General features: G+C 71.2%; 109 protein-coding genes, 1 tRNA gene and 1 pseudogene (1 of these 111 running past the window's edge). 65 read left to right on the plus strand and 46 right to left on the minus strand.

What is annotated here, in order from left to right; translation table 11 throughout:
* The first annotated feature begins 166 nt into the window (after positions 1-166).
* From EIY87_RS24610 to EIY87_RS24670, 14 genes are all read left to right on the plus strand, one after another.
* Positions 167-724 carry an SDR family NAD(P)-dependent oxidoreductase gene (locus tag EIY87_RS24610; RefSeq protein WP_125312262.1) on the plus strand — a complete coding sequence of 186 codons (558 nt, stop codon included), beginning with the start codon at positions 167-169 and terminating at the stop codon, positions 722-724.
* 38 nt (positions 725-762) lie between these two features.
* Positions 763-978 (plus strand): hypothetical protein, encoded by a 216-nt coding sequence (locus tag EIY87_RS24615; RefSeq protein WP_125312263.1) that lies wholly within the window; start codon positions 763-765, stop codon positions 976-978.
* A 174-nt stretch (positions 979-1,152) separates the two neighbouring features.
* Positions 1,153-2,469: an MFS transporter gene (locus tag EIY87_RS24620; RefSeq protein WP_225440022.1), complete on the plus strand. Its 1,317-nt coding sequence runs from the start codon at positions 1,153-1,155 to the stop codon at positions 2,467-2,469.
* The gene (locus EIY87_RS24625; RefSeq protein ID WP_125312265.1) at positions 2,466-3,086 is read left to right on the plus strand and encodes a cysteine hydrolase family protein; all 621 of its coding nucleotides are present in this window, start codon (positions 2,466-2,468) and stop codon (positions 3,084-3,086) included. The genes EIY87_RS24620 and EIY87_RS24625 overlap by 4 nt, the downstream gene beginning before the upstream one ends.
* 38 nt (positions 3,087-3,124) lie before the next feature.
* Complete coding sequence (locus tag EIY87_RS24630) at positions 3,125-3,868, plus strand: alpha/beta fold hydrolase (protein WP_225440023.1); 744 nt, start codon at positions 3,125-3,127, stop codon at positions 3,866-3,868.
* The gene (locus EIY87_RS24635; protein WP_125312267.1) at positions 3,865-5,454 is read left to right on the plus strand and encodes an FAD-dependent monooxygenase; all 1,590 of its coding nucleotides are present in this window, start codon (positions 3,865-3,867) and stop codon (positions 5,452-5,454) included. The genes EIY87_RS24630 and EIY87_RS24635 overlap by 4 nt, the downstream gene beginning before the upstream one ends.
* A gap of 19 nt (positions 5,455-5,473) precedes the next feature.
* Positions 5,474-7,576 carry a hydantoinase/oxoprolinase family protein gene (locus tag EIY87_RS24640; RefSeq protein WP_125312268.1) on the plus strand — a complete coding sequence of 701 codons (2,103 nt, stop codon included), beginning with the start codon at positions 5,474-5,476 and terminating at the stop codon, positions 7,574-7,576.
* A gap of 7 nt (positions 7,577-7,583) precedes the next feature.
* A complete protein-coding gene (locus EIY87_RS24645) occupies positions 7,584-9,890 on the plus strand; it encodes a hydantoinase B/oxoprolinase family protein (RefSeq protein WP_125312269.1) in 2,307 nt (768 codons plus the stop codon).
* Positions 9,891-10,136: 246 nt separating this feature from the next.
* On the plus strand, positions 10,137-10,700 hold the full coding sequence (locus EIY87_RS24650; RefSeq protein WP_125312270.1) for a hypothetical protein: 564 nt from the start codon (positions 10,137-10,139) through the stop codon (positions 10,698-10,700).
* Between the two features lies 1 nt (position 10,701).
* Positions 10,702-12,120: a dihydrolipoyl dehydrogenase family protein gene (locus EIY87_RS24655; protein ID WP_125312271.1), complete on the plus strand. Its 1,419-nt coding sequence runs from the start codon at positions 10,702-10,704 to the stop codon at positions 12,118-12,120.
* A gap of 84 nt (positions 12,121-12,204) precedes the next feature.
* Positions 12,205-12,342: a hypothetical protein gene (locus tag EIY87_RS47740; protein ID WP_158641352.1), complete on the plus strand. Its 138-nt coding sequence runs from the start codon at positions 12,205-12,207 to the stop codon at positions 12,340-12,342.
* Positions 12,339-13,856 carry an MDR family MFS transporter gene (locus EIY87_RS24660; protein WP_125312272.1) on the plus strand — a complete coding sequence of 506 codons (1,518 nt, stop codon included), beginning with the start codon at positions 12,339-12,341 and terminating at the stop codon, positions 13,854-13,856. Before EIY87_RS47740 ends, EIY87_RS24660 begins: the two co-directional genes overlap by 4 nt.
* On the plus strand, positions 13,853-14,323 hold the full coding sequence (locus tag EIY87_RS24665) for a MarR family winged helix-turn-helix transcriptional regulator (protein WP_125312273.1): 471 nt from the start codon (positions 13,853-13,855) through the stop codon (positions 14,321-14,323). Before EIY87_RS24660 ends, EIY87_RS24665 begins: the two co-directional genes overlap by 4 nt.
* 78 nt (positions 14,324-14,401) lie before the next feature.
* A complete protein-coding gene (locus EIY87_RS24670; RefSeq protein ID WP_125312274.1) occupies positions 14,402-15,334 on the plus strand; it encodes a nucleoside hydrolase in 933 nt (310 codons plus the stop codon).
* Here EIY87_RS24670 and EIY87_RS24675 read toward each other — a convergent pair.
* Positions 15,303-16,502, minus strand: a complete 1,200-nt coding sequence (locus EIY87_RS24675) for a LacI family DNA-binding transcriptional regulator (protein WP_125312275.1) — start codon at positions 16,500-16,502, stop codon at positions 15,303-15,305. The genes EIY87_RS24670 and EIY87_RS24675 overlap by 32 nt on opposite strands.
* Here EIY87_RS24675 and EIY87_RS24680 point away from each other — a divergent pair.
* Positions 16,405-17,814, plus strand: coding sequence for an MFS transporter (locus tag EIY87_RS24680; RefSeq protein ID WP_191984256.1), 1,410 nt, complete (start codon positions 16,405-16,407; stop codon positions 17,812-17,814). The two genes, EIY87_RS24675 and EIY87_RS24680, sit on opposite strands and share 98 nt — an antisense overlap.
* Before the next feature lie 194 nt (positions 17,815-18,008).
* Here the strand turns inward: EIY87_RS24680 and EIY87_RS24690 are convergent, their stop codons facing one another.
* Positions 18,009-18,581, minus strand: a complete 573-nt coding sequence (locus EIY87_RS24690; RefSeq protein WP_125312278.1) for a TIGR03086 family metal-binding protein — start codon at positions 18,579-18,581, stop codon at positions 18,009-18,011.
* Positions 18,578-19,384: an MBL fold metallo-hydrolase gene (locus EIY87_RS24695; protein ID WP_225440024.1), complete on the minus strand. Its 807-nt coding sequence runs from the start codon at positions 19,382-19,384 to the stop codon at positions 18,578-18,580. Before EIY87_RS24695 ends, EIY87_RS24690 begins: the two co-directional genes overlap by 4 nt.
* Before the next feature lie 444 nt (positions 19,385-19,828).
* On the opposite strand from EIY87_RS24695, the gene EIY87_RS24700 reads away from it, so the two are divergent.
* The 3 genes from EIY87_RS24700 to EIY87_RS24710 are packed head-to-tail and all read left to right on the plus strand — an operon-like array spanning position 19,829 to position 22,741.
* Positions 19,829-20,521, plus strand: a complete 693-nt coding sequence (locus EIY87_RS24700; RefSeq protein WP_225440025.1) for a terpene synthase family protein — start codon at positions 19,829-19,831, stop codon at positions 20,519-20,521.
* Between the two features lie 13 nt (positions 20,522-20,534).
* Complete coding sequence (locus EIY87_RS24705; protein WP_125312280.1) at positions 20,535-21,878, plus strand: cytochrome P450; 1,344 nt, start codon at positions 20,535-20,537, stop codon at positions 21,876-21,878.
* The gene (locus EIY87_RS24710; protein ID WP_225440026.1) at positions 21,875-22,741 is read left to right on the plus strand and encodes an SAM-dependent methyltransferase; all 867 of its coding nucleotides are present in this window, start codon (positions 21,875-21,877) and stop codon (positions 22,739-22,741) included. The genes EIY87_RS24705 and EIY87_RS24710 overlap by 4 nt, the downstream gene beginning before the upstream one ends.
* A 127-nt stretch (positions 22,742-22,868) precedes the next feature.
* Here the strand turns inward: EIY87_RS24710 and EIY87_RS24715 are convergent, their stop codons facing one another.
* The 5 genes from EIY87_RS24715 to EIY87_RS24735 are packed head-to-tail and all read right to left on the minus strand — an operon-like array spanning position 22,869 to position 28,101.
* Positions 22,869-24,074: a PucR family transcriptional regulator gene (locus tag EIY87_RS24715; protein ID WP_125312281.1), complete on the minus strand. Its 1,206-nt coding sequence runs from the start codon at positions 24,072-24,074 to the stop codon at positions 22,869-22,871.
* 16 nt (positions 24,075-24,090) lie between these two features.
* Complete coding sequence (locus EIY87_RS24720) at positions 24,091-24,456, minus strand: RidA family protein (protein WP_125312282.1); 366 nt, start codon at positions 24,454-24,456, stop codon at positions 24,091-24,093.
* On the minus strand, positions 24,453-25,673 hold the full coding sequence (locus tag EIY87_RS24725; RefSeq protein WP_125312283.1) for an NAD(P)/FAD-dependent oxidoreductase: 1,221 nt from the start codon (positions 25,671-25,673) through the stop codon (positions 24,453-24,455). The genes EIY87_RS24720 and EIY87_RS24725 overlap by 4 nt, the downstream gene beginning before the upstream one ends.
* On the minus strand, positions 25,670-26,656 hold the full coding sequence (locus EIY87_RS24730) for a dipeptidase (RefSeq protein WP_125312284.1): 987 nt from the start codon (positions 26,654-26,656) through the stop codon (positions 25,670-25,672). The genes EIY87_RS24725 and EIY87_RS24730 overlap by 4 nt, the downstream gene beginning before the upstream one ends.
* Positions 26,656-28,101, minus strand: coding sequence for an amidohydrolase family protein (locus tag EIY87_RS24735; RefSeq protein WP_125312285.1), 1,446 nt, complete (start codon positions 28,099-28,101; stop codon positions 26,656-26,658). Before EIY87_RS24735 ends, EIY87_RS24730 begins: the two co-directional genes overlap by 1 nt.
* Positions 28,102-28,246: 145 nt before the next feature.
* On the opposite strand from EIY87_RS24735, the gene EIY87_RS24740 reads away from it, so the two are divergent.
* Positions 28,247-29,641 (plus strand): serine hydrolase domain-containing protein, encoded by a 1,395-nt coding sequence (locus tag EIY87_RS24740; protein WP_125312286.1) that lies wholly within the window; start codon positions 28,247-28,249, stop codon positions 29,639-29,641.
* Between the two features lie 23 nt (positions 29,642-29,664).
* Here EIY87_RS24740 and EIY87_RS24745 read toward each other — a convergent pair whose 3' ends face one another.
* The 4 genes from EIY87_RS24745 to EIY87_RS24760 all read right to left on the minus strand — a co-directional run bounded on the left by EIY87_RS24745 (position 29,665) and on the right by EIY87_RS24760 (position 33,094).
* The gene (locus tag EIY87_RS24745) at positions 29,665-30,432 is read right to left on the minus strand and encodes an SDR family NAD(P)-dependent oxidoreductase (RefSeq protein WP_125312287.1); all 768 of its coding nucleotides are present in this window, start codon (positions 30,430-30,432) and stop codon (positions 29,665-29,667) included.
* Positions 30,433-30,520: 88 nt separating this feature from the next.
* Positions 30,521-31,093, minus strand: coding sequence for a TetR/AcrR family transcriptional regulator (locus tag EIY87_RS24750; RefSeq protein WP_125312288.1), 573 nt, complete (start codon positions 31,091-31,093; stop codon positions 30,521-30,523).
* A gap of 817 nt (positions 31,094-31,910) precedes the next feature.
* The gene (locus EIY87_RS24755) at positions 31,911-32,711 is read right to left on the minus strand and encodes a helix-turn-helix domain-containing protein (protein WP_125312289.1); all 801 of its coding nucleotides are present in this window, start codon (positions 32,709-32,711) and stop codon (positions 31,911-31,913) included.
* On the minus strand, positions 32,708-33,094 hold the full coding sequence (locus tag EIY87_RS24760; RefSeq protein ID WP_125312290.1) for a hypothetical protein: 387 nt from the start codon (positions 33,092-33,094) through the stop codon (positions 32,708-32,710). Before EIY87_RS24760 ends, EIY87_RS24755 begins: the two co-directional genes overlap by 4 nt.
* 155 nt (positions 33,095-33,249) lie before the next feature.
* Between EIY87_RS24760 and EIY87_RS48445 the strand changes: the two genes are divergently transcribed.
* From EIY87_RS48445 to EIY87_RS24775, 4 genes are all read left to right on the plus strand, one after another.
* Positions 33,250-34,521 carry a hypothetical protein gene (locus EIY87_RS48445; RefSeq protein WP_225440027.1) on the plus strand — a complete coding sequence of 424 codons (1,272 nt, stop codon included), beginning with the start codon at positions 33,250-33,252 and terminating at the stop codon, positions 34,519-34,521.
* Positions 34,514-35,395 carry a phosphotransferase enzyme family protein gene (locus tag EIY87_RS24765; RefSeq protein ID WP_225440028.1) on the plus strand — a complete coding sequence of 294 codons (882 nt, stop codon included), beginning with the start codon at positions 34,514-34,516 and terminating at the stop codon, positions 35,393-35,395. The genes EIY87_RS48445 and EIY87_RS24765 overlap by 8 nt, the downstream gene beginning before the upstream one ends.
* Positions 35,396-35,472: 77 nt before the next feature.
* A complete protein-coding gene (locus tag EIY87_RS24770; RefSeq protein ID WP_125312291.1) occupies positions 35,473-35,655 on the plus strand; it encodes a hypothetical protein in 183 nt (60 codons plus the stop codon).
* A gap of 72 nt (positions 35,656-35,727) precedes the next feature.
* A complete protein-coding gene (locus EIY87_RS24775) occupies positions 35,728-36,330 on the plus strand; it encodes a prepilin peptidase (protein WP_225440029.1) in 603 nt (200 codons plus the stop codon).
* Between the two features lie 6 nt (positions 36,331-36,336).
* Here the strand turns inward: EIY87_RS24775 and EIY87_RS24780 are convergent, their stop codons facing one another.
* Positions 36,337-36,780 (minus strand): winged helix-turn-helix transcriptional regulator, encoded by a 444-nt coding sequence (locus tag EIY87_RS24780; RefSeq protein ID WP_125312292.1) that lies wholly within the window; start codon positions 36,778-36,780, stop codon positions 36,337-36,339.
* 154 nt (positions 36,781-36,934) lie between these two features.
* Between EIY87_RS24780 and EIY87_RS24785 the strand changes: the two genes are divergently transcribed.
* The 18 genes from EIY87_RS24785 to EIY87_RS24870 all read left to right on the plus strand — a co-directional run bounded on the left by EIY87_RS24785 (position 36,935) and on the right by EIY87_RS24870 (position 51,199).
* Positions 36,935-37,390, plus strand: a complete 456-nt coding sequence (locus tag EIY87_RS24785) for a helix-turn-helix domain-containing protein (RefSeq protein ID WP_125312293.1) — start codon at positions 36,935-36,937, stop codon at positions 37,388-37,390.
* Between the two features lie 16 nt (positions 37,391-37,406).
* On the plus strand, positions 37,407-37,958 hold the full coding sequence (locus EIY87_RS24790) for a hypothetical protein (RefSeq protein WP_125312294.1): 552 nt from the start codon (positions 37,407-37,409) through the stop codon (positions 37,956-37,958).
* Positions 37,955-39,079 (plus strand): MAB_1171c family putative transporter, encoded by a 1,125-nt coding sequence (locus EIY87_RS24795; RefSeq protein ID WP_125312295.1) that lies wholly within the window; start codon positions 37,955-37,957, stop codon positions 39,077-39,079. The genes EIY87_RS24790 and EIY87_RS24795 overlap by 4 nt, the downstream gene beginning before the upstream one ends.
* Complete coding sequence (locus EIY87_RS24800; protein ID WP_125312296.1) at positions 39,076-40,260, plus strand: FAD-dependent oxidoreductase; 1,185 nt, start codon at positions 39,076-39,078, stop codon at positions 40,258-40,260. Before EIY87_RS24795 ends, EIY87_RS24800 begins: the two co-directional genes overlap by 4 nt.
* Before the next feature lie 219 nt (positions 40,261-40,479).
* Complete coding sequence (locus EIY87_RS24805; RefSeq protein ID WP_125312297.1) at positions 40,480-40,677, plus strand: hypothetical protein; 198 nt, start codon at positions 40,480-40,482, stop codon at positions 40,675-40,677.
* 116 nt (positions 40,678-40,793) lie between these two features.
* Positions 40,794-41,120: a DUF6355 family natural product biosynthesis protein gene (locus tag EIY87_RS24810; protein WP_125312298.1), complete on the plus strand. Its 327-nt coding sequence runs from the start codon at positions 40,794-40,796 to the stop codon at positions 41,118-41,120.
* Positions 41,121-41,157: 37 nt separating this feature from the next.
* Complete coding sequence (locus EIY87_RS48450) at positions 41,158-41,775, plus strand: hypothetical protein (RefSeq protein ID WP_225440030.1); 618 nt, start codon at positions 41,158-41,160, stop codon at positions 41,773-41,775.
* A 341-nt stretch (positions 41,776-42,116) separates the two neighbouring features.
* Positions 42,117-42,647: a hypothetical protein gene (locus EIY87_RS24820; RefSeq protein ID WP_225440031.1), complete on the plus strand. Its 531-nt coding sequence runs from the start codon at positions 42,117-42,119 to the stop codon at positions 42,645-42,647.
* A complete protein-coding gene (locus tag EIY87_RS24825) occupies positions 42,644-43,297 on the plus strand; it encodes an SAF domain-containing protein (protein WP_125312299.1) in 654 nt (217 codons plus the stop codon). Before EIY87_RS24820 ends, EIY87_RS24825 begins: the two co-directional genes overlap by 4 nt.
* A gap of 5 nt (positions 43,298-43,302) precedes the next feature.
* Entirely contained in the window at positions 43,303-44,094 is a 792-nt protein-coding gene (locus EIY87_RS24830) for a hypothetical protein (protein WP_225440042.1), read from the plus strand.
* Positions 44,084-45,424, plus strand: a complete 1,341-nt coding sequence (locus EIY87_RS24835; RefSeq protein ID WP_125312301.1) for a CpaF family protein — start codon at positions 44,084-44,086, stop codon at positions 45,422-45,424. The genes EIY87_RS24830 and EIY87_RS24835 overlap by 11 nt, the downstream gene beginning before the upstream one ends.
* On the plus strand, positions 45,421-46,266 hold the full coding sequence (locus tag EIY87_RS24840) for a type II secretion system F family protein (RefSeq protein ID WP_125312302.1): 846 nt from the start codon (positions 45,421-45,423) through the stop codon (positions 46,264-46,266). The genes EIY87_RS24835 and EIY87_RS24840 overlap by 4 nt, the downstream gene beginning before the upstream one ends.
* Complete coding sequence (locus EIY87_RS24845; RefSeq protein WP_125312303.1) at positions 46,263-47,093, plus strand: type II secretion system protein; 831 nt, start codon at positions 46,263-46,265, stop codon at positions 47,091-47,093. The genes EIY87_RS24840 and EIY87_RS24845 overlap by 4 nt, the downstream gene beginning before the upstream one ends.
* 13 nt (positions 47,094-47,106) lie before the next feature.
* The gene (locus tag EIY87_RS24850; protein WP_125312304.1) at positions 47,107-47,301 is read left to right on the plus strand and encodes a hypothetical protein; all 195 of its coding nucleotides are present in this window, start codon (positions 47,107-47,109) and stop codon (positions 47,299-47,301) included.
* Positions 47,301-47,672 (plus strand): hypothetical protein, encoded by a 372-nt coding sequence (locus tag EIY87_RS24855; protein ID WP_125312305.1) that lies wholly within the window; start codon positions 47,301-47,303, stop codon positions 47,670-47,672. The genes EIY87_RS24850 and EIY87_RS24855 overlap by 1 nt, the downstream gene beginning before the upstream one ends.
* Positions 47,669-48,091 carry a hypothetical protein gene (locus EIY87_RS24860; protein ID WP_125312306.1) on the plus strand — a complete coding sequence of 141 codons (423 nt, stop codon included), beginning with the start codon at positions 47,669-47,671 and terminating at the stop codon, positions 48,089-48,091. Before EIY87_RS24855 ends, EIY87_RS24860 begins: the two co-directional genes overlap by 4 nt.
* Positions 48,088-48,492 carry a hypothetical protein gene (locus EIY87_RS24865; protein WP_125312307.1) on the plus strand — a complete coding sequence of 135 codons (405 nt, stop codon included), beginning with the start codon at positions 48,088-48,090 and terminating at the stop codon, positions 48,490-48,492. The genes EIY87_RS24860 and EIY87_RS24865 overlap by 4 nt, the downstream gene beginning before the upstream one ends.
* Before the next feature lie 10 nt (positions 48,493-48,502).
* Positions 48,503-51,199, plus strand: coding sequence for a BTAD domain-containing putative transcriptional regulator (locus EIY87_RS24870; RefSeq protein ID WP_125312308.1), 2,697 nt, complete (start codon positions 48,503-48,505; stop codon positions 51,197-51,199).
* Between the two features lie 475 nt (positions 51,200-51,674).
* On the opposite strand, the gene EIY87_RS48455 is transcribed toward EIY87_RS24870, so the two are convergent.
* Entirely contained in the window at positions 51,675-52,454 is a 780-nt protein-coding gene (locus EIY87_RS48455) for a hypothetical protein (protein ID WP_225440032.1), read from the minus strand.
* On the opposite strand from EIY87_RS48455, the pseudogene EIY87_RS49275 reads away from it, so the two are divergent.
* Positions 52,368-52,916: pseudogene (locus EIY87_RS49275) on the plus strand (recombinase family protein); the annotation flags it as partial. The gene EIY87_RS48455 and the pseudogene EIY87_RS49275 overlap by 87 nt on opposite strands.
* 575 nt (positions 52,917-53,491) lie before the next feature.
* On the opposite strand, the gene EIY87_RS24880 reads toward EIY87_RS49275, so the two are convergent.
* A tRNA-Leu gene (locus tag EIY87_RS24880) sits at positions 53,492-53,565 on the minus strand.
* Positions 53,566-53,740: 175 nt separating this feature from the next.
* On the opposite strand from EIY87_RS24880, the gene EIY87_RS24885 reads away from it, so the two are divergent.
* From EIY87_RS24885 to EIY87_RS24915, 7 genes are all read left to right on the plus strand, one after another.
* On the plus strand, positions 53,741-54,355 hold the full coding sequence (locus EIY87_RS24885; protein ID WP_020646628.1) for an ANTAR domain-containing response regulator: 615 nt from the start codon (positions 53,741-53,743) through the stop codon (positions 54,353-54,355).
* A 428-nt stretch (positions 54,356-54,783) separates the two neighbouring features.
* Entirely contained in the window at positions 54,784-55,965 is a 1,182-nt protein-coding gene (locus EIY87_RS24890; RefSeq protein ID WP_125312405.1) for a branched-chain amino acid ABC transporter substrate-binding protein, read from the plus strand.
* 106 nt (positions 55,966-56,071) lie between these two features.
* A complete protein-coding gene (locus tag EIY87_RS24895; protein ID WP_225440033.1) occupies positions 56,072-57,070 on the plus strand; it encodes a branched-chain amino acid ABC transporter permease in 999 nt (332 codons plus the stop codon).
* A complete protein-coding gene (locus tag EIY87_RS24900; protein WP_125312310.1) occupies positions 57,067-58,212 on the plus strand; it encodes a branched-chain amino acid ABC transporter permease in 1,146 nt (381 codons plus the stop codon). Before EIY87_RS24895 ends, EIY87_RS24900 begins: the two co-directional genes overlap by 4 nt.
* Positions 58,209-59,135 carry an ABC transporter ATP-binding protein gene (locus tag EIY87_RS24905; RefSeq protein WP_125312311.1) on the plus strand — a complete coding sequence of 309 codons (927 nt, stop codon included), beginning with the start codon at positions 58,209-58,211 and terminating at the stop codon, positions 59,133-59,135. Before EIY87_RS24900 ends, EIY87_RS24905 begins: the two co-directional genes overlap by 4 nt.
* On the plus strand, positions 59,122-59,835 hold the full coding sequence (locus tag EIY87_RS24910) for an ABC transporter ATP-binding protein (protein ID WP_125312312.1): 714 nt from the start codon (positions 59,122-59,124) through the stop codon (positions 59,833-59,835). Before EIY87_RS24905 ends, EIY87_RS24910 begins: the two co-directional genes overlap by 14 nt.
* A gap of 172 nt (positions 59,836-60,007) precedes the next feature.
* Positions 60,008-60,769 carry an alpha/beta hydrolase family protein gene (locus EIY87_RS24915; protein WP_125312313.1) on the plus strand — a complete coding sequence of 254 codons (762 nt, stop codon included), beginning with the start codon at positions 60,008-60,010 and terminating at the stop codon, positions 60,767-60,769.
* Here EIY87_RS24915 and EIY87_RS24920 read toward each other — a convergent pair.
* Both EIY87_RS24920 and EIY87_RS24925 read right to left on the minus strand, forming a co-directional pair.
* Positions 60,735-61,706 (minus strand): LysR family transcriptional regulator, encoded by a 972-nt coding sequence (locus EIY87_RS24920; protein WP_125312314.1) that lies wholly within the window; start codon positions 61,704-61,706, stop codon positions 60,735-60,737. The two genes, EIY87_RS24915 and EIY87_RS24920, sit on opposite strands and share 35 nt — an antisense overlap.
* Positions 61,707-61,711: 5 nt before the next feature.
* Positions 61,712-62,152, minus strand: a complete 441-nt coding sequence (locus tag EIY87_RS24925; RefSeq protein ID WP_125312315.1) for a PaaI family thioesterase — start codon at positions 62,150-62,152, stop codon at positions 61,712-61,714.
* A 62-nt stretch (positions 62,153-62,214) separates the two neighbouring features.
* Here EIY87_RS24925 and polA point away from each other — a divergent pair, with 62 nt between their 5' ends.
* The 3 genes from polA to EIY87_RS24940 all read left to right on the plus strand — a co-directional run bounded on the left by polA (position 62,215) and on the right by EIY87_RS24940 (position 67,341).
* The gene (gene polA, locus EIY87_RS24930) at positions 62,215-64,956 is read left to right on the plus strand and encodes a DNA polymerase I (RefSeq protein ID WP_125312316.1); all 2,742 of its coding nucleotides are present in this window, start codon (positions 62,215-62,217) and stop codon (positions 64,954-64,956) included.
* A gap of 97 nt (positions 64,957-65,053) precedes the next feature.
* Entirely contained in the window at positions 65,054-65,581 is a 528-nt protein-coding gene (locus EIY87_RS24935; protein ID WP_191984265.1) for an EF-hand domain-containing protein, read from the plus strand.
* Between the two features lie 158 nt (positions 65,582-65,739).
* Positions 65,740-67,341, plus strand: a complete 1,602-nt coding sequence (locus EIY87_RS24940; RefSeq protein WP_125312317.1) for a trypsin-like peptidase domain-containing protein — start codon at positions 65,740-65,742, stop codon at positions 67,339-67,341.
* Between the two features lie 301 nt (positions 67,342-67,642).
* On the opposite strand, the gene EIY87_RS24945 is transcribed toward EIY87_RS24940, so the two are convergent.
* The 6 genes from EIY87_RS24945 to EIY87_RS24970 form a co-directional block, all read right to left on the minus strand.
* Complete coding sequence (locus tag EIY87_RS24945) at positions 67,643-68,215, minus strand: TetR/AcrR family transcriptional regulator (protein ID WP_125312318.1); 573 nt, start codon at positions 68,213-68,215, stop codon at positions 67,643-67,645.
* The gene (locus tag EIY87_RS24950; RefSeq protein WP_125312319.1) at positions 68,212-70,107 is read right to left on the minus strand and encodes a YhgE/Pip family protein; all 1,896 of its coding nucleotides are present in this window, start codon (positions 70,105-70,107) and stop codon (positions 68,212-68,214) included. The genes EIY87_RS24945 and EIY87_RS24950 overlap by 4 nt, the downstream gene beginning before the upstream one ends.
* Entirely contained in the window at positions 70,104-70,793 is a 690-nt protein-coding gene (locus EIY87_RS24955) for an ABC transporter ATP-binding protein (RefSeq protein WP_125312320.1), read from the minus strand. The genes EIY87_RS24950 and EIY87_RS24955 overlap by 4 nt, the downstream gene beginning before the upstream one ends.
* Before the next feature lie 108 nt (positions 70,794-70,901).
* Positions 70,902-71,822 (minus strand): GNAT family N-acetyltransferase, encoded by a 921-nt coding sequence (locus tag EIY87_RS24960; protein ID WP_125312321.1) that lies wholly within the window; start codon positions 71,820-71,822, stop codon positions 70,902-70,904.
* 11 nt (positions 71,823-71,833) lie between these two features.
* Entirely contained in the window at positions 71,834-72,745 is a 912-nt protein-coding gene (locus tag EIY87_RS24965; RefSeq protein ID WP_125312322.1) for a GNAT family N-acetyltransferase, read from the minus strand.
* Positions 72,742-73,593, minus strand: a complete 852-nt coding sequence (locus EIY87_RS24970) for a class I SAM-dependent methyltransferase (protein ID WP_125312323.1) — start codon at positions 73,591-73,593, stop codon at positions 72,742-72,744. Before EIY87_RS24970 ends, EIY87_RS24965 begins: the two co-directional genes overlap by 4 nt.
* Before the next feature lie 283 nt (positions 73,594-73,876).
* On the opposite strand from EIY87_RS24970, the gene rpsA reads away from it, so the two are divergent.
* Positions 73,877-75,376 carry a 30S ribosomal protein S1 gene (gene rpsA / locus EIY87_RS24975; protein WP_086860859.1) on the plus strand — a complete coding sequence of 500 codons (1,500 nt, stop codon included), beginning with the start codon at positions 73,877-73,879 and terminating at the stop codon, positions 75,374-75,376.
* 73 nt (positions 75,377-75,449) lie between these two features.
* Here the strand turns inward: rpsA and EIY87_RS24980 are convergent, their stop codons facing one another.
* On the minus strand, positions 75,450-76,079 hold the full coding sequence (locus tag EIY87_RS24980; RefSeq protein WP_225440034.1) for a TetR/AcrR family transcriptional regulator: 630 nt from the start codon (positions 76,077-76,079) through the stop codon (positions 75,450-75,452).
* A gap of 171 nt (positions 76,080-76,250) precedes the next feature.
* On the opposite strand from EIY87_RS24980, the gene EIY87_RS24985 reads away from it, so the two are divergent.
* Both EIY87_RS24985 and EIY87_RS24990 read left to right on the plus strand, forming a co-directional pair.
* Positions 76,251-76,871: an HD domain-containing protein gene (locus EIY87_RS24985; RefSeq protein ID WP_125312324.1), complete on the plus strand. Its 621-nt coding sequence runs from the start codon at positions 76,251-76,253 to the stop codon at positions 76,869-76,871.
* 4 nt (positions 76,872-76,875) lie between these two features.
* The gene (locus EIY87_RS24990; protein ID WP_125312325.1) at positions 76,876-77,322 is read left to right on the plus strand and encodes an OsmC family protein; all 447 of its coding nucleotides are present in this window, start codon (positions 76,876-76,878) and stop codon (positions 77,320-77,322) included.
* A gap of 329 nt (positions 77,323-77,651) precedes the next feature.
* On the opposite strand, the gene EIY87_RS24995 is transcribed toward EIY87_RS24990, so the two are convergent.
* The gene (locus EIY87_RS24995) at positions 77,652-77,900 is read right to left on the minus strand and encodes a hypothetical protein (RefSeq protein ID WP_125312326.1); all 249 of its coding nucleotides are present in this window, start codon (positions 77,898-77,900) and stop codon (positions 77,652-77,654) included.
* A 206-nt stretch (positions 77,901-78,106) separates the two neighbouring features.
* Here EIY87_RS24995 and coaE point away from each other — a divergent pair, with 206 nt between their 5' ends.
* A complete protein-coding gene (gene coaE / locus EIY87_RS25000) occupies positions 78,107-79,291 on the plus strand; it encodes a dephospho-CoA kinase (RefSeq protein WP_125312327.1) in 1,185 nt (394 codons plus the stop codon).
* On the opposite strand, the gene EIY87_RS25005 is transcribed toward coaE, so the two are convergent.
* The 7 genes from EIY87_RS25005 to EIY87_RS25035 form a co-directional block, all read right to left on the minus strand.
* Positions 79,288-79,911 (minus strand): response regulator, encoded by a 624-nt coding sequence (locus EIY87_RS25005; protein ID WP_125312328.1) that lies wholly within the window; start codon positions 79,909-79,911, stop codon positions 79,288-79,290. The genes coaE and EIY87_RS25005 overlap by 4 nt on opposite strands.
* Positions 79,908-81,179, minus strand: a complete 1,272-nt coding sequence (locus EIY87_RS25010; protein WP_225440035.1) for a sensor histidine kinase — start codon at positions 81,177-81,179, stop codon at positions 79,908-79,910. The genes EIY87_RS25005 and EIY87_RS25010 overlap by 4 nt, the downstream gene beginning before the upstream one ends.
* Positions 81,176-82,684, minus strand: coding sequence for an ArnT family glycosyltransferase (locus tag EIY87_RS25015; protein WP_125312329.1), 1,509 nt, complete (start codon positions 82,682-82,684; stop codon positions 81,176-81,178). Before EIY87_RS25015 ends, EIY87_RS25010 begins: the two co-directional genes overlap by 4 nt.
* Positions 82,685-82,770: 86 nt before the next feature.
* Complete coding sequence (locus tag EIY87_RS25020; protein ID WP_225440036.1) at positions 82,771-84,258, minus strand: ArnT family glycosyltransferase; 1,488 nt, start codon at positions 84,256-84,258, stop codon at positions 82,771-82,773.
* Entirely contained in the window at positions 84,258-85,001 is a 744-nt protein-coding gene (locus EIY87_RS25025; protein WP_125312331.1) for an ABC transporter permease, read from the minus strand. The genes EIY87_RS25020 and EIY87_RS25025 overlap by 1 nt, the downstream gene beginning before the upstream one ends.
* Before the next feature lie 11 nt (positions 85,002-85,012).
* A complete protein-coding gene (locus tag EIY87_RS25030; RefSeq protein ID WP_125312332.1) occupies positions 85,013-85,918 on the minus strand; it encodes an ABC transporter ATP-binding protein in 906 nt (301 codons plus the stop codon).
* Positions 85,919-86,035: 117 nt separating this feature from the next.
* Positions 86,036-86,554: a DUF402 domain-containing protein gene (locus EIY87_RS25035; RefSeq protein WP_125312333.1), complete on the minus strand. Its 519-nt coding sequence runs from the start codon at positions 86,552-86,554 to the stop codon at positions 86,036-86,038.
* Positions 86,555-86,653: 99 nt separating this feature from the next.
* On the opposite strand from EIY87_RS25035, the gene EIY87_RS25040 reads away from it, so the two are divergent.
* From EIY87_RS25040 to uvrB, 3 genes are read left to right on the plus strand one after another with little or no spacing between them, the layout of a single operon-like run.
* Positions 86,654-88,174: a DUF5685 family protein gene (locus EIY87_RS25040; protein ID WP_125312334.1), complete on the plus strand. Its 1,521-nt coding sequence runs from the start codon at positions 86,654-86,656 to the stop codon at positions 88,172-88,174.
* Positions 88,175-88,186: 12 nt separating this feature from the next.
* Positions 88,187-88,792 (plus strand): carboxymuconolactone decarboxylase family protein, encoded by a 606-nt coding sequence (locus EIY87_RS25045; protein WP_125312335.1) that lies wholly within the window; start codon positions 88,187-88,189, stop codon positions 88,790-88,792.
* A 46-nt stretch (positions 88,793-88,838) separates the two neighbouring features.
* Positions 88,839-90,995 carry an excinuclease ABC subunit UvrB gene (uvrB, locus tag EIY87_RS25050; protein WP_318531900.1) on the plus strand — a complete coding sequence of 719 codons (2,157 nt, stop codon included), beginning with the start codon at positions 88,839-88,841 and terminating at the stop codon, positions 90,993-90,995.
* Here uvrB and EIY87_RS25055 read toward each other — a convergent pair.
* Both EIY87_RS25055 and EIY87_RS25060 read right to left on the minus strand, forming a co-directional pair.
* Complete coding sequence (locus EIY87_RS25055) at positions 90,988-91,374, minus strand: VOC family protein (protein WP_125312337.1); 387 nt, start codon at positions 91,372-91,374, stop codon at positions 90,988-90,990. The genes uvrB and EIY87_RS25055 overlap by 8 nt on opposite strands.
* 58 nt (positions 91,375-91,432) lie before the next feature.
* Positions 91,433-92,824 (minus strand): S28 family serine protease, encoded by a 1,392-nt coding sequence (locus tag EIY87_RS25060; RefSeq protein WP_125312338.1) that lies wholly within the window; start codon positions 92,822-92,824, stop codon positions 91,433-91,435.
* A 299-nt stretch (positions 92,825-93,123) separates the two neighbouring features.
* On the opposite strand from EIY87_RS25060, the gene EIY87_RS25065 reads away from it, so the two are divergent.
* Entirely contained in the window at positions 93,124-93,624 is a 501-nt protein-coding gene (locus EIY87_RS25065; protein WP_125312339.1) for an SRPBCC family protein, read from the plus strand.
* On the opposite strand, the gene EIY87_RS25070 is transcribed toward EIY87_RS25065, so the two are convergent.
* Genes EIY87_RS25070 through EIY87_RS25085 form a run of 4 tightly spaced genes read right to left on the minus strand, consistent with a single transcriptional unit; the run spans position 93,621 to position 98,656 of the window.
* Positions 93,621-94,361 carry an enoyl-CoA hydratase/isomerase family protein gene (locus EIY87_RS25070; protein WP_125312340.1) on the minus strand — a complete coding sequence of 247 codons (741 nt, stop codon included), beginning with the start codon at positions 94,359-94,361 and terminating at the stop codon, positions 93,621-93,623. The genes EIY87_RS25065 and EIY87_RS25070 overlap by 4 nt on opposite strands.
* 18 nt (positions 94,362-94,379) lie before the next feature.
* On the minus strand, positions 94,380-94,850 hold the full coding sequence (locus EIY87_RS25075) for a hypothetical protein (protein ID WP_125312341.1): 471 nt from the start codon (positions 94,848-94,850) through the stop codon (positions 94,380-94,382).
* A gap of 27 nt (positions 94,851-94,877) precedes the next feature.
* A complete protein-coding gene (locus EIY87_RS25080) occupies positions 94,878-95,801 on the minus strand; it encodes an ABC transporter permease (RefSeq protein WP_191984257.1) in 924 nt (307 codons plus the stop codon).
* Positions 95,798-98,656, minus strand: a complete 2,859-nt coding sequence (locus EIY87_RS25085) for an alpha/beta fold hydrolase (protein ID WP_125312343.1) — start codon at positions 98,654-98,656, stop codon at positions 95,798-95,800. The genes EIY87_RS25080 and EIY87_RS25085 overlap by 4 nt, the downstream gene beginning before the upstream one ends.
* Positions 98,657-98,960: 304 nt before the next feature.
* Between EIY87_RS25085 and EIY87_RS25090 the strand changes: the two genes are divergently transcribed.
* Both EIY87_RS25090 and EIY87_RS25095 read left to right on the plus strand, forming a co-directional pair.
* Positions 98,961-99,923, plus strand: coding sequence for a TerC family protein (locus EIY87_RS25090; RefSeq protein ID WP_125312344.1), 963 nt, complete (start codon positions 98,961-98,963; stop codon positions 99,921-99,923).
* 40 nt (positions 99,924-99,963) lie between these two features.
* Entirely contained in the window at positions 99,964-101,904 is a 1,941-nt protein-coding gene (locus tag EIY87_RS25095; protein WP_125312345.1) for a S9 family peptidase, read from the plus strand.
* 159 nt (positions 101,905-102,063) lie between these two features.
* On the opposite strand, the gene EIY87_RS25100 is transcribed toward EIY87_RS25095, so the two are convergent.
* From EIY87_RS25100 to EIY87_RS25115, 4 genes are all read right to left on the minus strand, one after another.
* The gene (locus EIY87_RS25100) at positions 102,064-102,720 is read right to left on the minus strand and encodes an RES family NAD+ phosphorylase (protein ID WP_086861703.1); all 657 of its coding nucleotides are present in this window, start codon (positions 102,718-102,720) and stop codon (positions 102,064-102,066) included.
* 51 nt (positions 102,721-102,771) lie between these two features.
* On the minus strand, positions 102,772-103,353 hold the full coding sequence (locus tag EIY87_RS25105) for a MerR family transcriptional regulator (protein ID WP_125312346.1): 582 nt from the start codon (positions 103,351-103,353) through the stop codon (positions 102,772-102,774).
* Positions 103,354-103,694: 341 nt separating this feature from the next.
* Positions 103,695-104,672: a LacI family DNA-binding transcriptional regulator gene (locus EIY87_RS25110; RefSeq protein ID WP_125312347.1), complete on the minus strand. Its 978-nt coding sequence runs from the start codon at positions 104,670-104,672 to the stop codon at positions 103,695-103,697.
* Positions 104,673-104,780: 108 nt separating this feature from the next.
* Positions 104,781-105,731 (minus strand): helix-turn-helix domain-containing protein, encoded by a 951-nt coding sequence (locus EIY87_RS25115; RefSeq protein WP_225440037.1) that lies wholly within the window; start codon positions 105,729-105,731, stop codon positions 104,781-104,783.
* A gap of 157 nt (positions 105,732-105,888) precedes the next feature.
* Between EIY87_RS25115 and EIY87_RS25120 the strand changes: the two genes are divergently transcribed.
* Both EIY87_RS25120 and EIY87_RS25125 read left to right on the plus strand, forming a co-directional pair.
* Positions 105,889-106,347 (plus strand): MmpS family transport accessory protein, encoded by a 459-nt coding sequence (locus tag EIY87_RS25120; protein ID WP_125312348.1) that lies wholly within the window; start codon positions 105,889-105,891, stop codon positions 106,345-106,347.
* Positions 106,348-106,364: 17 nt separating this feature from the next.
* Positions 106,365-107,111, plus strand: coding sequence for an ABC transporter permease (locus tag EIY87_RS25125; RefSeq protein WP_125312349.1), 747 nt, complete (start codon positions 106,365-106,367; stop codon positions 107,109-107,111).
* Here EIY87_RS25125 and EIY87_RS25130 read toward each other — a convergent pair.
* From EIY87_RS25130 to EIY87_RS25140, 3 genes are read right to left on the minus strand one after another with little or no spacing between them, the layout of a single operon-like run.
* On the minus strand, positions 107,095-107,781 hold the full coding sequence (locus EIY87_RS25130) for a histidine phosphatase family protein (RefSeq protein WP_125312350.1): 687 nt from the start codon (positions 107,779-107,781) through the stop codon (positions 107,095-107,097). The two genes, EIY87_RS25125 and EIY87_RS25130, sit on opposite strands and share 17 nt — an antisense overlap.
* Before the next feature lie 10 nt (positions 107,782-107,791).
* Entirely contained in the window at positions 107,792-109,675 is a 1,884-nt protein-coding gene (locus EIY87_RS25135; protein WP_225440038.1) for a Na+/H+ antiporter, read from the minus strand.
* Positions 109,676-109,708: 33 nt separating this feature from the next.
* Positions 109,709-110,116: a nuclear transport factor 2 family protein gene (locus EIY87_RS25140; RefSeq protein WP_125312351.1), complete on the minus strand. Its 408-nt coding sequence runs from the start codon at positions 110,114-110,116 to the stop codon at positions 109,709-109,711.
* Between the two features lie 56 nt (positions 110,117-110,172).
* On the opposite strand from EIY87_RS25140, the gene EIY87_RS25145 reads away from it, so the two are divergent.
* Positions 110,173-111,564, plus strand: a complete 1,392-nt coding sequence (locus EIY87_RS25145) for a carboxylesterase/lipase family protein (protein ID WP_125312352.1) — start codon at positions 110,173-110,175, stop codon at positions 111,562-111,564.
* Between the two features lie 63 nt (positions 111,565-111,627).
* Here the strand turns inward: EIY87_RS25145 and EIY87_RS25150 are convergent, their stop codons facing one another.
* Positions 111,628-112,874, minus strand: partial view of a glycosyl hydrolase 2 galactose-binding domain-containing protein gene (locus EIY87_RS25150; protein ID WP_191984258.1) — the 3' portion only. It continues 1,828 nt past the right edge of the window; only the last 1,247 of its 3,075 coding nucleotides appear in the window; its start codon lies off the right edge, out of view; its stop codon occupies positions 111,628-111,630.

The raw sequence follows: 112,874 nt of genomic DNA on the forward strand, positions 1-112,874 counted from the left end.
GCATGGTGATGAACGGCTCCCGCGACGAGGGCGCGCTGGTCGGCAACATCAAGCCGAGCGCGATGCCGCCGGGCCGGGGCAACCTGCTGACCCGCAAGGCCGGCAAGCAGCTGATCCAGGTCTCGTGGATCCAGCCCGACTAGCTATCGAATTCAGGAGAAGGGCCATGACTTTTCTGGTGACCGGGACGTCCAGCGGGATCGGGCGGGCGATCGCCGTCCGGCTCGCCGAGCACGGACACGAAGTGGTGGCCGGGGTGCGGAAGATCGCCGACGCTCCGGCGCACCCCCGCATCCGGCCGGTGGAGCTCGACGTGACCGATGCGGCCCAGCTGGCCGCGGCGGCGAAGGACATCGGCCCGTTGAGCGGCTTGGTGAACAACGCCGGGATCACGGTTTCCGCTCCGGTGGAGCACATTCCGCTCGACCGGTTGCGTGCGCAGTTCGAGGTCAACGTGGTGGGAGTCGTGGCCGTGTGCCAGGCTTTCCTGCCGGGGGTCCGCGCCGGACGGGGGCGGATCGTGATGATCAGCTCGTCGAGCGGCCGCGTCGCGATCCCGCTCCTCGGCGCCTACAGCGCCTCGAAGTTCGCCGTCGAGGCGCTTCGGACTCGTTGCGACAGGAATTGCGGCCGTGGAACGTGCCCGTGGTGGTCGTCGAGCCCGGAAGTTTCCAGTCGCGGAACCGGGCGAGCACCGAGGCCGCGGCGGCGGCCGACCGCGTGACGATGGGCGAGACCGCGGAGCGTCAATACGGTTCCGCGATGGACACGTACCTGGAGTTCAGCAGGAAGGTGGAAGCGCGAGCCGGAGCGCCGGAACGGGTCGCCGCGGTCGTCGAACGCGCGCTCACGGCGAAGCGCCCGCGGTCGCGTTACCAGGTCGGTGCCGACGCGCACTTACTGCTGGCGCTGGGCCGGGTACTGCCGGGCCGGGCCATGGATGTGGTGCTCGCCAAGAGCCTCGGCTCGCCGAGCTGATTTCCGCCGGGGCTCCCCGAGAGAGACGGATCGTCCCCGGTCGAGTGCTGGTCAACCCGTGTCCGAAGTTGTAGAGTGAGCGCTACATACAGAGCTTCCCCGGGGGGACGTAACCGCCGCCGCAACGAAGCGAGGTTTCCCTTGAACGTCCTTGAACAGGTGAAGAACTCACCGATGAGCCGAGCCCAGGTGAGAGCGGTCGCGCTGTGCCTCGTGATCAACCTGATCGACGGGTTCGACCTCCTGGTCACCTCCTACGTCGGCCCGGCGATCACCCGGCAGTGGAGCTTGTCCCCGTCGGCGGTGGGCGTGCTACTCAGCGGCGGGCTGGCCGGCATGGCCATCGGCGGGCTCTTCCTCGCCCCGCTGGCCGACCGCGTCGGACGCCGTACGCTCACCCTCGCCTGTCTGGCCCTGGCGTCGCTGGGCATGCTCGCCGCCGCCGCGGCGCAGGACTTCGGCCAGCTGCTCGCCTGCCGGGTGGTGACGGGTGCGGCCGTGGGCGCGATGGCGGCCAGCCTGCCGGTGCTCACCTCCGAGTACGCGAACCACCGGCGCCGGGGGCTGGTGGTCGCGCTGATCACCACCGGCTACGGCCTGGGTTCGGTGATCGCCGGAATCGCGTCGAGCGTGCTGCTGGGCGCGTTCGGCTGGCGCTCGGTCTTCGTGTTTGGCGCTCTCGTCACGGCGCTCCTCTTCGCTGTGGCGCTGCGGTTCCTGCCGGAGTCGATGGACTTCCTCGTCGCCCGCCGGCCGTCCCGGGCGCTGGACAAGCTCAACCGGATCCTCGTCTCGATGGGCCGCACGCCGGTCGAGGAGCTGCCCGCGGCACCGTCGGCGGCGGCGACGCGCAAGGTGGTTCTCGACTCGCTGTTCCGCGGAAGCAACGCGGTGCGGACCGTGCTGGTCTGGGTCGCGTTCGTTTCGGCGCAGCTGATGTTCTACTTTGCCAGTTCGTGGACGCCCAGCCTGCTGCTGAAGGCCGGGATGTCCAGCGGACAGGGCATCAGCGGCGGTGTCCTGCTGAGCCTCGGCGGCGTGACGGGCGCGGTCCTGCTGGGACTGCTGGTGTCCCGGGTCGGCCCGCGCCGGCTGACCGCGGCCTACTTCGGCATCGGCGCCCTCGCGCTCATCCTGTTCTCCTTCTCGCTCGGGACGCTGGCGATCGCCCTGGTCGCGGCCGTGCTGGTCGGGCTGTTCCTCAACGGGACGGTGACCGGGATCAACGTCATCGTGCCGAGCCTGTACCCGGCCGAAGCCCGTGCGACCGCCCTCGGCATGGCGGTCGCGGTGAGCAGGCTCGGTGCCGTCCTGGCCCCCCTGCTCGCCGGGTTCCTGCTGCAGGCCGGCTGGGCGCCGGCCTCGATGTTCCGCTTCTTCGCGATCCCCGGTGTCGTCGGTGCCGTCGCGACGCTCCTGCTCGCCCGGTTCGGGCGGGCCGCGCGGACCAGCACGGACCGCCGGGTCGAGAGCGCGGTGGCGGACGCATGACCGGATCCGACCCGGACCGCACCGCCGTGCTGGTCATCGACATGCAGAACGACTTCGTCGAAGAAGACGCGCCGCTGGAGTTCCCCGAGGGCCGGCGGATCATCCCCGCCATCCAGCGGGTCCTGGACGCCGCGCGCGGCCGCGGCATGCCGGTCGTCCACGCCGCGCACGTCCACCGGCCCGGCGGCGCCGACCTGGGGATCCACCGCGAGCTGTACCCGCCGGTGGCCGCGGGGGAAGCTCTCGTGGACGGCGAGCGCGGCGGGGAGATCCACGCCGACCTCGCGCCACGGCCGGGCGAGCCGGTGGTCAAGAAGCACCGGTACAACGCCTTCTACGCCACCGACCTGGAGATTATCCTGCGTGGACTCGGCGTCGAGACGGTCGTCCTCAGCGGGATGACGACCGAGTGCTGCGTGCTCGGAACCGCCCGCGGTGCCCTGGAACGCGGGTTCCGGTCGGTGGTGCTGTCCGACGCGTGCGCGTCCTGCGACTACCCGGACCTCGGGGCCGGTCCCATGTCCGCCGGCGAGATGCACCTGGCCGCGCTGCGGGTGATGTCGCTCACGTCGTCACGGCTGGTCGGCACTGACGAGTTCCTGTCGCGGCTGCCGTGACCGGCGACCCGACGTACGATCCACAAAGGAGGACGGACGTGCCTGCCCTGGTGTTGCTGCACGGCGGCGGGCCCGGCGTGGACGCCGCGAGCAACTGGGCGAGCGTGCGCGCCGGGTTCGACGGCGGGTTCCGCTGCCTGGCCCCCGACCTGCTCGGCTTCGGCACGCAGATCGCCGGGACGGGCGGGCTCAACGGGCCGCGGGCGTGGGCCCTCGCCCGCGCCCGGCAGGTCCTCGACCTCCTCGACCGTCACGGGCTGGATCGCGTGCACCTGGTCGGCAACTCCGCCGCGGGTGGGGCCGCGGCACTGGCGCTGTTGTCCGTGGCCCCCGATCGGGTCGGCCGCGCGATCGTCATGGGTGGCGCGGGCACGGGACCGTTACCCGCGGCGGTTCCCTTCTACGACAACCCGACCCGGAGGTCCATGCGGGCGACTCTCGGCCGGCTGGTCGCCGACGAAAGTGTCCATGGAGGACTCCTGGACGAACTGACCGAGCTTCGGCTGAAACAAGCCCTCCGCCCCGGCGCGGAGGCGGCGTTCCGGTCGATGTTCGCCGACGTCGTGGGCGGTCCGCCGCCGGTCGACCTCACCAAGATCACCACGCCGGTCCTCGCCCTGCACGGCGAGCGCGACCGCGTCCAGCCGGTCGAGGTCTCCGAGCGCCTAGCCGGGGCACTGCCCCACGGCCGCCTGCACGTGGTGGCGGGCGCCGGGCACTGGATCCACGTCGACCGGCCGGACGAGTTCACCAAGCTGGTAGGGGAGTTCCTGAGCGCATGACCGGAATCCTGATCGTCGGCGCCGGCCCCGCCGGCCTGACCCTCGCCATCGACCTCGCGCAGCGCGGCGTCGCGTGCCACGTCGTCGAGGCGACCGGGCAACGCGGCGTCAACCCGCGGTGCAACACCACGTCCGCGCGGTCGATGGAGATCTTCCGGCGGCTCGGGCTGGCCGGCGAGATCCGCCGGGCCGGGCTGCCGGAGGACTACCCGACGTCGATCCACTACCGCACGACCCTGACCGGCGAGGACATCTACCGCATCGACCTGCCGTCCGCGGCCGACGTCCTGGCCGGGGTGGGCCGGGCGAGCTGGCCGACGCCGGAGCCGCAGCACCGGATCTCGCAGCTGTACCTCGAGCCCATCCTGGAGAAGCACGCGAGCAAGCTGCCCGGGCTGACCCTCGAACGCGGCACCCGGCTGGTCGAACTCCGGCAGCACGACGACCACGTCGAAGCGGTCGTGGAGAACGCCGGTGAACGCCGCACCTTGCGCTGCGCGTACGTGGTCGGCTGCGACGGCGCCCACAGCACCGTCCGCCGCCGGCTCGGCATCCGCTACGAGGGCGTCGACGCGATCCAGCGGTTCGTGTCGACCTTCGTCCGCTCGCCCGAGTTGGGGCGGCTGGCCGCGCGGGACCGGGCGTGGACGTACTGGACCTACGGCCGCCGGATCGCGTCGCTGATCGCCATCGACGGGAAGTCGTTGTGGCTCAACCACGTCGCCTTCGCGCCCGACCACGACACCGAGGGAGAGGACCCGGAACAGCTGCTGCGGGAGTCCGTGGGCAAGCCCGTCGAGCACGAGGTGCTCGGCGTGGTGCGCTGGACTGGCCGCCGGCTGGTCGCCCAGCGGTACCGCGCCGGCCGGGTGTTCCTGGTCGGCGACGCCGCCCACATCTGGATCCCCGTCGGCGGGTTCGGCATGAATGCCGGCATCCAGGACGCGGCGACGCTGGCGTGGATGCTGGCCGCCGTCCACCACGGCTGGGCCCCGCCCGAACTGCTGGACGCCTACGAACTCGAGCGCAAGCCGGTCGGTGAGCAGTTCGCCACCGCGGTGGGCGCCCAGGCCCGCACGTCGTTCGCGGACGTCTCCCCGGACATCCACCTGACCGGCCCCGAGGGCGAGCGGGCCCGCGCGGAGTTCGCCGCACGGCTGGCCGTCACCGAGCCGCGGCGGTATTCCCCCGACGGCTTCAGTTTCGGCTACCACTACGCGGCCTCGCCGCTGATCGTCGGCGGCGAAGACCCGGCCGAGATCACCATGGGGGACTACCAGCAGCGGCCGCGGCCCGGCTTCCGGCTGCCGCACGCCTGGCTCGACGACGGCCGGTCGGTGTTCGACGTGCTCGGCTCCGGCTTCACCCTGCTGCGAACCGATCCGAGGGCCGGGACGACGTCCTGGACCCTGGCGGCGCGTGAACTCGGCGTTCCGCTGGCCGTCGTCGACCTGCCCGGCCGTTACCCCGCCGCGCTGCTGCTGGTGCGCCCGGACCAGCACATCGCCTGGATGGGTGGCGTGGACGCTCGTCCGGACGAGCTCCTCCACACCGTCACCGGCCGTGTCCCGGCCCACCAGGCCTGAAAACACCAGGAGAACCGCAATGCCATACGCACTGGGCGTCGACGTCGGCGGCACGTTCACCGACGCGGTCGCCTCCGACGGCGCCGGCCGGATCGTGTCGGCCAAGACGCCGACGACCCCGCCGAACCGCGAGGTCGGCGTCATGCGCGCAATCGAAGACCTCGCCGCCGAACTCGGCCTCGGCGTCGGCGAGCTGCTCTCGCAGACCGACTACATCGCCCACGGCACGACCGCCTCGATCAACGCCCTCGTGCAGGGCCAAGTCGCCGACGTCGGGCTGATCGCCACCAAGGGCCACCGGGACGCGATCTACATCATGAACGCCGAAGGCCGCACCCTCGGCCGGTCGGCGCACGAAATCCAGGACACGTTGCGGCAGCGCAAGCCCGCGCCGCTGATCCCGAAGTACCGCGCCCTGGAGGTCACCGAGCGGATCGACCACGCCGGGACGGTCCTGGTGCCCCTCGACGAATACGAGGTCCGCAGGGTCGCTCAGTCCCTGGTGGACCAAGGGGTCGAGGCGATCGCCGTCTGCCTGCTGTGGTCGTTCAAGAACGGCGTCCACGAACAGCGCGTCCGCGAGCTGATCCACGAGATCGCGCCGGACATGTACGTGACGCTCTCTTCGGAGGTCAGTCCCCGCATCCGCGAGTTCGCGCGAACCTCCACCACGATCATGAACGCCCAGGTCGGACCGCGGCTGCGCACCTACCTGCTGCCGCTGCAGAAACAGCTGGAGGAAGGCGGGCTCAAGGGCCCGCTGCTCGTCATGCAGAGCGAGGGCGGCACCATCACCGCCGACCGCGCCCCCGAGCACGCGATCACCACGGTCGGGTCGGTCCTGTCCGGCGGGGTGGTCGGCGGGATGCGCCTGGCCGGGCAGCTGGGCCACCGCAACGTCATCACCACCGACGTCGGCGGCACGACGTTCCTCGCCGGCTTGATCGTCGACGGCGCGCCGGTGATGGCACCGGGCTCGATCGTCAACCAGTTCCCGATCAACGCGGCGACGATTCGCGTGCACACCATCGGCTCCGGTGGCGGCGCGCTCGCCTCCGTGGACGACGGCGGCAACCTGCGGCTCGGCCCGCAGAGCGCCGAAGCCGTCCCCGGCCCGGCCTGCTACGGCAACGGAGGCACGCGCCCGACGAACACCGACGCCAACCTGGTGCTCGGCATCCTCAGCGAACGCGGCCTGCTCGGCGGCCGCAAGCCATTGCGGCTGGACCTGGCACGCGAGGCGATCCGCGAGCACGTCGCCGAACCACTGGGCCTCACCGTCGAGGAAGCCGCCATCGCCATCCACGAAGTGCAGAACGCGCAGGCGGGCGACCTGCTGCGCCGGGCCGTCGTGCAGGCCGGTCACGACCCCCGCGACTTCGTCGCCTACGCCTTCGGGGGAGCGGGACCCGCGCACTGCGCCGGCTACTGCCAGGACCTCGGCGTGAGTGAGGTCGTCGTGCCGCTCGGCCCGGTCGCGTCCGCCTTCTCGGCCTACGGACTCGCGGCCTCGGACGTCGCGTTGAGCGCGGAGCTGTCCGACCCGTCCGCCTTCCCGGTCGATCACGCGGTGCTCGAATCCCACTTCGCCCGGCTGGAAGCCGATCTGCAGCGCGCGCTGGACCGGCAGAAGGTGAAGTTCCAGGACGTCTCGCTCCACCGCGAGATCGACCTGCGGTACTCCATGCAGGTCACCGAGCTCGCGACGGCCGTCCCGGACGCGAAGTTCACCGAGCGCACCGGCGAGGAGATCCTCGGGCGCTTCGAGGAGCAGTACGAGCGCATCAACGGCAGCGGCGCCGGCTACCGCGAAGCCGGCGTGCAGGCGATCACCTACCGCATGCGCGCCAAGGCCGGTCTCGGCTTCCCGATCGCGCTGCCGGAAATCCCCGCGGCCGACGGCCCCGATCCGCGGGCGGCCCTGCTCGGCGAACGCTCGGTCTGCCTCGACTCGCAGACCGGTTACGTGTTGACCCCCGTCTACGACTACGCGCGGCTGCGGGCGGGCCACGAACTCGTCGGCCCCGCGATCGTCGACGTCCCGACCACGGTGGTCGTCGTCCCCGCCGGGGTCACCGGCCGCGTCGACCACCTCGGCAACCTCGTGCTGCGCTACCAGTGAGGAAACCATGACTTCCCGAATCCCCGGCGCGGACGAGTTCACCAGCCGCCCCATGCCGCGCGAGGAACTGCTGCGACAGATCTCGCCGTCCCTGCCCCTGCACCAGGTCGGCGACGTCGACGTCGACGCCCTGACCTACGAAGTCGTGCGGCACCGGCTCTGGGCGATCACCCAAGAGATGGGGGAGACGCTGCGGCGCATGTCGGGCTCGCACGTCGTCACCGAGTCCAACGACTTCAACTTCTCCATCTGCGACGAGCTCGGCGAGCAGGTCCAGGTCGGCACCTACAACATCGGCCTAATCGGCTCGATGGACCTGGCGATCACCTGGACCTTGCGCAACCGCAGCGACAACCCCGGCATCGCCGAGGGTGACATGTTCCTGTGCAACGACCCGTGGATCGGCGGCGGGCTGCACCAGAACGACGCCGCGGTCCTCGCGCCGATCTTCCACGACGGCAAGCTCTTCGGCTGGACCACGGCGATCGCGCACCAGGTCGACCTCGGCGGGCCACGGCCGGGTTCGTTCAGCCCGTCCGCGCAGGACGTCTTCGGCGAGGCAGTCCCGACACCGCCGATGAAGGTGGTGCGCGGGGGCGTGCTGCAGCGCGACATCGCCGACGCGTGGGTCCGCCGGTCGCGGCTCCCGCACCTGGTCGGCCTCGACCTGCGCGCCAAGATCGCCGCCAACAAGAACGCGGCCGAGCAGATCCTGCGGCTGATCACCAAGTACGGCGCCGACACCGTCAAGTCCGTGATGCGCCGGATGATGGACGACGCCGAACGCCGGCTGCGGGCCAAGCTCGAGTCGCTGCCCGACGGCACGTGGAGCGCGGTCGGCTACCAGGAGCAGGCGCACACCGGCGACCGCGGCCTGCACGCCATCAAGGTCGCGATGACGAAGGAAGCCGACAAGCTCGTCTTCGACTTCCGCGGCACCGCCGGGCAAACCGGCATCATCAACTGCCCCTACCCGGGGCTGCGCGCGGGCATCGTCTTCACGATGCTCCCGTTGCTGGCCGGCGACATCCCGTGGGCCGCGGGCGGACTGATGCGCTGTTTCGAGATCATCACCGACGAGGACACCATCACCAACGCGTCCTTCCCGGCCGCGGTGGGCAAGGGCCCCTTCGGGCCGGCCTGGGGTTCGGGCAACCTCGTCGCCGAGGTGCTGGCCAAGATGCTGGACGCCGAACCGAACCACCGCAGCGATGTGCAGTCCATCTGCAACGGCACCACCGACCTGTGTGTCGTGTCCGGTGTGGACACCCGCGGTGGTGGCATCAAGGGTTTCGTGTCGCCGGTGTTCGACGTCATGGCGGGTGGCTACGGCGCTCAGGTCTACCACGACGGCGTCGACACCGGCGGCCGGTTGATCATCCCCTCGGCCCGGGCACCGGACGTCGAGATGACCGAGTACCTCTACCCGCTCGTGGCGTTGTGGCGCCGTGAGCAGACCGACTCCGGTGGCCCGGGCCGGCAACGCGGCGGGATGAGCGGCTCGGTCTGCTACGTGCAGCACCCGGACCAGGACGGGACGATGTCGCTGGTCGTGTCGGGCACCGGCAAGGTGGCCAACCAGAACGTCGGCCTGGCCGGCGGTTACCCCGGGAACTCCCAGCTCGACCTCGTCGTGCGCGGAGTCCACGGAGCCCAGCTCGCCCAGGCGGTCACCATCCCCGCCCACCTGGGCGAGCTGGGCGGGGAGATCGAGGTGCTGCCCTGCGAAGGCGAGTCGCAGCTGGGACCACGTGACGCGCTCTACCTGCACTGGCAGGCCGGCGGCGGATACGGCGACCCGCTGCTCCGCGCGCCCGAGAGCGTGCGTGAGGACGTGCAGCAGGTCCGGGTGACGGCGGACGCGGCCGAGGACGTCTACGGAGTCGTGCTCCGCGGCGGCGAAGTGGATGTGGCCGCGACCGAAGAGCGACGCGCGAAACTGCGGCGTCGCCGGGCGGCCGGCGCGGGGATCGCCGGGCTCACGCCCATCGGCACGCCGGATCTGGAGGCGGTGCGCCGGCTCGACGACAACCTCGCCGTCCTGGCCGGCGGGACGGTCGCGTGCGTCCACTGTGGAACCGGCATCGGCCCCCTGGCAGGGGGCGCGTTCGTCGCCGGGCTCGCCCGCCGGGACGCGCCGCCGACCGAAGCGGGCCCGCACATCTGGCACGACCCCTTGGAGTACGTCGACGCGGAGATCGTCTTCCGTCAGTTGTTGTGCCCCGGCTGCCTGACCGCGGTCCACTCCCGCGTGGTGCCCGTGGACCACCCGCTGCCCGTCGACGAGTACCGGAGCTGGTCGGCCTCCCGCTGACCGCCGCCGACGGCGGGCCACACCGTCGGCGGCTGCCCGCGAAACCTCCGGTCACCGCGAAGCTCCGCGCGGTGACCGGAGGTTTCGTCAGTCCGCTGTGGCCGGACGGCACACCTTCGGGGTTACGGGTTCGTAAGAACCTAGATAGAACGATCTGTCTTGACATTTCCCGACGAGGTGGTCATTCTGATTTGAGATAGAACGTTCGGTCTTATCGGGGAGGTTCCCCGCGGCCTTGAAGGGATCATGGTGACTACTGTCGACTCGCCCGCCGTAGGTGGGTTCGCCCCGGCGCTGCGCCGGTTGTACTTCGTGCGGTTCGCGTTCGCCATCGTGTGGGCGGTCCTGGTGTTCCTGACGACCAAGTCGGGCCTGGGGGCGGCCGGGGTCGCCTTGGTTGTCGTGTACCCGCTGTTCGACGTGGGCGCGGCCGTCGTGGACGCCCGGTCGGCGAAGGGGAACGGTTCAGTGACCGGGCTCTACGTGAACATGGCGATCAGCCTGCTCGCCACCATCGGCATCGGCGTCGCCGCCGCGTCGGGCATCCCGGCGGTGCTGCGGGTGTGGGGCGCCTGGGCGATCGTGGCCGGGCTGGTCCAGCTGATCGTCGGCATTTCCCGCCGCAAGATGGGCGGCCAGTGGCCGATGATCCTCAGCGGCGGCATCTCGGTGCTGGCCGGGGCCAACTTCGTCATCAGCGCCTCGGCGGCGAACCCGGCGCTGTCCGGGGTGGCCGGTTACGCCGTTCTCGGCGGCATCTTCTTCCTCGTTTCGGCGATCCGGCTCGGCCGCGCCGCGAAGGGGAATTGACATGTCGACCTACGACGTCATCGTCATCGGGGCCGGCCCGGTCGGGGAGAACGTGGCCGACCGGGTGGTGCAGGGCGGCCTGACCGCCGCGATCGTCGAGCGCGAACTGGTCGGCGGCGAGTGCTCGTACTGGGCGTGCATGCCGACCAAGGCATTGCTGCGCAGCGGCGCGGCCCTCCGCGCCGCCCGGCAGGTGCCCGGCGCGCGGGAAGCGGTGACCGGCGAGCTCGACGTCGCCGCCGTCCTCCGCCGTCGCGACGATTTCGCGTCCCACTGGAACGACGAAGGTCAGGTGTCCTGGCTCGAGTCGGTCGGCGTCCCGCTGCTGCGCGGACACGGCCGGATCAGCGGCGACCGGGTCGTCGAGGTGACCGCCGCCGACGGCACCACCACGACGGTGACCGCGCGGCACGCGGTCGTCGTCGCCACCGGCAGCGGCGCGCTGGTCCCGGACATCGAGGGCCTCCGCGACGCGAAACCGTGGACCAGCCGGGAAACAGTGGCGGCCAAGAAAGTTCCGGCCCGGCTCGCCATCATCGGCGGCGGGGTGGTGGCCTCGGAGATGGCGACGGCGTTCTCCGAGCTGGGCTCGTCGGTGACGATGCTGGCCCGCGACGGCGTGCTGCACCTCAACGAGCCGTTCGTCGGCGAGCAGGTGGCGGCTTCGTTGCAGGACAAGGGTGTTTCGGTCCGCATCGGCGCCGAAGCAGGCTCCGTCAAGCGCAACGACGACGGCACGGTGTCGATCACGCTGACCGACGGCGAGCAGGTCGAAGCCGACGAGTTGCTCGTCGCGATCGGCCGCACGCCGAACACCCAGGACATCGGTCTGGAGAACATCGGCTTGACGCCCGGTGCCTGGCTCGCGGTCGACGGCACCATGCGCGTGGATGGCGTCGAGGGTGGCTGGCTCTACGCCGCCGGGGACGTGAACCGGCGCGTTCTGCTGACGCACCAGGGCAAGTACCAGGCCCGGGTGGTCGGGGACGTCATCGTGGCTCGCGTGAAGGACGAGCCCGTCGACGACGCTCCTTGGGGCCGCCACGCGGCGACCGCCGACGAGCGCGCGGTCCCGCAGGTCGTCTTCACCGAACCGGAGATCGCGTCGGTGGGCCTCACCGCCGCCAAGGCCGAGGCGGCCGGCCTGCGCATCCGGGTCGTGGACTACGACCTGGCCGCCACCGCCGGGTCTTCCTTGCACGCCGAGGACTACCGCGGGCACGCCCGGATGGTCGTCGACGAGGACCGCAAGGTGATCGTCGGCTTCACCCTCGTCGGGCCCGACGTCGCGGAGATGCTCCACGCGGCGACCATCGCGGTCGCCGGCGAGGTGCCGATCGACCGGCTCTGGCACGCGGTCCCGGCATTTCCCACCGTCAGCGAGGTGTGGCTGCGGCTGCTCGAAGCCTACGGCCGCTGACCCACCCGGTCGGTGCCCCGGCCCCGCCGCGATCCGGCGGGGCCGGGGTGCCCGGTCCGCCCTCTTTCCCCGGAAGGGGCTTCCATGCGTTACCGCTTTTCCCGCCTCGCCGTCGCCGGTGCCCCCGAGGGCTCCCTCGTCGTCCCGTCGTGGCCGCTCATCCCGCGTAAGAGCCGCGCGATCAGCCTCGACGCGCAGCTCGTCGAACAAGCCGCCCGATGACCGCCGAAACCACCGCGCGCGCCGATCCGGCCCCGATGACCCACAAGCAGATCCTGCAGGCCCTGTCCGGACTGTACGTCGGGATCTTCGTGGCCATCCTGTCCTCGACCGTGGTGACGAACGCGCTGCCGACGATCGTCGCCGACCTGCACGCCGGGCAGAGCGTCTACACCTGGGTGATCACCGCGACCCTGCTGTCCACCACGGTGTCCAGCCCGGTCTGGGGCAAGCTGGCCGACCTGGTCAGCAAGAAGCTGCTCATCCAGGCCAGCCTGGTCATCTTCACCGCCGGGTCGGTGCTGTCCGGCCTGTCCTCCGGGCCAGGTCTGCTCATCGCGGCGCGCGTGGTCCAGGGCATCGGCGCGGGCGGTCTGCTCGCGCTGATCCAGGTGATCATCGCGACGATGATCCCGCCGCGCGAGCTCGGCCGCTACTCCGGCTACTTCGGCGCGGTGTTCGCCGTCGAGACCAGCGCCGGGCCGCTGATCGGCGGCCTCATCGTCGACACCGACTGGCTGGGCTGGCGGTGGTGCTTCTTCGTCGGCGCGCCGTTCGCCGTCGTCGCCCTGGTCGTGCTGCAGAAGACGCTGAAGCTGCCGGTCGCCAAAGGCTCCGTGAAGATCGACTGGGCCGGTGCTGCGCTGCTCACGGCCGCCGCGTCGCTCCTGCTGATCTGGGTGACGCTCGCCGGCGACGACTACGCGTGGCTGTCGTGGCAGAGCGCGGTCATACTCGGTGGCACGCTGCTGCTGACGCTCGCGTTCGTCGCCGTCGAACGGCGAGCCGCGGCCCCGGTGCTGCCGCTGTGGCTGTTCCGCACCCGGACGGTAGTGCTGGCGATCACGGCTGGCCTCGCCATCGGCGTCGCCCTTTACGCCGCGACCACGTACCTGAGCCAGTACTTCCAGCTGGCCGAAGGCAAGTCGCCCACGGTCGCGGGCATCCTCGCGCTGCCACAGATCCTCAGCCTCGCCCTGGCGTCCACCATCGCCGGCCGGATCATCACGGCCACCGGCCGCTGGAAGCCGCTCCTGGTCGTCGGCACCGTGCTGATCGCGGGCGGGCTGGCGCTGCTCGGCTTCACCGACCGCGACACACCGTACTGGCAGCTGGCCGTCGCGATGATCCTGCTCGGCCTGGGCCTGGGTATCACGCTGCAGAACCTGGTGCTGGCGGTCCAGAACCAGGTGAGCCCGCGCGAGCTCGGCGCGGCGACGTCGTCGGTCTCGTTCTTCCGCACGCTCGGCGGCACGATCGGGGTATCCGCGCTCGGCGCGCTGCTGGCCGGTCAGGTCGCCCACCTGTTGGGCGCCTCCGCCGGCGGCGGCGCCCTGTCCCGGCCCGCCGAACTGCCCGCACCGGTGCGGGCGATGGTCGAGAACGCCTACGGACAGGCCACCGGCACGATCTTCCAGTACTCGGTGCCGCTGGCGTTGGTCGCGCTGGTGTGCGTGCTGTTCATCCGCGAAGTGCCGCTGCGCACGACGAACGCCGTACCCGAGGCCTCGCGATGACGTTGGACGAGGAGACGATCGCCGGCCTCGAACGTGAGTTCGCGGTGTTCGTCCGCCAGGACCGGGCGGCGTCGGGGCAGTTGGGCCGGGAGGTGCACCCGGACCTCAAGGTGGCGGCGTACCGCCTCCTGGCCCACCTGGCCGAGCGTGGCCCGCGCCGCCCGACTGAGCTCGCCTGCCACGTCGGCGTTACGGCCCCGACGGTTTCGCGTCAGCTCCAGCACCTGGAGGAGCTGGGATTGATTTCGCGGGTCCAGACCCTGGACGACGGCCGGGCGTACCTGGTGCGGTTGACGGAGGCGGGGCACCGCCGGGTCGAGGAGGTCCGGGTGGCCCGCAGCCGGCGGTTGGACAAGCTGCTCGGGTCCTGGGCGGAGGAGGAGATCCGGACGTTCGCCGAGCTGCTGGCGAGGTTCAACGGCAGTGCGGCGGCCCCACCTCCTCGCCAGTGCGGTGGGGAAGGCTGACGTCTTGACAACTCCAAGGAGGAGTGTAATCGTTTCCGCACATCAGTGGAAACGATTACGCACCTTCTGAGGAGCTGCATGCCCATCCCGGTCATCATCGACTGTGACCCCGGCCACGACGACGTTTTCGCCCTCTGGCTGGCCGCCGGCAACCCCGAGATCGACCTGCGCGGTGTCACGACCGTCGGCGGCAACGGGCGTCTGGAACACACGACCCACAACGCCCGGGTAGCGCTCACCGTCGCCGGCGTCGACGGGGTGCCGGTCGCCTCCGGGGCCGACAAGCCCCTGCGGCGGGAACTCACCCCCGCCACCTGGATCCACGGCGACAACGCGCTCGGCGGGCCGGTGCTGCCGGAACCCACGGTGCCCCTGGACGAGCGGGGCGCGCTCGACCTGATCGCCGATCTTCTCGAAGGCGCCAGCGAGCCGATCACGATTGTTCCGACCGGTCCGCTCACCAACATCGCGATGCTGCTCGAACAGCGCCCCGATCTCCGAGAGTACATCAAGGAGATCATCTGGATGGGCGGCTCGACCGGCCGTGGGAACGTCGGCGCCTACCCCGAGTTCAACGCCTGGGTCGACCCCGAGGCGGCCGACCTCGTCTTCAAGGCCGGACTCCCGCTCACCATGGTCGGCCTCAACATCTCGCACCAAGCCCTGATCACCGAAGAGGTCATCCGGTCCATCGGCGCGATCGGCAACGACACCAGCGCCTTCGGTGTCGAACTGCTCCGCTTCTTCTGCAGCACCTACGACGCGGTCGAAGGCATGCCCGAAGGGCCGCTGCACGACCCCATCACGGTCGCGATCGCCATCGACCGGGCGGTGGCGAGTATCCAGCGCTGCCACGTCGACGTCGAAACCCGGGGCGAGTTCACCTCGGGTGCCACGGCGGTCGACCTGCACGACATGCTGAAGAAGGAACCCAACGCCGACATCGCGATCACGCTGGACGTGCCGCGGTTCTGGCAGCTCATCCGCGACGCCGTCGCGAACCTGAAGTAGCCGCGCCCGTCGAATCGCCGGGGCGCAACGTCGTGCGGAGCCGGATGTGCGAGCCCGCGGAATCGGCGTCGTCGATCTGGCGCATCAGCTGAGTGACCGCGGCTTCCGCGATCTCCGCCATCGGCTGCCGCACCGTCGTCAAGGTGGGGCTGCAGATGTCGGCCAGTATCGTGCCGTCGAAGCCGGTGATCAGGACGTCCTCCGGGACCGCCCGGCCGCGGCGGACGAACCCGGCCAGCAGCCCGGTCGCGATGAGGTCGTCGCCGGCGATCACCGCGTCCGGCAGCTTCGATCGGCGCATCAGCTGGCTCGCCGCCGACAGGCCGAACTCGAAGAGGTACCGGTCGATCACCGGCTTCTGCGCGGTCAGGCCGAGGCTCGCCACACTCGCCGCGAACGCCTGCCGGCGTTCCCGGCCGACCGAGGTCCGGTCGTCGGCGCCGACGAACGCCACGGTTTCGGCGCCCTGTTCGGAAACGTGGCGCAGGACCTGGTCGATGCCTCCCGCATTGTCGATCCCGACGAAGGAAAGCGCCTCGTCGTTTTCGACCCGGCGATCGACCTGGACGACGGGGAGTTGCCGGGAAATATCCATGATCGTCGGCCGGGATTCGTCGAAATAGGCGGGAACGACAAAAATGCCCCGAACCCGACGGCTGGCCAATGCTTCGAGTCGTTCGATTTCGCGGTCGAGTTCGCCGTGCGAATCCGCGATGAGCATTTTCAGGTCGAACTTCGCCAGGTGGTCTTCGAACTCGTGGACGAGAGAGGCGTAGAACGGGTTGCTCACCATCGGGACCACGATCCCGACCACGCCGTCCGAACCTTCGCGCAGCGCTTTGCCGAGAGTGTTCACCTGATAGCCAAGGCGATCGGCGGTCTCGCGCACGAGGCGCATGGTCGCTTCCGAGACCCGCCCCTTGTTCCCGAGGGCCCGCGACGCGGTCGCGATCGAGACGCCCGCGGCGTTCGCGACGTCTTGAAGTGAAACCGCCATTCGTGCTCCGTCATTCATCGGGTCGAGACGGCGGGAGTCTACCACATTCATGATCAACACAAAGGTGTCGACAATGGTGTCAGTCAGCCGAAGCCGGTCCGGATCGCCGGTGGTGACCTTGCTGATCGCGTTGCTTTCCGCATGCCTCGCATTCCAGTTGAACGCGAGCATGCTCAGCCCCGCGCTGGTTTCGATCCAGCGCGAATTGGCGGTCGATGCCGGCGCGGTGGCCGCCACGCAGACCGCGTTCTTCACCGCGGCCGCGGTGTTCTCGTTGTTCCTGCCGCGCCTCGCCGACATCGCGGGCCGGCGACGGGTCCTTTGTGGTGCACTGCTCCTGATGGCCGCGGGCTGCCTGCTCGCCACCCTCGCGTCGAACATCGCGGTGCTGTTCCTCGGCCGCGTCATCCAAGGCGCGTCCGGCCCGGTGATCCCGATCGCGCTGGTGATGCTGCGTGCCGAAGTCACCGAACCGAAGAAGTACGGCACGCTCATGGGGGTGGTGACCGCCGTCAACGGCGGGATCGCCGGGTTCGACGCCCTGCTCGGCGGTTACCTCGTGACCCACCACGGGTTCCACGCCATTTTCTGGACCATGGCGGCGGTGGCCATCGCCGCGGCAGTACTGGTCCGCTTCCTTTGCCCGGAGTCCTACGCGGAAGATCGCCGCCGCCTGGACACCGCCGGCACGGCGCTGCTCGTCGTCGCGGTCGGCGCGGCACTGGTCTCCCTCGACGAACTGGGCAAGCTCGCCGGTGCGCTGTGGGGGATCGTGCTCGGGACCGCCGTTCTCGCGGTCGCGGCGTTCGTCACGTTTTGGCGGGTCGAGAAGCGCGTCACCGCTCCTTTGGTCCCGCTCGCCCAGCTGCGTGAACGGTCCACCTGGGCGCTGGTGAGCACGACGGCACTCACCCTCGGCGGGGTGTTCGCGGTGATGAACGGCATCCTCCCGGCCCTCGCCCAGGACAGCGCCCTCGGGTTCCGGCTCGACGCGGAAGAGGTGTCGGCACTCATCCTGACGCCGTACGCCGTCGCCGGGCTGCTGGTGGGACCGCTCGCCGGCCGGCTCGCCGCCGGCTTCGGATACCAGCGCATGCTGCGGCTGGGCGTCGCCGGCGCGTTCGCGGGGATGCTCGCGGTGGCCTTCGGCGCGCAAGGCACCGCCACGGTCTTCCTGTTCTTCGTCGCCGTCTGGGTCGGGGTAACCTACGCGGGCGTCGCGAACATCATGCTCAACGGGCTCGGGGTCGTCCTCAGCCCACCGGACCGGCCGGGTTCGCTGCCCGGGCTGAACACCGGGGCGTTCAACATCGGGGCCGGCCTCAGCTTCCTGGTCGTCTACGCGGTCCAGGGCGCCGCGTCCTCGACGCCCGCCGCCGGTTACGTCGCCGCCGCGCTCTGCAGTGCGGTGTTCCTGGTGGCCGCCTTCGCCGTCTCGTTCGCGATCCCGCGTCCCGTCGCCGCCGAGGTGACAGCCCGATGAGGGTCGTCGCCATCGGATCGGTCAACGTGGACCACTCTTTTCGCGTGCCGTCGATCCCGAAGCCGGGGGAGACGGTGCTGGCCGAAGCCGGCCGCACCAGCGTCGGCGGCAAGTCCTTCAACCAGGCGGCCGCCGCGCGACTGCTCGGCGGCGACGTCGACCTCGTCGCGATCCTCGACCTTCGGACGCCTTCGTCACGCCCGCGGATCCCGCCCGGCGAGGCTGAGGAGCCGGTCGGCGGCCGGTGCGCCGTCCGCCACCGGCACTCCGTCGCCGATGGTTCCGCTGCCCTGCCGAGAACGTAGCCGCGATCCCATGACGGCCAGCAACACCTCGGCGAAGTCGTCGCGGATCGGTTGTCCCGAGCCGGTTCCCCGCGCGAGGTCCCACGTGTGCACCACCAGGTCGGTCGCCAGCTGCCAGCGGTAGTCGGACGCCGGGGTGTCCCCGAAGGACAGGTGCACGATCCGCTCCGTCGCACCGGGTTCCCGCCACGCCGCGCGGGCCGCAGTGGAAGACCTGCCCCATGCGCGTATCGGGTCGTCGCCCAGCACGTCGCCGTCGTAGCGGTCGCCGACCTCCTTGATGGTCAGGCCGGCGAGCAGGTGCGGCACCCACAGCTGCTCGCGCACGAGGTGACCGACGACGTCCCGCACCGTCCACCCGGGACACGGCGTCGGCTGCTCCCACTGGTTGTCGCGGACCTGGTTCACCAGGCGGCCGAACGTCCGGAACGACTCTTCGTGGAGCTCGTGCAAGTCCGTCACGTGTGCCAGCTCCGTCCCTGTCCGGTGAGCACGCGCCCGAAAGCCAGTTCGGGGAAGTGTGCGCCCACGCCCGTCGTCGCCTCCTTCTCCAGCTCGCGGAAAAGACTGTCACGCACCCGCCGCGCCAGGGCGGGGTCGACGTCGGCCATCGACTGCCAGGTAGGCTCGTCCAGCTGAACCGGGCAGGTGATCGCGTCGCCGAGCAGCAAAGCGCGTTGCCCCGCGGAGGAAACGACGACGCACAAGTGCCCTGGCGTGTGCCCGGGCGTCATCATGAGCGACAGGCCGGGCGCGACCGTCGTGTCCTGGCCCGCGAGCTGTACCCGGTCACCGCGTTCGCGGGTGGCGACGAGCCCGCGGATGTGGTCGGCCAGTTTGGCCGGGCCGGTCACGAAGTGGTCCCAGTCGCCGGTGCCGAACCAGATGGTGGCCCGGGGGAACACCGGTTCGGCGTTGGTGTCGAAGAGCCAGCCGCAGTGGTCGCTGTGTAGGTGAGTGCAGATGACGTCGGTCACGTCGGCCGGCGCCACGCCGATCGCGAGGAGGCCGAGCAATAGCTGGCCGCCGACGAGCAGTCGGCGTGGACCGGCGTCGTCCAGCGTGGGGCCCATGCCCGCGTCGACGAGCACCGTGCGGTCCCCGGTGCGGACGAGGAAGCAGCCAATGGGCAGCCACGCCATGCCGTCGCGGGACTGGAACAGGTGCTCGTGGCCCTCCGGTCGCACGTGCTCGCCGAAGTAGGCGGGCGACGCGCGGAAAGTGCCGTCCGTGAGGGGGTGGACGGTGATGTCGCCGATTCGCATCGGGTTCCTTTCCGTTTCCGGCCTTCCTTGCCAACCTTACCGCCATCTGTATAGTGAGCACTACATATAGTAGGTAGAACGTTCTGTCTTTATGGAGGCCGTTGTGGATGGAAACCCGGTTCGGGACGTCGACTCGCGGCACCGGGAAATCGCCCTTCCGTACCCGGTGCGGCGTCATCCGCACGCCGAGCGGTTCCAAGGGAACACGCGGCAGTGGGCGCACCGCTTCGGGCTGATCGGGGACGGGCGCACGCTCGAGAAGTTCGACGCGCTCGGCTACGGGCGCCTCATGGCCTGCGCGTCGCCGGACGCGCGGGACGAGGACTTGCAGCTGCTGGTCGACTGGAACACGCTGTTCTTCGTCTTCGACGACATCCAGGATGACGCGCTGCTGGCGGGAAGCGGGCCGAGTACGAGTGGCTGCGGCGCCAGGTCCAGAAGGTCGTGGACCGGCGCGGGCGAGCGACTTCCGGAAATCCGGTCGTGGCAGCAGTCGCGGACCTGTGCACCCGCACGTTCCCAGGCCGGGGCCCGGAATGGGAGCGGCGCTTCGCCCTCAACCTCGAAACCTGGCTCGCCGGGCACGCGCGCGAAAACGCGTTCCGGGCCGCCGCGGTGCCGCCGGGCAGCGCCGAGTACGTCCGGCTTCGGCGCGACGCCTCGACGGTGTTGCCCAACTGCGACTTGATCGAGCTCACCGAGGGCGCCGAGATCCCCGACGCCCTCTACTACCGCGGCGCCTACCAGGAAGTCGTGGCCGCGACGGCGGACATCATGTGCTGGGCCAACGACGTCCACTCACTGCCGGGCGAGCTGGCGGCGGGTGATCCGATCAACTTCGTCGTCGTGCTCGCTGAAGAGCGTCGCCTCGACTGGCCGGCCGCGGTGCGGTGCGTCTGCGACCGGATCGCGGACCGGGTTGCCGAGCGGACTGCCGCGGAACGCCGGCTCGACGCCGACCTGGCCGAGCTGGAACTGCCGGACGACCTCAGGCGCGCGGTGCGCCGGGGTGTCGCGAACCAGGGATCCTGGGCCGCCGGCATGGAGCGGTGGGACCGGACCGACACGATCCGCCACGCCGCCCCGAAGTTCACCGACGAAACCGGCCGCGCGGGGTACGCGGAAAACCTTCTCTGAACGGAGCTCGGATATGGCTGCACCCGCAGTGGCGAAACCCGTTGTCGCACCCGGCCGGGTGCCCGGACTGGGGCACCTGCCGCGACTGGTCCGCGATCCCTTCGGCTTCTTCGTTTCGCTCGCCGACGTCGGCGACGTCGTGACCGTCCTGATCGGACGGAAGCCGGTCCACCTGATCACCACACCCAGGCTGGTGCGGTCCGTCCTGCTCGCCGGTGGTGACGTGTTCCGCCGGGGCCGTGTCTTCGAGAAGGCGACCAAGACGTTCGGCGGCGGCGTGATCGTGGCGGAGGGCGACGCCCATCGGCGGCAGCGCCGGCTGATGCAGCCCGCTTTCGGTCGGCACCGCATCGCCTCCTACGTGCCCGAGATGCGTGAGGCCGTCGTGCGCGGCATCGCGAAGTGGCATCCGGGGGAGGTGCTCGACGTCCCGCGCGTCACCCACGAAATGGCGGTGGACGCACTGGTCCACACGCTGTTCAAGGCGGAGCTGGCCGACGGTGCCGCTGAGCGGATCATGGCCGCCTTCCCCGGGATCGTGTCGGGGATCATGGCGCACACGCTCTATCCGGCCGACTGGCTCGAACGGGTGCCGATCGGGGTGAACCGCCGCTACCAGAAGTCGTCCGACGAGGTCCGGCAGGTCGTCGACGACGTCATCGCGCGGAGCGCCGGCACCGATTCGGACGGTGCGAGCCTCCTGGACGTGCTCATCAAGGCGCACGACGAGGGCGCGGGTTTCGACCGCGACCTGCTGCGCGACGAGGTCGTCACCCTGCTGATCGCCGGCTCGGAGACGGTCGCCACCACGCTTGCCTGGACCCTGCACGAGATCGCCGGCCACCCCGCCGTCGAGCGGCTGCTGGTGCACGAGCTCACCACCGAACTCGGGGACACCCCGGTGCGGCACAGCGACTTCGCACGGCTGCCCGTGCTGGACCGGGTCATCAAGGAGACGCTGCGCCTGCACACACCGAACTGGCTGCTGACCCGGCGGGCAACCGAACCGACCACCCTCGGCGGATACCGCGTTCCCGCCGGCGCCGAGGTCGGGTTCAGCCTCACGGCGCTGCACCGCGACCCGAAGGTGTTCGACGTCCCGCTGGCGTTCGACCCCGACCGGTGGCTCGACGAAAACCTCGCCGGATACGCCGTCGACGCCATGATGCCGTTCGGCGTCGGCAGGCACCGGTGTCCCGGCGACACGTTCGCGTGGGCCGAACTGGGCGTCGCGATCGCGACGATCCTGCGGAAGTGGCGCCTGGTCCACCAACCCGGGGCCAAGGTCCGGGAGCTGCCCTTGGTCACGGTGCAGCCGTCGGGACTGCGGCTGGTCGCGCGGCGGCGGGCCGCGTGAGCGACGTCGGACTGGCCGCGGGAGTGAGCACGACCGCCCTCATGATCGCCGCTACTCGGGCGATCGAAACCCACCGCCCGGACGGGCTCGTCCAGGACCGCTACGCCGAGCACTTCGTCCGCCACGCCCGGATCGGAGTCGCGATGCCCACGCGCATCGAGGACGTCGAGGAGGGCGACGCGCACCCGGTGTGGGGTCGCTTAGGCGCCTACTGCGGCCTGCGCACCCGGGTCTTCGACGACGTGGTGCGGGCGTCGGCGACCCCGCAGGTCGTCCTGCTCGGCGCCGGCCTGGACACCCGCGCGCTGCGGCTCGACCTGCCCGCGGCGACGCGGGTCTTCGAGGTCGACCGCGCGGACGTGCTGAGCTTCAAGACCGCGGTTCTCGACGCGGTCGGCGCGCGGGCGCGGGTGCGCTGCGACCGGCTGGCCGTCGACCTCGCCGAGGATTGGGCCGGCGCGCTGCTGACCGCCGGGTTCGCAGCGGACCGGCCCACGACGTGGATCGCCGAAGGGGTGCTGCCGTACCTCTCGCCCCAGGTGGAGGAGCGGGTGCTGGCCCTGGTCGACCGGCTGTCCGCGCCGGGCAGCCGGCTCGGCTACGAGGTCGTACCCGGTCAGGAGTCGGCCGGGTTCCGCGACCACGAGCTGTACGCGGGCACGGGCGAGGCCATCGGCTCCCACCTGCCGAGCCTGCTCGACGCCCACGCCCGCCCGGACTCGGCGGCCGCGCTCCGGGCGGCGGGCTGGGAGGTCACCGAACGCCCGGTCGCGGACTACACCGCGCGCTACGGCCGCGGCCCGGACCGGGCGATCGACGACCCGATCCGGCTGGCGCGGTGGGGCTTCGCGCGAAAGATATAGGTGACGCACGCACTTGTCCGTGCGGTCCGTGGACGTCGGAGCGGAATCGCTGGGCGTCACAGCTCTGCGAGCGATTTCGACGGACGGCGATGCCGGGTGACGCGGCCGGCCGCCGGTATCGGCCGCCTCAGATGTCGCCGAGCAGTCTGGCCGCTTTGATGCCGAGGTGCAGGACGAGGCGGCGTTCCCCGTCGCTCAGGTCGAAGCCGGTGAGGTCCTCGATGCGGCGCAGCCGGTGGTAGACCGTCGCCCGGTGGACGCCGAGGCGCTCGGCCACCGCGCGGGAGTCGCCCGCGCGGTCGAGGAAGGTTTCCGCGGTGACCACCAGCTCGGGATCGGCGTCGGCGAGCGCGGTGATCGCCTGGGCGACCCCCATGCTGCGGAGTTGCTCGCGCGGCTGGGCGGCGAGCAGGGCGTAGATCCCGAGCGCGTCGTGGCGGGCGACGGGCCGGAACAGGGGGATGACGTCGGCGACCCGGATCGCGTCGAGCGCCTGCTGGTACGAGGTCGCGGCGTCGGCCAGCCGCGTTGTGGGACGGCCCACCCCGGACACCACGGCCCGCCAGCGCTCCGAGCGACCCAGCCGGTGCTCCGCCGACGCGCACAGTTCGCCGGCGAGCCGGGGGACCCGCTCGAGCGCGCGCTGGGTCACGACGAGCAGTCCGTGGCCGGGGCGGATGAGAACCATGCTCTCGCGCACCGGCAGTGCACCGGCGGCCGCGCGCAGCGCCGCGCCGAGCGCCAGGCGGTCGCCCGCGTCGACCTCCTGATCGGCGACCGGCAACGGCGCGACGACGATGACGACGACGCCACCGCGCGCCGCGAAGAGGTCCGATTCGACGAGCCCGTCGGCCGCGAGGGCGCGGGCCACGAGGTCGTCCGACAGGAGGTCGCGGAGGAACTCCCCGACGCGGGCGTCGTGCAGCTCGCCCAGGGTCCGCTCGCGGAAGAGCACCTCCGCGGCTTCGCCCGCCGCCACCCCGGCGAGGGCGAGCCCGGAGTCGTCCACGGGTTCGTCGGCGTCGATGAGCCACAGGTAGCCGAACTGGACGCCCTGGAACCGGATCGGGATCGCGACCCGGGGCAGCAGGCCGAGCTCCGGGGCGGCGGGCAGGCGGACCGGCCCGCCGGCGCGGGAGAGCCGGAATTGCCGGAGCCAGGCGACCCCTTCCGGCGGGGCCTCTCGAGTCAGGATCACCCGCGCTCGCATGTCGTCGATGGGCCCGGCCTGGGCGCTGTAGGCGAGCAGCCGGAAGTGGACGTCGTCGACCGCGACGGCCCGGCCCAGCTGCCGGGCGAGGGTGTCCACCACCCGCTGCAGGTCTTCGCTCACGCCCGCGAATGTAACTTCAATGGGTGTCGCCCAGCCACGCGACGACGTCGAGCTCGACGCGGAACGGCGTGACCAGCTGGGCGCCGATCGTCGTGCGGGCGGGACGCCGCTCGGGAAACTCCTCGATCCAGATCTCGTTGTAGGCGGCGAAGTCGTCGAGGTCGGCCAGGTAGGCGGTGACCTTGAGGATGTGGTCCGGCCGCGCGCCGGCGTCGGCCAGCACCCGCCGGACGTTCGCGAAGGCCGCGCGGGCCTCGTCCTGGAACGCACCGGTCACCGGCCGCCAGCTCTCGTCCACCCCGACCTGGCCCGACAACAGCAGCAGGTCGCCCTGCCGGCGGAACGTCGGCGCGGGCGGCGGGGTGATCGCGGTGTCGCTCATCGAAGACTCCCTCGACGTAGTGGGTCAAGCGGGCGTAGCCCGGGGGCCGAGGCTCCGCTCATGATCTGTTCGGCCAGCAGCTTTCCGGTGACCGGGCCGAGCGTCACGCCCCACATGCCGTGGCCGCCCGCGACGTGGACACCGGGAAGCTTCGTCGCTCCGACGACCGGGAGGCCGTCGGGGGTCAGCGGCCGGGACCCGACCCAGGGCTCCCGGAAGTCGTCCCACCCGGCGTCGAGCAGCGGGCGGAGCGAGCGCAGGAGGGCGTCGATGCGGCGGCCGTCGAAGGGCGCGTCCCGGTCGGCGATCTCCATGGCACCCGTGATCCGGACCCGGTCGCCGTACGGGGTGAGCGTCACCCGGGCGCCGGGCAGGTAGACCGGACCGGGGAGGGGATCGGCGAGCCGGACGCTGCACGAGTACCCGCGCCCGGCCTGCACCGGCACACGCACGCCCAGCCGGCGGCCCAGTTCCGGCAGCCAAGCGCCCGTCGCGAGCACGACCGCGTCGGCGCGATGCGGCGGTCCCGTCCAGGTGTCCACCTGCAGCCCGCCCGGCCCGAACCCGATCGACCGCACGTGAGCGCCCCCGGCGATCTCGCCACCCCGCTCGCGCACCGATCCGGCGAGCGCGTCGAGGAACGCGCCGGGCGCGAGGAACCGTTGCCCTTCCAGGTGCAACACCTGCGTGACCCGGTCGGAGAACGGAGCCTCGTGGCCCGCCGAGATCCGGTAGGAGACGTCCTGCCCGGCGGAGCGGGCGGCGGTGAGTTCGTGCTCGAGCCCCGCGGTGTCCTGACCGGCGGTGAACCCGATGCGGACGGTCCGCTCGTGGACCTCGGCGGCGACCCCGCCCTTGGCCAGCTCGTCGAAGGCGCTGAGGCCGGCCACTGCCAGTGGCGCGAGCGCGGTCATCCCGCGCCGCCACCGGGAAGCGGTCGCGTTCCGGGCGAACCCGGCCAGGAACGCCACGGGCGGCCGCCCGCGCACCGCGACCGGCGAGCCCGGCGTGAGCAGGCTTCGCGCGCCTTCCCGCAGCAAGGCCGGCTCCGCCAGCGGTGCGACCATGGCGGGTACCAGGTAGCCCGCGTTGCCCCACGACGCACCCGCGGCCACCGCCGATCGCTCCAGTACGGTGACGTCCGCGCCGTGCTCCTGCAGGAACCACGCACATGAAAGCCCGACGATGCCGGCCCCGATGACCACCACGCGCGTCATCGCCACACCTCCTCGGCCAAACGGAGGAAGTTCCCGCCCAGGATTCCCTCGACGGCTTCGGGCGCGTGGCCGCGCTCGAGCAGGGCCGCGGTGATGGCGGGCAGGCGTTCGGGCTCGATGAACTCCAGCTTGTCCCACTGGGCGTAGCTCGCCGGGAACAGCTCCGGGTTCGCGGCCAGCTCGTCGTCGAGCTGGTCGAAGCAGAAATCCAGTCCGAGGCCCACGTGCTCCCAGCCGACGAGTTCCACGGCGTGCTCGACGTGGCGGACGAGCGCTTCGGTGCTCGCGTCGTTGTTTCCCAGGAACATCCCGACCCCGTCGATCCCGACGACGCCACCGGTCGCCGCGCACGCGAGCAGCTGGTCGTCCCAGACGTTGCGCGGGTCGTCGTGCACCGCCCGCGCCGCCGTGTGGGACACCACCACCGGTGCCGTCGACGCCGCGAAGACGTCCATGGACGTCTGGTAGGAGCAATGCGCGGTGTCGACCACCATCCCGACCCGGTTCATTTCGGCCACCACTTCGAGGCCGAACTCCGTCAGGCCGCCGTCGACCTCGTCGTGACAGCCGGAGCCGGCGGCGTTGCGCTGGTTGTAGGTCAGCAACATGGTGCGCACCCCGAGGTCGTAGTACGTCTGCACCAAGTCCACCCGGCCGCCGAGCGGGCGGGTGTCCTCCAGGTCGAACGCGACGGCGAGCCGGCCGGTGGCCTTCGCCTCGCGCACGTCCTCGGTCGTGCGGGCCAGGACGTAGCGGTCGGGCCGGGCGAGCAGCTGGTGCCGGAATCCCGACAGCACCCGGATGGTGTCCGAGACGTCGTGGGGTGCGTAGCCGACGTTGACCGACACGAACGACGCCCCCGCCTTCGCGTACCGCCACAGGACGTCGACGTCGGTGTCGGGGTCGAGCGGGAGGCAGCAGTGCTGCTCCCACACCAGCGCCTGCGCGTGGCACAAGGCGGCGTCCGGCTGGGTCGTGAGCATCAGTGGCTTCCGTTCAAGCAGGAGGGGCACCCCGGCAGGCGCGCGCCGTGGTGGAGGGCTCGTTTGTAGTGAGTCTCTTCCTCGAGCGCGGGCGGAAGGTCCGCGGTCAGCAGCGGCTGCTCCGGCAGCGCGTCACGATCCACCACCGCACCGTCCTTGATGACGGCGTGGACGCTCTGGTAGTTCTTCGCACCCTTCAAGGGATCCTGGTCGAGGACGACCACGTCGGCGATCTTGCCGGCTTCGAGGGTCCCGAGGTCGTCGTCGACGTGGTAGGCCCGCGCGATGTTGCGCGTGGCCGCGTGCAGCAACGCCATCGGCGACATCCCTTTTTCCTCCATGGCCCGCAGCCAGACGAAGTGGCCCGTCGCCAGGCGGTTCAGGCCCTCCTCTTCGGGCAGGCCGTTCCAGGTGCCTTTTACCATCGGCTCGCTCATGACTTCCGGGGCGAGGATGCCGCCGTCGTTGGCCAGGAGGATCGACGCTCCCGAGTCGACGAGGTTGCGGGCGTTGACGTCCGAGGCCTTCCAGATCGTCCACTCGGGATCCGAAATGGACTCCTTGAGAATCTTGAAGCCGTTGTCGGTCAGGGGGAAGATGACGGCGCCGCAGTTCTTCTCGGCGAAGAGTTCGAGGGTCTCGCGCGGGATCTCGGTGGGCCCGGTCGTGTTGGCGTGCTGCACGAGGTCGCACCCCGCCTCGATCGCCATCCGCAGGCCCTCGACGCTGGAGGTGTGTGCTTGCGCGGTCAGCCCGGCCCGGTGCGCTTCCTCGACGATGACGCGCTGCGTGCGCTCCGAGAACGCGATGAAGGCGCCGGCCGAGGCCCCGCCGTGCTCGTTCGACGCGTACTTGACGAAGTCCACCCCGCGTTCGAGGTACGCGCGGACCTCCTTGCCGACCTCGTCCGGGGTCAGCCACATCAGGTGCCGCCCGACGTTTTCGACCCAGGTCGCGTTGATTCGGTCGACGAAGTGGGAGCTCCCGACGCCGGGGATCCGCTTGTCGAAGTCGTCGGAGAACGGGCCGTCGAAGCCGACGATGTTGCCGGCGCAGCGGATCCGGCTGCCGGGGGTCTCGCCCCGGTCGATCCGGTCGCGGACCGCCATCAGCGCCCGCCGCGGCCCCCAGGTGTCGAAGACCGTGGTCATCCCGCCTTTCAGGGCGACCTGCGCGGCCTCGGCGATCAGGTCTTCGTAGCGGCCTTCGTACCGGACGAGCGTCTCGAGCATGACGTTGACGAGCAGGTGCACGTTGGCGTTCATGAGCCCGGGGATCAGGAACTTCCCGCTGTAGTCGAGGGTCTCGGTGCCCGCCGGGACCGTCAGCGCGTCCGGGCGGTCGATCGCCGTGATGCGGCCGTTCTCGATCAGGATCGCGCGGCCGTCGATGCCCTTGTCGGCGACGCCGTCGATGACGGTCGCGCCCGTCAGCAGGAGTGACATCGTCGTCTTCCTTCCGTTCTCCAGCACGTCACATCACGTTAGAGGCCGGGGTCGCCATCCAGGTATGGACAGGAGTCGCATGCCACCGGCACCGATGCGACGGTTGTCGAATGCGGCGCGCCTCTTCGCTTGACAGAATCACCTGATGATCACATCGCACGAACTCGCTGACCGGCTGTCGCGGCTGGCGGAGAAGTTCACCGTGACGGGTGCGTCGGCGGCGCTGTGGCACGACGGCACGCTGGTCCAGTCCGAAACCGGGACGGTCAACGTGACGACCGGCGCCCCCGTGCGGCCGGACACGCTGTTCGCGGCCGGCTCCGTGACGAAGACGCTCACCGCGTCCCTGGCGATGACCCTGGTGGACGAAGGGGCGCTCGACCTCGACGCGCCGGTGCTGGAGTACCTCCCCGCCTTCACGACGGCCGACCCCGCCCGCTCGGCGGCGATCACCGTGCGCATGCTCCTCAACCACTCTTCCGGACTGCCCGGCAACTACATGCCGGACCTGCCCCCGGGCGACGACGTGCTCGAGCGGCTGATGCGGGAACTCACGACCTTGGAGGTCACCGGCGTCCCCGGCCGCCGGTTCTCCTACAGCAACATGGGCATGAGCACCCTCGGCCGGCTGGTGGAGGTGCTCACCGGAGAACGCTTCGACGTCGCCCTGCGTTCCCGCATCCTGCAGCCCCTCGAGATGACCGCGACCGCGGACGCCGAGGAAATGCTCCTCCACTCGACTGCCGTCGGGCACGTCGTCGACCCGGCGAGCGGAGCCGTCTCACGGGTGCCGCGCCTGCGGGTGTGGCCCGAGTACGGCCCGGCCGGTTCACGCTTGTGGCTCGACGTCGCATCGCTGGTCCGCTTCGGACGGACGCACATCGACGGCACGGCACCCGACGGAAGCCGGCTCCTGTCGCGGGAAGCCGTGGAGCAGATGCGCACGCCCCAGTACGACGAGTTCTGGGGGTGCCTGCGCGGGTGCGCGAACTTCGGGCTCGGCTGGGGCCTCTTCCGGGAAGGAGACGACCCGGTCCTGACGCACTCCGGCGCCAACCTCGGCATGCATTCGACCCTCTACGTCCTTCCCCGGCAGAAGGCCGTGCTCGCGGTCCTCACCAACAGCAGCACCGGAGCGATGCTGCACACCACTTTGAGCACCGGGCTGCTCGACGAGTTCTTCGACGCTCGGGGCCCGGCGGCGCTCGCCCCACCCGAGGCGAGCGTCGAGGTCGACACCGGACAGTTCACCGGCTTGTACCGGGCTCCGGACGGCCAGGTGTCGGTCGAGGTGCACGACGGAAAGCTCCACGTCCGGTTGGTCCCGGACGCCGGCCTGGCCGAATGGGACCGGCTGATGGGCAACCCCGCGGGCGGCGGCCGAGCCATGCCGCTCACCTGCATCGACGGTGAGCGGAGCCGATTCGTCATGGACCTCGGAAGCCCGGGGAGTTTCCTCGCGGTGCAGTTCCACGAGCCGGGCTTGGACGGACGCCCCACCCTGGTGCGGCTGGGAACCCTCTACGAGCGGACGCCCTGAGCGCGGGAGCGGGGGCCGCACGATCAGATTTCGGTGCCCCCGGTGGCGTCGATGACCTGGGCGGTCACCCAGCGCGAGTCGTCGGAGGCGAGGAAGGCGACGATATCGGCCACGTCCTCGGGCAGGCCGAGTCGTCCGAGCGCGACCCGGCTGGCCTGCTGCGCGGCGGCATCGGGGTTCTCGATCAGGCGGGTGTGGTTCCTGGTGAGGATGATGCCGGGCGACACCGAGTTGACCGTGATGCCTCGAGGGCCAAGGCCCTTGGCCAGGGAGAGGGTGAACGCGTCCAACGCGCCCTTGCTGGCGCTGTAGGCGATCGTCTCCGGCGTCGCGAGCGTGGCCGCAAGACTGGAGATATTGATGACCCGTCCGCCGTCGCGCAGCCGGGGCAGCGCGGCCTGCGTGATGAAGAAGGGTGCTCGCACGTTCACGGCGAAGACCTTGTCATAGTTCTCCTCGGTCAGCTCGGCCAGCGTGGCGAAACTGCCGGCGGCGGCGTTGTGGATGAGAATGTCGAGCTTGCCGTCCGGCACGTGGCTCTGCCCGGCGTCGTCGAACGCCGCCCAGAGACGGGTGGCGTCATCGGGCCGGCCGAGTTCCAGCTGCAGTGCGAAAGCCTGTCCGCCATCGCCTTCGATGCCGGCGACGGTGTCTTTCGCCGCGGCCCCGTCACGGGCGTAGGTGATGGCGACCGTGGCGCCGTCGCGGGCGAGCCGTTCGGCGATCGCTCTTCCGATGCCGTTGCTGCCGCCGGTGATGAGCGCGACCTTGCCCTTCAGGGGAGTGGACACAACTGAACTCGTTTCTCTGTGGTGGATGGATGCGGCCGATGTCGGGCACCGCGCAGGCGAGAGCGATGACGGCCGGCGCCGGGGGAGATCAGAGGCAGGTCAGTGCGGCGTCGATGACGCGGTGCAGCCTGGTGGCGTCGTGAATCCTGATGAGTACGCGCAGGCCCGAAATCACTGCTCCCAGCAGGTCCGTGGTGGCTTGGACGTCGAGATCAGGGTCGACGTCGCCGTCGCGCCGCCCACGGTCGATCCGGGCGGCGATCACCCCGAGGGTCCGTTCTTGGGCTCGCAGCATTGCGCGAGCGATCGCAGGGTCGTGGTGCGCGAGTTCGACGGTGGTGTTGACGTTCAGGCATCCTCGGCGTTCGTTCGCCAGGTCGGCGTCGACCAGACCTCGTAGAAAAGCGCGAAAGACCTCGTGGGTGGTCCCGGGTCCGGACAGCAGTCGTTCGACGGACTCGGCGCCCATCCGGTCGTACCGGGCCAACGCTCGGTCGAACAACGCACGCTTGCTGCCGAATGCGTTGTAGAGGCTGCCTTTTGCCACCCCCGTCGCCTCGACGAGCATGGAGGGTGACGTCTCGGCGTAGCCGTGGGTCCAGAACGTCTCCATCGCACGATCGATGACCTCGTTGTCATCGAAGGTGCGTGGTCGGCCCATGGCAATACCGTAGACGATTCTTGACCTGAAGGTCAAGAATCAGTTCTCTTCAGCGTCTCCAGGTCGCCGGCGACCAGAACTCGGCCCTTGAGGCGCCTCGGCGAAGCGTTCCACTGCGCCGTCGGCAGGTACTCGCGACCGCTTCGACATGACGCCGCGGGAGGAAGGCGTACCCACCTGCTGGGGATGCGACTGCCCAGGAGTGCCCGGACCCGGCCGTGCCTGTGGGTCTCGACGCTGAACTGTCCGGAGAGGACGTGGTCGATCGGCAGTACGCCGAAGGATATCGGGACTCGTGCGGGCGTTTCGGCGGTTCGATGGCGGCGGAGATCCGCGTTGCCGGGAACGGGACGACCCGGACGCCGGTGCGCCGTCCAGGGAGGAGACCCGGGCGCAGACGGTCGAAGGTAACGATTCGCCGGTCGACACCGAGCCTGGCGAAGTGGGGCCCTTTCCGGCTCGGCCGCAGGGCCCGAGCAGGCGGCTCTGCGCGTCGAGGACCAGCGCTGACCGATCCCCGTGAGGCCGAAGCTGAGAGCCGGTGGTCGGCGCCGCGCGACACCAACTGAGGGTGAGGCGTTCGTCGATCACCTGCGTGGCGGGGAGCGGCCGACGCCGATAATAGCTCTTATGTAATCCTGCTGGGTGGCTGCCGTTAGGTCAGGCGAGCGGTCTGTATAACGTCGTATACCTGCCGCTCGGGCGGTCCTGGCCGAACCGTTGTCGGTGGTGTTCGCGGCCGCGGGCAGGTGAAACGGCTTTCGCGGTCCAGAGCTTCCGGCCGATCTCATCCACTACCAGCCCCCGGTCGGGCCGCTCAACACGCGTCGGCCAACGTCCCGTAGCCGACCGAATTTTCTTGCAGAGCCGTGAAAGTGGACCAGTAGCGCCGCACGCTGACCGAATCGGACAGGTAGACGGCCGTGTGCTCGTGCGGCAGAACAACAGTGGAGACGTTGTTCTCGGTCAGGTAAATGACGAAGGGCTTGGTCGTTCCGGCGGAGCCCAGGTTCTCCTTGACCACGCCGGCCTTCACCAGGCCCCGGTCGGCCAGCGCGGTGATGTGGTCCCGCTGGGCGTGCCGAACCTCCGGAGGAACGAGTTCGTGGTTCACCGCCGCCGCGCCCAGCAAGACGGTGTGCCGGTGCCGCCGATCTCGTTCGAGCTGCCGGACCTGCCGGGTCAGGATCTCCTGGTCGACGTCGTCCGCCTGAACGACGTGTCCCAGGACCGCGTGTGCGTACGCGGACGTCTGCAGAAGGTCCGGCACGACGTGCGGGGCCCATTGGAACGTGTGAAGCGCGTGCCGTTCATACACGCCCTGAAGGCTGGGCTCGCCCGGCGTGAGGATTTCGACATGGCTCGTGCGCTCGGATTGCCGGTGAAGCTGCATCAAGAGCTGGCGTTCGGCGGGGGAGACCCGTAGATAGCCGAGAATCCAGCCCAACTGTCCGGACTCGATCGACCGCTCTCCGGTTTCCCAGTTGGAGAGGCTGGGCGGGCTGAACCCCAGTTTGCCGGCCAGTTCGCGGAGGCTCATACCTCGGCTTTCGCGAAGCTCTCGTAGCGCGCAGCCGAGCACATAGAGGCCAGGGCAACGTGAAGGTCCGTCGGTCATGCCGAACGCCGTTCCGTGAGAAGGTGATACTGCGGGGCCGGGATGACGCCCGCGGTGACGTCAGCCGCATGGGACTGGAGGAGGTCCAGCAGTTCCTCGACCTTGTCGGCGACTCGGTGCTCCTCGTCCGAAGTCGCGGTACCGTCCTGCAGCTGAACGGCGAGCAGGCCGATCTGCCACTGTGTTGCTTCGATCGCGTCGAGGAGTTTCGTGGTGTCGCGGGACATGGGAACTCCGGTCGAGGGTCGTGGTGCGTCCGAAGAGGACAGGCGGCGCAGCCCGTTCAGGACGCGGCAGAGGTGAACGTATTCGGCTTCCTCCGCATAACGCAGGTAGGTGGCCGAGGGCCATTCGTTCTCTTCACCTCGTTCGCTGCTGTCCATGTCTTACAGCGTGATCAACAGCTGGCGGCTGGGGAAGCGAAGATCGGGCCTCCGGGGGCCGGGGCGGGCACAAACGGGGCCTCTTCGGGGCCTGTCCGTTGCCCTCGAACGAGGCTTCGTTCACACTGAGCGACAGACAATGACGGGGGACGACCATGGAAGAATGGACCGCCCAGCGCGCGGCCGCATTGTGTGCGGCCATGGGGTACACCCTCGGCGAGTTCGCCGAATACCTGGGACTGTCCCGGTCGACGGTGGCCAAGTGGAACCGGAAGACCAATCCGCGAAACCCGGGGCGCGAGGCACAAGACCTGCTGTCGGTGGCGTTGGCGAAAGCTTCGCCCGCCGTGCGAGCGCAGTTTCACCAGCGGGCGGGTGAAGTGCCGCAGGTCTGGACGGCAGGCGAACCGCGCGCGCAGGTCGTCGATTCGGCTGCACAGGCCGAACAGCTGGCCAACGAGGTCGCGGCGTTGGGCTCGGATGCCGACCTGATCGAGTACCAGCGAGCTGAGCTGGGCCGGCTGGCTGTCGAGTATGTTCATGCCCCGCTGCCCGCCGTCTTCGAGGACCTGCGACACGTTCAGAACACCCTGACGCAGGCATTGCGGACGCCTCAGCGTCCCAGCCAGACCCACGACCTGATGTTCCTTGCCGGAGTCACTTCGATACTGCTCGCCCACGCGAGCCAGAACCTGGGTGATCACGGCGCGGCTCTGAAGCATCTCCGGGCCGCGGCGACGCTGGCGACCGCGGTGGACAGCACCGCGCTGCGCGCCTGGACGTGCGGTTCTTCGGCCTTGTTCCACGAATGGTCCCGGCGGCCGGCCGCCGCGGTGACCGATGCCCTGAAAGGGTTGCAGTACGACGCCGGTCTCCAGACGCGGCAGCGCCTGCTGGCCATCGCCGCGCGTTCCGCGGCGCGCGCGGGACGACCTGACACGGCGCATGAACTGCTCGCCCGTCTCGACGAACTCCCGGAACGGGGATTCGCTTCCGCGGACTCGGTGGAGGGCTTCGGTGGATTGCTGTCGTTCCCGACGACCAAAAAGGTCTACTACGTCGGCGGAACGTACGCGCTCCTCGGCGAACACGATGCGGCGCAACGGTTTTCCGCTCAGGCGATCCGGGCCTACGAGACAGGCTCGCCGGAGGAGCGGTCGTACGGTGACTTGGCCCTGGCGCGCTTGGACCACGCGCACGCGTGCCTCGGCCGGGACGACTTCGACGGGGCGGCGGCGTCGGTCACGCAGATTCTCGACTTGCCCCCGGCGGAGAGGATCAGTCAGCTCGACGAGGCGGTCACCACGCTCCGTGACCGGGCAAGGCAGCTGGCCGGCCGCCAGCACCGCGCCGCCCGCGAGCTGTCGGACGGCCTCACCGGCTACCTCGTCGAACGACCCCGCGCTCTACCATCGGGATGTGCCTGACCTCGTTCTGCCGGAAGTGCTCGATGCCGCCTGCCGCCGTGCGGGTCTCGACCTCGCTGGCGCGACGCCCCTGCGTAACCACGCCAACGACGTGTACCTCCTCCCGTTCGCCGGCAGCTCCGGCGTCGTCGTGAAAATTGCTTCGAAGGCCGAACGGGATCGAGCGACCCGAGCTGTCCGGCTCACGCTCTGGCTGGTCGAACACGGCTTTCCCTGCACCCAGCCGGCCGAAGTCGAGCAGCCTGTCGAGTTCGGCGATCATGTGGTCACGTTCTGGCGGTTTTACCCGCAGAATGAGCGTGGAGTTCCCTCCGCGGGCCACCTCGGCGGCCTGCTGCACCGACTGCACCGCCTTCCTGATCCGCCGATCGAGCTGCCGCCCGCAGCACCGTTGTCCTCGTTCGCGGAAGTCGTCGCGGCCGACCTGGCGCTGCCGGAACAGGACCGGCAATGGCTGATCGAGGAGCGCGCACGTCTGCTTGAGGACTTCCACCAGCTGACCTTCCCGCTCGGAGTCGGGTTCATCCACGGGGACGCCTACCCCGGCAACACCCTGTGGGACGGTCCCGACGTCCGGCTCGGCGACTGGGACGAGCCGGCTTGGGGCCCTCGCGAGCTCGACCTGGCCAACACCGTCCACGGCGGTCTTCGGTTCGGACGCTCGACCGCCGAACTGGACGCCTTCGCCGCGGCTTACGGCTATGACCCCCGCGACTGGGCCGGAATCGACACACTCGTGCGAATCCGCGACCTCCACACGCTGAGCAGCTTCCTGCGGCGCGCTGCGCGCGGGGACAACGCCGCGGCCGTCGAACTGGAACGACGGGTGGGGTCGCTGCGGCGAGGAGACGGTGCTTCGTGGGTCGCGACATGAGCGTGGATCGAACGCATGTTCTAGCGATCTGATAGGTTCGCCACGTCGTGGTCGGATCGTGGAGCCGGGAGGTCGTTGTGGCGTGGTTGCTGAGGGAGCGGGCCACCGGCCGGGAATGGCGGATCGGCGACAGCGATCTCGCCTGGGAAGCCGGCGGCTTCGACACGGCGCGGTTCGAACTGCACGTCCTCGCTGAAGACGTCAGCGGGGCGCCTGACGGCTTTCCCGAGCTGCGTCCGAAGTCGGTTTGCGGGAGCTGATGCCCGAGCGGACCAGCGGCTTCGTCCCTACGATGATCATCTCGGATCCAGTGATCGTGGGATGGGTGCCGGATGGCGACGATGGTGCGGCTGGCGATCGGGCTTGTCGTCGGCCTGGCGCTCACGCCCCTGCTCGTTCGTCTCCTGCGCTGGACGGCTGACACCAAGGTCCCGAGCTGGTACGTCGTCGCGATCGCGCCGGTCGCCGGAGCCGCGGTAGCGCTCTGGACGCCGGCGGCGATCGCGTTCGGCGCGGCCTTCGTCGTGCTGGGCATCCCGGCCGCGGCGGTCGACGTCGTGGAGCACCGGATTCCGGACCGGCTGAGCCTCCCGCTGTGCGGGGTCGTCGTGGTCGCCGCGATCATCGGCCACCAAGCCGGGCTCCGAGCGCTCGCCGGTGGCGCCGCCTGGGGAGCAGTGCTGCTGCTTTCGTACCTGCTTACCGGACAGCCGGGACCCGGGGACGTCAAGCTCGCGCCGAGCGTCGGGATCCTGCTCGGCTGGTTCGGCTGGACGTGGGTGCTGGGCGGCTTCATCGCGGCCTACGTCGTTACCGCGGTGGCCGGACTCGTGGGCGTTCTGCTCGGCAAATTCTCGTTCCGCGACGGCCAGGTGCCGATGGGGCCGTCGATGGTCGCGGTCGCCCTCGTTGGCGGAACCCTCGCGCAGCTGTGAAAACGCTCAAGCGGACCGGCGAGCACCGAGGGTTCGGCGATGCCGGGCCTGTTCAACGATGTCGCCGTGCCGGCTGACCCAGTCGGCCAGTGGCTGCATCGCGTCGAGCGCCTCCCGGGTATCCGAAGTGAGCGTGTAGACGACCGACGGCGGGAAGACGCCAGGCTCCTGGTGCCGGACGATCAGGCGGTCGGCGGTCATCGTCTTCAGCGTGCGGGTGAGGACGCTGGCGTGCAGGACTCGCGGCCGGCCGGACCAGCTGTTCGCCGCGGCGGCGTCGTTGAGCGAGCCGACCATGCCGAGCAATTCGGTGTAGTGCTTCGGCCCGCTCTTCAAAGCCAGCAGGATCGCTGTCATCCAGTCGCCGCCGAAGAGCTGCTTCGCGTCGTGCAGCTTGCGCAGCCGCTCGGCGTCCTCGGCGGTGATCGCCTGTGTCGTCGGTCGAGTCATCGGCCCTCCCCGGTTCGATCACCCCAGGCTGTTGATCTTAAGTTTTCGCAGGTCGTGTCTCAACTGTCGAACAGTCATTCACCTGATCAGGTCTTAATCTGAGTTAAGGCGCGGTTTCGGCGGTACTTTCGAAGGGGAGCTGAGGAGGGGGACGATGGCCGAACGTCCCGAGCGACGCGACTTCGCGGACAAGCTGAACCACCTGTTCGCCGTCACGAAGTCGCCGGACGGCGACGAGTACAGCAACGACTTCGTCGCGGAGTCGATCACGGCCACCGGAACCAAGATCTCCGGCACCTACATCTGGCAGCTGCGCAAGCGGAAGCGGGACAACCCGACGATCAAGCACGTCGAGGGGCTCGCGAAGTACTTCGGCGTACCGTTCAACTACTTCTTCGACGACGACGTCACCGGCCGCGTCGACCAGCAGCTGCGGGAACTCGCCGACGAGCGGGACCGCCTCAAGGCGCAGGCCGGTGACAACGAAGCGCAGCGCATCGCGATGCGGGCCGGCGAGCTGTCGCCGCACCGCCGGCAGCTGGTGATGGACCTGCTCGACGTCGTCTACCGCGATCAGCAGGCCGAGCAGGAGCGCGAAGCGAACGAGTGAGCAGGGGAGGGGAGCGATGAACGAGCGGTTGCTCCGGCGGCGGTGCCGCCGGTTGCTGAACGAGCTCGGCATCCGTCCGCCGCTGGACGTCGTGGAGCTGTGCCGGCGCGTCGGCGAGCAGCGGCGCAAACCGATTCGCCTGCTGGCGCACCCAATTCCGGTGCCCGGACCGTTCGGCGCGTGGATCAGTACCCGCCAGGCCGACTACATCCTGTACCAGAAGGAAACCAGCAAGTCGCACCAGAACCACATCATCCTGCACGAGCTGGGCCACCTGCTGGCCGGCCACCAGAGCGACCCGTGCGACGACGAACTGCTCGCCGGGCTCTACCCCGACATGTCGCCGGACAGCCTCCGCAAGCGCTACCCCGATCTCGAGCCGGACGCCGTTCGCCGGGCCCTGAGGCGCACCTCGTACGACACCGAGCAGGAGCGTGAGGCCGAGACGACGGCGACGATCATCCTGGAGTGGGCGTCGGTCGTGGACGAGGTCGTCGTCAGCGGGGGTACGAGCGGGCTCGCCCGGCAGATGGACGCTGCCCTCGAAGGACGGCTGGGCTGGCTGTGACACCGGTTGTCGCCGCCTACGGCATCGTCTCGGCCATCGTGCTGCTGTGGCTGGTGCTGCGGCTCGCCCGCAATCCCCGCAACACCGCTCTTCGCAGCGTGACGGCGCTCGTGGCCTGCCTGGCGATCGCGTTCCCGTTCGGCACCGCGGCCGACAAGGGCACGCACGTGCTCGGCCTCCCTCCGATGATCTCCCGGCTGGTCCAGCACGGTCTCCTGCTGGTCGGGGTCTACAGCCTGGTGTGCTTCTTCCTGTTCTCCGCGCGCGAGCTAGCGGCCGCGCGCCGGAGGGCCGTTTGGTACGCGATTCCGTTGCTGGCGGCCGAGGCGGTGCTTGTCGTCGCCGCGCTGGCGACGCCAGTGTCCGTCCGGACCAACGACCAGTCGGTGCCCAGCGTGGCGGTGTTCTTCATCGCGGCCGACGTGTTCATGGCGATCGGCTTCGCCGCGGCCGCGGTGTGGGCGCACCGGTACGCGCGCGAGGCCGTCGGCAGGCTGGCGCGCGGCCTGCGGATCGCCGCCATCGGCCTGGTGGCCATCGTCGTGGCGAACTGCCTGTTCGTACCGGCGATCGTGTTGACGTTGCTCTACGACGTCGGAGCCACCGACGACTCCGGCTCGGCGGGGACGGCGTTGGGGGCGTTCGCCGCGACCTTCCTGTTGATGCCGGGCGTCCTGCTGTTCCTGCTCGGCGTCACATATCCCGCGGGCGCGACCCGGCTGGGCGCGATGCGGATCTGGTGGCGGCACCGACGCCTCCACCGGCAGCTCGCGCCACTGTGGACGGTGCTGCACTCGCAGTTCCCCGACGACGCGCTGGATCGCGTTCCGGCCGCGCCTTGGCGGGACGCGTTCCGCCTGCGGGGAACGCACCGCAGGTACTACCGCCGGGTCGTCGAGTGCCGCGACGGCCTGGTCCGGATCAGCCCGTATCTCACGCAGACCGACGACGCGGCCGATCTTCCCAGCCGGCTGAAGCAGGCCCTCGGGGCGCACGCGGCCGGCGAGCCCGTGCCTACGAAGGCGATCCCGGTGGCGTTGCCGGAGGACGAAGGGTTGGACGCGGACGTTCGCGAGCTGGTTCGGCTGGCGCGGGGGTTGGCGACGAGGGGAGCGGGATGACCAGGGCGTTGATCATCGGTGGAGGTATCGCCGGACCGGTTGCGGCGATGGCGTTGCAGAAGGCGGGCATCGACTCCGTCGTGTACGAGGCGTACACCCACGGCGCTGACGACGTCGGCGCGTTCATGACGATCATGAACAACGGCTTCGACGCGCTGCACGCGATCGACGCCGACAAGCCGGTGCTGGACGCGTCCTTCCCGGCCGACCGCGCGCTGTTCTGGAGCGGCTCGGGGAGGTTGCTCGGCGAAGCGCCGATCGGCGGCGGCTCCGCCGGGGCGTACGGGCCGCACACCATCAAGCGCGCCGAGCTGTACCGGGTGCTGCACGAGGAGGCCGAGCGCCGCGGGATCGCGATCGAGCGCGGCAAGCGCCTTGACGACGTGGACACTGACGGCGGTGTGGCGGCGGTCTTCACCGACGGCACCCGCGAGGAAGGCGACCTGCTGATCGGCGCGGACGGCATCCACTCGGCGACCCGTGTCGTCATCGACCCGGACGCGCCCGAGCCGCGCTACACCGGCACGGTCGTGCTGTGCGGCTACGCCCAGCGGGCACCGGTCGAGCCGATGCCGGGCGTGTACCGGATGATCTACGGCAAGCGCGTCTTCTTCGCCTACACCACGGCGCCCGGCGGCGAGACCTGGTGGTTCGTCAACATCCCGGGGCCGGAACTGCGGAAAGCCGAGCTGGTGGAGACGTCGCTCGAGGAGTGGAAGAAGCGAGCGACGAGGTTGCTGCGCGGGGACCGGTCACCCGCGGCCGCGATCGTCGAGGCGTCGGAGGAGATCCGGGCGAGCAACGGCTACGACATCGCCTCCACCCCGAGCTGGCACACCGGCCCGATGATCGTCATCGGGGACGCCGCGCACGCCGCGGCGCCGAACGCCGGGCACGGCGCCTCGATGGCCATGGAGGACGCCGTCGTGCTGGCGAAGTGCCTGCGCGACGAGCCGGACGTGCCGGCGGCGTTCCGGGCTTATGAGACGCAGCGACGGGAGCGGGTCGAGAAGCTGGTGGCGACGAGCGCGCGGATGGGCGGCACGGCGACACCGGGGCCGATCAAACGGATCATCCGCGACGTCGCGATCCGCAAGCGGCTCAAGGGTGGACCGCGGAACACGGCGGCGTGGCTGACGCAGCACCACATCGACTGGGACGCGACGAACCTACGGGAGTGAAGCTCCGCCGTTCCCGTTGAAGGGCTTGGTGGTCGGCCTGGTGGCGACGACCGTTGTCGGGTCTACACCGCCGACTACGCGATCGCCCCGGATCTCAAGCCGCGCGAGGAGCTCGGTGCCACCATCGACCACATCGCGGTCGAGCACGCGGTCGACTACCTCGGCTACCAGCGCCGGATGGGCGATGCCGACCCGAAACAGCCGGACAACGTCAGTCCCATGAGCCCGAAGGCAGACGAGGACGGCATCACCTGGCGCTGCTGGGCCGTGACACCCGCCGCCGGCACCAAGTACCGCATCCGGGCGGAACTCTTCGACTACGGCCTCTCCGCCGACCTCGCCGAGGGCACGATCACCGGGCGCAAGCCACTGCTGGACTTCAAGGAATCCGACCTGTTCACCGCCGTCGACTCCTGATTCCCATGCGTACTTGAAAGTCCGCGTCATACACCGTTTGCAGTGCGTGGGACGTCCGCCGGTAAACCGGAACCAGAAGAAATTGCTGGACCGGTTTGGAGGACGGAATGTCGAAAATGTTTCGCACTGCGGCTCGGGTCGTCGCGACGGGCTCGGTGGTGATCGCCATGTTCGGCAGTGCGTTGGCCACGGCCGCCGACGCCGCTGTGCCGCTGCGGGTGAAGGAACGCTGCGGGTACTTGGAATGGGGCAAGTACCGCCACTGCGACGGCGGCACGGGGTCGCACGTGATGCTCGACGTCCAGGACATCTGGGGCGCCATCTACCACTACTGCGTCGGTCCCGGGGTGACCGACCTGCAGCCGGTCATCAGATGGCGCGTGACGGGCGCCTGGTGGAACGGTGGCGTCGGCTGCGATCCCGGCTACTACGGCCCGGCCTGAACACATTCGAGTGAACAGAGCCGTTCTTCTCCGCGTCATGGCGATGAGTCGGTTTGATGACCTGATCGAAACTCGTCAGAAAGGTCGGACAATGGTGCAAAATTGGTTCTCGGTCGCGGCGCTGGTGCTCGTTTCCGCCGGGCTGGTGAGTTGTGCGGGAGAAGCTCCGAAGCCGAGCGTGCCGTCTTCGGCGATCTCGCTTCCGAAATCCACGTCACCCGAGGACGAAGCCGCTCGAGCCGCGATGGCCGCCTACGAGCTGTACTGGCAGATCAGCGAACAGGCCGGGCGCGCGCCGCGGGAGAAGGACTGGCGGTCCGAGCTGGCGAAGGCGATGGCCGACCCCGCGCTCACTGACTACGTGAACGAGGTCGCCAACCTGGCGTCCGTGCCGGCGCACACCGTCGGCCGGTACGGACGCAGCCCCAAGACGACCTCGGTGTCGCTCGGCCGGCCGCCGCGGGTGGTCATCACCGACTGCCTCGACGCCACTGACGAACACCTCGTCAGCGACAAGGCCGGCGAAACCGGCCGGAACCTCGACAACCCGGACCAGCCGCGCCGGTACGAATTCGAAGCGCAGGTCGTGCGCTACCCGGACCCCGACCGCTGGCTGGTGCAGCAAGTCCAACCACGTCTGGAGAAACCATGCTGAAGGGAAGCTGCCTCCTCACGGCGGGCCTGCTCGCGGCCGCTCTGCCCGGGGTGGCGTCCGGCCAGGCGGGACCCGGCGGATGCACGTCGGCGGGCACCCGCGGGATGTGCTGGGTCGCGGCCACCGACCCCGGACGGCCCGGAACAACGAGCGGTGGAAACCCACAGCGGGGACGGACGCCGCACGCCGGTGGCCACCCGGCCGCCCAATCGCCGTGCGTCGACCAGCCATGGACTCCGCCGCCGGCCGGGGATCCGTTGTGGGGTGGTCATTCGCCGTCCGACGGGTCGCTGAAGTTGTTGATCTGCCAGGGCGGCGGGGCCCTGCAGGGGTGGCCGCGGGTGGTGTTCGCCCCGAACGGGCAGCCGGCCGTCGTGCCGCAGGTGTCGCCGGCCGAGCTGGCCGAGCAGGCGATTTCGGAGATGGGGTTGTCGGCCCCGGACATCCGGCTCGCGCCACCGGCGGATTCGCCGCACGGGGCGACGATCGGGTTCCCGGTGTGGATGTGGACCGCCCGCCGGGAAGCCACGGTCGGCCCGGTGACGCGGACGGCGAGCGCGGGCTCGGTCACCGTGACCGCCACCGCGACGCTGGCCAAGATCGACTGGTCGATGGGAGACGGGGCGACGGTCAGCTGTCCCGGGCCGGGCACCGAGTTCACCGATGACCGGGCCGGACAGCCGTCCCCGACCTGCGGCCACGTCTACCGCGCACTTGCCGGCGGCGGAGTGGCGGGGATCAACGCGACGAGCCGGTGGGAGATCCGCTGGTCCGGTGGCGGGCAGAGCGCGTTCCGGACGATGGCGTTGACGTCGTCGTCGCGGTTGCCGGTGCGCGAGATCCGCACGCTGAACACCGGGAGGTCGCGATGACGACCCGGGTGCAGCCAGTGCACGGCGTCCCGGCGGCGCCGGTACCGTTGCGGCCGCCGCGCCGCCGCCGCTCGAAGCTGCTCGTGCTGCTGGGCGTCCTGCTGTCGGCGCTGTCGGCCGCGGGCATAGTCTGGATCTTCCGCGCGACCGACGACGCGGTCGCCGCGGTCGGTGTCGCTCGCGCGGTCCGGTACGGCGAGGTCATCACCGCCGAGGCACTGCGCGAGGTCCAGGTTCGGCCGGACCCGGGCGTGCGGCCGCTGCCGTGGGAACGGCGGTTCGACGTCGTCGGCCGGACTTCCCCGACCGACTTGCAGCCCGGCGAGATCGTGACGCCGGACGCGGTGTCGGACTCGGCGATGGTGCCGGGTGCCGGGCAGCAGCTGATCGGGGTTCCGGTGAAGCCGGGGCAGCTGCCGGCGGCGCCGCTGCAGCCACGCCAGCCGATCCTTCTCGTACCGGCCGGTGTTGTGGGCGCAGGCGCCGAGTCGTGGCCGCCGGTACGAGGCGCGGTGATCAGCGTGACCGAGCGGGACGCGTCCTCGACACAGGTGGTCGACGTCGTGGTGCCGGATGCGAACGGCGTGCAGCTGGCCTCCCGGGCGTCCGCAGGTGGCGTCGCGATCGTCGTCCTGCCGAAGGACCGGTGACCACCATGTTGATCTCCTTCATCTCGGTGAACGGCAGCCCGGGGGTCTCGACCGCGGCGTTGGCACTGGCCTGGGTGTGGCCGCGGCACGCGGTCGTCGCCGAGTGCGATCCGACCGGTGGTCGCGCGCTGAGCGTGTTCGACCCGGACGGCGGCCACGGCCGTAAAGGCGTGTTCGAGCTGATGCTGCAGGCGCGGACGATGGAACTGCACCGGGCGATGTCGAGCCAGCTGCTCGTCCTGCCCGACGGCACCGGCCGCCACCACCTGCTGCCCGGCACGGGTTCGCCGCGCGAGGCGGACAGCCTGGATTGGCGGCGGCTGACCTCGTTGTTCCTGGACCTGGAGACGGTCGACGTCCTGGCCGACTGCGGCCGGTTCCGCACGCGGGCCACCCCGGCCGCCATGCTCGCCGAGGCCGACCTGGTCGTCGCGGTGGTGCGCAACTGTCGCAGCTCGTTGCAAACGTTTGCGAAGGCCGTGGACGTCATCCGCGAGGAGCACGGCGTCTTCGACGACGAAGGTTTCGTGGTGCTGCTCGCCGACCCCGAGCCGCGGAGCCACCAGCGCTACCCGCACGGCGAGATCGGCAAGGAACTCGGGCTGTCCGTGGTCGGCGCCCTGCCGTGGGACCCGGTCGGCGCGGCGCAGTTCACGGACCTGCACCGGCCAGGCCGGAGGTTCGAGACGTCCCCGCTGCTGACGCACGCGCGCAAGACCGTCGACGAAATCGGGCGCCGCGCGATGCAGCGGATGACCTGGCTGCGCAATCCGGTGGTGAACGGCCATGTCCGTTGACGTCGCGGAGATCGACGAGGTCGTCGACCGGGTCCAGCAGCGCCTGGCCCCGCTCGTGCGGCAGAAGATCGCGGCGGGGGAGCGTGACGAGCGCGCGGTCGCGGAGGTCCTGCTCGACGACGTCCTCGCGACGGTGATCAAGGAATGGGCAGGCTCCGGCCGCCCATTCCTCGACTTCCCGCAGGAGCAGACGGTCCGCGCGGCCGTGCTGGCCGAGATGTTCGGCCTCGGCCGGCTCGAGGCGCTGCTGGCAGACGACGAGGTCGAGAACATCGACATCATCGGCAGCGACCCGGTGTGGCTGTCCTACCACGACGGCCGCGTCGAGCGCGCGCCCCGGATCGCGTCGACCGACCAGGCCGTCGTGCAGTGGTTGCAGCGGATCGCCGCGCGGATGGGACGCACCGAGCACACGATCAACGACGCCCGGCCGCTGCTCAACATGGAACTGCCCGGCGGCGAACGACTCGCGGCGGCGATCGGCGTCACCGACCGGCCGCACATCTCGATCCGCCGCCACCGCCTCCCGACCGCCGGGCTCGAAGCGTTGTGGCGGCGCAGGATGATCTCGACCGCTCAGCTTGCGTTGCTGCGCGCGGCCGTCCGGGCGGAGAAGAACGTCGTGATCTGCGGACGCCAGAAGGCCGGGAAGACGACGTTGCTGCGCGCCCTGTGCTGGGAGGTCCCGGCGACCGAGCGGTTCGCGACGTTGGAGACGGAGTTCGAACTCGGCCTGCACCGCCACCGCGACCGGTTCCCTGCGGTGGTCGCGTTCGAGGAGCGCGAAGGCAACACCGAGCGCTGGGAGAATGGCCGGCCGGTCGGCGGCGTCGACCTCCCGCGGCTGGTGTGGCAGTCGCTGCGGATGCACACCGCCCGCACGGTCGTCGGCGAGGTCCGCGGCGGCGAGATCGTCCCGATGCTCAACGCGCTCGCCGCCGGCGGCGCCGGGTCGCTGTCGACGTTGCACGCACGCAGCGCCGCGCAGGCGATTCACCGGATGGTGTTGCTGTGCCTGGAAACGAACGCCGCGTGGACCCCGGAGTTCGCCTACGAGGCCGTCGCGAACACCATCGACCTGATCGTGCACGTCGACCTCGTGCACGAACCCGGCCGCCTCGATCGACACGTCACCGAAGTCGTCGCCGTCGAACCGGGGGAGTACGGCCGCCCGGCGCGCACCTACCTGTTCGCCCCGGCAGATGGGCGGTCCGCGCCAACGGGGAACTTACCGACCGACATCGAGGACTACGAGCGTGGCGGCTTCGACCGCAGCTGGCTCACGAGCAGCGGCGATGGCGGCTGGCTGAGCGATCGGAGCCGACCATGACCGAGTTCGTCCTGACCGTGGCCGGCGCCGGAGCGGGCCTGGGCCTCACCCTGATCGCGCTCGGCCTCTACGGACGCGAGCCGGACGCCGTGCCGGCGTTCCGGCGCGGCCACCGCTGGCTCCGCCGCCGCGGCTCGGTGCGATGGGGCTTGGCGTGCGGCGCGGGTGCGTTGGTGTGGCTGGTCAGTGGCTGGCCGGTCGCCGGAATTGCCGTCGCCGCAGCGGGCGCGTTCCTGCCGTGGCTGTTCGGCGCCGGGAAGCTCGCAACGCAGCGGATCGAGCGGCTGGAGGCGCTCGAGGACTGGCTGCGCGGCCTCGCGGACGTCCTGCGCGCCGGAAACGCGGGCCTCGTCGGAGCCCTGCAAGGCTCCGCGCACGACGTGCCGCCCGCCATCAGCGCCGAGGTCACCACCCTGGGACAGCGACTGCGCACCTGGAACGTCGACGACGCCCTGCTGCGGTTCGCCGACGACATCGACGACCAGATCGGCGACGTCACGGCAGCCGGGTTGTGCGTCGCGCACCGGCAAGGGACCGGCACGGCGGAACTGCTCACGACGCTGGCCCGGCAGATCGCCGCCGACGTCGCCTCGCGCCGCGACGCCGAGGCCGAACGCGCACGCCGCCGGTCCGCGGCCCGGATCCTGCTCGGGCTGTGGACGGTGATGTTCGTCGGGTTCGCCGCCTTCGGCAGCGACAGCTACACCGCGGTCTACAGCTCGGTCGGCGGGCAGCTGGTGCTCGCCCTCGTGCTGGGCGTCGTAGGCGTCGCGGTGGTGTGGTTGCGCCGCCTTGGTGTCGAGCCCGCGGCACCAGGCTTCCTCGGTGGGGAGCCGTCATGACCGTGTTGATCCTTTTGGCTGTCACGGCGGCGATCGGGGTGACGCTGGTCGTGGCGGGATTCGCGCCGACCCGTCCACGGCTGGCCGACGTGCTCCGCGAAACGCCGCGCGGCGCGGACTTCGTGATGATGCAAGCTGATCGGCTCAAGCTGGTCGCCAAGCCAGCTGATCTGGCACTGGTCGGGCGGTCGCGGGAGTCCTTTGTGGCCCAGCGAGTCGGTTTCCTGCTCGGCGGTGCACTCTGGATTCCGGCGCTGACCACGGTGCTGGCGCTGATCGGTGCCGCGCCACCGATCGTCCTGACCGGGGCCGCGTCCGTGGGCTGCGCACTGGTCGGCTGGCAGCTGCCGATCATGCTGCTGAAGAGCAAGGTCAAGCACGCCCGGACGACGTTCACCGGCGCGCTCGCCGCGTACTGCAGGCTGGTCGCGTTGGGCCGGCTCGGCGACCGCGGCCCGGTGGAGGCACTGCGCTACCCGGCCACGCTCGGCGACGGCTGGGCGTTCCGCCGGATCAAGCTCGCGATCGACGAAGCCGTGCTGCGCGGCCGGATGCCGTGGGCCGGGTTCGTCGAGCTGGCCGAGGAAACCGGCGTTCGCGAGCTGAAGGACATCGGGCACATCATCGCCAGCGCCGGCCAGGACGGTGCCAGCATCGTCGACACCCTCCGCGCCAAAGCCGCCGCCCTCGACGAGAAACAGCTCGCCGACCGCAAAACCGGGGCCTCGGTCCGGTCCGATCGGATGGACATGCCCGTCGCCCTGCTCGGCCTGGCGTTCATCGTCTTCCTCGCGTTCCCCGGCCTCTACCTGATGCTGCACAACTGAAAGGGGAAAGGTCATGCTCGGCAAGATCACGTGCTGGTGGCTCTACCTCCAGTCCCGCTGGCACCAGTTCGCCGCGGAGGGCGAACGCGGCGACGAGAACATCACCAAGGCCTTCTACGCCGCGCTCGGCATCACGGTCGCCACGCTGATCGGCGCCGGGATCACGGCGTTCGTCAACGGCAAGCTCCCGCTGATCGGCGGCCACTGATGCTCGCGGGCGAACGCGGAGACGACAACGTCGCCGCGGCCGTCATCTTCAGCGCGATCCTGCTGGTGGCGTGGGCGATCCTCCAGGTCGCCGTCGTACTGCTCGGCCGCGGTGTCGCGCTCGAGGCGGCACGCGATGGCGTCCACGCCGCCCGTCTCCCACCGGTGAACACCGCAACCGCCGCCTCCGCCGCGGCCGGCTACGTCACCCGCGCCACGGGTTCGTGGCTGACCGACGTCGCCGCGCACGCGGAGTCCGACGGCCGCATCGTCACCGTGACGGTCACCGGGCAAGCCGTCTCGCTGGTGCCGTTCGCGCACTTCCCGATCCGCCAGACCTCGTCCGGCCCGATCGAGGAGCTGACCCGATGAAATCGGGCGCCGAGCGGGGTGACGTCACCATCGAGGCGGTGGTCGGGGTCGCCGCGCTCTTCCTGATCTTCGGCCTCGGCCTCGCCGGCCTGCGTCTGCTCGTAGCCGACGCGGCCATCGACGACGCCGCACGCTCCGCGGCCCGGGCGGCGTCGATCGCCCGCGACGGCCAAGCAGCCGCGATCACCGCCGACCGCCGCGCCCGCGCGGTGCTCGCCGAGCAGCAGCTGGCGTGCAGCAGCCTGGACGTGAACGTGGACGCCCGCGACTTCGCCAAGTCGCTCGGCGAGACCGGATACGTCGTCGCGACCGTGACGTGCGTCGTGCCGCTCGCCGACCTGGTCCCGGGAATCGGCGGCTCGAAGGCGCTCCGCGCGGAGTTCCGCTCGCCGATCGATCGGTTCGGAGCCCGGTCATGAGGTCGCTTCGCGGAGATCGCGGGTCGGCGTCGGTGCTGATCCTCGGTTTGAGCGTCGCGGTGCTGCTCGGCGTCGGGTTCGCAGTGGACGGCACCCGCAAGGGACAGGCGTACTCCCAGGCGACGTCGATCGCCGAAGAGGCCGCGCGAGCCGGCGGCCAAGCACTACGCGCCCGCGCGCTCGCCGCTGGTGCCGACGCCGACGTGGACCCGCAGCTGGCCGTGGCCGAGGCCCAGCGGTACCTCGTTGCGGCCGGAGCCAACGGGACGGCGCGCTGGGATGGCCGGCGCCTCGTCGTCGACACCACGATCACCCGCTCGACCGTCTTCCTCGGCTCGATCGGCATCGCCGAGTTCACCGTGCACGGCACCGGCGCGGCCGTCGTGGTGTCCGCGGGATAGGAGAACTCCGATGCGAACGTTCCGGCTCTTGGCTGCGGCGGTGATCCTGCTGGCGATCACTGTGGTGCCACCGATGGCGCTGTGGCACGTCCGATCTGCATACCTGCCCGACCGCGTGCCCTCCGCCACCGAGGCCGTCGCATGGCTGACCGGCGAGGACAACGGCCAGCTCTTCCTGCTGCTGTTGGTCGCCGCCGGTCTCATCGCCTGGCTGCAACTGGTCGTGGCGATCGTCCTGGAGCTGCTCGCCCGGCTCAGCGGGACGGCCGTTCCCCGCCTGCCCGGCTTCGGCTGGGCCCAGCGCATCGCCGCCGCCCTGCTGCTCGTCGTGCTGACCGGCACGGCGGCCGAAGCGGCGGAACCGACCGGCGACGACGCCCAACCCACTCACGTGGTCGCGCCCGGCGACAGCTTGACGAAGATCGCAGCCGGCGAACTCGGCAGCTCCGCGCGCTACCGCGAAGTCTTCGACCTCAACCGCGGCATTCCCCAACCTGACGGCCGTTCCCTTCAGAACCCAGGATTGCTGCGACCCGGCTGGATTCTGCGGCTACCGCAGGACTCCGACTGCGAAGAAGTCGTCGTGCGCCCCGGCCAGACGCTGTCGCAGATCGCCAGCGAGGAGCTCGGTGACGCCGGACGCTACCGTGAGATCTTCGACCTCAACCGCGGACGGCCTCAGCTGGCCGGACGCGTCCTGGACGACCCCGATTCGATCCGACCTGGCGACGTCCTGCGCATCCCTCGTCCGGCAAAGCCCGCGGGTGGCGGCGGAGCCGCGACTGCCACTTTCGTCCGTGCTTCGGTGACTTGCCAGACCCCCGAACCACCACCTCCGGCCCCGCCATCGCAACCAGCGAAGCCACCGTCGCCACCGCCAAGCGTGCCGCCACCCGCCCAGAGCGGCCACTCGTCGAACTCGGCCGCGTCGCCGGCCGACGCCGACGACGGATCGTCGGTGACGGTGGTGAGCGTCGGCGGCGTCCTCGCCGTCGGCCTGCTGACGCTGCTGGCCGCCCGGCGGCGACGCGCTCACCACCGCCGGCGACCAGGCCACCGCATCCGCCACAAGCAGCCGGGGCGACTCGAAAAGGACCTTCGCGCGGCAGCCTGCCCCGGAACGGTCGATGACCTCGACCGGGCTCTGCGAACGCTCGCACGGCATGCCGGAGCCGATCTGCCACGCCTGCGAGCGGTCAAGATCGGCACCGACGGGATCACGCTCCGGCTCGCCGAGGCCCGCAGTCCGATCGCGCCGTTCGTCCAGACCCGCCCGGCCGAATGGCAGCTGGACCCGGCAGCCGACCTCGACGGCGAGCACGTCCCACCGCCCTACCCGGCCCTGGTCTCCCTCGGCCACACCGCCGACCGCGACCTCGTGCTGATCAACCTGCACGAGGCCGGTGTCCTCGCACTCGGCGGCGACCGCGACGCGGCCGAGTCCGTCGTGCTCGCGATGGCCTGGGACCTCGCCGCAGCTCCATGGGCCGCCCGGACGCAGCTCACGCTCGTCGGTACGGGCAAGACGTCGGCCGAACGCCACCCGGATCGACTTCGCTTCGCCCCGGGCTGGGACGAAGCTCTCGAGCCATCCCAGGGCTGTCCCCAGGTGCTGCTGTCGGCCATCCCGCTGACCGACGACGTCGCGCGACGGCTCCCGCCGAGCGGGTACGACGCTGTCGTAACGGCACTCGACAACGACCTCTCGCTGCCGGACGCCTGGCACCTCGACGCGACAGGTCAGTCCACGGCGGTGAAGATCCTGGGCGAAGACGTCGAGCTACAACGGCTTTCGCCGGTACAGGTCAGCGAACTCGTCGACGCACTCGCCGACGCGGATGAGCCGGACCAGGTCCAGGCCGACGAGTACCGAAATGTTCCGCTGGAGGAGACCGGCGTGCCGGAGGCAGTCCACGTTCCGGAACCCGCGGTCTCGGTCGACCGACGCCCGGTTGCGACGTCGGTGCCCTCGCTCCAGTTACTGGGCCCTGTCCGGCTCCACGGGGCCGATCCGGAGGCCGTGGAGGGCAAGAAGCTCAACCGCCTGACCGAACTGGCCGCGTACCTCGCCCTGCACCCCGGCGTGACAGCCGACGACATCTCGCGGCAACTCGGCACCGACACCCAACCGTGGTCCGCCGCGACCCGGCAGGGCTACATCTCCCGGCTCCGAACCTGGCTCGGCCGCGACGAGAACGGCGAGCTGTACGTCCCGAACGTCGACGCCCGCCACGGCGGCTACCGGATGTCCGGCTCCTTTACCGCCGACTGGCACCAGTTCCGAGACCTCGCTCGCCGTGGTCTCGCCGAGCGAGACCACGGCGTCTCGGACTTGCAGCAAGCTCTGGACCTGGTCCGGGGCACACCGTTCAACGGTGTCCCACCCGGCCGGTACGTGTGGAGCTCCTGGCACCAGCGGGAGATGATCGACGCGATCGTCGACGTCGCTCACACCTTGGCTGACGCGTACCAGAAGGCCGGCGACCTCCCAGCGGCCCGCCGAGCGGCGATGCGTGGGCTGTTGGCCGAGCCGGTGAGCGAGATCCTCTACCGAGACCTGCTCCGCATCGAGTACCGCGCCGGCAACCTCGCCGCTGTCCGCCAGACCGCCGACAAACTCGCCGCCCTCGCGGAGTCGCTTGACGTGGAACTCGACCAGGAAACCAGCGCACTGGTGAGCACACTGCTGGCCGTTCGGCCGTCGTGATGAATTGCGTCCGGGGATTTTTCACTTGTCTCGCTGAGAGCAATCAACCCGACATGGGTTTCGAGATGTGAGAACCGAAGTCTCGCCGGTCTCGCCCAGGTCCCGCACTGGTCTCGGTGGTCGAAGTGGCAGTCTCGGCAGGAGGTTCGGGGAGCGATCGCCTCCCGGAAGCGGAAATGGTGCCGCGTCAGCGCGGCTCCGAATGGTGTTACGATCAGGACCGTTCCCGCGTCGAGAAAATTCATTTCTCGGGTCGCGTCGAGCTCGTCGGTGGAGCAAGCGCGGAAAGATTGCGCGCCCGGCTCGCTCGCGCCTCGGCAGATCTCCTTCGTTGGGCTGCTGACGCGTCATCCGCTGAACCAGCCAAGGATGCCCGATCGTCATGACTTCATCCGAACGTGTGATCGTCAACCCGCCGGCCCCCGGACTGGGTGGCTACGGCCTCCGAGACCGGCCCGCCGGTGTCTCGGGGCCATCAGGACTGTCCGACCACGCCGTCTCGCCCCTGGGCATGCCCCTTGCGCTCCTGCGCGACGAAGTCCGTGTCGCGTTCCTGGGCCGAACCTCCACAGAGGAGCAGCAGGATCCCCGGCAGTCGATCCTGCGCCAGCTGGGGAACAGCAAGACGGCCTTGCCCGAATCCTGGGTCATCGTCGCGCACTTCTACGACGTCGAGTCCGGCCGGATGGAACTCGACCGCCGCGGCCGGGGCGAGCACTACGACCGCTTCGACATCCCCATCGCCCGCGATGGCGGCATCGCGGACCTCCTCGACGAGGCGGCGAGACCCGACCGGCGGTTCGACGTCGTCATCTGCGAGAGCATCGCGCGCGTCGCTCGCCGCGCCTACGAGGGACTCTCGGTCGAACGAGACCTCGAACGGTGCGAGGTCTCGCTGTTCGCGGCGAACGAGACCATCAGTGTCTCGGGGAGCCGGGCCCAGCGGATCCTGCAGCGCCGGATCAACCAGTCCGTTGCCGAGTACGAGGTCCTGAACACCCTCGAACAGTCGTGGGGCGGGCTCTGCACCCACGTGCGCGAGGGCTGGAACATCGGCAAGCCCTGCTACGGCTACAAGGCCAAGACGTTCCGGCACCCGAACCCGGCCAAGGCCGCGAAAGGGTTGACGAAGACACGCCTGGAGCCGGACGGCGTTCGCGGCGAGACCGTGACGCAGATCGCTTCCTGGGCCTATTACGACAACCTGGGCGGAGATGCCATCGCGAACCTGCTCAACCTCGATCTCGAGAAGCATCCGCCACCAGTACCGCCGGGCGCTGTGCGCGCACGGGGCGTCTGGAGCAGGTCCAGTGTTTACGACATCCTCCGCAACCCGAAGTACACCGGGTACCAGGTCTACAACCGGAGGGCGACCCGCTCGCGCCGTGGCAAGGTCAACGATCCCGTGAAGTGGGTCTGGTCGCTCGAACCCGCCCACGAGCCGCTGGTCCCGAAGTGGATGTACGACGAGCTCGCCGCCCGCAGGCAGGCCAAGAAGGGCTCCCGAACCGGCGGTGAGCGCAACGTCCACCCGCAGACCAAGCGGACCTACCTGTTCCGCGGGATGGTGTTCTGCTCGTGCGGGAGGCGGATGATCGGCGTTCCACGGCACGGCAGGTCCTACTACCTCTGCCGGCCGAGCAACACGAACCGCGGGCGCCCGGACAAGTACCTCGGCCACGAGAAGGCGCTGTACTTCCGGGAGGACGCTGTCCTCGACGCCGTCTCCAGGTTCTTCGCCGACCGGGTGTTCGGCTCGGATCGCCGCGCGATTCTCGAGAGCGAGCTGGCCGGCGTGGATGACCAGGCCGCCCGCGATCGCGAGGCCGAAGTCCAGCGGCTCGGCAACGCCCTCGGAGAACTCGCGAAGAGGCAGGACTCGATCCTGCAGCAAGCTGCCGACGGCGACCCTGACGACCCGTTCACGAAGGCGCTGAGGGGCCGCTACAACGACCTGGAGAAGCAGCGGACGGGGCTCGCGAATGCACTGGCTGAGCTCAGGCAGCCCGACGCTCCAGGGCCAGATGTGCCGACGGCCGCCGACGTGGGGCTGATCGATGCCCTGCCGTACCTGGCGCTGAACCTGGCGACGGCACCGGAGGACCTGCTTCGGACGCTGTTCGAGGTCACCCAGCTGACCATCCGGATTGACGCCCGCGGCGACCGTGCGACACTGGAGATCACACTTCCCGAAGATCAGCTGCCGGAGGTCTCCGGCGCGGCGGAAAGGATCACCGAGGAGATGCTCTCGCAAGGAACGCCCACCGGGCGGCCTTGTGAGGTTGCTGTTCGTGCCCCCGGTGAGATTCGAACTCACACTGGACGGGTTTTGAATCCGTTGCCTCTGCCAGTTGGGCTACGGGGGCGCGACGCGGTAACCCTACGGGATCACCGGCTCCCGGCTGTCTCCGGGGGGACGAGTGTCGTTCGCGCCACTTCGTGGTGAACGCCATCTCGGGAACTGGATCGTTCCCGGTAGGCTTCAGGTTCGCGGGAAGCCGCGAAAACCGACCGTCCCGCCGAGTCTTCAGGAGGACCCCGGTGACCGATCAGGCTACCGAGGCCAACGGTGCCGCCACCGTGCCGCAGCGTCGGGTGCTCGTCGCGGAGGACGAGGCGCTCATCCGGCTGGACCTCGTCGAAATGCTGCGCGAAGAGGGCTACGAAGTCGTCGGGGAAGCCGGGGACGGGGAGCAGGCCATCGCGCTGGCCACCGACCTCAAGCCCGATCTCGTGATCCTCGACGTCAAGATGCCCAAGCTGGACGGTATCGAGGCCGCTTCGAAGATCACCGGGGACCGGATCGCCCCGGTCGTCATCCTCACTGCGTTCAGCCAGCGTGACCTCGTCGAACGCGCGCGGGACGCCGGGACCATGGCGTACCTGGTCAAGCCGTTCGCGAAGCGGGATCTCGTGCCGGCCATCGAACTCGCCGTCAGCCGGTTCTCCGAGCTGCAGGCGCTGGAGGCCGAGGTCGCCGGGCTCACCGACCGGCTCGAGACGCGCAAGGTCATCGACCGGGCCAAGGGGCTGCTCATGAGCCGCCAGGGGCTGACCGAGCCCGACGCCTTCCGGTGGATCCAGCGGACCGCCATGGACCGCCGGACCACGATGAAGGCCGTCGCCGAGGCCGTTGTGGAAAGCATCGGGAGCTGAACCAGCGACCAATGGGGTGTGCCCGGGGAACCGGGCGCACCCCTTTTTTTCGTGACGCTCCGGGTGCCCGAAAGGGCGTTGTTGGTACCTTTGCGAACCTTCCCGGCGTGGCCGGGCGCGGTGATCGACTCGCCTTCCGTAGACTCTGCACACCTTGAACCGGGCGTCAAGGGGCAGTCTGCGGGCTGTTGAGCACCGAGAGTCACCACCCGCTGGTCGGATTACGACGAGCGGGTGTAAATCATACGTTAATACTCGTGACGACCGTCACGATGTGGCTACAAGAGCACGTGTGACTCTGTGCAACGGCTCCCGAGGCGGCTACTTTCAGCGGCCAGTCAGGTCCCACATGGGGACAGCCGTCCTACCGGGCGGTCAGGTGGCATTTGGAGGAACGAGTGCAGAAAGCACGACTTGCGCGGTTCATCGTGCTGGCCGCTGCCGGGGCCATTTCGCTCAGCGCGTGTTCGGCACGGACCGACAGCGGCTCGGGCGACAGCAGCGCGAGCTCGCAGTCCCAGGCCGCGGCGCCGTCCGCCGCCGCCGACGCGGCCGACCCCGCCGGTGACGGCAAGGCCCAGTGTTCCCCGACCTCCATCGCGTACGCGGGCACCATCAACGGCGCCAACGCCGCGCTGGGCGTCAACATCCTGAACGGCGCGAAGCTCGCCGTGGAGCAGCACAACAAGGCCAACCCGGGCTGCCAGGTCAAGCTGGAGCAGTTCGACACCGAGGGCACGCCCGACAAGGCGCCCGGCATCGTGACGCAGATCGTCAACACGCCGGCCATCATCGGCGTCGTCGGCCTGCCGTTCTCCGGCGAGTCCAAGGCCGCGGGCAACATCTTCAACGGCGCGGGCCTGGTCACGGTCACCCCGTCGGCGACCAACCCGACCCTGAGCCAGAACGGCTGGAAGACCTTCTTCCGCGGCCTGGGCAACGACAACACCCAGGGCCCGGCCGCCGCGAAGTTCATGACCGGCGAGCTCAAGGCCAACAAGGTGTGCGTCATCAAGGACGACTCCGACTACGGCACCGGCCTCGCGGCTTCGACCGTCCAGGCGCTCGGCGACAAGGGCACCTGCCAGGACAGCGTCAAGACCAAGCAGACCGACTTCTCGGCCGTGGTCAACAAGATCAAGAGCGAGAAGCCGGACGCGGTGTTCTACTCCGGGTACTACCAGGAAGCCGCTCCGTTCGCGCAGCAGCTGAGCGACGCGGGTGTCGAGGCCAAGTTCGTCGGCCCGGACGGCGTCAAGGACGACGAGTTCGTGAAGGGTGCCGGCGAGGCCGCCTCGAAGGCGTACTTCACCTGCCCGTGCGTCCCGGCGGACCAGTTCACCAAGTTCACCGACGCCTACAAGGCCTCGGTCGGCAAGGACCCGGGCACCTACTCGCCCGAGGCCTACGACCTGGCGACGATCCTGCTGAAGGGCATCGACGCGGGCAAGAAGGACCGCGCCGGCCTGCTCGACTTCGTCAAGAACTACGACGGCCAGGGCATCACGAAGCACTTCAAGTGGGACGACAAGGGCGAGCTGGCCAGCACGACCGTGTGGACCTACAAGGTCGAGGGCGGGAAGATCGTCCGCAACACCGAGATCAAGTAGCGCAACGCTTCCGTTCTGATTCCCGGGGTGTTCGCCCGGCGGCTGGATCCCGCCGGGTGAGCACCCCGGTCCCACATGGAGAACTAGTGTGTCATTGACTCATCACTTGACCTCGGCCGTGCTGGCGCAGAGCGACAGCTGGATCACGTTCGACGTGAACGCGTTCCTCGACCAGTTCTGGAACAACACGTTCGACGGGCTCGCCTACGGCAGCATCTACGCGCTCGTGGCGCTGGGCTACACGCTCGTCTACGGCGTCCTGAAGCTCATCAACTTCGCCCACTCCGAGGTGTTCATCTACGGCGTCTACGCGACGTGGTTCACCTTCTACGGCCTCGGGTTCCGCCCCGGTAACACGCCCACGCTCACCGTGATCGAGCTGATCGGCTTCCTGCTCCTCGCGTTGCTGGCGTCGATGGCGATCTCCGGCGGCACGGCGGTGGTCCTCGAACGGGTCGCCTACCGGCCGCTGAGAAAACGCGGGGCACCCAAGCTGGTCTTCCTGATCACCGCGATCGGCGCGTCCTTCGTGCTGCAGCAGCTCATCTTCATCTGGCGCGGCGGCAACCCCGAACTGGGCATCCGCCTGATGCGCAACCAGGAAGTCTTCACGCTCTTCGGCGGCAGCATCACCAACGTCACGATCATCACGGTCATCGCGTCGATCCTGCTGATGCTGGGCGCCAACTACTTCGTCAACAAGACGAAGTTCGGGCGCGGCATCCGCGCCGTGGCGCAGGACCCGGACACCGCGACGCTGATGGGCGTCAACAAGGAACGCGTCATCATGCTGACCTTCCTCATCGGCGGCCTGCTCGCCGGTGCGGCGGCGCTGTTCTACATGATGAAGATCCCGCAGGGCGCGTGGTACCAGGGCGGCTTCCTGCTCGGCATCAAGGCGTTCACCGCCGCGGTGCTCGGCGGTATCGGCAACCTGCGCGGCGCGCTGCTGGGCGGCCTGCTGCTCGGCGTCGCGGAGAACTACGGCCAGTCGCTGTTCGGCGGCGGGTGGCGCGACATCGTCGCGTTCGTCCTGCTGGTGCTGGTCCTGATGATCCGGCCCACCGGCATCCTCGGTGAGTCGCTCGGAAAGGCCCGGGTATGACGACGACCTCGACAAAGCCGGCGGTGGCGAGCCCCGGCAAGCACTCGCTGCGCGAGCGCTGGAACAACCTGAGCCGCGTCCAGCAGTGGGTCATCCTGATCCCGCTGGTCGTGCTGATCTACTTCCTGCCGGTGCTGAACCCGCCGATCCTGACCACCCAGCCGGGGTACGACTTCCCGATCGCGATGTTCGAGGTGGCCCGCTACGCGCTGGTCGCCATCGGCCTCAACGTCGTGGTCGGCCAGGCCGGCCTGCTGGACCTCGGGTACGTCGGGTTCTTCGCCATCGGCGCGTACGTGATGGCGCTGTTCACCAGCCCCGACTCGTCGCTGTCGCACCTGCCGTTCCTGGTGGTGCTGCCGATCGCCATGGTCGTGACGATGGTCTTCGGCGTCATCCTCGGGACACCGACGCTACGGCTGCGAGGGGACTACCTCGCGATCGTGACGCTCGGGTTCGGCGAGATCGTCCGCCTGCTCGCGGACAACGTCGGCCCGCTGCGCGGCAACTCAGGCTTCAAGGAGGTCGGGCACCCGCCGGGCACCAACGCCGACGGCTCGGCGCTGTTCAACAACTCGAACGGCACGCCGTGGTACTGGCTGTGCGTCACGCTGATCATCGCCGTGCTGTTCCTGGTCGGGAACCTGGAGCGCAGCCGCGTCGGCCGCGCGTGGGTGGCCATCCGGGACGACGAGGACGCGGCCGAGATCATGGGCGTGCCGACGTTCAAGTTCAAGATCTGGGCGTTCATCAGCGGCGCGGCGATCGGCGGCCTCTCCGGCGCGCTCTACGCCGGCCAGCTCGGCTTCGTGAACAACCAGAAGTTCGACGTCGTCACGTCGATGCTGTTCCTGGCCGCGGTGATCCTCGGCGGTTCGGGCAACAAGGTCGGCGTCCTGCTCGGCGCCTGCGTCGTCGCCTACGTCCCGCTGCGCTTCCAGGCGATCGCCGAGTACAAGTACCTGATCTTCGGCCTGGCGCTGATCATCCTGATGATCTTCCGGCCGCAGGGCCTGCTCGGTGCGCGCCAGCGGCTGCTCGCCTACGGCAGGCAGGCGTACCAGCGCCTGCTGGGCCGAGGTGAGCAGATCAGCAGCGACGGCGCGCTGCAGACCGAACCGACCCCGGGGAGCAAGCCATGACCGAGCCCCAGAACGGCGGGCCCGAGGTCGTCGCGGAGGGCGGCCTCGTCGCCGAGCTGCAGCACATGACGGCCGAAGAGCGGGCCGAGCACGAAGCCGAGGTCGCCGAGGTCGTCGCGCCGGACCGCGACATCGAGGTCGAGGTCGGCGAGACGCTGCTCGAGGTCGACGACGTGACGATGCGCTTCGGCGGTCTCGTCGCGCTCGACCAGATCAACTTCGGCATCCGCCGCGGCGAGATCCTCGGCCTGATCGGGCCGAACGGCGCGGGCAAGACGACGTGCTTCAACGCGATGACCGGCGTCTACCGGCCGACCTCGGGCGAGGTCCGGCTGGAGGGCAAGGCGCTGGGCAAGACGTCGCGGCACGGCATCACCCAGCTGGGCATCGCGCGGACGTTCCAGAACATCCGCCTGTTCAGCGAGATGACCGCGCTGGAGAACGTCGTCGTCGGCACCGACGCGCGGCACAAGACCAGCCTGCTCGGCGCGCTGGTCCGCTCCCCGCGGCACCACCGCGAGGAGAAGGCCGCCGTCGAAAAGGCGATGGCCCTGCTGGAGTTCGTCGGCATCGCCGACCGAGCGGCCGACCGGGCGAAGAACCTGCCCTACGGCTACCAGCGGCGCCTGGAGATCGCGCGGGCGCTGGCCACCGAGCCGAAGCTGCTCTGCCTGGACGAGCCCGCGGCGGGCTTCAACCCGGCGGAGAAGGAAGACCTGATGGGCCTGATCCGGACCATCCGCGACGACGGCTACACCGTGCTGCTCATCGAACACGACATGAAGCTCGTCATGGGCGTGACCGACCGGATCGTGGTGCTGGAGTTCGGCAAGAAGATCGCCGAAGGACTGCCCGCCGAGATCCGCGAGAACCCCGCGGTGATCGCGGCCTACCTGGGGGTGCCTGACGATGACGTTGCTTGAGTTGTCGGACGTGTCCGTCCACTACGGACGGATCCAGGCGGTCTCCGGGCTGTCCATCTCGGTCGAGGAAGGCGAAATCGTCACGCTGATCGGGGCCAACGGCGCCGGCAAGTCGACGACGATGCGGGCCATCTCCGGCATCCGCCCGATCTCGTCGGGCAAGATCACCTTCGCCGGCGAGGACATCTCCAAGCTGCGCGGCGACCTCCGGGTGGTCCGCGGCATTTCGCAGGCACCGGAAGGCCGCGGGATCTTCCCCGGCATGACGGTCATGGAGAACCTCGACATGGGCGCCTACGCCCGCAAGGACCGCAAGGACCTGACCGAGGACCTCGAGCGGGTCTTCGAGCTGTTCCCGCGGCTGGCGGAGCGCAAGACGCAGATGGGCGGCACGATGTCCGGCGGCGAGCAGCAGATGCTCGCCATCGGGCGCGCGCTGATGGCGAAGCCGAAGCTGCTGCTGCTGGACGAGCCGTCGATGGGGCTCGCCCCGCAGTTCATCCAGCAGATCTTCCGGATCATCACGGAGATCAACAAGCAGGGCACCACGGTGCTGCTGGTGGAGCAGAACGCGCAGCAGGCGCTGTCCCGCGCCCACCGCGCGTACGTGCTCGAAACCGGCCGGATCACCAAGTCCGGTACCGGCAAGGAGCTGCTCGCGGACAACAGCATCAAGGAGGCCTACCTGGGCGTCGGCTGACGTCCCCGGGAAGTCCGTGAAGGCCTCCTTACCGGTCGAAAACGCCGGTAAGGAGGCCTTCACGGCTTTTGTGTGACAACCAGCGGTTGTCGTCGCGGCCCGAAAGGCTGTTGGACTCCGCCGCTCGTCTCGCGGTTTCCTTGAGGCACAACGAAAACCGAGGGAGCACGAGATGATCGAGGGAATCGCGGCCGGGGTGCCGTTCGTGGCGGTGCCGCCGTCGGACACCGACGCGCCGGCGGCGCTGGTGGTGGGCTGGCACCTGATGGACGCGCCGGCGAGCGAGCAGGCGATGGCCGAAGCGGTGCCGATGGCGGGACTGCGGGCGTGGCGGGTGTACCTGGGCCTGCCGCTCTCCGGGAAGCGGCTGCCCGAAGGCGGGCACGACGAGGTCTTCCGGCTGGCGGGCTCGGACGCCGTGCTGAACGTGTTCGAGCCGGTGACCGAGCAGGCGGCGGGGGAGTTCCCGGCGGCGCTGGCCGAGCTGCGCGACCGGCTGCCGGGCGCGAGCGGGCCGCTCGGGGTGTTCGGCGGCTCGGCCGGGGCGCTCGTGGCGCTGGAGGTGCTGGCGCGCGGGGACGCCGGGATCACGGCCGCCGCGGTGGCCAGCCCGGTCGTCCAGCTCGCGCCGATGATCGCCGCCAACGAGCGGCGGTTCGGGGTGACCTACTCGTGGACCGAGCGGTCCCGCGCGGTGGCGGCGCGCTACGACTTCGTGAACCGGGCCGGCGAGCTGACCGCGCCGCTGCTGCTCGTCGCCGGCGCGGACGACGACGTCGCCGTGCGCGAGCCGGCCGCGGCCCTGCACGAGAAGCTGGGCGCCGAGCTGGTGACCGTCGAGGGCATGGCGCACGAGTTCCCGGCCGGGACGCCGGGAGCGGCCCGCGTCGACGCCGCGTTCACCGAGTGGTTCGGGCGGAAGCTGCGAGGCTGACGTCGTCGGCCGGCACCCAGGCGTGCGCCGGGTCGTAGGCGCACCAGTCCTCTTCGCGGCTGGTGCGCCCGGCCAGCGCCGTCAGCCGCTTCAGCGCCGGGTGCGCCTTCCCGCGCCGCCACACCAGCGACCACGGGAACAGCGGCGACGGCTCGAACGGCAGCACCTTGAGGTTCAGGTCGGGCGCCAGCTCCATGTCCGCGCCGGCGAGGGTCACGCGCCGCTTGCCGTAGCGCGTCTGCTCCAGGGTGTGCCGCAGGTCGTAGCTGACGCCGGAGTCGTCGACCGGCACGCCGAAGCGGGTGCACAGCTCGTGCACGTAGGACAGCCATTCGGCGGGACCGCTGTGGCCCGGCAGCCAGATCCCGTCGGCGCGCAGGTCGGTCAGCGGGAGCGCGTCCTGCACGGCGAGCGGGTGTTCCGGGGCGAGCAGGGCGACCAGCGGTTCGAGCCGGACGACCCGGTGCTCCAGCTCGTCCGGCAGCGGCCGCCCGAAGCCGTTGACCCGCCCGAAGGCGGCGTCGAGCTCGCCGGACAGCAGCTTCTCGACGGCGTGGGCGAACCCGCCGCCGGCGACCTTGTCCACCCGCAGCGCCGGCTCCCGTTCGGCGAGCCGGCGCAGCAGGAACATCGGGGACAGGCGGTAGTCCAGCAGGTCGAGGCGCAGGGGCCGGCCGTCGGCGCCCATCGCGGCCACCGCCGCGTCGGCCAGCCGCACCAGCTCGCGCGCGTGCGGGAGGAACCGCTCGCCTTCGGCGGTCAGCTCGACCGACCGGTTGCTGCGCACGAACAACGGCGTCGCGAGGGCGTCCTCGAGCTTGCGGACGCGCTTCGACAGCGCCTGCTGGGTGAGGAACAGCGCCTGGGCGGCCCGCCCGAAGTGGCGCTGCTCGGCGGTCACCACGAACGCCCGCACCTGGGCGAGGTCGAGGTCCACGGGGCTCAGGCGCCCGGCGGGCGGTCCCGGACCACGCAGGTGAGCCGCGCGGTGCAGGTGCGGCGGCCCTCGTCGTCGGTCAGCACGATCTCCGCGGTGATGGTGCCGCGGCCGACGTGCAGCGGCGTCGCGACGCCGGTGACCGTGCCCGCGCGCACGGCACGGTGGTGCGTGCAGGACAGCTCGAGTCCCATCGCCGCGCGGTCCGGGCCCGCGTTGAGCGCCGCGACCGTCGAGCCCAGCGCCTCGGCGAGCACCGCGTTCGCGCCGCCGTGCAGCAGGCCGTACGGCTGGAGGTTGCCCTCGACCGGGATCGTGCCGACCACGCGTTCGGCCGTCGCTTCGAGCAGCTTCATCCCGATCTTGTCGTTCAGCTGCTGGTCCGCCGCCGCCGGGTCGATGCCCGACAGCCGCTCCACGTCGATGGGGGCGGCACTGTCCGTCACACAAAGCTCCTGTTCCTATGCGACACGTAAGAGTGTCGGACCCTCAGCCTAGACTCGGCCCCGTGAGCCCGAGTGAGAAGACGACCGTTGCCAACGCCACAGGATCGACCAGCGTCGCCGAGCGCCCGAAGCTGCTGCTGATCGACGGCCATTCGATGGCCTACCGCGCCTTCTTCGCGCTGCCCGCGGAGAACTTCAAGACCAAGACCGGCCAGGTCACGAACGCGGTCTTCGGCTTCACCTCGATGCTCATCAACCTGCTGCGCGACGAGGCGCCGACCCACCTTGCGGTGGCGTTCGACCTCTCGCGCAAGACGTTCCGCTCGGAGACCTACGCCGACTACAAGGCGAACCGCAGCACGACGCCGGACGAGTTCCGCGGCCAGGTCGACCTGGTCAAGGAAGTCCTCGACGTGCTGGGGATCCCATCGCTGACGAAGGAGAACTTCGAGGCCGACGACATCATCGCCACCCTCACCACGCAGGCGACGGCGGACGACTTCGACGTCCTGATCTGTACCGGCGACCGCGACGCGCTGCAGCTGGTCACCGAGCAGGTCACCGTGCTGTACCCGAAGCGCGGCGTGTCGGAGATGACCCGGTTCACGCCGGACGCCGTCGAGGAGAAGTACGGGCTCACCCCGCGGCAGTACCCGGACTTCGCGGCGCTGCGCGGCGACCCCTCGGACAACCTGCCGAACATCCCGGGCGTCGGCGAGAAGACCGCGGCCAAGTGGATCAAGCAGTTCGGCTCGCTCGACGACCTGATCGACCGCGTCGACGAGGTCAAGGGCAAGGCGGGGGACGCGCTGCGCGCGCACCTCAGCTCGGTCCAGCTGAACCGCCAGCTCACGGAGCTGATCCGGAACGTCGAGCTGGACGTCGCCCCGGCCGGGCTGGAGCTGCGCCCGTGGGACCGCGAAGCGGTGCACGCGCTGTTCGACGAGCTGGAGTTCCGCGTGCTGCGGGACAGGTTGTTCGCGACGCTGCAGAGCGCCGAGCCGGAGGCCGACGAGGGCTTCGAGGTCTCGGGTGCCGCGCTCGCGCCCGGCGCGCTGGGCGCGTGGCTGGCGGCGCACGCGGGCAAGGGCCAGCCGGTGGCGATGGCGTTCCGCACGGTGGGCGCGTCCGTCCGCTCCGACCTGCGCGCGGTGGCTTTCGCCGCGGCAGACGGCGAAGGCGCGTACGTCGACGTCACGGCGATGGACCAGGCCGACGACGCCGCGCTCGCCGCGTGGCTCGCCGACCCGGAGATCCGCAAGACCGGCCACGACCTCAAGGTCCCGCTGCACGCGATCCGCGCGCGCGGCTGGTCGCTGGCCGGGCTGGCCATGGACACGGCGCTGGCGGCGTACCTGGTGCGCCCGGGGCAGCGCACGTTCGAGCTGGACGACCTCGCGCTGCGCTACCTGCACCGCGAGCTGCGCTCGGAGACCGACGGCGGCGACGGCCAGCTGTCGCTGCTCGACGGCGGCGCGGAAGGCCTGGAGCAGAAGGAGATCCAGGAAGAGCTCGTCAAGGCCCGCGCCATCTTCGAGCTGGCCGGCGCGCTCGAGAAGGAGCTGGAGCAGATCGGCGGCGCGAAGCTGCTCGCCGAGCTGGAGCTGCCGCTGCTGGAGGTGATCACCGAGCTGGAGATCGCCGGGGTCGCCGTCGACCTGGAGCAGCTGACCACGCTCGAAGCGCACTACCTGTCACGCGTCACGCAGGCCGCCGAAGAGGCGTACGCGGTGATCGGCAAGCAGATCAACCTCGGCTCGCCGAAGCAGCTGCAGGTCGTGCTGTTCGACGAGCTGGGCATGCCGAAGACCAAGCGCACCAAGACCGGCTACACGACCGACGCCGAGGCGCTGCAGGGCCTGTTCGAGAAGACCGAACACCCGTTCCTGCAGCACATGCTGGAGCACCGGGACGCGACGAAGCTGCGCACGACGGTCGAGGGGCTGATCAAGTCCGTCGCCGACGACGGCCGCATCCACACCACGCTGCTGCAGACCATCGCGGCCACCGGGCGGCTGTCCTCGACCGAGCCGAACCTGCAGAACATCCCGGTCCGCACCGAGGAAGGCCGCCGCATCCGCGACGCCTTCGTCGTCGGCGAGGGCTTCACCGAGCTGATGACCGCGGACTACAGCCAGATCGAAATGCGGATCATGGCGCACCTCTCGCAGGACGAGGGCCTGATCGAGGCGTTCAACTCGGGCGAGGACCTGCACACCTTCGTCGCGTCGCGGGCGTTCTCGATGCCGCCGGAGGAGATCACGCCGGAGCTGCGCTACCGCGTCAAGGCGATGTCGTACGGCCTCGCGTACGGGCTGTCGGCGTACGGGCTTTCGCAGCAGCTGCGGATCTCCACCGAAGAGGCCAAGGAGCAGATGGAGGCGTACTTCACGCGCTTCGGCGGCATCAGCGACTACCTCCACTCGGTCGTCGGTGTCGCGGCGAAGAACGGGTACACCGAAACGGTCTTCGGCCGCCGCCGCTACCTGCCGGACCTCAACAGCGACAACCGCCAGCGCCGCGAGATGGCCGAGCGGATGGCGCTGAACGCCCCGATCCAGGGCAGCGCGGCGGACATCATCAAGGTCGCGATGCTCAACGTCCACCGCGCGCTGGTCGAGGCGAAGCTGAAGAGCCGGATCCTGCTGCAGGTCCACGACGAACTCGTGCTCGAGGTGGCCGAGGGGGAGCGGGAGCAGCTGGAGGAGCTGGTGCGCCACGGCATGGGCTCGGCGTACGACCTCGCGGTGCCCCTGGAGGTCTCGGTCGGCTACGGGCGGTCCTGGAACGAAGCGGCGCACTGAGTTCACGCTGTGCCACGGCCCGGATCACCGGGTCGTGGCGCGGCTGCACCCGGGCGGCCGTCGTCAGGCGCCGCCCGGCGCGGCGATGCTGTCCGCCATGGCCAGTGACTTCCAGCGACGCAAGATCTCCGTCGTCTTCGGCGCCATGGACGCCGACGACGACGGGTACCTGACCGAGGCCGACTTCCGGGCGCTCACGGCGAGGTGGCTCGACGTGCGCGGCACCGACGACGCCACGCCCGAGGGCGGGAAGCTCGCCGCGATCATGATGGGCTGGTGGGCGACGCTGCGCGATGCGTCCGACCGCGACCGCGACGGCAAGGTCTCCCTCGACGAGGTCCTCGGCGTCGTCGACGAGCTCCCGCGGATGCCCGGCGCGGTCACCGGAACGGCGTCGGCGATGTTCGAAGCGGTCGACGAAAACGGCGACGGCGCGATCTCGGCGGCGGAGTACGGCCGGATGATCGAGGCGTGGGGCGGTACTCCGGCCGACGACGTGTTCGCCCTCCTGGACACCGACGGCGACGGGCGGCTGTCCCACGACGAGTTCACCCGCCACTGGTACGAGTTCTGGGCCGGCGACGACCCCGCCGCGCCGGGCAGCTGGGTGTTCGGGCGCGTCTAGCGGCGCACGGTTTTCCGACGCCTCTGACGGAAATACTCACCGGCACCCGACACCGTTCGGCGTTCCCACTAACGCAGGACTCCGTTCGGGTGAGCCATTACCGCTGGGTAGGGAGGTCGGCGCCCGGCCGGGAGCGATCACGGCGTAGGGTCCGCAAAATGGGGTTCGAGCGTGAGCGACGACGCTGGCGGGTCCGGCTGCACGACGAACTCGGCCGGGTGTGCGGGGCGGGCACGGTGCTGGACGAGTACCACGTGCTCACGAGCGCGCACGTCGTCGAGACCGCCGGTGGACCGAAGTCCGCGCTGACCGTCGACTTCGTCGGCCTGGCCGAGGCGCTGCCCGGCGCCGCGACCGTCGTCGAGGGCTGCTGGGTGCCCTCCGACGGCGGCGGCCACGGCGATCTGGCCCTGCTGCGCCTGGAGCGCCCCGAATCGCGCGTGTTCCGCGCACCGCTGCACCGCATGCCGCTCGGCGAGCACCAGCTCGTGCGCGCCTTCGGCTTCCCGCCCGGCTCGGTCGGCCGGTGGACCCACGCCCGTCTCGGCGCCCCGGACCCGACCGGCGGCGAGTGGGTCCGGCTGTTCCGCACCACCGAAGCCGAACCGCTCGGCCCCGGCTTCGGCGGCACCGCGGTGCTCGACGAGGCGACCGGCCACGTCGTCGGCGTGGTCGTCGGCAAGGACAGCGGGACGTGGATGGTGCCGGTCGAGACGATGCTCGGGCACCTGCCGCAGCTGAGCATCTGGACGTCCGGCAGCCCGGCCGTCGACGCGAGTTTCTCGCGCCCGGTCGGGGAAGCCGTCGACGTCTCGTTCGTGCGGCAGGTCGCGGACTGGTTCGCGAAGGCCGAGCCCGGCACCGTCTGGGTGGTCGACACCGGCGAGGCGGGCTCGCCCGTCGCGGCGGCCCTGCGGTTCGGCATCGTCCTCGCCGACCGCGAACGCTCGCTCGGCGTGCTGGGGCTGCCGCCCGCGTTCGGGCCGATGCCGCCGGCGGGCAGCGTCGACCTCGCCGTCGACGCCACCGGCCGCACCGCCGACGCGGTCCGCCACCGCATCGCCGACCGGCTGACGAGCGGCGTCGCCGGCCGCACCCTGGTCGTCGACGCGATCGACGACTCCGCCGAACCCGACCGGCTCGTCGGCGAGGTGCTCGCCCCGCTGGCCGGCCGCGCGGCCGAACTCGGCCTCCGCCTGTTGCTCGGCTTCCGCGAGGAGTCGTCACCGGGGGTGGCGGCGGTGCGCGCGGGCACGGCCGCGGCCCGCCCGGCGCCCGACGACCTCGCCGGCCGCCTCGAGGTGCTGACGCAGGCGGTCGAGGAACTGGCGGAGATCGAGGCGTACCAGCTGCGCGTGGCGACGCGCTTCACGGGCGTGGCGATGCTCCCGGCCCGCGCCCACCGCCTCCGCGGCGCCCTCAAGCAGCTGCGCTCGGCCGAGGTCGACGGCGACGCGGAGTGGGTGGAGCGCCACATCGACAGCCACGAGCACGCGGTCGCCCCGGCGGTCGAGGACGGCCGCCGCCAGCGCGCGGTCCTCGACGGCCTGATGGCCCGCCGCGAGGAACTGCGCGCCCGCCTGGCGGCCGAGCACGAGCTGGCCCGCGAGCACGGCCTGGCCGCCGACCCGGAACTGGAGCAGGCGTACGTCCCGGCGAAGCGCCTGCTGATCGACGGCCCCTGCGAGCTGACGGCCGCGGCCACGGCGGTCGACACCTACGCGGCCGCGGTCCGGGCCCGCCTCGAAGACCGCCCCTGACCCAGCTTCCCCCCGGCGCCGGCCGTGACAAGCGGCGCGCCGGGCGGGGCCCGCGATGTCTTGAATGAGTCATTCAGGACCTCCGAAGACCTGAATGAGTCATTCAGGACCGCCGCCGGGCGAGCCGCCGCACCTTCGCCGGGCCCCTGCCGCGCTCCCCGCCCCGGCCCCGGCCCGAGTTCGTGAAGGCCACCTTGAGGAAGTACAAGTTCCTGAAGGTGGCCTTCACGGCTTTCGGCGCGCGGAATTGTCGGTGCCTGCCGGTAGCGTGGAAAACGGGGGGCGCCCCCGGCGGCCAGGCTCAGCGGCGGCCCAGGCCGCGGATCAGGACCATCACCGCGTCCCGCACCTCCGCCCGCGTCCGCTGCGGCCCGAACACCTGCCAGTCCAGCGCCACCACCAGCATCGTGCCGAACAGCCCCGCCGCCGCCGTCGGGATCTCCACGCCCTCCGGCAGCCGCCCGGCCGACTCCAACCGGGACAGCTGCTGCTTCACGATCGAGATGATCTCCTCGCGCAGCAGCGAAAGCGTCCCGTGCCACTGGCCCGGCGTCCGCCACAGCTCGCTCACCAGGATCTGCGAAAACCCCGGGTACTGCGCGATGAACTCCAGCGTCGTGTCGACCTGCGCCTCGATCACGTCGAGCGGATCCGCGTCGGAAACGGCGGCGCGCAGCCGAAGAGCGAGCATGTCCACCCCGTACCGCAGGAGCGCGTCGACGAGGCCGTCCTTCGAGCCGAAGTTGTAGTACACCGTCCCCTTCGCGACCCCGGCCGCCGCCGCGATGTCGTCGACGGTCAGGCCCACCAGGCCCCGGCTCTTCGAGAGCTCCAGCGTGGCCTCGAAGAGCTTCTGCTTCGTCCCGCCGCTCACAGGCTCAGCTCGGGTTTGAGCGCGGACACCGTCCAAACGCGACGCTTGCGCGCGGCCAGCGTGGACACCAGGATCCCGCCCACCAGGTAGGCGAGCAGCACCCCGATGTCACCCAGGATCTGCACCGTGGCGCCGCTGTAGAACAGGTGGCGGAAGCCGTCGATCGCGTAGCCCATCGGCAGCACCACGTGCAGCGGGTACAGCGCGTCCGGGATCGTCTGCCAGGGGAACGTGCCGCCCGCGCTGACCAGCTGCAGCACCAGCAGCACCAGGCCGAGGAACTTGCCGACCGCGCCGAAGAACGCGTTGAGCGCGTGCACCACCGACGTGAACGTCAGCGACACCAGCACCGCGAACCCGATCGCGCCCAGCGGGTGCGCGATGTGGATGCCGACCAGCCAGGTCACCGCGCCGAACAGGACGATCACCTGCGCGGTGCCCAGCAGCGCCGAGGACAGCCAGCCGCCCACCGCGACGCGGAACGGGGACGCGCCCGCGGTCAGCGCCCGCGTCGAAAGCGGCCGCAGGATCAGGAACAGCACGAACGCGCCGATCCAGGTGGCCAGCGAGATGAAGAACGGGGCCAGCCCGGCGCCGTACGTCCCCGCCGACGCCTCGCCGTTGGCGTTCACCGCCACCGGGTCCGCGATCGTGTTGGCCGTCGCGTTGCGGGTCGGGTCGTCCGGGTTCGGGATCTGCTGGAGGCCCGCGGCCAGCCCGTCGCGCAGCTTGACCGCGCCGTCCGCGAGCTGGTTCGTCCCGTTGACGGCGGTCTTCTCGCCGTCGTTGAGCTGGGAAGCCCCGTCGCGAAGCTGGTTCGCGCCGTCGGACGCCTGCGCGATGCCGCTCGCCAGCTGCGGCGACGCCGCGGCGAGCTTGGCCGCGCCGTCGGACACCTGGCGGGCGCCGTCGGCCAGCTTCGCGAGGTCGCCGTTGGCCTGCTGGATCTTGCCGTTGGCCTGGTCGACCGGCGACCGCAGCTGGTCGGCCTTCGCGAGGATCGCCTGGACCTGCGCCTCCGGCACGCCGGCGTCGCGCAGGTCGGTCTGCAGCTGGCTGCGGTAGGAGTCGAGCTTGCCCTGGATGTCGGACGACGCCGTCGCCGCGATCGAGGCAGCGTCCGCGACCTTCTGGTCGCCGGCGGCCACCTGCGAGGCGCCGTTCGCGAGCTGCTGGGTCTGCGACGGCAGGGAGGCGGTGCCGCTCTTCAACGTGCCCAGGCCGGTCGCCAGCGTCGACGATCCGTCCGCGAGCTTCGCGGCACCGTCGGCCAGCTGCTGCTGACCGGACTTGAGCTGCGAAGCGCCGTCGGCGAGCTGGGACGCGCCGGTCGAGGCCTCCTGGATCTTGGCGTAGATGGTGGAGAAGCCGACCAGGAACCGGTCCGCGGCCTCGCTGCCGACCTTCTCCGCGATCGTCTTGCGCACCTGCTCGGCGACCTGCTTCGCGATGGTGCCGGACAGGTAGTTGTTGGCGTCGTTGGTGGTCAGCGTGATCGTCGCCTGCTGCGGCTGGAAGTTGCCGACCGACAGCAGCGCGGCGGAGAACCCGCTCGGGATGCCGATGGCGAACGAGTACTTGTCGTTGCGGACGCCTTCGCGCGCCTCCTGCTCGGACACCTCGTGCCACTGGAAGGTGCCGGACTTGACCAGCTCGTCGGTCACCTCGCGGCCGACGTTGCGCTCCTGGCCGCTGGAGTCCTTCGCGCCCGCGTCGCTGGTGAAGACGGCGGCGGGCAGCTTGTCGAGGCGGCCGTACGGGTCGTAGTTCGCGTAGAGGTAGAAGGACGCGTAGAGCAGCGGCACCAGCACGAGCGCGATCAGCGCGAGCTTCGGCATCGTGCCGGTGGACAGGCGGCGCAGTTCGTTGCGCGCGATGCGGAAGGCGTTCATTCGGAGACCTCGTCAGTGCTCTCGGGGAGCTCTTCGGTGGGGGCGGGTTCGGGGGCGAGGTGCCGCGGCTCCGGCTGCTCGGCGGCGCCGAGGCGCGCGGGCGGGAAGGGGAGCGCGGACAGCGGGGTGGTCGCGGTCAGCACGACGACGGCGAGGCCGCGCCCGGCCAGCTCGCCCGCCAGCCCGGCCCAGCTCTCGACGTCGCTGGTGTGCCGGTCCGGGGTGTCGAGCACCAGCACGCGCACGCCCTTGCGCTCGGCGGCCAGCTCGGTGAGCAGCCGCGTGCGCAGGGTCGGGGCGAGGTTCTCGAACCGCGTGCCCGCGAACGGCGCGGCGTCGTGCTCGCCGAGCCACCGGGCCACGTCCTCCTTGCCCGCCGGGCGGTGCGCCAGCGCGAGCTCCTCGCCGACGACCACGCGCAGGGACAGGGCGTCGTCGGGCTCGCTGACGCCCGGCGCGTCGACGACCGCGACGAGCTCGGTCAGGCCCGCGTCGACGCCCTCGGCGTGCACCGTGCCGGTGGTCGGCTTGAGCCGCCCGGCCAGCGCGAGGCCGAACGCCGTGACGCCGACGCCGGGGTCGCCGTGCACGATCGCCAGGTCGCCCTCGCCGAAGGTCAGCGAGGTGGGCGGTAACAAGGTGCCGTGGTGCCCTTCGAGGGACACGCGATCGGCTCGGACCTGCACGGTTTCTCCCGCTTCGAGAACTTTTGAACTGACCGGTCAGTTTAAAAACGTAGTCCCGGCGGGAGCCGGCGGCAAGATCACCGGACGCACGTCACACGAGTGGGTGGTTCACCGCAGTGCGGACGCGGGCCGCACTTCCCAGCTCGTCCACAGCGGCCGGTAGCCCTGCCGGTGCCAGAACACCGAGGCCAGCGGGTTGGTCGGGTTGTAGTAGAGGTACGTGCGGGTGGCGCCGCCCCGGTGCAGCTCCCGGTGCACGTGCGCCATCAGCGCCCGGCCGAAGCCGTTCCCGCGTTCACCCGGCGCGGTCACGACGTTGTTGACGTAGCCCCAGCGGCCGGTGGGGAGCAGCTCGCCCGCCTCGCTCCCCGGCGTCGAGTCCACCCACGCGCAGTGCGCCAGCGCCCGGATTTCGCCGTCCTCTTCCGCCAGCCAGACGGGCGGCTCGGCCTCGTCGAGCGCGGCCCGCAGGCCGGGCCCGAGCAGCTCCGCGGTGTTGGCCCGGCGGGGCGCGGCGACCAGGCCGGTGTAGTCGAAGGTCGCGTCGGCGAGCGCCACCGCGGCGGCGTGGTCGGCCGGCCCGGCGCGGCGGACGGTGACCGCGGGGTCGGGCTCGCCCGGGGGAGCGGTCCGCACGCCGACCGCGGACAGCGGGACCAGGCCGTGGTCGAGGAAGGCGCGGATCGCCTCGGCGTCCCGGCTGGGCCAGAGGACGACGCACGCCGAGTCGTCGCCGGTCACCTCGGTGTCCAGGCGGCCCCGCAGCGCGCGCAGCAGCACGTCCACGCCCTCGGTCCCGGTGTCGCCGAAGTACGGGAAGAGCTGCCAGGTGTCGGCGGCCGACCACAGCATCGGGACGTCGCCGTCGCCGAACCGGTGCCGCTGGAGCACGCCGGTGACCTGCGTGCCGGCCGCGGTAGCCGCGTCCAGCCGCTCGCCATCGGCCGGTGGCGCGGCGGGCGGGAGCAGCGCGTCGACCGCCGCGAACCGCGCCTGGTGCGCCGCGAGCAGCGGCTCGGCGATGTCCATCGGTTCCCCTCTCAGGACCAGGCGGGGCGCCGGATCCACATGGTCCACAGTGGACGATAACCCTGCCGGTGCCAGAACACCGGCGAAAGCGGGTTGGCCGGGTGGTAGAAGAGGAACGTCCCCAGCGAGCCCGGCCGGAGCAGCTCCTCGTGCGCCACCGCCATCAGCGCCCGGCCCACGCCGCCGCCGCGGGCCGCGGGCGCCACCGACAGCGTGTCGACGTACCCCCAGCGCCCCGGCCGCAGCCGTCCGTGGATGCTGTCGCCCGGCGCCGGGGCCGCCAGCGCGCACGCGGCCAGCCCGGCCGGCACGCCGTCGTCCTCCGCGAGCCAGACCAGGCCGGAGAAGCGCAGCGAGCGGACGACCTCCGCGCGCAGCAGCGCCCGCGCGCCCGGCCGCGGCACCGCGGTGCCGACCAGCGAGGTGTAGCGCCACTCGGCCAGCCGCAGGTCGGTCAGCGCTTCGACGTCGGCCTGCCCGGCGAGGCGGACGGTCACCCGCGACGGCCCGGGGTCCGCGGGCGGGTCCGGCGGCCGCACCGCCAGGCACGTCGACGGCGCGAACCCGTGGGCCAGCAGGACCGCCGCCGCCTCGGTGTCGCGGCTCGGCCAGGCCAGCGTGCAGCCCGAGTCCGGGCTCGGCCGAGTGCCGCGCAGCCGCTCGCGCCAGGCGTCCAGCAGCGCGGCCAGTCCCGCCGCGCCGCTGTCGCCGGGCACCGCGGTCAGGTCCCAGATCTCCGACGGTCCCCACAGCGCCGGCCACGAGCCCGGCGCGTGCACGTGGTGCGCGAGCAGGCCGCCCGCCTTCCGGCCGCCGGCGGTCACCAGCAGCGGCTCGCTCACCGCCGGCGGGGCGGCGATCGGCGGCAGCAGCGGGTCGAGCGCGGCGAACCGCGCGTTCTGCTGCTCCTCCAGCGAGGTCACGAGCGGCGCGTGCGGAAGATCGCCGTGCCGGGGAAGAGCTTGCCGCGCAGGGGGCTCCACTGGCCCCACACCCGCGTGTGCCCGGCCGGCCACTCGGGCTCGACCAGGTCGTCCAGCGCGAAGCCGGCCGCGGCCAGCGCGCGCACGTAGTCGCCGAGGGTGTGGTGGTACTCGACGTAGGTGGCGGTGCCCTCGTCGTCGACCTCGACGTACGGGGTCCGGTCGAAGTAGGGCTGGGTGACGGTGAGCCCCAGCGGGCCCGGGTCGTCGGGGAAGATCCACCGCATCGGGTGAGTCACCGAGAAGACCCACGGCGCGCCCGGCCGCAGCACCCGGTGCACCTCGGCGAAGACCGCGTCCACCGAAGCGACGAAGGGGATGGCGCCGAAGGCCGAGCAGGCCGCGTCGAAGGTGCCGGACGCCAGCGGCAGGTACTCGGCGTTGGCCTGCACGAGCGGCACGGCGAGGCCGGTGCGCGCGTTGCCGTCGCGGGCGTGGCGCAGCATGCCGGCGGAGAGGTCGGTGGCCACCGCGTGCGCGCCCTGCCCCGCGAGCCACCGCGAGCACGCGGCCTGCCCGCACCCGACCTCCAGCACGCGCTTGCCGCGGACGTCGCCGAGCAGTCGCGCCTCGGCCTCCCGGACGCCCTCCGGGCACCAGACGAAGTCGGCGTCGCCGAGGAAGCCGCCGTGTTCGGCCTGGTAGTCGTCGGCGTCGGCGTCCCACCAGGCGAGGTTCGCGGCGGCCGCTTCGGCGCCCCCGACCTCGCGGTAGGCGACGGCCGCGGTGCCCAGCCGGTGCTCGGCCGCGTCGTGGCGGCCCGGCGCGGGCGGCTCCTCCGGTGGCATGATGGTGGTCTCCGGTCCGCTGCGTGTTTGCTTCCGCGAGGACCTTAGCGATCGAGGGGGACCCTGATTGTGCCCCCTAGCGGCCGCCGCGTACGATAAGTGTTAGCGCAGTGGGTTCGCGCTGCCTTCCGCTCAGCTTCTGGTTGGGACTCGGGTCGCGCACCGTATGCGGGTCATGCCGCGGTCGTTCACTGGTGGACGTTTGCTCGCAGGGTCGACGCATGCACCCATTCGCGCCGACAACTGCCAACCCTCGATTCCATCCACCGGAGCAACCCGCCTAATGACCACCGACACCGCCACCGCCCCGACCGCCCCCACCGGGCCCCAGCAGGTCGCCATCAACGACATCGGGTCGGAGGAAGACTTCCTCGCGGCGATCGACAAGACGATCAAGTACTTCAACGATGGCGACATCGTCGAAGGCACCATCGTCAAGGTCGACCGCGACGAGGTCCTGCTCGACATCGGCTACAAGACCGAGGGTGTCATCCCCTCGCGTGAGCTCTCCATCAAGCACGATGTCGACCCGGCTGAGGTTGTCACCGTCGGCGATGAGGTCGAAGCCCTGGTTCTCCAGAAGGAGGACAAGGAAGGCCGTCTGATCCTGTCCAAGAAGCGCGCGCAGTACGAGCGCGCCTGGGGCACGATCGAGGAGCTCAAGGAGAAGGACGAGCCCGTCAAGGGCACCGTCATCGAGGTCGTCAAGGGCGGCCTCATCCTGGACATCGGCCTGCGCGGCTTCCTCCCCGCGTCCCTGGTCGAGATGCGCCGCGTGCGCGACCTGCAGCCGTACGTCGGCCGCGAGCTCGAGGCGAAGATCATCGAGCTGGACAAGAACCGCAACAACGTGGTCCTGTCCCGCCGCGCCTACCTGGAGCAGACCCAGTCCGAGGTGCGCAGCGAGTTCCTCAACGCGCTCGCCAAGGGCCAGGTCCGCAAGGGCGTCGTGTCGTCCATCGTCAACTTCGGTGCCTTCGTGGACCTGGGTGGCGTCGACGGCCTGGTGCACGTCTCCGAGCTGTCCTGGAAGCACATCGACCACCCGTCCGAGGTCGTCGAGGTCGGCCAGGAGGTCACGGTCGAGGTCCTGGACGTCGACATGGACCGCGAGCGCGTCTCGCTGTCGCTGAAGGCGACCCAGGAAGACCCGTGGCGCCAGTTCGCCCGCACCCACGCGATCGGCCAGATCGTGCCGGGCAAGGTCACCAAGCTGGTTCCGTTCGGTGCGTTCGTGCGCGTCGAAGAGGGCATCGAGGGCCTGGTCCACATCTCCGAGCTGGCCGAGCGCCACGTGGAGATCCCGGAGCAGGTCGTCCAGGTCAACGGCGACGTCATGGTCAAGGTCATCGACATCGACCTCGAGCGCCGTCGCATCTCGCTGTCGCTGAAGCAGGCGAACGAGGGTGTCACGCCGGACACCGAGTTCGACCCGACCCAGTACGGCATGGCCGCCGAGTACGACGCCGAGGGCAACTACATCTACCCCGAAGGCTTCGACCCGGACACCCAGGAGTGGCAGGAAGGCTTCGACAAGCAGCGTGAGGAGTGGGAGCGCCAGTACGCCGAGGCGCACACCCGTTACGAGGCCCACATGAAGCAGGTCCAGAAGGCCGTCGAGGCCGACGCCGAAGCCGCCGCGGACGCCGCGACCGGCATCGAGGGTGGCGCGGAAAGCTACACCTCGGGTTCGGCCCCGGCCGACACGAAGAGCAGCGGTGGCACCCTCGCCTCCGACGAGCAGCTCGCGGCGCTCCGCGAGAAGCTCTCCGGCGGTGCGTGAGCACTAGCTCTCTGAGCTGAACGGCAGAGCCCCCGGTCCACTTCGGACCGGGGGCTCCGTCGTTGCCCGGGGGTCAGCGCAGGCCGAGGCCGCGCATCATCGCGGTGACGCCCTGCCGGTACACCGCTTCGTTCGCCTCGTCGGTCGGCGGGATGAAGAACTCGGCCAGCGGGGTCCGCGAGGCCAGCATCAGCTCCGCGCCGACGAGCCCGTGCATCGCCGTCCACAGCTGGTAGGCCGCGGCCTGGGCGTCCGCTCCCGGCGGGCTCACCCGCTGGACGCGCTCGACGAACATCCGGAACGTCGTCCGCAGCACGGCCGAGCGCAGCGCCGGGTCCGGGTCGAAGCCGGGCACCGGGCGCTCGAACATCAGCGCGTAGCGGGCGGGGCTCTCGCGGGCGAAGCGCCGGTACTCGAGGGCCAGGTGCAGCACGTCCGCGACGCCGTCCGAGCTCGACGGCGGCAGGCTTTCCAGCATCTCCCGCAGCGAGTCGAACGTGCGCTCGTACAGGGCGTCGAGCAGGCCCGCGCGGCCGCCGAAGCGGGCGTACACCGAGATCGTCGAGGCGCCGGCCGCCTCGGCGACGCCGCGCACGGTCAGGCTGGGAACACCGCGCTTCACCAGCACGGAAAGCGCGGCGTCGAGAAAGCGCTCGCGGCTGCCCTGGTCGGCAGGGCGCATCGACAAGTGCCTGGTGGCCATCGGCGCACCCCCTTCGCGGCGGCCCGGCGCAGACGGCGGCCGGGCGACCCACCCGCAGCAGAAGATACGATATCCGGCGCGTCTTGGGAATGCGCCGCATGTCCGGATCTGCGGTGTTCCCGTCCGCTGGACGCAGGTCCGAGCACCGCGCGGGCGGGCATCGTCGACGTCATGACCCCTGAAGTCCCTGACACCGCCCTCGCCCGCGAAGCCGCCGAGTACGTCCGCGACACCGCCGGCCCGCTGCTGTACGACCATTCGGCCCGCGTCTACCTGTTCGGTGCCCTCCAAGGCCGGCGGCGCGGCTTGGAGTTCGACGCCGAACTGCTCTACGTCGCGGCGCTGTTCCACGACCTCGGGCTCGTCGAAGGCCACCGCACCGACCGCCGCTTCGAGCTGGACGGCGCGGACGAGGCCCGCCGCTTCCTCCTCGACCGCGGCGCCGCCCCTGAACGCGCCCGGATCGCGTGGACGGCCATCGCCCTGCACACCACCCCGGGCATCCCTGCGCACATGGAACCCGAAGTCGCACTGGTGACAGCGGGCGTCGAGTACGACGTCCTCGGCATCGGCTACCACGACCTGCCCGCCGCGGACCGCGCCGCCATCGTGGCCGCCCACCCGAGGCCGGACTTCAAGCGGCGCATCCTGGCGGCGTTCACCGACGGCATCCGTGACCGTCCCGACACGACGTTCGGCAACGTCAAAGCCGATGTGCTGGCCCGGTTCGTGCCAGGCTTCACGCGCACGGACTTCGTGACCACGATCGAGGATTCACCCTGGGAGGACTGACCGCATGGAGCACCCCGAGCCCGGCACGGTGACCGTCACCGCGACCGGCGACGGCACGTACACGCACCAGGTGACGACGGCGACGCACGAGCTCCTCGTCGACGAGCCGACCGCACTCGGGGGCGCCGACGCCGGCCCCAACCCGTACGAGCTGCTCCTGGCAGCCCTGGGTTCGTGCACGGCGATCACCCTGCGGATGTACGCCGACCGCAAGGGCATCCCCCTGACCCGCGCGACGGTCCGCCTCCGCCACGACCGCATCCACGCGGAGGACTGCGAGAAGTGCGAGACGGAGCGCGGCATGCTGAGCCGGATCACGCGGGAGATCTCGCTGGAGGGGGAGCTGGACGAGGAGCAGCGGGCGCGGTTGATGGTGATCGCGGACAAGTGCCCGGTGCACCGGACGCTGTCGTCGGAGATCGTGATCGAGACCCACGAAACCGGCCGCTGACCAGCGCCGCGTCACCTCGGGCGGCGGATCCGCTGAGGCCGCGCGCCCGGGCAGGGTCGCTGGGCAGCCGCTGAACCGGCGGGCACTCGGTTCGTACGGCAGCCGCTGAGCGGCGGGCAGTCGGCTTGCTTGTACGGCGGCCGCTGAGCGGGAGGCGGCAGGGTCGGCCGGTTGGCGTGGCGCCCGTGGTTGGTGGCGAGGTGCTGGCCGGTTCGGCGTGGCGGATATCAGGCGGCGCCCGCGGTGGGGGTGTGACGCCAGCCGGTTCTGTGCGGCGGTCGTAAGGCGGTGCGTGCGTTGGCAGCGGGGCCGCCCGCGTCCGGCAGCGGCTACGCGGCGCGGGCCGTCACCGGGCGCACCGTCGACGTGCCCACCGCCGGGACCCAGATGCGCTCGAGGGCGGCCGCGCGGGCCTTGCGGCGCAGGCCCGCGAAGCTGTGCTTCGCCGGCACCAGCAGGGCGCTCAGCCAGGTGCGGTGGTAGTCCGCCAGTGCCTCGGCCACGGGGCGGTGAAGAACGCAGTGCACCAGCCCCGGCGTGCCGAGCCGGTGCCTCCCGACGTGCTTGCTGTTCGCCATCGTTCCTCCGTGTGGGCGACCCTGTCGCGCGGACGGTACGCAATCGGGCCGGAAGAGGTGGGTAAGCAACGCGGCGTGTCCGGATATCGGTTGAGTCACGCGTCACGTTCGTCTTGCGGCTCACCCGTTCGTGTGCCTCGGGCTGGGCGCCGTCCCGGACGGGGACAGCACGGCCGCCGCGGGGGAGGCTGACTAGGGTGATCGGCATGTTGCGTGTGGGGTTGACCGGTGGAATCGGGGCGGGCAAGTCGACGGTGGCGAACCGGCTCGCCGAACACGGCGCCGTGCTGATCGACTCCGATCGGATCGCCCGTGAGGTGGTCGCGCCCGGCACCGAGGGCCTGGCCCGGCTCGTCGCGGAGTTCGGCGAGGACGTCCTGGCCGCCGACGGCTCGCTCGACCGGCCCGTTCTCGCCGCCAAGGCCTTCGCCGACGACGAGTCACGCCGCCGGCTGAACGCGATCGTGCACCCGCTGGTCGGCGCCCGCACCGGGGAGCTGATGGCCGCCGCCGCGCCGGACGCCGTCATCGTCCACGACATCCCGCTGCTCGTCGAGAACGGCCTGGCGACCGCGTACCACCTGGTCGTGGTCGTCGACGCGCCGGTCGAGGTGCGCGTCCGGCGGCTGGTGACGGCGCGCGGCATGGCCGAGGACGACGCGCGGGCGCGGATCCGGGCGCAGGCGAGCGACGAGCAGCGGCGCGCCGTCGCCGACGTCTGGCTGGACAACGGCGGTCCCGAAGACGTCGTGCTCCTCGACGTCGACGCGCTGTGGGCCGACCGGCTCGTGCCCTTCGAAGCCAACGTCCGGCTGCGCAAGCCGCGCCCGCCGGTCTCCCCGAAGATCGCCGACTACGACCTCACCTGGCCCGCGCAGGCCGAGCGCGTGCTCGCCCGGGTCCGCGCCGCGGCAGGGGACCTGGCGCGCCGCGCCGACCACATCGGCTCGACCGCCGTGCCCGGGCTGCCCGCCAAGGACGTCCTCGACCTGCAGCTCACGGTGTCCACTTTGGACGACGCGGACACGCTGCGGGAACTGCTGTCCGACGCGGGGTTCCCGCGGCTGGACGGCGACTGGTGCGACGACGCCCAGGACGGCACCGGGACGTGGCCGAAGCGCCTGCACGTCGGCGCCGACCCGAAGCGCGCGGTGAACCTGCACGTCCGGTCCGAGGAGACGCCCGCGTGGCGGCTCGCCCTGCTCTTCCGCGACTACCTGCGCGCGAACGCGAACGAGCGGGACGACTACCGCGACGTCAAGCTGCGCCTGGCCGACGCGCACGCCGACGACGGCAACATCGCGGCGTACGCGGACGAGAAGCAGGAGTTCGTCAACGGCGTGTTCGCCCGCGCCGAGAAGTGGGCCGCGACCACCGGCTGGACGCCCTAGGAACCCAGCAGCCCGCGTTCGAAGGCGACCGCCACCGCGGCCGCGCGGTCCTTGACGCCGAGCTTCGCGTAGACGTGGATCAGGTGCGTCTTGACCGTCGCCTCGCTGATGAACAGCTTCTTGGCCGCTTCCTTGTTCGTCGAGCCGCGGGCGACCAGGGTGAGCACTTCCAGCTCGCGCTGGGACAGCGGTTCGTGCGCCGGCGCGCGCATCCGCCCCAGCAGCCGGCTCGCGACGGCGGGGGAGATCACCGCCTCGCCGCGCGCGGCGGCTTCGACCGCGCGGAACAGGTCCTCGCGCGGGGCGTCTTTCAGCAGGTAGCCCGTCGCGCCCGCCTCGACCGCGGGCAGGACGTCGGAGTCGGTGTCGTAGGTCGTGAGCACCAGGACCCGCGCCGGGTTGCCGAGCCGGGCCAGCTCGGTGATCGCCGCGACGCCGTCGGTGCCCGGCATCCGCAGGTCCATCAGCACGACGTCGGGGCGCAGCCGCTCGGCCAGCACGACGGCTTCGGCGCCGTTCGCGGCCTCCCCGACGACCTCGAAGCCGCGGCCGGTGAAGATGCCGCGCAGGCCGTCGCGCACGACCGGGTGATCGTCGGCGATGAGCACGGTGATCGTCACGCGGAAGCCTCCGGCGGGGCGGGGACGGCGGGCAGGACGGCCGAGATCGCGGTGCCGCCGCCGGGTTCGGACTCGACGTGCAGCGTACCGGCGAGCCGCTGGACGCGGCGCCGCATCCCGGGCAGCCCGAAACCGGGGCCGGGTCCGGGGACGAACCCGGCGCCGTCGTCGCGGACGTCCAGGGTCACGTCGTCGTCCATGTAGGACAGCGTGACGCCGACCCGGCCCGCCGCGGCGTGCTTGTCCACATTGGACAGGGCTTCCTGGGTGACGCGCAGGACGGTCGACTCGATCTCCGGGTGCAGCGGCCGCGGGGCACCGGTGGTGGTGACCGTGGCGGGCACGCCGGTCCGCGCGCTCCACCGCGCCGCGACCCCGGCGAGCGCGTCGGGCAGCGTCGCGGAGTCCAGGTGCTCGGGGTGCAGCGCGCGCACCGAACGCCGTGCGGCGGTGAGGTTTTCCCGCGCCAGCGCGGTCGCGGAGTCCAGGTGCCGCTGCCACTCCGCCGGCTCGTCCTTGGCCAGCGCGGCGGCTTCGAGCTGCGTGATGATGCCGGTGAAGCCCTGCGCCAGGGTGTCGTGGATCTCCTGCGCCAGCCGGTGCCGCTCGTCGAGCACCCCGGCTTCGCGGGCCTGGCTGAGCAGCTGCCGTTGCAGGCCTTCGTTCTCGGCTTGGGCGGCGGCCAGTTCGTCGAGCATCCGGCGGCGTTCCTCGTTCTGGCGGGCGACCGCCGCCGACAGCAGCCCGCCGCCCCCGATGGTCGCGGTCTGCACGACGATGATCGTGATCCAGATGCCCGGCCGCTCCCGCAGGGCGTGCACGGGACCGCCGTTGCCGAGCGTGTTGATCAGCAGCGACGTCACGCCCAGCCCGCCGAACGCGAGCCACGTCGGCCGCAGGCGCATAGCGGCCAGGAACGCGTAGATCATGAAGATGACGTAGGTGAGGTCCCGCAGCTCCAGCACGCTGCCCAGCCCGACGATGCCGGCGAACGTGAGCAGGGCGAAGGCGGGCCGTTCGCGCAGCCGCGCCGGCGCCAAGACCACCGTGCCGAGCACCCAGAGCGTAGTCACCGCGACCCAGGCACCGGTGATCGCCCACCAGTGGCCGTCGCGGCCGCCGGCGCCGAGGCTGACGGCGGTCGCGACGACCAGGAGCAGGACGGCCAGAACGCGCTCGATCCGGTACAGCCACAGCTGCCACCCCACGGAGCTGCGCGCCGATTCCGGCGGCCACATCGGCCGGCCCCAGCCGGCCTCGAGGCTCACGCTCTCATGTCCTTGAGCCGGGGCCAGATCTCGGCCCAGTCCGCGGTCCGGCCGGTGAGCTGCCAGACGGGCATGTGCTCGCTCGCGTTGCGGACGCCCAGCCGGTTGCCGACCTGGCCGACGATGCGCGCGTCCGCGAAGTACTTCGCCAGCTTCGCCGGGTCGTAGCCGACGAAGAGCACAGTCTCGGCGGTGTCGGCGGGACGGCCGAAGTACCAGAAGCCGCGGCTCGGGCTGTACGCCTCGGGCAGGCCGCGCTCGGGCCCGTACCGGTCGAGCGCACCCGCCTGCCAGTAGCCGCCGGTCACGATGGCCGTGCCCGGCGGCGCGGCCCGGTACAGCTTCGCGACGTCGTCGGCGAGGTCCGGCCAGCCGAGCTCTTCGGCCGCGTACGCGGGCCGCGGCGCCGCGGGGTGGTCGACCAGCCAGTGCGCCGGCCAGACCGGCAGCGTGAACGGCAGGCTGAACAGGGCCGACACGACGAACACCGGCCAGGTCGGCACCCACCGCCACCAGCGGGCCGGTTCGAGGCTCTCGAAGTGCACGAACGCCGCGGCCCACAGCACGCCGAACATCCCCGCCGCGTAGTAGTACCGCCCGTTGGCGACCAGGAAGACCGCGACGACACCCAGCGCCGTCCAGCCGAGGAACCGGTACGGCCGCAGCCGCTTGCTCCCGACGAGCACCGCGACGCCGTAGACGACGCCGAGCGCGCCGATCACCCAGCCGGCCCCGGCCAGCAGCTGCGGGAGGAAGCTCCCGCGGCCGCCCGCCGCGTCGACCTCGGCGCCGACCGCGCCGCCCATCCCGAGCTGCGGCCAGCCGTTCGCGCGCTGCCACAGCAGCGTCGGCACCAGCGAGCCGGCGGCGATCAGCGCGCCCAGCCAGAGCTTCGGCCGCCGCAGCAGCTCCCGCGGGCCGAAGACGAGCACCGCGAGCCCGGCCACCACCCAGAACGCGCCGATGAGCAGCTTGTCGTTGAGCGCCACCGCCGTCACGACGCCGAGCCACACCAGCAGCTTGTCGTCGCGGCTGCGGACCCAGCGCACCAGCAGCCACAGCACGAGCGTCCACAGCAGCGGGTCGATCGTCGACGTCGCCAGGTAGTGGCCGCTGCCGACGAACTGCCCGCAGATCGCGTACGCCGCCGCGGCCCGCGCCTGCGCCTTGCGCCGCCCACCCAGCTCTCGGGCGATCAGCGCGGTGACGACGACCCCGGCCGCGGTCGCGGCGATCGCCGGCAGCCGGAAGACGACGAGCGAGCCGGGCGCCAGGCCGTTCATCGCCCACGCGAGGAAGGGCACGAGCGGCGGCTGGTCGGCGTACCCCCAGGCCAGGTGCTTCCCGGCGGCGAGGAAGTACAGCTCGTCGCCGAAGTAGCCGTAGCGGCCCGCCGTCAGCAGCAACGCGGTGGCCGTGCCCAGCGCCAGCAGCGCGACCGGCAGCCGGGCGAAGGGGGCGAGGTCGGCTTTCGCCTGGTCGGGTGCCGTGGCTACGGCGTCCATCGTGCTCCTTGTCGGTGGTCGGCGCCGGTCCTTCCCGCACCCTACGTGGGCCGGTGCGGAGCGACCGCGCGGTGGTGACGCCGGGCTCACGTGTGCGTGTTCACCAGCTTCGGCCACAGCTCGGACCACGGTTCGGCGCGGCCGGTCGCCAGCCACAGCGGCACACCGTCGAACTGGCTCGGCATCGCCGCACCGGTGTCCACCTCGCCGATCGGCCGCACCTCGGCGAAGTGCCCGAGCAGTGGCCGCGGATCTTTGCCGACGAACAGGACGTCGGTGGTGTTTTCGGGCGGGACGACCAGTGTCGCGTAGCCGCGGTTCCCGCTGGCCGGCTCGGGGAGGCCGAGGTCGCGGCCGTAGCGGTCGAGCGCGCTCGCTTCCCAGTACGTCTCGGTCACCACCGCGGTCCGGTCCGGCTCGGGGAGCCGCGCGAACGCACCGGCCACCGAGCGGGTGCCCTCCGGCCAGCCGATCTCGGCGAAGGCGAACACCGGGGCGGGCAGCGACGGGTGCTCGGTCAGCCACTCCCGCGGCCAGACCGGCAGCGCGATGGGCAGGACGAGCACCGCGGACAGCGCGTAGCACGGCCAGGTCGTGACCCAGCGCCACCAGCGCGCCGGTTCCCCGCGTTCGAGCGCGACGGCGGCCACCGCCCAGCACACCGGGTACATGCCGGCGACGTAGTAGAACCGCCCGTTCACCGCCAGGAAGACGAGGGTCAGCAGCACGGTCGTCCAGCCGAGGAAGCGGAGTTCGCGGCTGCGCAGGAGCCGCCACAGGCCGTAGAGCAGCAGGACCGCGCCGACCGGGAACCCGGCGGCGAGGACCGCCGTCGGCACGAACGTCAGCCTGCCGCCCCACGTGCTGCCGACCTCCGCCGAGATCGCCGCACCCATGCCGAGCTGCGGCCAGCCGTGCGTGGCCTGCCAGAGGAGCGTCGGTACCAGCGCCACGACGGCGATCGCCGCGCCGAGCCACAACGCGGGGCGGCGCAGCAGTTCCCGTGGCCCGCAGGCGAGGAGCGCGACCCCGGCGGCGAGCCAGAAGCCGCCGATGAGGAACTTCGTGTACAGCGCGACCGCCGTCACCACGCCGGTCCAGACGAGCAGGCTGTCGGCGCGGGTGCGCAGCCAGCGGACCAGCAGCCACAGCACCAGCGTCCAGAGGAACGGGTCCACTGTGGACGTCGCCAGGTAGTGCCCGCCCGCCAAGGTCTCCGCCGAAACGGCGGAAGTGGCGGCGGCGAGCGTCTGGGCCCTCGCGCCGCCGCCCAGCTCGCGGGCGATCAGCGCGGTGAGGAAGACCCCGGCGAGCACGGCGAGCATCGCCGGGATCCGCAGCACGAACGGCGAATGCCCGAGCGCGTCCATCGCCTTGGCCAGCAGGGGAAGCAGGGGAGGCTGGTCGACGTACCCCCACGCGAGGTGGCGTCCGGCGGCCAGGAAGTACAGCTCGTCGCCGAAGTAGCCGTAGCGGTTCGCCGTCAGCAGCAACGGGATCGCCGTCAGCGCCGTCACGATCGCCACCGGCTTGACGGCGAGCGGCCGGAGGACGGCCGGGGCGGGCGCGGTCATCACTCCCATCGGAACACCCGCGCCGCGATCGCCGTGCAGCCGAGCGCGAAGACCGCCATCGCGCCGAGCTGCAGCAGCTCGGGAGCGTCGCCCGCCCAGGTGGCGCGCAGCGCGTTGAGCGTCGACCCGAGCGGCAGGACGTCGGCTACGTGCTGCAGGAAGACCGGCAGCTGTTCCTTCGGCACCCAGACCCCGCCCAGCGCGAGCATCGGGAAGAACACCGCGCTGCCGATGCCGCTCGCCGCCCGCCCGGTCGGTGCCAACGCGGCCACCAGCAGGCCGACGGAGAACAGCGCTAGCGCCCCGAGGACGATCGAGAGCAGGAAGCCGCCCGGGTTGCCCGGCAAGGGGATGCCGAGCACGAGGCCGCCGACCCCGGCGATGAGCAGGACCACGACGACGGCGGCGGCCAGGTTCACCAGCAGCTGCGCCGCGAGCAGCAGGCTCGGCGGCACCGGGCTCGCGGAAAGCCGCTTCAGCAGGCCCTTCTCGCGGTAGGTGCCCATCACGTTCGGGAAGTGCGTCAGCGCCAGCATGGCCAGCAGGATCGTGACGGCCATCGGCGCGATGACCGTGGCGAGCGCGCTGTGCCCGCCGTACTTCGGGTCCGGCTCGTTCGCGCCGGGCATCAGCCCGAACACCAGCAGCAGCGCGAGCGGGATGCCGACGACGATCGCGGGTGCGCCCGGATCCCGCAGGAACACCTTGGCTTCGGCGGCGGTCAGCTTGGTCAGGACGGACATGGTTTCCCCCTTCAGTCCGGCCGGTGGCCGGTGAGCGCGACGAAGGCGTCGTCGAGGCCGGCCTGGTCGACGCGCAGGTCGCCGGCGAGCACGCCGAGCCGCGCCAGCAGCGACGTCACCGCGTGCAGCACGTTGCCGCTGCCTCGGACGACGAGGCGGTCGCCGTGCCGCTCGACCCCGTGAACCTCGGGGAGAGTCTCGAGCACGCCGGCGTCGAGGGGCGCCGACGGCCGGAACCGCACCACCTGCTCGTCGGTGACCCGCGCGACCAGCCCGGCGGGCGAGTCGACGGCGACGACGCGGCCGGCGTCGATCACCGCGAGCCGGTCGCAGAGCCGTTCGGCTTCTTCCATGAAGTGCGTGACCAGCAGGATCGTCACGCCCCCGGCGCGCACGGTCTCGATGAGGTCCCAGGTGTCGCGGCGGGCCTGCGGGTCGAGGCCGGTGGTGAGCTCGTCGAGCACCGCCAGTTCCGGGCTGCCGATCAGCGCGAGCGCGATCGACAGCCGTTGCTGCTGCCCGCCGGAGAGGTTCTTGTATGCGGTGTTCCGGTGTTCGGCCAGGCCGAGCGTGCCGAGCAGCTCCCCGGGGTCGGCCGGCGTCCGGTAGAACGCGGCGTAGAGGTCGAGCAGCTCGCCGACCCGCAGCTTGTCCTGCAGCCGGCCCTCCTGGAGCTGGACGCCGACGCGCTGGCGCAGCTCGGCCCGGTCGCGGCGCGGGTCGAGGCCCAGCACCGAAAGCTCGCCGCCGTCGGGCGTGCGGAGGCCCTCCAGGCACTCGACCGTCGTGGTCTTGCCCGCGCCGTTCGGGCCCAGGATCCCGAAGATTTCCCCGCGCTCGACGGTCAAGGAGACGTCGTCGACCGCGACCTTGTCCCCGTACCGCTTGTGGAGGTGCTCGACCTCGATGACCGGCATCCCGCCGTCCCCCTTCTCGATCCGTTTCCGACAGATCGAGAATCCCGCGGCGGACGGGTGCGGCGCGTCATCACAACGACCCACCCCGCATCCATCGTTCGGAGGATGCGGCGGCCCCTAGGGGTGGCGGCGCCAGGTGAGCGCGATGTCCTTCGTGGACAGCCAGGCGGTGAGGTCGTAGCCGTGCGCGGCCAGCCCTTCGACCGCCGCGTAGGTGGTTTCCAGCGCGTACCGCGCGTCTTCGGCGGTGACCACGCCGGCGGCGAGGGCCTCGAGGAGCTCGTCGGTGTCGATCACCCGCAGCGAGAGCTTGTCCTTGAGCACGATGTCGACGTAGAGGTCGGTGGCGACCCAGCGCGGGCCGTCGCGGCGGACGCGGACGACGTCGAGGTAGAAGTCCTGGTCGCGTTCGTGGCCGGGGGAGAACCAGAAGTCGGTGAGCCGCAGGCCGAGCCCGGGCACCAGCCACGACTCGAGGTAGTGGAACTGGGCGCGGCCCGGCGTCGGGCGGGCCAGGTACAGGCCGAAGGGTTCCTCGCGGTACTCCTCGACCTCCCGCCGGATGCCCTTCGGGTCGATGTTCGCGCGCGCGGCGGGGTCGAAGACCTCGACCTTCGGGGGGTGCAGTGCGGCCATGGCGCTCATCCTGCCGGGCGGGTCACGAATCGCGTACACCCGCCGCGCGCGCCACACGTTCGGGCTAAGGTGCGCCGACCGTAAGGGAGGGGACTGGGGATGTTCGGGATCATCAGGCCGTGCCGCCACCGGCTGTCCGAGGGACTGCACGCGGACTGGCTGGCGCACCTGTGCGGGCTGTGCCTGACGCTGCGCGACGAGCACGGGCAGCTCGCCCGCGTCGTCACGAACTACGACGGGCTGATCATCTCGGTCCTGCTCGAGGCGCAGACCGACCGCGGCGGCCTTCGCCGCGACGCGGGCCCGTGCCCGCTGCGGGGCATGCGGACGGCGTCGGTGGCGCGTGGCGAAGGCGCCCAGCTCGCGGCGGCGGTGTCCCTGGTGCTCGCGGCGGCGAAGGTCGGCGACCACGTCGAGGACCGCGACGGCGCGTTCGGCCGCCGTCCGGTGGCGCTCGCCGCGCGGCGGGTCGCGGCCCGGTGGGCGGCGCAGGGGAGCAGCACCGGTGGCCGGGTGGGGTTCGACACTTCGGTGCTGACCGAGGCGGTCGCGCGGCAGGGGACGCTGGAGCGTTCGGTCGGGTTGGGGGACTCGGCGTTGCTCGCGACGGAACCGGCGGAGCTGGCGACGTCGGCGGCGTTCGCGCGGACGGCGGAGCTGGCCGGACGGCCGGGGAACGCGGCGCCGCTGGCGGAGGCCGGGCGGTTGTTCGGGCGGGTCGCGCACCTGCTGGACGCGGTCGAGGACTACGCGGAGGACGCGGCGGCGGGGGCGTGGAACCCGTTGCGGGCGACGGGGACTTCGTGGCCCGAGGCGCGGCGGTTGTGCGATGACGCCGTGCTGGGGGTGGAGCTGGCGTTGCGGGAAGCCGAGTTCGCGGAGCCGGGGCTGGTGCACGCGCTGCTGGTGCACGAGCTGCGCCAAGCGGTGCGGCGGGCGTTCGGGCATGGGGTGCACGGGCATGGCTCTGCGCCCGGTGGTGGCTCGGCGACCGCCGGTGGGCCGGAGGGCTCGATGTTCGCCCAGGGCGATCGGCTGCCGGGCGGGCTCGCCGGGCAGCAGCCTCCTCCCGGGTGGATCGGGCCCGGGCCGACCCCGCAGCAGCATCCGCATCAGCCGCCGCCTCCGCCGGGGTGGATCGGGCCCGGCCCGGCTCCGCAGCAAGTCCCGCCGGGATGGGGCTCGCAGCGGCCGCACGGTTTTCCGCCGCCGGGGCCGGTTCCGCCGCCGGGCGCTCCCGGCCCGGGTGGCCCCGGTGGCCGCGGCCCGGGTGGGCCTGGCGGCCGTGGTCCGGGTGGGCCTGGCGGCCCGGGTGGACCCGGCGGCCCCGGTGGCCCAGGTGGGCCCGGTGGTCCGGGAGACCCCGGCGATTCCTCCGGCCCCGAGTCACTCGACGGCAAAGGCGGCGGCCTCTGGTACCCGAAGTTCGCCGTCCCGCCGAAGAAGCGCAACTTCTTCCTCGGCTGCGCCCTCACGCCGTACATGTGCTGCACCTGCCAGTTCTGCTGCCGCGATCCCTACCCTGGGCCGTGGAGCGGAAAACCGCACACCACCGGCGGCTGCGACTGCGGCTGTGACGGGTGTTGCGACTGCTGCTCGTGTTGCGACTGCAGCTGCTGAAGGGGGCGCGGGATGACGATGGACGACCTGCACGACCGGGGCCGCGAAAACTTCGCCGAGCTGGTCGAAGACGGCGCGAAACGGCTCGACGCGCTGTTCGCCACCGTCCCCGCGCTGGGTGAGCTGGCCGTCGGCACCGTCTACGGCCACCTGCACGAACGTCCCGCGCTCGACAGCCGGACCCGCGAAGCCGCCACGCTGGCCGCGATCGTGGCGGCGGGAATGGTGGGGCCGCCGCTGAGCGTCCACCTGCGCACCGGCCTCGCCTCGGGACTGTCGCCCGCCGAAATCTGCGAAGTGGTCGTCCAGACGTCAGCGTTCGCCGGCTTCCCGCGTGCCGTTTCGGCGGCCGACCAGCTGAACCGCCTCTTCGAAGGCCACGGCCTGCCGATCCCGCCGCCGCCCGCCCCGCGCGAGGTCGTGCTGGCCTACCTCGCGGCGCCCCCGGCGGAGGTCGCCGAGGTGCTGGCGGCGCTCCCGCGCACCGAGGTGCAGGCGACCGGGCCGGACCGCGTCCTGGTCTCGTGCTTCGGGGACGACGACGTCCCCGGGGCCGTGCTGCACTGCGCCGTGACCGGCGGCGACGTGACGTCCGTGACGGTGTTCCGACCCTCCTGACCAGGGCCGACGGAAATTGTCGGTGGTGCGTCGTACTCTGGTCGACGTGGCTTTCGCAACCGAACACCCCGTGCTCGCCCAGTCCGACTTCCGGCCCGTCTCGGAGATCCCCCGGACCGGCGGGCGCTTCGAGGTGGTCAGTGACTACCAGCCCGCCGGTGACCAGCCGGCGGCCATCGACGAGCTCGAACGCCGGGTCAAGGCGGGCGAGAAGGACGTCGTGCTCCTGGGCGCCACCGGGACCGGCAAGTCGGCGACCACGGCGTGGCTGATCGAGCGCGTCCAGCGGCCGACGCTGGTCATGGCGCCGAACAAGACCCTCGCCGCGCAGCTGGCGAACGAGCTGCGTGAACTGTTCCCGCACAACGCGGTCGAATACTTCGTCAGCTACTACGACTACTACCAGCCCGAGGCGTACATCGCGCAGACGGACACCTACATCGAGAAGGACTCGTCGATCAACGACGACGTCGAGCGGCTGCGGCACTCGGCGACGATGAACCTGCTGTCGCGGCGGGACGTCATCGTGGTCGCGAGCGTCTCGTGCATCTACGGCCTGGGCACGCCGCAGTCGTACCTCGACCGGTCGTCCAAGCTCGAGGTCGGCATGCAGCTGGACCGGGACGTCTTCCTGCGGGCGCTGGTCGACGTGCAGTACACGCGCAACGACATCGCGTTCGCGCGCGGCACGTTCCGCGCGCGGGGCGACACGGTCGAGATCATCCCGGCCTACGAAGAACTCGCGATCCGCGTCGAGTTCTTCGGCGACGAAGTCGAGAAGCTCTACTACCTGCACCCGCTGACTGGGGACATCGTCAAGGAGGTCGACGAGGTCCGGATCTTCCCGGCAACGCACTACGTCGCGGGCCCGGAGCGGATGGAAAAGGCGATCCAGGGCATCGAGAAGGAGCTCGAAGAACGCCTGGCCGAGCTGGAAAAGCAGGGCAAGCTGCTGGAGGCGCAGCGACTGCGGATGCGCACGGCCTACGACATCGAGATGATGCGCCAGGTCGGGTTCTGCTCCGGCATCGAGAACTACTCGCGGCACATCGACGGCCGCGGGCCGGGTTCCGCGCCGGCGACGCTGATCGACTACTTCCCGGACGACTTCCTGCTGGTGATCGACGAGTCGCACCAGACGGTCCCGCAGATCGGCGGCATGTACGAAGGCGACATGTCCCGGAAGCGGAACCTGGTCGAGTACGGCTTCCGGCTGCCGAGCGCGGTCGACAACCGGCCGCTGACCTGGGAGGAGTTCTCCGACCGGATCGGGCAGACGGTGTACCTGTCGGCGACGCCGGGGCCGTACGAGATGGGGCAGGCCGGCGGCGAGTTCGTCGAGCAGGTCATCCGGCCGACGGGCCTGGTCGACCCGAAGGTGGTCGTGAAGCCGACCGAGGGCCAGATCGACGACCTGGTGCACGAGATCCGCGAGCGGGCGGAGAAGGACGAGCGCGTCCTGGTCACCACGCTGACGAAGAAGATGGCCGAGGACCTGACCGACTACCTGCTGGAGCTGGGCATCCGGGTGCGGTACCTGCACTCGGAGGTCGACACGCTGCGGCGCGTCGAGCTGCTGCGGCAGCTGCGGGCGGGCGACTTCGACGTGCTGGTCGGCATCAACCTGCTGCGCGAGGGCCTCGACCTGCCCGAGGTGTCGCTGGTGGCGATCCTCGACGCGGACAAGGAAGGCTTCCTCCGGAGCGGGACGTCGCTGATCCAGACGATCGGCCGCGCGGCGCGAAACGTGTCGGGCGAGGTCCACATGTACGCGGACAAGATCACCGACTCGATGCAGCACGCGATCGAGGAGACCGACCGCCGCCGCGAGAAGCAGATCGCCTACAACAAGGAGCGTGGGGTCGACCCGCAGCCGCTGCGGAAGAAGATCGCGGACATCCTCGACCGGGTGTACAGCGAGGCGGAGGACACCGAGCAGGTCTCGGTGGGCGGCTCGGGCCGCAACTCCTCGCGCGGCAAGAAGCCCGAGCAGGGCGACCGGGTGCGCAGCTCGGGGATGCTGGTCGACAAGGACGTCTCGGCGATGCCACGCGCCCAGCTGGCGGACCTGATCCAGCAGATGACCGACCAGATGATGCAGGCGGCCCGCGACCTCCAGTTCGAGCTGGCGGCCCGGCTGCGCGACGAGATCTCCGACCTGAAGAAGGAGCTGAGGGGCATGGACGCGGCCGGCATCAAGTAGCCGGGGCGTTCTCGTCCGGTTGCAGCAGGCCGAAGACGTTGCCCTCGGTGTCCTTGCAGTAGGCCAGCCACCCGACCCCCGGAACCGGGTTCTTCGGCAGGGCCAGCGTCCCGCCGGCATCGGTGACAGCGTCGAGCGACGCGTCGAGATCGGGCACGGCGATCGTGTTGACGAACCCGTGCACCGGCGCCGACGCCTCAGGGGCGGCGCCCTGCCGGGGCAGGAGCCCGCCGTCGATCCCGTCGCCTTCGCCGGTCGAGATCACCCAGTACGGGGCCTCGCCCCAGCGTTCGAACTTCCAGCCGAACACGCTCGTGTAGAAGGCCACCGCGCGCTCGGGGTCACCCGCGTGGATCTCGAAGTGGACGGGACGAGGCATGCCGCCTCCTCGGGCCGGGCCGTCAGGTGCCGTGAGACTACGCCCGGCCCGGCGAAAGCTACAGCGGCGGCCGCTCCGCCAAGGTGAGGTCCGCGTCGAACTCGGGGAACCCGGCCGGCGCGCTGCGAGCCGTCAAAGCCGAAGCCGCCGGCAAGCCCGCCCAGCGGCGGATCGTCGCCGTCGCCGCCGCGGCTTCGGAGGCGGGCAACTGGGCGATCTTCGACCCGTGGTTGCCGCCCTGCACGTAGTACCGGTACGAGTCGCGGCTGCCGAAGCCCAGTTCGAACGGCTCCGCGCCCCACGGGTCGTTCGAGCCGTACACGAACAGCAGCCGGGAGCCGCGGGACTTCACCCAGAAGTCGATGTCCGGCATGGCCGGGTAGTCGAAACGGGGGAGGCGGATCGACGACGGGACGAACGTCTTCGGCTGGTCGGCGCCCGGGTAGCGCAGCAGGTCGCGGAGGTAGCCGTCGTAGGCCTCGGGGGAGCCCAGCTGGACCGCTGCCTGGTAGTAGTACGGGATGTACGGCGCCAGGTCCTGGTCGGAGTACGTGTTGAGGCTCTCCACCTTCTCGTACCAGGCGTAGACCTCCGCCGCGGGGGCGCCCGCCTTCGGGACCGTCGCGCAGTCCGCCTGCGTCTGGTACTGCCAGAACGCGAAGTACGAGTCGATCACCGAGATCTCGAGGGACTTGTCGGCCGAGCCGACGATCGAGAACGCCAACCCCCGCTGAGCCGCGTCGGCCGCGGCGATCGCGCCCAGTTCGTCGCGTCGTTTCAGCGCGTCTCGCTGGATCGCCTTCAACGCGTCGCGGCACGCCGGGTCGTTGCCGACGCGGGAAAGGAACCGGTTGTAGACGTCGACCGGGTCGATGACGTCGTTGGGGGCGACGTACGGGATCGTCGCGTCGACGTCGTCGGGGAAGAAGCGGCGGAAGTACGTCGCCGTCATGCCGCCCTTGCTGCCGCCGGTCGCCAGCCACTTGCCCGGGTAGATCGCCTTGAACGCCTGGACCGCGCGGTGCTCGTCCGCGGCGGCCTGCCAGATCGTCAGCTGCTTCGCCCAGTTCTCCGGCTCCGGCCGCGAAGGCGTGAAGTAGCGGTACTCCATGGACAGCTGGTTGCCGTCGACGATCTGGGTCGGCTCGGACCGGTTGGGGGAGCCGCTGACGTTGTAGCCGCTCGTGTACGCGACCGTCGGGGCGGTGAAGTCGCGGTGCAGCAGGGTGAACCGCTGCTGGAACGTGCCCGCGCCGGGGTGGCGGTGGTCGGCGGGCTGGGTGTAGGTGAGCTTGAAGAACCGGTAGCCCGCCGGTGCCGGGTCCTCCGACGTGATCGTCAGGCCCGGGATCTTCTGCAGCTCGGCCTTGATGTCCGGGGCCGCCGCGGCGGCCGGGGCCAGGCCCGCCATCGCCAGCAGGACCGCGCCTGCGGTGACCAGTCTGCGCATCGAGCACCCTCCCCGGCTCACGAACCCACTGAGACAGCCGGGGCTTCGCCCCGGGCCGGGGGCTCCGCCACCCGGACCCCCGCAAGACCTCCTGTGGGACCCTCACAGAACCGGCCGGGGTCGGCAATCGGCTGTCCGGGCGCAGCTTCGGTGAGGACCCGACTTTCGGCGGGTGCGGCCGGCGCCGGGTCGGCGTCCTCAACCGTGCGCGGTCGCGGGCACCGTGCGAGTTGTCCGCGTGATCGGCGCCACGTTACCGTCCGAAGCCGTAGGCACCGGCATCGAGCGAGGGGTCCGCCATGAAGGTTTCCGACTGTCCTACGACGCAGGTCGAAGTCCGCATCGACGCGTCACCGGACGAGGTCTGGTCCTGGTTGCTGGACGTCGACCTGCCCGCCCGGTTCTCGAACGAGTTCCAGGGCGGCGGCTGGGTCGAGGGGTCCGAGCCCGGCCTGGGCGCGCGGTTCCGCGGCCGCAACTCCCACCCGGTCGCCGGGGAGTGGGAGACGGTCTCGACGGTGACCGGCTACGAGCCGGGGCGGCTGTTCGCGTGGGCCGTGATGGACGTGACCAACCCCGCCGCGTCCTGGAAGTTCGAGCTCGTGCCGGACGGCGACGGCACGGTCCTGCGCCAGTGGGCTCAGATCGGCCCCGGCCCCTCCAACCTGACGACCATCATCGGCTCGATGCCCGAGCACGAGGACGAGATCGTCGCGATGCGCCTCGGCGAGCTGCAGGCCAACATGCAGAAGACCGTCGAAGGCATCAAGGCCCTTGCCGAAAGCGGCGTGCGCGCCTAACGCAGCACGCGGTCCACATAGGACTTGACGGCGGCCAGCGCCGCGGGCGACCGCCACAGCCGTTCGACCTCCGGGTCGTCGGAGTGGCGGTACTCGGCGATGCGCTCGTGGAAGGGCTGCCGGATCTGGGCCTTGGTGTGCGCGAACGCCTCGGCCGGCAGCTCGCCGAGCCGGGTCGCGACGGCCAGCGCGCGGTCGAGCACCCCGTCCGGCGGGGCCAGCTCGTCGACCAGGCCGCGGGCGAGCGCGTTCTCGCCGCCGTACGTCGAACCCGAGTACGTCAGGGACGGCAGCGGCGTGGTGCCGTAGGCGCAGCGCAGGATTTCCAGCGCGGCCAGCGGGAACGGCACGCCGACCAGCAGTTCGGTCACGCCGATGGTGCCGGCGCCGAGCACGCGGTGGTCGCACGCCGCGGCGAGCACGGCACCGCCGGCGATGGCGTGCCCGTTCAGCGCGGCGACGACCGGACGCGGGCAGCCGAACACCGCCAGCAGCGCGTCCGACAGCAGCGGGAGGAACCGCGACACGTACGAGGCGCCGCCGTCGTCGACCCGCTTGAGGTCGACGCCCGCGGAGAAGACGCGCCCGGTGCCGGTGAGCACCACCGCGCGGGCCTGTTCGACCTCCTCCAGCCGCAGCACGAGCTCGCGGCACGAGTCCGTGTCGAGGGTGTTGCCGCCGCCGTGGTCGATCCGCAGCACGGCGATGTCCTGGTGGCTCTCCAGCGTGATCGGCACGGGGCCGACCGTAACGGCTCAGGTTTGGTCGCTCAACCGGACAACGCCGAAGTGTTCGCGGCGCGCCAGCTCGGCGACTTCGTCCAGGGTCGGCAGCCGGCCGGCGGGGAACCGCAGCCCGATCTCCCGCCCGGCCCGGCGCAGGCCCAGCTCGGTGATCCGGGTGAGGTAGGTCCGCGCGACGGCCGCCTCGTCCTCGACGAGCAGGCCGCGCATCGGCGTGGTCCGGCCCGCGTACGTCACCGCGACGTCGGCGCCGCCGCGGAAGTTCGCGCGCCAGCCCGCGGGCGTCAGCGCGTAGAGGCCTTCGGCGTCGCGGTGCGCGGTCACCGGCACGCGGTAGGCCCGCCCGGTCCGGCGGCCGGCGAACGCGAGCAGCATGAACTCGCGGACGCCGCGGCCGAGCGGGCTGGGCAGGACCCGCCGCAGCACCGCGTTGAGCGTCTTCACCAGCGGCGCGGGCGGCTGGTGCCATTCCACGGTGGACATTTCCGCAGCGTACGCCCGTTGCGGGCGTCAGCTGGTGATGTCTTTTTGAGCGAACCGCCGCCCGGCGTAGAGGAAGAACACCGTCCCGTAGATCACCGCCGACAGCAGGCCGCTCGCCAGGTTGGTCCAGTCGACGTCGGTCGAGATCAGGTCCATCCACGAGAACGCGTAGTGCGTCGGCAGGTAGTTCCGGAGCCCCTCCAGCGCCGTGATCTGGTCCAGGATCTGCGACAGGATCGCCACCAGCACCGCCCCGCCGACCGCGCCGAGCGGGGCGTCGGTCGACACGCTCAGCGCGAGTGCCAGCCCGGCCACCCAGGCCAGCTGCAGGATGATGTACACAGTGGACAGTGCGATGGCCAGCAGGCTGTCGCCGAACGAAACCGCGTCGCCCGTCGGGCTGATCGCGTCGCCCGCGCCGTACCAGAGCACGCCGACGCCGAGCGACACCAGCGGCAGCAGCACCAGCGCGAACGCCGAAAGCAGGCCGGACACGATCGCCTTCTGCCGCAGCACCCGCTGCCGCGGCACCGGCACGGCCAGCAGGTACTTCAGGCTCGACCACGACGCCTCGCTCGCGATCGTGTCGCCGAAGAACAGCGCCACGATCATCGGCAGCAGGAACGTCCCGGACACGAACAGCGCCAGCACCACGAAGTTCGGCGCCGACGCCGTGGCCAGGTCGACGAACCCGCCGCTGCGCCGGTTCGGGTTCGACTGCCCCAGCTCGAACGCGATCACCAGGATGAACGGCAGGATCGCGACGAACCCGAGCAGGAACTGCGTGCGCCGCCGCTTGAGCTGGCGCCGCAGTTCGACGCCGAGCCGCAGCGTCCGGCGCGCCGAGTAGCCCTCGACGGCGCCGTCCGGCCCGACGCCGGCGTGTTCGGCCGAAGCGACGTCGCTCAGTTCGTCGAGCGCGTGCGGATCGGTGTGCACACCCTCGCTCATGATTCTTCTCCGACCAGTTGCAGGAACGCGTCTTCCAGCCGGCGCCGGGGCCCGGCCTGCTCCACCGCGACGCCGGCGCGCACCAGCACCGCCACGGCCTCGGCGCGCGGCAGCCCGTCGAGATCGGCGTGCACGAGGTCACCCTCGACGTCCACCGAAGTGACTCCGTCCGCCTTGAGCGCCGCGGCGGCCGCCGCCGGGTCGTCGACCCGGAACGTCGCCTCGCCACCGGCCGCCGCCAGCTCGCCGACCTCGCCCGAGGCGACCAGCGAACCGCGGTGCATCACCACGACGTGCGTGCAGGTCTGCTCGACCTCGGCCAGCAGGTGGCTGGACACCACCACGGTGCGGCCGGTCGCGGCGTACCGCTTCAGCACCTCGCGCATCTGGTGGATCTGGGGCGGGTCGAGCCCGTTGGTCGGTTCGTCGAGCACCATCAGCTCCGGCAGGCCGAGCATCGCCTGCGCGATCGCCAGCCGCTGCCGCATGCCCTGGCTGTAGGTCCGCACCCGGCGTTCGACGGCCGAGCCCAGCCCGGCGATCTCCAGCGCCTCCGCGAAGTGCGCCTTCTCGACCGGACGGCCGGTCGACGCCCAGTACAGCTCCAGGTTCTCCCGGCCGGACAGGTGCGGCAGGAACCCGGACCCCTCGACGAACGAGCCGATCCGGGACAGGACCGGCGCGCCCCCGGTGATCTTGTGCCCGAACACGCGGATGGTGCCCGCGGTCGGCGTGATCAGGCCCATCAGCATCCGCAGCGTGGTCGTCTTGCCCGCGCCGTTCGGCCCGAGCAGGCCGAGCACCTGGCCCGGCTCGACGCGGAACGAGAGGTCCTTCACCGCGACGAACCCGCCCGCGTACTGCTTGCGCAGCCCCTCGATGACCAGCGGGGTCTTCGCCAGCTCCGGGTCGAAATCGGTGGCCCGGCGCCGCCGCAGCGCCGCGAAGAGCACCGCGGCCAAGCCGATCGCCAGCGTCACGCCGATGCCTGCCAGCTGCCCGACCGGGGCCGGCGAGCCGACCGACGCGCCGGGCACGACCGGCACGGCCAGCGCGGTCCCGCTCGCCAGGGCGATCCGGAAGACCGCGGGCGAGGCCGGCGCGGCGAACGCCTGGTCGGTGGTGCCGACGACGAGCCGCAGCGAGTGCCCGCCCTCGATCGGCCGGACGATGCCGGGCAGCGTCACGGTGACGTCGACCGGCGTGCCGTCGGCGGGCAGCCCGCTGACCCGGAACGGCGCGATCGCGTTCGCGGGCAGCACCCGCGAGCCGTCCTGGCCGACGTCGTAGAGCTTCGCGAACAGCACCGCCTCGGGCTGCGGGTGCGCGGGGTCCGCGGCGACCTGCAGCCGCACGGTCGACGAGCCGCTGACGACGACCTGGCCGTCCACCGGCGCGGTCGTGAACTGCGCGGCCTGGCCCGGCGGGTCGTTGCTGAACAGCGCGCCCAGCCGCGAGGAACTGCTCGCGACGCCGTTGAGACCGGGGATCCCGCTCACCGCCGCCGGGTTCGCCCCGGCCGGGCGCACCACCGGCTGCGCGGGACCGGACAGGGCCAGCAGCCGCCGCTCGGTCGCCGGGCCGGTCAGACCGGGGTAGGCGGCGGCGTTGACCGTGCGGACCGACGGGGTCCCGTTGGCGCGCAACGTGCCCTGGACGTCGTAGCTGAAGCCGGTGCCCGGGTCGCCGCCGTTCACCGCGGTCCACAGGAAGTCGCCGATCTTGGCGCGCAGCTGCGGGCCGGGCTTGCCGCCGTCGTGGCCGCCGGTGTACCAGATCGTCTTGACCTTGCCGCCCGCCGCGGTGATCTGCCGGGCGCTGGCGTCGGACTGGTCGAGGCCGAACAGCGTGTCGCTCTCACCCTGCACCAGCAGCGTCGGGATGGTGATCTTGCCGGTCACGGACACGGGGGAGACGCGGCGCAGCAGGTCGACGCTCGCCTGGCTCGCCTGCCCGGTGGTACCCAGCTCGGTGTAGGCGCGGCAGACGGCGGCGGTGAAGCGGCCGCACGGGTCGGCCGGCCCGCTCTGGCGGCCGCCACCCGCACCCTGGGGCGCGGCGGGGACCGCGGCCGCCGTGCCGGCCGCGCCGGTGGTGCCCGTGTCGGTCTCCTGGCCCGCTTCCGGGGCTTCGGCCGACGGCGACCCGCTCGACGCGGCGCCGGAGCCCGCCGAGAAGAAGATGCCGGCCCAGCTCTTCTTGAACACGCCGTCGGTCGCGAACGCGCCGGCCGACGGGGTGCCCGATGCCGGGAGCGCGGGCGTCGCCGCGTTCGGGACCAGGCCCTGCGCGAGGTCGTTGTAGGTGATCACCGGCGCGATCGCGTCGACGCGCTTGTCCGTGCCGGCCAGCAGCAGCGCCAGCGCGCCGCCGTAGGACGCGCCGGTGACGGCGACCTTCGGGTCACCGTCCGGATCGGTGCTCACCTGGTGCTGCGCGACCAGCCGGTCGATCAGCCGGCTCGCGTCGGCGACCTCGCCGTCCGGGTCGTTGAGCCCGATCTTGCCGGTGCTCTTGCCGAACCCGCGCGCGGACCACGTCATCACGACGAAGCCCTTCCGCGCGAGCTCGCGGGCGTCGTCGGCGACGCTGTTCTTGTCCCCGCCGAAGCCGTGCGCGAGCAGCACCGCGGGTGCGGGCACGGTGGCGGGCAGGTAGGTGGTCGTGTCGATCTTCACCCGCTCCGCCGAGCCGGGGGCGGCGGGCAGGTCGATCAGCGCGTCCTGCGTGGGCACCGGCGCGGGCGCGGCCGGCCGCGTGATCCAGAAGACCGCGCCGGCGGCCAGGACCACGACGACGGCGGCGAGCGCGGTGAGGCGGGCTCCGCGGGTGCGCGGGAGCGGGAGTCGGGGCACGAGGAGAACTTATTTGAGGTTTGCTGAGAGTGTCCCGCCCGGCTCACAGCGATCACACGCCCGGGACCACCTGGTGGACCGAAGTGACCGAAATTACAGGACCAACCCGGTGACGTGCGGCGTTCCGGCTGGCGTTCGGGCGGGGGTAACCGGCAGACTGGAACGGCTGTGAGGGGAGTATTCCTTCGCGGCGGTGTCGTCAGCACGGTGGCCCTGCGCCCCCGGCACCGTCGGCCGGTGTTTTCACCGGCGGGAGAGACCTCCGGTTAGTTGCTCATGCGCACTATCCGGAGGTTCTGGTTCCATGACTGTCCCCCTGTGGCTGTGGATCGCCACGATCGGTGGCCTGCTCGCGCTCATCGCGCTCGACCTGGTCATCGTCGATCGCAAGCCGCACGAAGTGACCACGGGGGAAGCCGCTCGCTGGGTGATCTTCTACATCTCGTGCGCGGTGCTCTTCGGGGCGGGCGTGTGGTTCTTCGCCGGGCACGAGCCGGGCGTCGAGTTCTTCACCGGGTACATCACCGAATACTCGCTGAGCGTCGACAACCTGTTCATCTTCATGATCATCATGGCGTCGTTCAAGGTGCCCGCCATCCACCAGCACCGCGTGCTGCTGGTCGGCATCCTGCTCGCGCTGGGCTTCCGCAGCGTCTTCATCGCCATCGGCGCCGCGCTCATCGAGCAGTTCGTCTGGGTCTTCTTCCTCTTCGGCGCGGTGCTGATCTGGACCGCGGTCAGCATGCTGCGCGGCAAGGGCGAGGAAGAGGAGTACCACGAGAACGCCGTCACCCGGCAGGTCCGCAAGATCGCCCCGGTGACCGACGACTACCACGGCCACCACTACACGGTGAAGCTGAACGGCAGGCGGATGATCACCCCGATGCTGCTGGTGATCGTGGCCATCGGCTCCGCGGACCTGCTGTTCGCGGTCGACTCGATCCCGGCGATCTTCGGCATCACGCAGGAGGCGTTCCTCGTCTTCACCGCCAACGCGTTCGCGCTGATGGGCCTGCGGCAGCTGTACTTCCTGCTCGGCGGCCTGGTGACGAAGCTGGTCTACCTCAGCTACGGCCTCGCGGTGATCCTCGCCTTCATCGGCGCGAAGCTGTTCCTGCACGCGCTGCACGAGTACCACGTCGTGCCGGACTGGCTGGACATCAACAACTGGGTGTCCCTCGGGGTCATCATCGTGGTGCTGTCCGTGACCACGGTGGCCAGCCTGGCGAAGGCCCGGCGCGACGAGCGGCGCGAGGTAGCCGCGTAAGTCGTTCGCAGCGCTAAAGATTTCCGGTACGGTCGGGGGCGTGCGCCCTGCCGACATCGAAGACCTCGTCGTCCCCGGCCGTCCCGCCCTGCGCGGAAACCTGCTGCTCACCGCGGTGAGCAAACCCGATCTGGAGGCGAACGCCTCGCGCAGCTCGCTGCGGCGGGTGTCGCTCGACGGCGGCGAATCCGCGTGGACGCACGGTCCGCGCGACTCCGCCCCGGCGATCTCGCCCGACGGGCGCTGGGTGGCGTTCCTCCGCGCGGGGGAGGGCAAGGGCGCCGACGGCAGCCCGCAGCTGCACGTGATGCCGTCCGACGGCGGCGAGGCGCGGCGGCTGACGTCGCTGCACCTCGGGGCGGGCGAGCCGGTGTGGGCGCCGGACTCGCGGCGGATCGCGTTCACCGCCCGGGTGCCCGAGGCCGGGCGCTACGGGACCGAGGACGCCGATGGCGACACCCCGGAGCCGGCCGCCGAGGCCCCGCGCCGGATCACGCGCATGGATTACCGGCTCGACGACGTCGGCTTCGTGCGCGACCGCGTGCAGCGGCTGTTCGTCGTCGACGCGGCCGAGCCCGCGGAGTCACCCGAGCCGCTGACCGGCGCCGGGTTCGACGCGAGCCACCCGGTCTGGACGCCCGACGGCACGCGCGTCGTCTTCACCGCGCCGCCGGAGTGGGGCGCGGCCGAGAGCGACTTCCGCGACGTCTGCGCGATCTCCGCCGAGGGCGGCGAGCCCGAGGTCGTCGTGCGCGGCGACGGGTACTCCGAGCGCCCGGCGTTCGGCGCCGACGGCACGTTGTTCTACTTCGGACAGTCCTTTGCGGAGCATCGCGAGGCGGCGATGACCGGGCTGTACGCCGCGAAGCCCGAGTTCGGCGCCGGCCCGGTGAAGGCCCGCCGGCTGACCGACATCGAGACGGTGGACTGCGAAACCTCGGCGGGCGCCCCGGTCCCGCGCGGCGCCGACGTGCTCGTGGCCGTCCGCAACCGCGGCGCTGTGGAGCTGCGCGCGGTGCCGGCCGACGCCGCCGACGCGCCGCTGGCCGACCTGGCGGTGGTCTACGCCGGCCGCACGGCGCTGCGGTCGTTCGCGCTCGACGGCCCGGTGCTGGCCGCGGTGATCGCGACGCCGTCGACCGCCGGCGAGGTCGTGCTCCTCGGCGACGGCGAGCCGCGCGAGCTGACCGACTACTCGAAGCCGTTGCGGGACAAGGGCATCCGGCCGATGATCGAGCTGGAGACGACCGCGCCGGACGGCTACCCGGTGCACGGCTGGCTGGTGCTGCCCGAGGGCGAGGGCCCGCACCCGGTGCTGCGCGTGATCCACGGCGGCCCGTTCACCCAGCAGGAGTGGGCGGTGTTCGACGAGGCCCAGGTGTACGCGGCGGCGGGCTACGCGGTGGTCGTCGGCAACCCCCGCGGCTCGGCGGGCTACGGCCAGACGCACGGCCACGCGATCACGCACGGCTTCGGCACGGTCGACGTCGACGACGTCCTGGCCCTGCTCGACAAGGCACTGGAGCGCCCGGACCTGGACGCCTCCCGCGTCGGCGTGATGGGCGGGTCGTACGGCGGCTTCATGACGAGCTGGCTGGCCGCCCACCACGGCGAGCGGTTCAAGGCGGCGTGGAGCGAGCGCGCGGTCAACGCGTGGGACTCGATGGTCGGCAGCTCGGACATCGGCTACTTCTTCGTGGACGCGTACATCGGGCCCGATCCGGAGGTGCAGCGCGACCGGTCGCCGCTGTCGTACGCCTCGCAGATCGGGATCCCGTTCGCGGTGGTGCATTCGGAGCAGGACTGGCGCTGCCCGCTGGAGCAGGCGGAGCGGATGTTCGTGGCGCTGCGGCGCGCCGGCGCGCCGGCGGAGATGCTGCTGTTCCCGGGTGAGGGGCACGAGCTGACCCGCTCGGGCCGCCCGCGGCACCGGGTGCAGCGCTTCGAGGCGGTCCTGGAGTGGTGGGCCCGGCACCTGTAGTGCGCGGGCTGGGCACGCCGAAGCCGAGGTGCCGCTGGTGGCGTCGCGGAATGTCATGAAAGGGTCGTTCACCTCGCCAGACGACATGAACGACCCTTTCATGACATCGCGGATGGCCGGATCTGCCGTGCTGCGTGACTTTGCCGGGCCCCTGGAGAGTCAGTTCAGCAGCGTGTAGTTCAGCTCTTCGCAGACCCGGCCCAGCGGGACGTCCAGTCCCGGGTGGTCCAGGGGGAGCAGCACGTCCGGCGCGATCGGCAGGGCCGCGCCCGCCGGCGGGTCCCACAGGCAGATCGCCGGGTCGCCGGAGTCCATCGAGGAGCGGTACCAGAGGCCGTCGAGGTCGCTGAACGCGCCGCGGATCGCGCGGGCCCACGCCTGCGTGAGCTTCTTCGGGCCGCTCGAGATCTCCTGGGACGCGCCGACCCGCGTCGGCCAGAGGCCGGTCAGGTCGAGCAGGCGCAGCGTGCGCGTCGGGCGGACGACGACCAGGCGGGGGCCGCGCGTGCGGCGGTCGACCGTCGAGCTGGTCTGGAAGACCTCGGCGATCGACGTGCGGACCGTGAGGCCGAAGTAGAGGACCCCGTTCGCGGGGTCGGTGACCGGCGCGCCGCCGCGGCCGGGCGGCTGCTGGTCGAACCGGCCGTGCGGGAGCGGGCCGGTGTAGCGGAACGAATTCCACTGCTGGGGGTGGTTGCCGTGCGCCGTGAAAATCCGCACCAGCCTGGTCGCGGGCTGGACCGTCACCACGTCGTCGGCGCGGTTCAGCTGCCGGACCAGGACGGATCGGGCGGGCGGCAGCGGTAGCCGGGCCATGGGTCGGGGGTGGTCCGTCCTTGTCGGTGATCTTGCTCGGGGAGGTCCAGCCTAGAGTGGCGTGCCGAGCGTGGCGATGAGGCGGGCGACGTGGTCCGGATCACCCCCGGACAAGAGCCACTGGCGCGGGGTCGCCGCGTGGTCGTTGATCACCAGGTCCGGTTGCGGTGTGCTCATGAATGCGGCGACGACGAGCGCGGGCTGGTCCTCGGGCAAGGCCTTCAGTACGACCTCGAGGCCGGGCAGCACGCCTGAGCCGGCGAACTGCCAGGCGGGGAGCTTCCAGCCGCCGTCCTTCCAGCCGGTCAGCCTGCCTTCCTTGAGGCGGTGCCGGATCCGGCTGTCGTCGACGCCGAGGGCTTTCGCGGCCTCGTTGACGCTCAGCGCTCCCTCGGCGAGCACGGCGTGGGCGGCGACGGTCCGGGCCCGGAAGTCCGGTTCGTCCTCCCGCCGCGGCGAGAGGTCGAGGCCGACGTCGGTCAGCGCGGCGCGCTGGTCGGCCGAGAAGTAGTGCGAAGGATCCGGGTTCGGTGGGGACAGTCTGCGCGCCGCGTCTTCGACGAGCGTGAGGAACTCGTGCGCGTCGACTTTCAGGCCCGCCTTGGCGAGGATGTTCTCCAGCGCTACAGACATAGGACTCAGGCTAACCCGAAACAGTGCGCATGTGCGGGTTCGTGCGGTTTCTTGCCCTATCTGTGGGTGAATTCACCAGAGATCGACACTTACCGCACATCAGGCAACACGTTGAGTAGGCAACTGTCGGTCAGTCTGACCGCATCGGGCGAGCTTGTCCAGACCCGCCGCGTCTTGACACTCCGGACTCGCGGCCCTACGTTCCGTGTGAGTAAACGATTTCCGCTCCGTGCTCACGGGATCCGGCGGTTTCCGCGCCGGTCATGGGGGACACAGGGGGTGGGGCGTGCCTGGGGGCCCGGCACGAGCCGGCCCCCTGGGCACGTCGCTCTCCCCGCCGGTCAGCGGCGGGAGCTCTTCCGTTCGATCAGCCGGGCTTCGAGCGTGGTCGTGGTCGCGTCGCGGCCGCTGTCGGCGATCCGGGCCAGCAGGAGCTGCGCGGCCACCCGCCCGACCTCGTACGCCGGCTGCGCGACCACCGTGAGCGGCGGGTCGACCAGCGTCGTCCACGGCGCGTCGTCGAACGAGACGATGCCGACGTCCCGCCCGGGGCGCAGGCCGCGCGCCGCCAGCGCTTCGAGCACGCCGATCGCCATGGTGCTGTTCGCGACGAGCAGCGCGTCCGGCGGCGACGGCTCGTCGAGCAGTTCGAGCGCGGCCAGCCGGGCGCCCTCGGCGCGGTACTCCGCCCGCCGGGACAGGACGTTCGCTTCGCCGACGACGTCGCCGTACCCGGCGAGGCGGTCGTCGGCGGTGCGGACCCCGGCGGGCCCGGTCAGGCACCCGACCCGCCGGTACCCACCGGCGAGCAGGTGCCGCGTGGCTTCGGCGGCGGCGTGGCGCGTGTCGACGAGCACCTGGTCGCCCGCGGCGGCGGGCAGCGGCCGGTCCACCGCCACCAGCGGCGTGCCCTGGCGGCGCAGGCCTTCGACGTTCGTCGACCGCCCGGTGGGGGACAGCACCACCCCGGCGACGCGCTCCTGCAGCGCGACCTCGATGTAGCGCCGTTCCTTGTCTTCGTTCTCGTCGGAGTTGCAGAGCACGACCGAGTAGCCGGACCGCTGCGCGAGGTCCTCGACACCGCGCGCGATGGCGGTGAAGAAGGGGTTCTCGACGTCGGAGATGATCAGCGCGAGCACGGCGGTCTCCTGCCGCCGCAGGTTCCGCGCCAGCCCGTTCGGGTGGTACCCGAGCTCGGCGGCCGCCTCCTGCACCCGCGCGGCCAGCGTGGGGTCCACAGTGGACTTCCCGTTGAGCGCGCGCGACACGGTCGCCGTGGAGACACCGGCCCTGGCGGCGACGTCGCTGATGGTGGCCACACGCCCTCCCTGATCACTCGTCGAGGGGGAGGATAGCGCTCCCGGTAGTGGTTAACCGTCCGCTTACCTTGCGGGGTGAACGCCCCACTTCCGGTTGCCCGCGCGGGGTTACGCCGAATGGAGCCGATCACGCGCAGTGGTGTCCACAGTGGAGGCCGGGCGGAAGTAGGCGCGCGGGGTGAGCCCGGTGAGCGCCCGGCAATCGCGGCTGAGGTGCGCCTGATCGGCGTACCCGGCGGAGGCGGCGAGGGAGGCGAGGTTCGGCGCGTGCGGGGCGAGGGCGACGGCTCGTTGGAAGCGGCTGACGCGGAGGTAGGTGGCTGGGCCGTAGCCGACCGCTTGGACGAACCGACGGCGGAGCCGCCGTTCGCTGGTGGAGGGGGGATCCTCCGCGCGCTCGGCCGCGAGATCCGGTGACGTCGTGGCGGAGGGGTGGCCTCGGTCCGGGTGGGTGAAGGTGGCTGCGGCGAGCCTCGGGTCTCCGCTCGGCCGGGCGAGTGGTGCGGCGGCGCGCCCTCGGTCGTGCTGAGCGAGAGCGGCTGCGGCGAGCCCCGGGTCTCCGTGGGGCTGGGTGAGTGGTGCGGCGGCGTCGCGCTGCCCGAGCAGCGCCACCGCGTCGGCGACCCGGGGCACGCCCGCCGCCAGCCGGTTCACCAGCTCGGCCACCGCCGGGTCCGGTGGGGGCACCTCCGGCAGCCGGGACGCCACCGCCTCCGCCGGTGTCATCTCGCCCGCCAGCAACCGCTCGGCCAGCAGCTCACCCTCCCGCCCCCACAGCTCGCCCAGCGGGACCCGGCTGTCCCGTAGCTCGTCCGCCGCCACCCCGAGCACCGCGCCCGCGCGGCCGGGCACGAACCGCAGCCCGTGCAGCTCCGCCCCTGCACGGGTCACCGACGACCACGCCGCCGTGTCCGGGCCCGCGATGAACGCCTCGCCGTCGCCGACCACCAGGTCCAGGCAGCCGTCCGGGACGATCCGCTTCGGGCCCGCCGAAGCCGATCGCCACACGCAGCGCGCCACGCCCGCCAGGCGCTCCGGTGGTGCCGCCTCTTCGTACACACCCCGATCATGCACCCGGGGTCCGACAAAACCCGAGCCACACCCGTTCGGGTGAATGCCGAACTTCTCGGCACGGGCGGCTAACGCGGAGTTAGGTCACGGCGAGATATAGGCGACGCACTCGACGGAAGTGCGCGCGACGAGAGAAGACCTCTCCATGGGTGTTCCCACCGCGACCCGCGAGCACCGCGCCCGGACGGCCGGGAGTGTCGTCGTGGTCCTGGGTGTGCTCGCCGCGGCCTTCGCGGTGACGTCGTTCATCGTGCCGCGGTCCACCCGCGGACCCGCTCCGAAGGAGCCCGTGGCCGCGCCGGTCGCGCCGGCCGCCGTGCGGACCGTCAGTCGCACCGTCGTCTACGAACTCCTCGGCTCGGACGGTGCCCGCAACGTCACCTACACCGCCGCGGGCTCGGCGCTCGCGCAGCAGGCCCGGGTGCCGACGCCCTGGTCGGTGACGTTCACCCGGACCGGCCCCGCCGACCGCACCGAGTTCTACAGCATCGCCGCCCAGAACCCCGGGCCCGGCGAGCTGCGCTGCCGGATCCTCGTCGACGGCGTCGTCGTCGCGGAGAAGGCTGTCGCCGAGGCGGGGCGCCTCTTCAGCTGCGCCGTCTGAGCGGGAAGATCGGCGGCGTGAACGACGCCGCGATCACGTTCGGGCCCGCCTTGGTGGCGGTGCTGGTCCTGCTCGCCGTCGCGGGGGCCGCCGTCGTCCGGCTGGGCGGGCTCGGCCGCGGCCGTGACGTGCTCATCGCCGCCGCCCGCGCGGTCGCGCAGCTGGCCGCCGTCTCGCTGGTGATCACCGCGGTCCTGCGCTCGTTCCCGCTCACCGGCCTGTTCGTGCTGCTCATGTTCGGCATCGCCGCGGTGACGTCGGCCCGCCGCGCCGGCACCTGGGCGAACCTGCCGTGGACCGCGCTGGCCATCGCGGCCGGGGTCGCGCCCGTGCTGGGCCTGGTCCTCGGCGCCGGCGTCGTCCCGGTGAAGCCGATCTCGGTCGTGCCCGTCGCCGGCATCGTGATCGGCGGCGCGATGACCGCGACGTCGCAGGCCGCGCGCCGCGCCCTCGACGAGCTGAAGGCCCGCCACGGCGAGTACGAAGCCGCGCTCGCCCTCGGTTTCCTGCCGCGCCCGGCCGCCCTCGAAATCTGCCGCCCGAGTGCCGGGCACGCGCTCATCCCGGCGCTCGATCAGACCCGCACGGTCGGCCTGGTGACGCTCCCGGGCGCCTACGTCGGCGTCCTGCTGGGCGGCGCGGGCCCGATCGAAGCCGGGCTGACGCAGGTGCTGGTGCTGATCGGGCTGCTCGCCGCCGAAGCCGTCTCGATCCTGGTGACCGTGCAGTTCGTCGCGGCCGGGAAGCTCAGCCGAGCGGCGTAGCCAGGTGCGCGGTGTCGTTGAACCGCCGGATGATCCAGGTGTCGCCGTGCAGCACCAGGTGCGAGATCGAGCCGTTGTCCGCGCCGAGGAACGCGAACCGCTCCACCGCGCGGCTGGCCTGCGCGAACACCTCGCCGATCACGCCGCCGTGGGTGAACACCGCAACGCGCTGGTCCGGGTGCGCGGCCGCGATCCGCGTCAGCGCGCCGCGCAGGCGGGCGCCGAACGCCTCGTCGGACTCCGCGCCCGGGATGACGTCCCAGCGCTGCTCGGCCCACAGCCGGTCGACGACCGGGTGGCCTTCGGCGGTGTACTTGCGGAAGAGGCCGTTCTCCCAGTCGCCCAGGTGGATCTCGCGCAGGTCCGGCTCGACGACGGGGGTGATCCCGAGCTTCTCGGCCAGCGGCGCCGCGGTCTCCACCGTGCGGCGCAGCGTCGTCACGTAGATCGCGTCGATCCGCTCGCCGGCCAGCCGGTCGCCGACGCGCCGGGCGTGGTCGCGGCCGTCGGGCGCGAGCTCCGGGTCGGCCTGGCCGTCGACCAGCTCGAACGGGTTGTCCCCGCGGGCGGGAGCCGACTCGCCGTGGCGCACCAGGAAGATCTCCGTCGCGCCCGGGGGCGGGCTGAAGCGGTGCTGGCGGTACTCGATCTCCTGCTCCGGGGTGCTCATGGCCCCGACACTAGCCGAGTTGCTTGTCCACGAAACACCACCGCCACGTCTCGCCCGGTTCGAAGCTCCGCATGACCGGATGGCGGGATTCGTGGAAGTGCTGGGTGGCGTGGCGGCGCGGTGAGGAGTCGCAGCAGGCGACGTTGCCGCACTTGAGGCACATCCGCAGGTGCACCCAGGTGGTGCCCTCGGCGACGCAGGCGGCGCACGTGTCCGGCGAGCTGGGCTCCTTCTCGACCCACTCGTGCGCCAGGTGCTTGCACGAGCCCGCGGTCGCGGCCGGTGTGCGCAGCTCGCGGCCTTCCACCTCGGGTTCTTCCTCGTCGCGGTCCAGCATGGACTCTTCGATGTCCAGCCGTTCCAGGACGCGCCGCAGGACGTCGTCGTCGGCGCTGCCGCTGTCGCGGGCCTTGAGGAACTGGCGGCGCTCGACGTCGAGCAGCTCCAGCCGCAGCCGCCGGTAGGCGTCGCTCGGGGTCTCGGCCAGCGCGCTCTGCCTGCCGAGCTGCTCCCACGCCGAGTCGGCGCGGTGCTGCAGCCGGTCGCGCAGGCGCTGGATGATCTCCGGCGGGTCGTCGGGCTGCCGGATCTCCTCCAGCTTCGCCAGCGCCGCGCGGGTCATGTCGTGCAGGACGGCCGCTTCCTGCAGCGCGTCTTCCGCCGGGTCGGGCCGCGGCAGCCGCAGCCGCCGGATGAGCGTCGGCAGCGTCATGCCCTGGACGGCCAGCGTGCCGGCCACGACGACGAACGCGGCGAGCACCAGCACGGCCCGCTGCGGGGTGTCGGCGGGCAGCACGAACGCGGCCGCGAGCGTCACCACCCCGCGCATGCCCGCCCACGAGATCACCGCCGAGTAGCGCCACGGCCAGATCTTCGCCCGGGTCTTGCCGGGCAGCAGCCGCCGTTCGATCCGCTTGACCGTGCCGATGCCGACCAGCCACAGCACCCGGGTCAGGATGGTCGCGCCGAGCACGGCGACGCAGATCCAGGTGAGCGTCAGCAGCGACAGCCCGCTCTCGCCGACCTCCGCGAGGATCCGCCGCAGCTGCAGCCCGATCAGCAGGAAGACCATGTTCTCCAGCAGGAAGGCGATGGTCTGCCAGTTCAGCCGGGACGCCAGCCGGGTCGAGCCGGACAGGATCTGCGGTGCCTTGTGCCCGAGGATGAGCCCGGCGATGACCACCGCGAGCACGCCGGAGCCGTGGATCGCCTCCGCCGGGATGTAGGCGATGAACGGCACGGCGAACGACAGCGCGGTGTCGAGCACCGGCTCGTTCAGCCGGGCGCGGATGAACGCGGCCACGAACCCGACGACCAGGCCGACCACGGCGCCGCCGATGGCCGCGCGGAAGAAGTCGGCGCCGACCTGCCAGAGGCTGACCGACCCGGCCAGCGCGGCGATGGCTGTGCGGAGGGCGACCAGCGCGGCGGCGTCGTTGAAGAGGCTCTCGCCTTCGAGCAGCCGGATCAGCTTGCGGGGCATGCCGACGCGGCGGGCGACGACGCTGGCGGCGACCGCGTCGGGCGGCGCCACGACCGCGCCGAGCGCGATGCCGCCGGCCAGCGGGAGCCCGGGGATCACCGCCCAGGCGACCACGCCGACGCCGAGCGCGGTGAACACGACCAGCCCGACCGACATCAGCCCGATCGCCCCGCGGTTCTTCCGGAAGTCGACCAGCGACGTCTGGATCGCCGCCGAGTACAGCAGCGGGGGCAGCAGGCCGAGCAGCACGACCTCGGGGTCGAGGTGGTACTCGGGGACGCCGGGGACGTACGACGCGACGACCCCGACGACGATCAGGCACAGCGGGGCCGACCAGTCCAGCCGCCGCGCCACGGCGCTGACGACGAGGACCGTCACGACCAGCGCCACTATCTCTGCCGCGATGTGCACGGGGTAATCATTACCCGCCCGCCGCGGCGGGCGTCACCTGGCCAGCTCGGTGAGCACTTCGGCGACCAGCTGGGTGTCCATGTACTCGGTGATCTCGCGGATCCGGCCGCCGGTGAGCCGGAAGACGAAGCAGTACCGGTTGTCGTAGCGCGCGCCGGTCTTCGTGGCGACGCTACCCCGCGTTTCGACCACGACGACGTCGTCCTCGGCGACGAAGCGGCTCGCGGTGCTGGTGTAGGTGCCCTCGAACTGCTCGCCGAGCGGTCCCAGCAGGTCACGGCGGACCGAGTCCTTGCCGACGAAGCTGCCCGACCAGCTGTTGTGGCCGCTGACGGTCCACGTGACGTCGTCGGCCATGGCCGCGATCAGCGGGCGGATGTCGCCGGTGGCCCAGGCGTCGAAGGCGGTTCTCAGCAGTTGCTTGTTTTCGGCTGCGCTCATGGCTGGTAGTCAACACGCTGGAGCGCGCTCCAGGGCAAGTTCGTAGGCTGGGCCGCGTGACGACGGTGGAGATCGCGGCCGGCGCGCTGCGCGGGACCGAACACGACGGGGTCCGGACGTTCCTCGGCGTCCCCTACGCGGAGCCGCCGGTGGGGGAGCTGCGGTTCCGCGCGCCCCGGCCGGTGGAGCCGTGGAGCGGCGTCCGGGAAGCGACCGGCTGGGCCCCGCGGGCCCCGCAGCCGGAGCTGACCGGGCGCGGCTTCACCGGCGACGAGGACTGCCTGTACTTGAACGTCTACGCGCCCGCGGCGCCCGGCTCGTACCCGGTGCTGGTGTGGATCCACGGCGGTGGCGGCGTGATGGGCGCGCCGCACCAGTTCGACGCGTCCGCGTACGCCCGCGCCGGCGTGGTCGTCGTGACCGTCGGCTACCGGCTCGGCGTGCTCGGGATGCTGCACCTGCCCGGCGTCGCCGACTCGAACCCGTCCCTGCGCGACCAGGTCGCGGCGCTGGAGTGGGTGCGTGACAACGTCGCCGCGTTCGGGGGCGACCCCGGCCGCGTGACGCTCGCCGGGCAGTCCAACGGCGGCCGCACCGTCGGGACGCTGCTCGCGGTGCCCGCTACGCGCGGGCTCGTCCACCAGGCGATCGTGCAGAGCGGCACCGGTGTCGGCTCGGTCGTGCACACCCCGGCCGAAGGCGCCGCGATCGCCTCGGCGGTCCTCGCCGAGCTGGACGCCGTGCCCGAGGACCTCGCCGGTCTCCCCGTGACGCGGATTCTCGAAGCGCAGCAACGGGTTTCGGCGGTATCCGGGACCAAGGTGACGTACCGCGTGGTCGTCGGCGACGAGCTGCTGCCCGAGCGTCCGCTGGACGCCGTCCGCGAGGTCCCGCTGCTCATCGGGACGACGGCCGACGAAGAGGACCTGTTCAGCTGGCTGCAGTCGGGTGGCGCGAAGCTGCTCGGCGTCGGCTCGACGATGCTGAGTCCCGAGGAGATCGAGAAGGCCGTCGCAGCGTATAACGACCTATTCGACTGGCCCGAGGACCAGATCCGCAACCGGGCGCTGACGGCGGGGGACTGGTGGATCCCGGCGATCCGCTTCGCCGAAAAGCAGCCGGACGCCTGGATGTACCGGCTGGACTGGCGCATCGCCCCGCGCGGCAAGGGACTCGGCGCGGTGCACGGGCTCGACCTGCCGCTGGTGTTCGACGACATCCGCAACCGCAACTGGCGCTTCCTCTTCGCCGGCCGGACGTTCCCGGCCGAGCGGATGCAGGCGATGGCGACGGAGATGTTCGCCGCGTGGGTCCGCTTCATCGCCACGGGCGACCCGGGCTGGCCCCGCTACACCCCCGAAGACCGCGTCACGCACCTCTTCGACGACGTCTCGACGACGGTCTCCGACCCCGACCGCGCCCAGCGCCTCCTCTGGGACTCCCTCTGAGTGCCGTTAAGGCCACCTTACGGGCGTCAGACGCCCGTAAGGTGGCCTTGACGGCACTTTGCGCTAGAGGGTGATCTTGTCGACGTTCGGGCCGCCGTTGGCGGTCGTCGCGGTCGCCTTGATCTGGGAGGTGCCCGCCGGCAGCGTGACCGGGACCGTGACCGTCTGCCACGTGTCCCAGTTGCCGGTGCCGCCGAAGGCCACCCCGGACGCCACCTTCGTACCGTTGACCGAGATGTCCATCGGGCGGTTCGTCGTGGTGCCGTTGGCGAACCGCAGGACGACGTTCGCCGGTCCCGCCGCGGCCGCGGTCACGGTGAACTCCACCGCGCTGCCGGTCGCGTTGTCGTAGTTGACGAACCCGGTGCCCGTGTAGCCCAGGTGGTTGGACTCCGCGACGCCGTTGATGATCGTCGCGTCCTCGGCCTGGTAGTCGGCAGGCGTCCCGGGGCCCGCCGTGCCGTCCGCCGGGATCGTCTTCGTCCCGGTGTTCCAGCCCGCGACCCGCACGGACGGCTTGGCGCCCTTGAGGTCCGCGGTCCGGTACGTCGCCGTCAGCGTGGCCGACTCACCCGGCCAGAGGCTGACCTGGTTGTCGGTCCACCGCACCGGCAGCACCGGCGCGCCCGCCGCGCCGACCACGTGCGCGTCGACGAAGAACGCCGGCACCTTGCCGGACGCCGGGTTCGTCAGCGTCACCTTGGTGGTCGTGGTGCCGTCGGCGTTCGCCGTCGAGGTGGCGGTCGACCCCAGCGATACCTGGGCGAGGCCGTTCAGCCCGGACAGGTCCGCGTAGGCCGACTGCGGCGTGTAGTACCAGTCGCTCGCGCCCCAGTTCAGCGTGTCGGCCTTGGTGGACAGCCAGTACACGTTGCGGCTGACCTCCTTGCCCGAGGAGTCGGTGAGCACCAGCTTCGCCAGGTACGTCGTCGACAGCCCGCTCACCGAGCCGATGGTCAGCGCGGTCGTCTTCGCGCCGTCGCCGCCCACGGACACGGCCTTCGACTGGTCGTACTTCGCGGTCCCGTCCAGGTTGAACAACTGCACGCGGGCGGTGAGGCCCGACGCCGCGTCGTGGTTGTGGTTGACCACCACGACGGACTTCGTGTCGTACGAGTACTGGATGTGCAGCGGCTCGTTCGCCTTCTTGGCCCCGAAGTAGGAGCCGTTCTGGTCGAGGTAGGCGTCGAACAGCTGCCAGTGCAGCGACGTCCAGCCGCTGTTGAGCATCCAGTAGATGATCCCGGTGGCCGGGTTCGTGCCGTCGCTGAAGTTGCGCGAGTGCGACTCGAACTCGGCGCGCACGTTCT

The organism is Amycolatopsis eburnea, assembly GCF_003937945.1.
Classification (GTDB): domain Bacteria; phylum Actinomycetota; class Actinomycetes; order Mycobacteriales; family Pseudonocardiaceae; genus Amycolatopsis; species Amycolatopsis eburnea.

Coding starts and splice junctions, on each gene's coding strand:
- EIY87_RS24740 (WP_125312286.1), top strand. CDS start 28,247: ATGATCACATCGCACGAACTCGCTGACCGGCTGTCGCGGCTGGCGGAG.
- EIY87_RS24635 (WP_125312267.1), top strand. CDS start 3,865: ATGACCGGAATCCTGATCGTCGGCGCCGGCCCCGCCGGCCTGACCCTC.
- EIY87_RS24850 (WP_125312304.1), top strand. CDS start 47,107: ATGCTCGGCAAGATCACGTGCTGGTGGCTCTACCTCCAGTCCCGCTGG.
- coaE (WP_125312327.1), top strand. CDS start 78,107: ATGTTGCGTGTGGGGTTGACCGGTGGAATCGGGGCGGGCAAGTCGACG.
- EIY87_RS24860 (WP_125312306.1), top strand. CDS start 47,669: ATGAAATCGGGCGCCGAGCGGGGTGACGTCACCATCGAGGCGGTGGTC.
- EIY87_RS24735 (WP_125312285.1), bottom strand. CDS start 28,101: ATGTCACTCCTGCTGACGGGCGCGACCGTCATCGACGGCGTCGCCGAC.
- EIY87_RS25140 (WP_125312351.1), bottom strand. CDS start 110,116: ATGAGCGCAGCCGAAAACAAGCAACTGCTGAGAACCGCCTTCGACGCC.
- EIY87_RS24840 (WP_125312302.1), top strand. CDS start 45,421: ATGACCGAGTTCGTCCTGACCGTGGCCGGCGCCGGAGCGGGCCTGGGC.
- EIY87_RS24725 (WP_125312283.1), bottom strand. CDS start 25,673: ATGACGCGCGTGGTGGTCATCGGGGCCGGCATCGTCGGGCTTTCATGT.
- EIY87_RS24855 (WP_125312305.1), top strand. CDS start 47,301: ATGCTCGCGGGCGAACGCGGAGACGACAACGTCGCCGCGGCCGTCATC.
- EIY87_RS24640 (WP_125312268.1), top strand. CDS start 5,474: ATGCCATACGCACTGGGCGTCGACGTCGGCGGCACGTTCACCGACGCG.
- EIY87_RS48455 (WP_225440032.1), bottom strand. CDS start 52,454: ATGCTTCTCGAGATCGAGGTTGAGCAGGTTCGCGATGGCATCTCCGCC.
- EIY87_RS24720 (WP_125312282.1), bottom strand. CDS start 24,456: ATGAGCGACACCGCGATCACCCCGCCGCCCGCGCCGACGTTCCGCCGG.
- EIY87_RS24805 (WP_125312297.1), top strand. CDS start 40,480: ATGAGCCCGAAGGCAGACGAGGACGGCATCACCTGGCGCTGCTGGGCC.
- EIY87_RS24785 (WP_125312293.1), top strand. CDS start 36,935: ATGGCCGAACGTCCCGAGCGACGCGACTTCGCGGACAAGCTGAACCAC.
- EIY87_RS25105 (WP_125312346.1), bottom strand. CDS start 103,353: ATGTCTGTAGCGCTGGAGAACATCCTCGCCAAGGCGGGCCTGAAAGTC.
- EIY87_RS25040 (WP_125312334.1), top strand. CDS start 86,654: ATGTTCGGGATCATCAGGCCGTGCCGCCACCGGCTGTCCGAGGGACTG.
- rpsA (WP_086860859.1), top strand. CDS start 73,877: ATGACCACCGACACCGCCACCGCCCCGACCGCCCCCACCGGGCCCCAG.
- EIY87_RS24790 (WP_125312294.1), top strand. CDS start 37,407: ATGAACGAGCGGTTGCTCCGGCGGCGGTGCCGCCGGTTGCTGAACGAG.
- EIY87_RS24985 (WP_125312324.1), top strand. CDS start 76,251: ATGACCCCTGAAGTCCCTGACACCGCCCTCGCCCGCGAAGCCGCCGAG.
- EIY87_RS24990 (WP_125312325.1), top strand. CDS start 76,876: ATGGAGCACCCCGAGCCCGGCACGGTGACCGTCACCGCGACCGGCGAC.
- EIY87_RS25030 (WP_125312332.1), bottom strand. CDS start 85,918: ATGCCGGTCATCGAGGTCGAGCACCTCCACAAGCGGTACGGGGACAAG.
- EIY87_RS24980 (WP_225440034.1), bottom strand. CDS start 76,079: ATGGCCACCAGGCACTTGTCGATGCGCCCTGCCGACCAGGGCAGCCGC.
- EIY87_RS25120 (WP_125312348.1), top strand. CDS start 105,889: ATGGGTGTTCCCACCGCGACCCGCGAGCACCGCGCCCGGACGGCCGGG.
- EIY87_RS24680 (WP_191984256.1), top strand. CDS start 16,405: ATGGTGTCAGTCAGCCGAAGCCGGTCCGGATCGCCGGTGGTGACCTTG.
- EIY87_RS25055 (WP_125312337.1), bottom strand. CDS start 91,374: ATGCCTCGTCCCGTCCACTTCGAGATCCACGCGGGTGACCCCGAGCGC.
- EIY87_RS24775 (WP_225440029.1), top strand. CDS start 35,728: ATGGCGACGATGGTGCGGCTGGCGATCGGGCTTGTCGTCGGCCTGGCG.
- EIY87_RS24620 (WP_225440022.1), top strand. CDS start 1,153: ATGAGCCGAGCCCAGGTGAGAGCGGTCGCGCTGTGCCTCGTGATCAAC.
- EIY87_RS24780 (WP_125312292.1), bottom strand. CDS start 36,780: ATGACTCGACCGACGACACAGGCGATCACCGCCGAGGACGCCGAGCGG.
- EIY87_RS24665 (WP_125312273.1), top strand. CDS start 13,853: ATGACGTTGGACGAGGAGACGATCGCCGGCCTCGAACGTGAGTTCGCG.
- EIY87_RS25015 (WP_125312329.1), bottom strand. CDS start 82,684: ATGGACGCCGTAGCCACGGCACCCGACCAGGCGAAAGCCGACCTCGCC.
- EIY87_RS48450 (WP_225440030.1), top strand. CDS start 41,158: ATGGCGATGAGTCGGTTTGATGACCTGATCGAAACTCGTCAGAAAGGT.
- EIY87_RS24655 (WP_125312271.1), top strand. CDS start 10,702: ATGTCGACCTACGACGTCATCGTCATCGGGGCCGGCCCGGTCGGGGAG.
- EIY87_RS24845 (WP_125312303.1), top strand. CDS start 46,263: ATGACCGTGTTGATCCTTTTGGCTGTCACGGCGGCGATCGGGGTGACG.
- EIY87_RS24835 (WP_125312301.1), top strand. CDS start 44,084: ATGTCCGTTGACGTCGCGGAGATCGACGAGGTCGTCGACCGGGTCCAG.
- EIY87_RS24650 (WP_125312270.1), top strand. CDS start 10,137: ATGGTGACTACTGTCGACTCGCCCGCCGTAGGTGGGTTCGCCCCGGCG.
- EIY87_RS25080 (WP_191984257.1), bottom strand. CDS start 95,801: ATGAGCGAGGGTGTGCACACCGATCCGCACGCGCTCGACGAACTGAGC.
- EIY87_RS24750 (WP_125312288.1), bottom strand. CDS start 31,093: ATGGGCCGACCACGCACCTTCGATGACAACGAGGTCATCGATCGTGCG.
- EIY87_RS25130 (WP_125312350.1), bottom strand. CDS start 107,781: ATGAGCACCCCGGAGCAGGAGATCGAGTACCGCCAGCACCGCTTCAGC.
- EIY87_RS24865 (WP_125312307.1), top strand. CDS start 48,088: ATGAGGTCGCTTCGCGGAGATCGCGGGTCGGCGTCGGTGCTGATCCTC.
- EIY87_RS24910 (WP_125312312.1), top strand. CDS start 59,122: ATGACGTTGCTTGAGTTGTCGGACGTGTCCGTCCACTACGGACGGATC.
- EIY87_RS24610 (WP_125312262.1), top strand. CDS start 167: ATGACTTTTCTGGTGACCGGGACGTCCAGCGGGATCGGGCGGGCGATC.
- EIY87_RS24900 (WP_125312310.1), top strand. CDS start 57,067: ATGACGACGACCTCGACAAAGCCGGCGGTGGCGAGCCCCGGCAAGCAC.
- EIY87_RS24810 (WP_125312298.1), top strand. CDS start 40,794: ATGTTTCGCACTGCGGCTCGGGTCGTCGCGACGGGCTCGGTGGTGATC.
- EIY87_RS24905 (WP_125312311.1), top strand. CDS start 58,209: ATGACCGAGCCCCAGAACGGCGGGCCCGAGGTCGTCGCGGAGGGCGGC.
- EIY87_RS24695 (WP_225440024.1), bottom strand. CDS start 19,384: ATGCGAATCGGCGACATCACCGTCCACCCCCTCACGGACGGCACTTTC.
- EIY87_RS24870 (WP_125312308.1), top strand. CDS start 48,503: ATGCGAACGTTCCGGCTCTTGGCTGCGGCGGTGATCCTGCTGGCGATC.
- EIY87_RS24800 (WP_125312296.1), top strand. CDS start 39,076: ATGACCAGGGCGTTGATCATCGGTGGAGGTATCGCCGGACCGGTTGCG.
- EIY87_RS24940 (WP_125312317.1), top strand. CDS start 65,740: ATGGGGTTCGAGCGTGAGCGACGACGCTGGCGGGTCCGGCTGCACGAC.
- EIY87_RS24755 (WP_125312289.1), bottom strand. CDS start 32,711: ATGACCGACGGACCTTCACGTTGCCCTGGCCTCTATGTGCTCGGCTGC.
- EIY87_RS24950 (WP_125312319.1), bottom strand. CDS start 70,107: ATGAACGCCTTCCGCATCGCGCGCAACGAACTGCGCCGCCTGTCCACC.
- EIY87_RS24830 (WP_225440042.1), top strand. CDS start 43,303: ATGTTGATCTCCTTCATCTCGGTGAACGGCAGCCCGGGGGTCTCGACC.
- EIY87_RS24970 (WP_125312323.1), bottom strand. CDS start 73,593: ATGCCACCGGAGGAGCCGCCCGCGCCGGGCCGCCACGACGCGGCCGAG.
- EIY87_RS24705 (WP_125312280.1), top strand. CDS start 20,535: ATGGCTGCACCCGCAGTGGCGAAACCCGTTGTCGCACCCGGCCGGGTG.
- EIY87_RS24645 (WP_125312269.1), top strand. CDS start 7,584: ATGACTTCCCGAATCCCCGGCGCGGACGAGTTCACCAGCCGCCCCATG.
- EIY87_RS24675 (WP_125312275.1), bottom strand. CDS start 16,502: ATGCTCGCGTTCAACTGGAATGCGAGGCATGCGGAAAGCAACGCGATC.
- EIY87_RS24625 (WP_125312265.1), top strand. CDS start 2,466: ATGACCGGATCCGACCCGGACCGCACCGCCGTGCTGGTCATCGACATG.
- EIY87_RS24670 (WP_125312274.1), top strand. CDS start 14,402: ATGCCCATCCCGGTCATCATCGACTGTGACCCCGGCCACGACGACGTT.
- EIY87_RS24960 (WP_125312321.1), bottom strand. CDS start 71,822: ATGGACATCGCCGAGCCGCTGCTCGCGGCGCACCAGGCGCGGTTCGCG.
- EIY87_RS24660 (WP_125312272.1), top strand. CDS start 12,339: ATGACCGCCGAAACCACCGCGCGCGCCGATCCGGCCCCGATGACCCAC.
- EIY87_RS24995 (WP_125312326.1), bottom strand. CDS start 77,900: ATGGCGAACAGCAAGCACGTCGGGAGGCACCGGCTCGGCACGCCGGGG.
- EIY87_RS24730 (WP_125312284.1), bottom strand. CDS start 26,656: ATGCTCACGACCCAGCCGGACGCCGCCTTGTGCCACGCGCAGGCGCTG.
- EIY87_RS25100 (WP_086861703.1), bottom strand. CDS start 102,720: ATGGCCCGGCTACCGCTGCCGCCCGCCCGATCCGTCCTGGTCCGGCAG.
- EIY87_RS24615 (WP_125312263.1), top strand. CDS start 763: ATGGACACGTACCTGGAGTTCAGCAGGAAGGTGGAAGCGCGAGCCGGA.
- EIY87_RS25025 (WP_125312331.1), bottom strand. CDS start 85,001: ATGTCCGTCCTGACCAAGCTGACCGCCGCCGAAGCCAAGGTGTTCCTG.
- EIY87_RS25090 (WP_125312344.1), top strand. CDS start 98,961: ATGACTGTCCCCCTGTGGCTGTGGATCGCCACGATCGGTGGCCTGCTC.
- EIY87_RS48445 (WP_225440027.1), top strand. CDS start 33,250: ATGGAAGAATGGACCGCCCAGCGCGCGGCCGCATTGTGTGCGGCCATG.
- EIY87_RS25020 (WP_225440036.1), bottom strand. CDS start 84,258: ATGACCGCGCCCGCCCCGGCCGTCCTCCGGCCGCTCGCCGTCAAGCCG.
- EIY87_RS24825 (WP_125312299.1), top strand. CDS start 42,644: ATGACGACCCGGGTGCAGCCAGTGCACGGCGTCCCGGCGGCGCCGGTA.
- EIY87_RS24915 (WP_125312313.1), top strand. CDS start 60,008: ATGATCGAGGGAATCGCGGCCGGGGTGCCGTTCGTGGCGGTGCCGCCG.
- EIY87_RS24760 (WP_125312290.1), bottom strand. CDS start 33,094: ATGGACAGCAGCGAACGAGGTGAAGAGAACGAATGGCCCTCGGCCACC.
- EIY87_RS24935 (WP_191984265.1), top strand. CDS start 65,054: ATGGCCAGTGACTTCCAGCGACGCAAGATCTCCGTCGTCTTCGGCGCC.
- EIY87_RS25035 (WP_125312333.1), bottom strand. CDS start 86,554: ATGGCCGCACTGCACCCCCCGAAGGTCGAGGTCTTCGACCCCGCCGCG.
- EIY87_RS25075 (WP_125312341.1), bottom strand. CDS start 94,850: ATGTCCACCGTGGAATGGCACCAGCCGCCCGCGCCGCTGGTGAAGACG.
- EIY87_RS25060 (WP_125312338.1), bottom strand. CDS start 92,824: ATGCGCAGACTGGTCACCGCAGGCGCGGTCCTGCTGGCGATGGCGGGC.
- EIY87_RS25045 (WP_125312335.1), top strand. CDS start 88,187: ATGACGATGGACGACCTGCACGACCGGGGCCGCGAAAACTTCGCCGAG.
- EIY87_RS47740 (WP_158641352.1), top strand. CDS start 12,205: ATGCGTTACCGCTTTTCCCGCCTCGCCGTCGCCGGTGCCCCCGAGGGC.
- EIY87_RS25065 (WP_125312339.1), top strand. CDS start 93,124: ATGAAGGTTTCCGACTGTCCTACGACGCAGGTCGAAGTCCGCATCGAC.